General features: G+C 38.7%; 96 protein-coding genes and 3 tRNA genes (2 of these 99 cut by a window edge). 52 read left to right on the top strand and 47 right to left on the bottom strand.

What is annotated here, in order from left to right; genetic code table 11:
* Window positions 1-1,142, bottom strand: partial view of a TolC family protein gene (locus AS4_RS13680; RefSeq protein WP_096735532.1) — the 5' portion only. 352 nt of this gene lie to the left of the window's left edge; 1,142 of the gene's 1,494 nt are visible here — the first part of the coding sequence; it begins with the start codon at window positions 1,140-1,142; its stop codon lies beyond the left edge, outside the window.
* A 198-nt stretch (window positions 1,143-1,340) separates the two neighbouring features.
* On the opposite strand from AS4_RS13680, the gene AS4_RS13675 reads away from it, so the two are divergent.
* A complete protein-coding gene (locus tag AS4_RS13675) occupies window positions 1,341-1,751 on the top strand; it encodes an SRPBCC domain-containing protein (protein WP_096734480.1) in 411 nt (136 codons plus the stop codon).
* 85 nt (window positions 1,752-1,836) lie between these two features.
* Window positions 1,837-2,433 (top strand): LysE family translocator, encoded by a 597-nt coding sequence (locus AS4_RS13670; protein ID WP_096734479.1) that lies wholly within the window; start codon window positions 1,837-1,839, stop codon window positions 2,431-2,433.
* 40 nt (window positions 2,434-2,473) lie between these two features.
* On the opposite strand, the gene AS4_RS13665 is transcribed toward AS4_RS13670, so the two are convergent.
* The gene (locus tag AS4_RS13665) at window positions 2,474-3,286 is read right to left on the bottom strand and encodes an AraC family transcriptional regulator (protein ID WP_096734478.1); all 813 of its coding nucleotides are present in this window, start codon (window positions 3,284-3,286) and stop codon (window positions 2,474-2,476) included.
* Window positions 3,287-3,637: 351 nt separating this feature from the next.
* On the opposite strand from AS4_RS13665, the gene serC reads away from it, so the two are divergent.
* Entirely contained in the window at window positions 3,638-4,717 is a 1,080-nt protein-coding gene (gene serC / locus AS4_RS13660; RefSeq protein WP_096734477.1) for a 3-phosphoserine/phosphohydroxythreonine transaminase, read from the top strand.
* A gap of 1,150 nt (window positions 4,718-5,867) precedes the next feature.
* Here serC and AS4_RS13655 read toward each other — a convergent pair.
* Window positions 5,868-6,797: a hypothetical protein gene (locus AS4_RS13655; protein WP_004822598.1), complete on the bottom strand. Its 930-nt coding sequence runs from the start codon at window positions 6,795-6,797 to the stop codon at window positions 5,868-5,870.
* Between the two features lie 245 nt (window positions 6,798-7,042).
* On the opposite strand from AS4_RS13655, the gene AS4_RS13650 reads away from it, so the two are divergent.
* The 8 genes from AS4_RS13650 (at window position 7,043) to AS4_RS13615 (ending at window position 15,626) form a co-directional block, all read left to right on the top strand.
* Window positions 7,043-7,543, top strand: a complete 501-nt coding sequence (locus AS4_RS13650; RefSeq protein WP_171066881.1) for a YaiI/YqxD family protein — start codon at window positions 7,043-7,045, stop codon at window positions 7,541-7,543.
* A 190-nt stretch (window positions 7,544-7,733) separates the two neighbouring features.
* The gene (locus tag AS4_RS13645; protein WP_096734476.1) at window positions 7,734-8,642 is read left to right on the top strand and encodes a DMT family transporter; all 909 of its coding nucleotides are present in this window, start codon (window positions 7,734-7,736) and stop codon (window positions 8,640-8,642) included.
* A gap of 298 nt (window positions 8,643-8,940) precedes the next feature.
* Window positions 8,941-10,332, top strand: a complete 1,392-nt coding sequence (locus tag AS4_RS13640) for an LLM class flavin-dependent oxidoreductase (protein ID WP_096734475.1) — start codon at window positions 8,941-8,943, stop codon at window positions 10,330-10,332.
* A gap of 232 nt (window positions 10,333-10,564) precedes the next feature.
* A complete protein-coding gene (locus tag AS4_RS13635) occupies window positions 10,565-11,815 on the top strand; it encodes an SfnB family sulfur acquisition oxidoreductase (protein WP_096734474.1) in 1,251 nt (416 codons plus the stop codon).
* A 32-nt stretch (window positions 11,816-11,847) separates the two neighbouring features.
* Window positions 11,848-13,104, top strand: a complete 1,257-nt coding sequence (locus tag AS4_RS13630) for an acyl-CoA dehydrogenase family protein (RefSeq protein ID WP_096734473.1) — start codon at window positions 11,848-11,850, stop codon at window positions 13,102-13,104.
* Between the two features lie 182 nt (window positions 13,105-13,286).
* Window positions 13,287-14,114 (top strand): SDR family oxidoreductase, encoded by an 828-nt coding sequence (locus AS4_RS13625; RefSeq protein WP_096734472.1) that lies wholly within the window; start codon window positions 13,287-13,289, stop codon window positions 14,112-14,114.
* 146 nt (window positions 14,115-14,260) lie between these two features.
* A complete protein-coding gene (locus AS4_RS13620; RefSeq protein WP_004822592.1) occupies window positions 14,261-15,211 on the top strand; it encodes a LysR family transcriptional regulator in 951 nt (316 codons plus the stop codon).
* Between the two features lie 61 nt (window positions 15,212-15,272).
* Window positions 15,273-15,626, top strand: coding sequence for a hypothetical protein (locus AS4_RS13615; protein WP_126606924.1), 354 nt, complete (start codon window positions 15,273-15,275; stop codon window positions 15,624-15,626).
* A gap of 48 nt (window positions 15,627-15,674) precedes the next feature.
* Here AS4_RS13615 and AS4_RS13610 read toward each other — a convergent pair whose 3' ends face one another.
* Both AS4_RS13610 and cysS read right to left on the bottom strand, forming a co-directional pair.
* Entirely contained in the window at window positions 15,675-16,295 is a 621-nt protein-coding gene (locus AS4_RS13610; RefSeq protein ID WP_004822589.1) for a TetR/AcrR family transcriptional regulator, read from the bottom strand.
* A 279-nt stretch (window positions 16,296-16,574) separates the two neighbouring features.
* Window positions 16,575-17,996, bottom strand: coding sequence for a cysteine--tRNA ligase (gene cysS / locus AS4_RS13605; protein ID WP_004724345.1), 1,422 nt, complete (start codon window positions 17,994-17,996; stop codon window positions 16,575-16,577).
* Window positions 17,997-18,193: 197 nt separating this feature from the next.
* Here cysS and AS4_RS13600 point away from each other — a divergent pair, with 197 nt between their 5' ends.
* The 10 genes from AS4_RS13600 (at window position 18,194) to AS4_RS13495 (ending at window position 37,775) form a co-directional block, all read left to right on the top strand.
* Window positions 18,194-19,186: a KpsF/GutQ family sugar-phosphate isomerase gene (locus AS4_RS13600; protein ID WP_004822585.1), complete on the top strand. Its 993-nt coding sequence runs from the start codon at window positions 18,194-18,196 to the stop codon at window positions 19,184-19,186.
* Between the two features lie 3 nt (window positions 19,187-19,189).
* Complete coding sequence (locus AS4_RS13595; protein WP_004822583.1) at window positions 19,190-19,729, top strand: KdsC family phosphatase; 540 nt, start codon at window positions 19,190-19,192, stop codon at window positions 19,727-19,729.
* Between the two features lie 39 nt (window positions 19,730-19,768).
* Window positions 19,769-20,314: an LPS export ABC transporter periplasmic protein LptC gene (lptC, locus tag AS4_RS13590; RefSeq protein ID WP_004822582.1), complete on the top strand. Its 546-nt coding sequence runs from the start codon at window positions 19,769-19,771 to the stop codon at window positions 20,312-20,314.
* Window positions 20,315-20,324: 10 nt separating this feature from the next.
* Window positions 20,325-20,867: a lipopolysaccharide transport periplasmic protein LptA gene (lptA, locus tag AS4_RS13585; RefSeq protein ID WP_227548077.1), complete on the top strand. Its 543-nt coding sequence runs from the start codon at window positions 20,325-20,327 to the stop codon at window positions 20,865-20,867.
* Window positions 20,867-21,610 carry an LPS export ABC transporter ATP-binding protein gene (gene lptB, locus AS4_RS13580; protein ID WP_004724336.1) on the top strand — a complete coding sequence of 248 codons (744 nt, stop codon included), beginning with the start codon at window positions 20,867-20,869 and terminating at the stop codon, window positions 21,608-21,610. Before lptA ends, lptB begins: the two co-directional genes overlap by 1 nt.
* 611 nt (window positions 21,611-22,221) lie before the next feature.
* Complete coding sequence (locus AS4_RS22045; RefSeq protein ID WP_227548076.1) at window positions 22,222-33,468, top strand: SwmB domain-containing protein; 11,247 nt, start codon at window positions 22,222-22,224, stop codon at window positions 33,466-33,468.
* On the top strand, window positions 33,417-35,483 hold the full coding sequence (locus AS4_RS22040; RefSeq protein ID WP_227548075.1) for a type I secretion C-terminal target domain-containing protein: 2,067 nt from the start codon (window positions 33,417-33,419) through the stop codon (window positions 35,481-35,483). The genes AS4_RS22045 and AS4_RS22040 overlap by 52 nt, the downstream gene beginning before the upstream one ends.
* A gap of 114 nt (window positions 35,484-35,597) precedes the next feature.
* Complete coding sequence (locus tag AS4_RS13505) at window positions 35,598-36,194, top strand: IMPACT family protein (protein ID WP_096735531.1); 597 nt, start codon at window positions 35,598-35,600, stop codon at window positions 36,192-36,194.
* Entirely contained in the window at window positions 36,187-36,804 is a 618-nt protein-coding gene (locus tag AS4_RS13500; RefSeq protein WP_096734469.1) for an acyltransferase, read from the top strand. The genes AS4_RS13505 and AS4_RS13500 overlap by 8 nt, the downstream gene beginning before the upstream one ends.
* A gap of 128 nt (window positions 36,805-36,932) precedes the next feature.
* Entirely contained in the window at window positions 36,933-37,775 is an 843-nt protein-coding gene (locus AS4_RS13495) for a universal stress protein (protein ID WP_004719212.1), read from the top strand.
* A gap of 380 nt (window positions 37,776-38,155) precedes the next feature.
* Here the strand turns inward: AS4_RS13495 and AS4_RS13490 are convergent, their stop codons facing one another.
* Entirely contained in the window at window positions 38,156-38,821 is a 666-nt protein-coding gene (locus tag AS4_RS13490; RefSeq protein WP_096734467.1) for an O-methyltransferase, read from the bottom strand.
* Window positions 38,822-39,020: 199 nt separating this feature from the next.
* The gene (locus tag AS4_RS13485; protein ID WP_096734466.1) at window positions 39,021-40,073 is read right to left on the bottom strand and encodes a Rieske 2Fe-2S domain-containing protein; all 1,053 of its coding nucleotides are present in this window, start codon (window positions 40,071-40,073) and stop codon (window positions 39,021-39,023) included.
* Window positions 40,074-40,931: 858 nt separating this feature from the next.
* Between AS4_RS13485 and AS4_RS13475 the strand changes: the two genes are divergently transcribed.
* The 4 genes from AS4_RS13475 to pstB all read left to right on the top strand — a co-directional run bounded on the left by AS4_RS13475 (window position 40,932) and on the right by pstB (window position 45,742).
* Complete coding sequence (locus AS4_RS13475) at window positions 40,932-41,939, top strand: substrate-binding domain-containing protein (RefSeq protein WP_096734464.1); 1,008 nt, start codon at window positions 40,932-40,934, stop codon at window positions 41,937-41,939.
* A 103-nt stretch (window positions 41,940-42,042) separates the two neighbouring features.
* A complete protein-coding gene (gene pstC / locus AS4_RS13470) occupies window positions 42,043-43,422 on the top strand; it encodes a phosphate ABC transporter permease subunit PstC (RefSeq protein WP_096734463.1) in 1,380 nt (459 codons plus the stop codon).
* The gene (gene pstA, locus AS4_RS13465) at window positions 43,419-44,813 is read left to right on the top strand and encodes a phosphate ABC transporter permease PstA (protein ID WP_096734462.1); all 1,395 of its coding nucleotides are present in this window, start codon (window positions 43,419-43,421) and stop codon (window positions 44,811-44,813) included. Before pstC ends, pstA begins: the two co-directional genes overlap by 4 nt.
* A 17-nt stretch (window positions 44,814-44,830) precedes the next feature.
* Window positions 44,831-45,742 carry a phosphate ABC transporter ATP-binding protein PstB gene (gene pstB / locus AS4_RS13460; protein ID WP_004719228.1) on the top strand — a complete coding sequence of 304 codons (912 nt, stop codon included), beginning with the start codon at window positions 44,831-44,833 and terminating at the stop codon, window positions 45,740-45,742.
* Between the two features lie 483 nt (window positions 45,743-46,225).
* Here pstB and AS4_RS13455 read toward each other — a convergent pair whose 3' ends face one another.
* On the bottom strand, window positions 46,226-47,572 hold the full coding sequence (locus AS4_RS13455; protein WP_096734461.1) for a dicarboxylate/amino acid:cation symporter: 1,347 nt from the start codon (window positions 47,570-47,572) through the stop codon (window positions 46,226-46,228).
* Window positions 47,573-48,202: 630 nt separating this feature from the next.
* On the opposite strand from AS4_RS13455, the gene sohB reads away from it, so the two are divergent.
* The 3 genes from sohB (at window position 48,203) to AS4_RS13440 (ending at window position 51,107) form a co-directional block, all read left to right on the top strand.
* On the top strand, window positions 48,203-49,165 hold the full coding sequence (gene sohB, locus AS4_RS13450; protein ID WP_004822565.1) for a protease SohB: 963 nt from the start codon (window positions 48,203-48,205) through the stop codon (window positions 49,163-49,165).
* Between the two features lie 194 nt (window positions 49,166-49,359).
* Window positions 49,360-50,502: an acyl-CoA dehydrogenase family protein gene (locus AS4_RS13445; RefSeq protein WP_004719235.1), complete on the top strand. Its 1,143-nt coding sequence runs from the start codon at window positions 49,360-49,362 to the stop codon at window positions 50,500-50,502.
* 290 nt (window positions 50,503-50,792) lie between these two features.
* Complete coding sequence (locus AS4_RS13440; RefSeq protein WP_227548074.1) at window positions 50,793-51,107, top strand: DUF1905 domain-containing protein; 315 nt, start codon at window positions 50,793-50,795, stop codon at window positions 51,105-51,107.
* Window positions 51,108-51,466: 359 nt separating this feature from the next.
* On the opposite strand, the gene AS4_RS13435 is transcribed toward AS4_RS13440, so the two are convergent.
* Window positions 51,467-51,985 carry a DJ-1/PfpI/YhbO family deglycase/protease gene (locus AS4_RS13435; RefSeq protein WP_004719237.1) on the bottom strand — a complete coding sequence of 173 codons (519 nt, stop codon included), beginning with the start codon at window positions 51,983-51,985 and terminating at the stop codon, window positions 51,467-51,469.
* A 251-nt stretch (window positions 51,986-52,236) separates the two neighbouring features.
* Between AS4_RS13435 and pheA the strand changes: the two genes are divergently transcribed.
* From pheA to AS4_RS13415, 4 genes are all read left to right on the top strand, one after another.
* A complete protein-coding gene (gene pheA, locus AS4_RS13430) occupies window positions 52,237-53,343 on the top strand; it encodes a prephenate dehydratase (RefSeq protein ID WP_004719240.1) in 1,107 nt (368 codons plus the stop codon).
* Between the two features lie 32 nt (window positions 53,344-53,375).
* Window positions 53,376-55,622, top strand: a complete 2,247-nt coding sequence (locus AS4_RS13425) for a bifunctional prephenate dehydrogenase/3-phosphoshikimate 1-carboxyvinyltransferase (protein WP_096734459.1) — start codon at window positions 53,376-53,378, stop codon at window positions 55,620-55,622.
* Between the two features lie 118 nt (window positions 55,623-55,740).
* On the top strand, window positions 55,741-56,121 hold the full coding sequence (locus tag AS4_RS13420) for a hypothetical protein (RefSeq protein ID WP_096734458.1): 381 nt from the start codon (window positions 55,741-55,743) through the stop codon (window positions 56,119-56,121).
* 21 nt (window positions 56,122-56,142) lie between these two features.
* Window positions 56,143-56,727 carry a GAD-like domain-containing protein gene (locus AS4_RS13415; RefSeq protein ID WP_096734457.1) on the top strand — a complete coding sequence of 195 codons (585 nt, stop codon included), beginning with the start codon at window positions 56,143-56,145 and terminating at the stop codon, window positions 56,725-56,727.
* An 88-nt stretch (window positions 56,728-56,815) separates the two neighbouring features.
* Here AS4_RS13415 and AS4_RS13410 read toward each other — a convergent pair whose 3' ends face one another.
* The 8 genes from AS4_RS13410 to AS4_RS13375 form a co-directional block, all read right to left on the bottom strand.
* Window positions 56,816-57,259, bottom strand: a complete 444-nt coding sequence (locus AS4_RS13410) for a DUF2147 domain-containing protein (RefSeq protein ID WP_004822556.1) — start codon at window positions 57,257-57,259, stop codon at window positions 56,816-56,818.
* A gap of 185 nt (window positions 57,260-57,444) precedes the next feature.
* A complete protein-coding gene (gene rtcA / locus AS4_RS13405) occupies window positions 57,445-58,476 on the bottom strand; it encodes an RNA 3'-terminal phosphate cyclase (RefSeq protein WP_096735530.1) in 1,032 nt (343 codons plus the stop codon).
* 344 nt (window positions 58,477-58,820) lie between these two features.
* A complete protein-coding gene (locus tag AS4_RS13400; RefSeq protein ID WP_096734456.1) occupies window positions 58,821-59,000 on the bottom strand; it encodes a CPCC family cysteine-rich protein in 180 nt (59 codons plus the stop codon).
* Window positions 59,001-59,487: 487 nt separating this feature from the next.
* A complete protein-coding gene (locus AS4_RS13395; RefSeq protein ID WP_096734455.1) occupies window positions 59,488-59,949 on the bottom strand; it encodes a DIP1984 family protein in 462 nt (153 codons plus the stop codon).
* 26 nt (window positions 59,950-59,975) lie between these two features.
* Window positions 59,976-60,371 (bottom strand): hypothetical protein, encoded by a 396-nt coding sequence (locus tag AS4_RS13390; RefSeq protein ID WP_126606922.1) that lies wholly within the window; start codon window positions 60,369-60,371, stop codon window positions 59,976-59,978.
* Between the two features lie 70 nt (window positions 60,372-60,441).
* The gene (locus tag AS4_RS13385) at window positions 60,442-61,707 is read right to left on the bottom strand and encodes an RtcB family protein (protein WP_096735529.1); all 1,266 of its coding nucleotides are present in this window, start codon (window positions 61,705-61,707) and stop codon (window positions 60,442-60,444) included.
* A gap of 208 nt (window positions 61,708-61,915) precedes the next feature.
* Entirely contained in the window at window positions 61,916-62,401 is a 486-nt protein-coding gene (locus tag AS4_RS13380; protein ID WP_096734453.1) for a hypothetical protein, read from the bottom strand.
* Window positions 62,402-62,498: 97 nt separating this feature from the next.
* Window positions 62,499-62,762, bottom strand: coding sequence for a hypothetical protein (locus AS4_RS13375; RefSeq protein WP_096734452.1), 264 nt, complete (start codon window positions 62,760-62,762; stop codon window positions 62,499-62,501).
* Between the two features lie 279 nt (window positions 62,763-63,041).
* Between AS4_RS13375 and AS4_RS21755 the strand changes: the two genes are divergently transcribed.
* Window positions 63,042-63,206, top strand: a complete 165-nt coding sequence (locus tag AS4_RS21755) for a hypothetical protein (RefSeq protein ID WP_167468947.1) — start codon at window positions 63,042-63,044, stop codon at window positions 63,204-63,206.
* A gap of 722 nt (window positions 63,207-63,928) precedes the next feature.
* On the opposite strand, the gene AS4_RS13370 is transcribed toward AS4_RS21755, so the two are convergent.
* A complete protein-coding gene (locus AS4_RS13370; RefSeq protein WP_096734451.1) occupies window positions 63,929-65,560 on the bottom strand; it encodes a TROVE domain-containing protein in 1,632 nt (543 codons plus the stop codon).
* 600 nt (window positions 65,561-66,160) lie between these two features.
* The gene (locus AS4_RS13365) at window positions 66,161-67,138 is read right to left on the bottom strand and encodes a ribonuclease Z (RefSeq protein WP_096734450.1); all 978 of its coding nucleotides are present in this window, start codon (window positions 67,136-67,138) and stop codon (window positions 66,161-66,163) included.
* A gap of 272 nt (window positions 67,139-67,410) precedes the next feature.
* Here AS4_RS13365 and rtcR point away from each other — a divergent pair, with 272 nt between their 5' ends.
* Window positions 67,411-69,012: an RNA repair transcriptional activator RtcR gene (rtcR, locus tag AS4_RS13360; protein WP_096734449.1), complete on the top strand. Its 1,602-nt coding sequence runs from the start codon at window positions 67,411-67,413 to the stop codon at window positions 69,010-69,012.
* Window positions 69,013-69,064: 52 nt separating this feature from the next.
* Here the strand turns inward: rtcR and AS4_RS13355 are convergent, their stop codons facing one another.
* The gene (locus AS4_RS13355; RefSeq protein ID WP_096734448.1) at window positions 69,065-69,697 is read right to left on the bottom strand and encodes an alpha/beta hydrolase; all 633 of its coding nucleotides are present in this window, start codon (window positions 69,695-69,697) and stop codon (window positions 69,065-69,067) included.
* A 124-nt stretch (window positions 69,698-69,821) separates the two neighbouring features.
* On the opposite strand from AS4_RS13355, the gene yaaA reads away from it, so the two are divergent.
* On the top strand, window positions 69,822-70,601 hold the full coding sequence (gene yaaA / locus AS4_RS13350) for a peroxide stress protein YaaA (protein ID WP_096734447.1): 780 nt from the start codon (window positions 69,822-69,824) through the stop codon (window positions 70,599-70,601).
* 41 nt (window positions 70,602-70,642) lie between these two features.
* Here yaaA and AS4_RS13345 read toward each other — a convergent pair whose 3' ends face one another.
* Window positions 70,643-71,215, bottom strand: a complete 573-nt coding sequence (locus tag AS4_RS13345; RefSeq protein ID WP_096734446.1) for a hypothetical protein — start codon at window positions 71,213-71,215, stop codon at window positions 70,643-70,645.
* A 56-nt stretch (window positions 71,216-71,271) separates the two neighbouring features.
* Between AS4_RS13345 and AS4_RS13340 the strand changes: the two genes are divergently transcribed.
* Both AS4_RS13340 and AS4_RS13335 read left to right on the top strand, forming a co-directional pair.
* Complete coding sequence (locus AS4_RS13340; RefSeq protein ID WP_096734445.1) at window positions 71,272-71,904, top strand: HD domain-containing protein; 633 nt, start codon at window positions 71,272-71,274, stop codon at window positions 71,902-71,904.
* 137 nt (window positions 71,905-72,041) lie between these two features.
* Window positions 72,042-72,731, top strand: coding sequence for a hypothetical protein (locus AS4_RS13335; RefSeq protein ID WP_096734444.1), 690 nt, complete (start codon window positions 72,042-72,044; stop codon window positions 72,729-72,731).
* A 36-nt stretch (window positions 72,732-72,767) separates the two neighbouring features.
* Here the strand turns inward: AS4_RS13335 and AS4_RS13330 are convergent, their stop codons facing one another.
* A complete protein-coding gene (locus AS4_RS13330) occupies window positions 72,768-73,205 on the bottom strand; it encodes a PaaI family thioesterase (RefSeq protein ID WP_034618304.1) in 438 nt (145 codons plus the stop codon).
* Between the two features lie 108 nt (window positions 73,206-73,313).
* Window positions 73,314-73,559, bottom strand: a complete 246-nt coding sequence (locus AS4_RS13325) for a hypothetical protein (RefSeq protein WP_004719281.1) — start codon at window positions 73,557-73,559, stop codon at window positions 73,314-73,316.
* 166 nt (window positions 73,560-73,725) lie between these two features.
* On the opposite strand from AS4_RS13325, the gene AS4_RS13320 reads away from it, so the two are divergent.
* Window positions 73,726-74,145, top strand: coding sequence for a GFA family protein (locus AS4_RS13320; protein WP_034618305.1), 420 nt, complete (start codon window positions 73,726-73,728; stop codon window positions 74,143-74,145).
* Window positions 74,146-74,253: 108 nt separating this feature from the next.
* On the opposite strand, the gene AS4_RS13315 is transcribed toward AS4_RS13320, so the two are convergent.
* The 6 genes from AS4_RS13315 to AS4_RS13290 form a co-directional block, all read right to left on the bottom strand.
* On the bottom strand, window positions 74,254-76,266 hold the full coding sequence (locus AS4_RS13315) for a lipase family alpha/beta hydrolase (protein ID WP_096734443.1): 2,013 nt from the start codon (window positions 76,264-76,266) through the stop codon (window positions 74,254-74,256).
* Between the two features lie 103 nt (window positions 76,267-76,369).
* A complete protein-coding gene (locus tag AS4_RS13310; RefSeq protein ID WP_096734442.1) occupies window positions 76,370-77,296 on the bottom strand; it encodes an ABUW_2363 family tetratricopeptide repeat lipoprotein in 927 nt (308 codons plus the stop codon).
* A gap of 461 nt (window positions 77,297-77,757) precedes the next feature.
* Window positions 77,758-78,582, bottom strand: coding sequence for a serine O-acetyltransferase (cysE, locus tag AS4_RS13305; protein ID WP_004822508.1), 825 nt, complete (start codon window positions 78,580-78,582; stop codon window positions 77,758-77,760).
* Window positions 78,582-79,415, bottom strand: coding sequence for an RNA methyltransferase (locus AS4_RS13300; RefSeq protein ID WP_096734441.1), 834 nt, complete (start codon window positions 79,413-79,415; stop codon window positions 78,582-78,584). The genes cysE and AS4_RS13300 overlap by 1 nt, the downstream gene beginning before the upstream one ends.
* Before the next feature lie 41 nt (window positions 79,416-79,456).
* Window positions 79,457-83,029, bottom strand: a complete 3,573-nt coding sequence (dnaE, locus tag AS4_RS13295; RefSeq protein WP_004822504.1) for a DNA polymerase III subunit alpha — start codon at window positions 83,027-83,029, stop codon at window positions 79,457-79,459.
* Between the two features lie 467 nt (window positions 83,030-83,496).
* Complete coding sequence (locus AS4_RS13290; RefSeq protein ID WP_034618149.1) at window positions 83,497-84,369, bottom strand: ATP-binding protein; 873 nt, start codon at window positions 84,367-84,369, stop codon at window positions 83,497-83,499.
* Window positions 84,370-84,570: 201 nt separating this feature from the next.
* Here AS4_RS13290 and AS4_RS13285 point away from each other — a divergent pair, with 201 nt between their 5' ends.
* From AS4_RS13285 to AS4_RS13265, 5 genes are all read left to right on the top strand, one after another.
* Window positions 84,571-86,082 (top strand): DUF3336 domain-containing protein, encoded by a 1,512-nt coding sequence (locus AS4_RS13285; RefSeq protein WP_056511973.1) that lies wholly within the window; start codon window positions 84,571-84,573, stop codon window positions 86,080-86,082.
* Window positions 86,079-86,891: a protein kinase domain-containing protein gene (locus AS4_RS13280; protein ID WP_096734440.1), complete on the top strand. Its 813-nt coding sequence runs from the start codon at window positions 86,079-86,081 to the stop codon at window positions 86,889-86,891. Before AS4_RS13285 ends, AS4_RS13280 begins: the two co-directional genes overlap by 4 nt.
* A gap of 108 nt (window positions 86,892-86,999) precedes the next feature.
* A tRNA-Leu gene (locus tag AS4_RS13275) sits at window positions 87,000-87,084 on the top strand.
* Window positions 87,085-87,125: 41 nt separating this feature from the next.
* Window positions 87,126-87,199 (top strand) — tRNA-Trp (locus AS4_RS13270).
* A 35-nt stretch (window positions 87,200-87,234) separates the two neighbouring features.
* Window positions 87,235-87,319 (top strand) — tRNA-Leu (locus tag AS4_RS13265).
* 173 nt (window positions 87,320-87,492) lie between these two features.
* Here the strand turns inward: AS4_RS13265 and AS4_RS13260 are convergent.
* From AS4_RS13260 to AS4_RS13230, 7 genes are all read right to left on the bottom strand, one after another.
* Window positions 87,493-87,696 carry a hypothetical protein gene (locus AS4_RS13260; protein WP_004719296.1) on the bottom strand — a complete coding sequence of 68 codons (204 nt, stop codon included), beginning with the start codon at window positions 87,694-87,696 and terminating at the stop codon, window positions 87,493-87,495.
* A gap of 322 nt (window positions 87,697-88,018) precedes the next feature.
* Entirely contained in the window at window positions 88,019-88,759 is a 741-nt protein-coding gene (locus AS4_RS13255; RefSeq protein WP_096734439.1) for an alpha/beta hydrolase, read from the bottom strand.
* Between the two features lie 24 nt (window positions 88,760-88,783).
* Window positions 88,784-89,515, bottom strand: a complete 732-nt coding sequence (gene gloB, locus AS4_RS13250) for a hydroxyacylglutathione hydrolase (RefSeq protein ID WP_096734438.1) — start codon at window positions 89,513-89,515, stop codon at window positions 88,784-88,786.
* A gap of 202 nt (window positions 89,516-89,717) precedes the next feature.
* Window positions 89,718-90,338 carry a hypothetical protein gene (locus AS4_RS13245; RefSeq protein ID WP_096734437.1) on the bottom strand — a complete coding sequence of 207 codons (621 nt, stop codon included), beginning with the start codon at window positions 90,336-90,338 and terminating at the stop codon, window positions 89,718-89,720.
* Window positions 90,339-90,539: 201 nt separating this feature from the next.
* Window positions 90,540-91,235 (bottom strand): methionine ABC transporter permease, encoded by a 696-nt coding sequence (locus AS4_RS13240; RefSeq protein WP_034613374.1) that lies wholly within the window; start codon window positions 91,233-91,235, stop codon window positions 90,540-90,542.
* Window positions 91,232-92,257 carry a methionine ABC transporter ATP-binding protein gene (locus AS4_RS13235; protein WP_004719301.1) on the bottom strand — a complete coding sequence of 342 codons (1,026 nt, stop codon included), beginning with the start codon at window positions 92,255-92,257 and terminating at the stop codon, window positions 91,232-91,234. Before AS4_RS13235 ends, AS4_RS13240 begins: the two co-directional genes overlap by 4 nt.
* Before the next feature lie 113 nt (window positions 92,258-92,370).
* A complete protein-coding gene (locus AS4_RS13230; protein ID WP_056511959.1) occupies window positions 92,371-93,243 on the bottom strand; it encodes a MetQ/NlpA family ABC transporter substrate-binding protein in 873 nt (290 codons plus the stop codon).
* 553 nt (window positions 93,244-93,796) lie between these two features.
* Between AS4_RS13230 and AS4_RS13225 the strand changes: the two genes are divergently transcribed.
* Window positions 93,797-94,459 carry an RBBP9/YdeN family alpha/beta hydrolase gene (locus AS4_RS13225; protein ID WP_096734436.1) on the top strand — a complete coding sequence of 221 codons (663 nt, stop codon included), beginning with the start codon at window positions 93,797-93,799 and terminating at the stop codon, window positions 94,457-94,459.
* 92 nt (window positions 94,460-94,551) lie between these two features.
* On the opposite strand, the gene purD is transcribed toward AS4_RS13225, so the two are convergent.
* From purD to AS4_RS22160, 7 genes are all read right to left on the bottom strand, one after another.
* Window positions 94,552-95,835 (bottom strand): phosphoribosylamine--glycine ligase, encoded by a 1,284-nt coding sequence (gene purD / locus AS4_RS13220; RefSeq protein ID WP_096734435.1) that lies wholly within the window; start codon window positions 95,833-95,835, stop codon window positions 94,552-94,554.
* A 144-nt stretch (window positions 95,836-95,979) separates the two neighbouring features.
* Entirely contained in the window at window positions 95,980-97,554 is a 1,575-nt protein-coding gene (gene purH / locus AS4_RS13215; protein ID WP_034613392.1) for a bifunctional phosphoribosylaminoimidazolecarboxamide formyltransferase/IMP cyclohydrolase, read from the bottom strand.
* Window positions 97,555-97,648: 94 nt separating this feature from the next.
* Window positions 97,649-97,918 carry a DNA-binding transcriptional regulator Fis gene (fis, locus tag AS4_RS13210; RefSeq protein WP_001086304.1) on the bottom strand — a complete coding sequence of 90 codons (270 nt, stop codon included), beginning with the start codon at window positions 97,916-97,918 and terminating at the stop codon, window positions 97,649-97,651.
* Between the two features lie 375 nt (window positions 97,919-98,293).
* Complete coding sequence (locus AS4_RS13205; RefSeq protein WP_096734434.1) at window positions 98,294-99,154, bottom strand: zinc-ribbon and DUF3426 domain-containing protein; 861 nt, start codon at window positions 99,152-99,154, stop codon at window positions 98,294-98,296.
* Between the two features lie 21 nt (window positions 99,155-99,175).
* Entirely contained in the window at window positions 99,176-100,078 is a 903-nt protein-coding gene (gene prmA / locus AS4_RS13200; protein WP_096734433.1) for a 50S ribosomal protein L11 methyltransferase, read from the bottom strand.
* Between the two features lie 127 nt (window positions 100,079-100,205).
* Window positions 100,206-101,081: a bile acid:sodium symporter family protein gene (locus AS4_RS13195; RefSeq protein ID WP_096734432.1), complete on the bottom strand. Its 876-nt coding sequence runs from the start codon at window positions 101,079-101,081 to the stop codon at window positions 100,206-100,208.
* Between the two features lie 627 nt (window positions 101,082-101,708).
* Window positions 101,709-102,131: a hypothetical protein gene (locus AS4_RS22160; protein ID WP_096734431.1), complete on the bottom strand. Its 423-nt coding sequence runs from the start codon at window positions 102,129-102,131 to the stop codon at window positions 101,709-101,711.
* 259 nt (window positions 102,132-102,390) lie between these two features.
* On the opposite strand from AS4_RS22160, the gene mnmG reads away from it, so the two are divergent.
* Window positions 102,391-104,271, top strand: a complete 1,881-nt coding sequence (mnmG, locus tag AS4_RS13185) for a tRNA uridine-5-carboxymethylaminomethyl(34) synthesis enzyme MnmG (RefSeq protein ID WP_004719311.1) — start codon at window positions 102,391-102,393, stop codon at window positions 104,269-104,271.
* A 124-nt stretch (window positions 104,272-104,395) separates the two neighbouring features.
* A complete protein-coding gene (locus AS4_RS13180) occupies window positions 104,396-105,334 on the top strand; it encodes an ADP-ribosylglycohydrolase family protein (RefSeq protein WP_096734430.1) in 939 nt (312 codons plus the stop codon).
* A gap of 520 nt (window positions 105,335-105,854) precedes the next feature.
* Here the strand turns inward: AS4_RS13180 and AS4_RS22030 are convergent.
* Window positions 105,855-106,850 (bottom strand): helix-turn-helix transcriptional regulator, encoded by a 996-nt coding sequence (locus tag AS4_RS22030; protein ID WP_004719313.1) that lies wholly within the window; start codon window positions 106,848-106,850, stop codon window positions 105,855-105,857.
* A gap of 310 nt (window positions 106,851-107,160) precedes the next feature.
* Here AS4_RS22030 and AS4_RS13170 point away from each other — a divergent pair, with 310 nt between their 5' ends.
* The 5 genes from AS4_RS13170 (at window position 107,161) to AS4_RS13150 (ending at window position 111,757) form a co-directional block, all read left to right on the top strand.
* Window positions 107,161-108,762 (top strand): circularly permuted type 2 ATP-grasp protein, encoded by a 1,602-nt coding sequence (locus AS4_RS13170; protein WP_096734429.1) that lies wholly within the window; start codon window positions 107,161-107,163, stop codon window positions 108,760-108,762.
* A gap of 38 nt (window positions 108,763-108,800) precedes the next feature.
* The gene (locus tag AS4_RS13165; RefSeq protein ID WP_004822456.1) at window positions 108,801-109,409 is read left to right on the top strand and encodes an alpha-E domain-containing protein; all 609 of its coding nucleotides are present in this window, start codon (window positions 108,801-108,803) and stop codon (window positions 109,407-109,409) included.
* The gene (locus AS4_RS13160; protein ID WP_096734428.1) at window positions 109,406-110,185 is read left to right on the top strand and encodes a transglutaminase family protein; all 780 of its coding nucleotides are present in this window, start codon (window positions 109,406-109,408) and stop codon (window positions 110,183-110,185) included. The genes AS4_RS13165 and AS4_RS13160 overlap by 4 nt, the downstream gene beginning before the upstream one ends.
* A 73-nt stretch (window positions 110,186-110,258) precedes the next feature.
* Window positions 110,259-110,993: a proteasome-type protease gene (locus AS4_RS13155; RefSeq protein ID WP_004822453.1), complete on the top strand. Its 735-nt coding sequence runs from the start codon at window positions 110,259-110,261 to the stop codon at window positions 110,991-110,993.
* A 335-nt stretch (window positions 110,994-111,328) separates the two neighbouring features.
* Window positions 111,329-111,757, top strand: a complete 429-nt coding sequence (locus tag AS4_RS13150; RefSeq protein ID WP_096734427.1) for a BLUF domain-containing protein — start codon at window positions 111,329-111,331, stop codon at window positions 111,755-111,757.
* Window positions 111,758-111,823: 66 nt separating this feature from the next.
* Here the strand turns inward: AS4_RS13150 and alr are convergent, their stop codons facing one another.
* Complete coding sequence (alr, locus tag AS4_RS13145) at window positions 111,824-112,897, bottom strand: alanine racemase (protein WP_096734426.1); 1,074 nt, start codon at window positions 112,895-112,897, stop codon at window positions 111,824-111,826.
* A 281-nt stretch (window positions 112,898-113,178) separates the two neighbouring features.
* Here alr and AS4_RS13140 point away from each other — a divergent pair, with 281 nt between their 5' ends.
* Window positions 113,179-113,601 (top strand): DUF4259 domain-containing protein, encoded by a 423-nt coding sequence (locus tag AS4_RS13140; RefSeq protein ID WP_004719330.1) that lies wholly within the window; start codon window positions 113,179-113,181, stop codon window positions 113,599-113,601.
* A 57-nt stretch (window positions 113,602-113,658) separates the two neighbouring features.
* Here the strand turns inward: AS4_RS13140 and dnaB are convergent, their stop codons facing one another.
* Window positions 113,659-115,104: a replicative DNA helicase gene (dnaB, locus tag AS4_RS13135; RefSeq protein WP_004719332.1), complete on the bottom strand. Its 1,446-nt coding sequence runs from the start codon at window positions 115,102-115,104 to the stop codon at window positions 113,659-113,661.
* A 219-nt stretch (window positions 115,105-115,323) separates the two neighbouring features.
* Window positions 115,324-115,343: the final stretch of a 50S ribosomal protein L9 gene (gene rplI, locus AS4_RS13130; protein WP_004719333.1), read on the bottom strand. The gene runs 427 nt beyond the window's last position; 20 of the gene's 447 nt are visible here — the last part of the coding sequence; its start codon lies beyond the right edge, outside the window; it ends in the stop codon at window positions 115,324-115,326.

Here is a 115,343-nt window from a genome sequence, read left to right as displayed (position 1 = left end):
AATTCAGCGGCTTGGACATTTTTGTTCTTATCAATCCCTGAAAATAGGTTGTAGCGAGCAGCAACACCCACAATCCAGTTTTGGTTTTGATCTAAACTATATTCCCCAAACGCAAAAAGGGTTGGTTTTTTTGCGGCGCTCTGTATTTTGACATTCTGATTGGCAAGCTGCGTATCCATTTGCATTTTTCGAACTAGGCTTGAAGTTTCAGGATAAGAAGCAAGGAGTTGGTTGAGTGATTGGTTTTGCTGACGATTGACAAATAAGGGTGTCGTCAGTTGATCAATTTTGGATTTATGCAATAAATTTTGAAGTTGGAACTGACTGGCTTGTAAATTTGCTGAAGCATTTTGTTCTGAACGCTGGGCATTATTGCGCGCAACTTCAAATTGCATGCGCTGTCCTTTGCTAATAAATCCCTGTTTTTCAAGTTTGAGTGAATTGTCATAGTGTTGTTGCATTGCACTTAGATTGAATTGACTGGCATTGAACAGCTGTTGTTGTAATTGCACATTAAAATACGCCTGAATCACTTCAAAACGTTGTGTATCTTGCTGTTGTTTAGTATCGAGTTGACTACGTTCAACTTTTAAATTGGCAATCTGCTTTGTTGTCGAGGTAATCCCGCCAGTATAAATTGGCATCATCACAGAAACAGTAGGACGAACAACTTCATCTTCAAGGACAACATTGGCTGTATCTGGAATTAAGCCAATACCACTATGAATTCCTTGGTTTAGTCCTTGTTTTAAAGGATCTGTGATATTCGATGGAATGTTCTGTTCAGATTGCCATTGATCAACCCGATCATTCACCCCTTGTGAAAGCGTCTGTTCCAGATTATTTTTGACCCCATTTAGCGGAATATCTGTTTCAGTATGAAACTTATAGGCACGTACATTTAAATCGATGCGAGGTAGACCAATATTTTTGACAGCCTCTGCTTGAAGTTTAGATGCTTGATTGAGTGCTTGATTGGCTTGGGTGGTGTAAGAATTTTCAAGTAAATATTGTTCTGCTTGTACATAGCTTAGATTTTCAGCAAAGGTGACAGATACAAAGGCCGTATTTAAGGCTGCAAAACTGCTTACTTGTATCAATTTTGATAATGCTTGAAGTGAATAGCAAGTTTTAAATTTCATCTGAAAAATCATCAGCATTTGTTTAAATTTGAGACTATTCTAACCTTGAATGACTAGAATAAATAATCTAAATGTATACTTTAATATGTGTGGTTTTTGTAGTTTCGATCATCAGTATAAACCCGATTAAATTATAATCAAAACCATGATAATTCAATCAATAAATTGAATCTCAAAATATATCTAGGGAGAATAAAAATGGCAAGAATTACCGTTGAGTCTGTGGTCACAGCGCCAATTGAATTGGTTTGGGATATTTATAATAATCCTGAGGATATACAGCAATGGAATACCGCTTCAGCGGATTGGCATACAGTTAACTCTAAAAACGATTTACGTGTGGGTGGTCAATTTTCAAATCGTATGGAAGCCAAAGATGGCAGTATGGGCTTTGATTTTGCGGGCACATATACTGAAATTATTCCGCATAAAAAAATTGCCTATTCTTTTGGCGAGCGAAATGCTGAAGTTCACTTTGCACAGAAAAATAATGCTGTTGTGGTGAGCATTAGTTTTGATCCTGAAACGATCTATCCGATTGAGCAACAGCAAGCAGGTTGGCAAGCAATTTTAGATAATTTTGCTCGCTATGTAGAAAATAAAGTTTAGTTCTGCACAAACGTACAATACAAAACATTTGCACAGACTTACTTTGATCTTCTGAAATTCGTTTAGATCAAAGTTGAGTGTTGTTGTGGAAATCTTTCTTTATACCTTGAGTGTGATGTATAGCCCCGGTCCTGTAAATTTCATTGGATTGAATTCAGGACTGCTTGGGCAGCTTAAACAATCCATCGGTTTTTTCATTGGGGTGGGTTGTGCAATGTTATTTCTATTTCTGACCTTGGGCTATGTTGGTGAGGCTGTTATTCCTCATAACTGGCTACACTATATTTCTTTGGTCGGGGCGGTGTATACCTTTTATATGGCTGTTAAAATGTTGACAGCATATTTAGAAAGTACTGAAAAAGCCGAACATCAACTGAGCTTCTTAAATGGTTTCTTAATTCAATTATTTAACCCTAAAGGGATTCTGGTTATTTTACCCGTCACGACAATTATGTATCCTGCTGCTAAAATTACAGGTGTGATGATTTTCGTTGTATCTTTGATCATTTCAATGGGTGCTGCTGGAGCGCCATTTGTATATGCTTTGGCGGGCAAGTTTTTAGGGGATAAAATTTCTGATCCTAAATGGTTTAATTATTTAAATAAAATTATGGCAATCATGCTGATTGTTACAGGACTTGGAATGCTACGCGATTTTATTATAGGAATGAATTTGCTGTGATGAAGCACCAGTTTGAAATGAATCTGTATGTATTTTACGCCTAAGGCAAGTGATTGATCTTTTTCCAATGCGCAGGGCTGAGCCCAAACGCTTGTTTAAAATGTCGGGTCATATGGCTTTGATCATAAAATCCAGCATCTGTTGCCGCCGCAACCAAAGAAGCCCCTTTGATTAAATTGATTTTAACTTTTTCCAGCCTGCGCATGGTTAAATAACGATGTGGGCTGGTTCCAAATAATAAACGAAAGTCGCGTGACAAACTCCAACGGTCGCGTCCAATATTTTTTTCTAAATCATCCAAGCTGATATTTCGTTCAGATACAGCATGAATAAATTCTCGAGCTTGTTCTGCTGCACGATAATCAAAACTCAGTCGTTGTGATAATGGTTGAACAGAAATTTCATTTAAAGCCATGGCCAGATCATACAGCGCATCTTCTTCTTCCAAGACTTCCATATGATTTTCAATGCTTTGTAGAAAAGTATTGGTGGCTTTAAATAATCGAGGATCTGTGCTGATCCCGTGTTGGATAAAGGGGAGAGGTTTACCCTTTAAAATAGATTGAATTTTTGCAGGTTCTATATACACCATACGATAGCGGAAACCGTCTTGAGTACCTGATTCACCATCATGTTTTTCATCAGGATACAGCACCATGGTCATACCTTGCTGGCTATGTTGCATGACACCTTGATAATGAAAACTTTGAACGCCTGAAATTGTGCGACCAATGGCATAGGTATCATGCCGGTGCGGTTCATAGGCATGATCATTAAAAAATGCTTCGATACGTTCAAATCGATCTGTTTCCGATGCTGTGCGAATCCAATCCTGATGATTTGATGCTGGCATTGAACATCTACCAATGAATAAAGTTTAAGCTGGATAAATTATAACTGAGTTCAGCTGATAAATTGAGTTTTCTATTGGTATATGGTTATGCGCAACGAATGTTCTAGTCTTGAGCAGTCGGCTAGAAAAGCAGGTAGATAACAAGTCATTGTTTTAGCGTTGTGTTTAAAAATATCAATGAGCAGTCTAGCTAGAATATTTTGCTTCTCTCAATATCGATAGTTAATTGAATTATCAACTCTAAATCTCTAAACATATTGAAATATTGACTGACAAAGCTACTGCATGAAAGGTCGATTTGTGGTTAAATGCGCCTATTTCATTCGTTTCACTTTTAAAAAGGGAAAAATCATGCGCGCGTACAATTTCTGTGCTGGTCCTGCTGCATTACCTACTGCCGTTTTAGAAAAAGCTCAGGCTGAGTTATTGGATTGGCATGGTAAAGGCTTATCCATCATGGAAATGAGCCATCGTAGCAAAGACTATGTGGCTGTCGCTGAAAAAGCAGAAGCAGATTTACGTAAATTGATGAACATTCCAGAGAACTATAAAGTATTGTTCTTACAAGGTGGTGCATCACTTCAGTTTTCTGCAATTCCACTCAATTTATTGGGTAAAAATTCTAAAGCTGATTATATTCATACTGGGATTTGGTCAGAAAAAGCCACTCAAGAAGCGCAACGTTATGGCGATATCAATATCGTTGAAGCGGCAACAAGCATCAATGGAAAGCTTGCAATTTCTGAGCAAAGTACATGGAACTTGTCAGATGATGCAGCTTATGTCCATTATGCTGAAAATGAAACAATTGGCGGTATTCAATTTGCCAATATTCCCGAAACAGATAAACCTTTAGTTTCTGATTTTTCATCAAGTATTTTATCTGCACCATTAGACGTATCTAAGTTTGGTTTGATCTATGCTGGAGCACAAAAGAATATTGGTCCAGCAGGTTTAACCCTTGTGATCGTGCGTGATGATTTATTGGATCAAGCAAAACCTGAAATTCCGAGCTTGTTAAAATATGGTTCGCAAGCGAAGAATGATTCTATGGTGAATACACCAGCAACTTATGCTTGGTATTTGTCTGGTTTAGTTTTTGAATGGTTACTTGAGCAGGGCGGTGTAGACGCAATGTATAAAACCAACCTTGAAAAATCTAATTTGCTATATGGTTATATTGATTCTAGTGATTTTTATAATAACCCGATCGCACTTCCAAACCGTTCAATCATGAATGTACCGTTTACTTTGGCAGATGAAGCACTGGATAAATTATTCTTGAAAGAAGCTGAAGAAAATCATTTGCTCAATCTTGCAGGTCACCGTTCAGTAGGCGGTATGCGAGCAAGTATTTATAATGCTGTACCTTTGGAAGGCGTACAAGCACTTGTCAACTTTATGGATGACTTTGCTCAACGTAACGGCTAATCTCACTTCAAAACATTTAAATGATTTGTTGTGGTCGATCAGCACCTAATTTTCTCCCTTGATTGAATAAACAGGGGAGGGGAAATTATAGGGTCTGTAGACATTTCATAAATGGCTTGCGTTGTAGGTTAAAATTGAGCAGGCAAGGCATGAAACGAAGAGAATAGCGAGACTATTTTTGAGTTTCATAACGAAGGCTGAGATAATTTTAGCCACAACCCTTCGGGACTTGTGTGTTTTTTGCCGCTACGTCGTTACGAACTACTCATTTAGAATGACTAAATTTCGTATTTCGCGTCTAGTATCGCCTAAAAAACACACGTAGTCGCAAACGTAGACGAATTGTCAACAGACCCTAAAGTCCTAGACATAAAAAAATCCCTCCAGAGTGAGGGATTTTTTTATGTGAGATAAATGTCGTAAAACATTAAGTCGTCGGGAATATGCCTAATATATGGATCATCATTGCAGCTAAAAACATACCTAGAACAAAAAAGCAGCAGGCTCCTTTATCCAAGCGTAAGTGAAAACCACTAACTTGATTGATTAGACTAGTCGATTGTTCAGGTATAATTTTCATTACTGAGCCTAGATTTTTAAATTATTGTTTAAATCCTATTGGTTCGTCGTATTTTTAACATAATTGACTGGTTAAATAAAGTGCTAAATTACATTATTAATATGTTGCGGCTTTTATTATCTCCCGATCAATAAAAATATTATGAATTTATAATCATGATTTTGTGGGTAGATTGTGGATAACTTGACTGTTTTTTAGTCTTTATATGGATAATAATCCGATTTAGGTATAAAAACGAAGTCTATTTTTTAACAAGATCATGATATTTATTGGTTTAATTTTTATGCTTAAGCTGCTGTTTTTAAATTTATTTTTAAATTCGTTTTCTTGAGATTTTTCAAATCGGGGAATGTATTTATTATTTAAATAAACAGGCGATATTCTTCAACTTAAATAGTTTTAAAAAGGCCTGATTATTTAACTTTGAATTTAAACTGTGGATAACTGGTAAATTTGAATTCAAAAAGATAAAAAGTGAGAGCATCTATTTAGATATAATAGAAATGTTACAAAACATGTAATAAAAAAGCATGATGGGTTTTCCATCATGCTGATCATGTGTTTTTTGAATCAAGCAGCAGAATAAATGTTTGCTTGAATCCAGATATTACCGCGAATATATTGTCCAATTTCAAAATTTTTGAAAGCAGGATCCTTGGTTGCGATACGGACTAAAATTGCGGGTTGGTTCTCTTCAAGAATTAAAGTCACATCATAAAGGGTATAGTCTTGTTGCATAAACTGCATTTGAGTTTTACCGACCACTTTACCTTGAAACCAAGCTTCATCCTCTTGCCCTAGCGTTTCTCCATAGAGGTATGCCACCATTTTAGAAAAATCGACAGTAACAGGCGCTTTATCATCTTCTGACTTCGCTTCCCATGCATCAATTTGCTCTTGAAGGTTCTCAGGTGCAATACCATTATTTTGTGACAGAATATCGTTTAATGCACGATGGTGTTTGATTGAAGCAGGATCATCAACAATGATTTGTTCATGGTCAGAAACTTTTTCAAGTTCATAGGCCCATGCATTCAGTTGAACTTTATATTGCTGATCTTGCATATATTGATGGCCGTTTACACTGTACAAGCTGTCAAATGCATAAACTACGCTATTTGTTCCTACTTTTAAGCTAAGTACTGCTTGAGTATTGGTTTTACAGGTAATAATACGGTCAATAGAAGCATTTAATTGATAGGGACTTTCAAAACTTGGGAAAGCCGTTTTTACAGCTTTAGGTTTGTTATTCTCAACATCAATCACTTGACAGAGCTGTACAGAAGAACCGCTTGGACCTTGGATTAACCAAGTTGATACATCCATATCGCATTCTTTTGAACAAAGCCCCATGGGCATCACTGGTGCATCCAAAGCCAAACCTAACCATTTGGGCACTTCGGACGTTGGATTTTCAGTCAATAGACTCCAATGTTCGACATGGCTACCAAAATTCTGATCTTCTATGATAATTGTTTCAGGTCTGTTTTGATTGTTCATTTTCACGATTTTAAATGCCTCTCTTATGCTATTAAATCGAGGGTGATTGCTAGATTTCAAGTCCTGAAATGTAAAATCATAAGAAAAACCAGAATATTAAACTCAATTGTCATAAACCACGCCCGAAATTGTACTTTTAATCACCAAAAGCGAGATGCAAAGTTTGATTGAATCTGAAAGTCGTTAAAGATTTGCGCGATAAATAAAAGAATATGCATAGGACAGCGAAGCGGCATTTTGCTAAAATGTTGAAAAATCTTTATCAGAGATGTTGTGTGCTGCCATTTAAACTTTGGGTCGATGCAGATGCTTTACCTAAAATTCTTCGTGAAGTGATCTTACGTGCATCAGACCGTTATCAATTAGAAGTTACTTTTGTTGCAAACCAGCCTGTGGGCATTACGCCGTCTGTACGGATCAACTCAATTCAAGCAATGTCGGGAGCAGATCAAGCGGACCAAGAAATTGTTGATCGTATGGGTGAGCATGATATCGTGATTACTCAGGATATTCCTTTAGCGGCACAGGTCATTGAAAAGGGTGGTGTGGCAATTCACCCACGTGGAGAGGTGTACACTTCAGCCAATGTCAAAGCTCGCTTACATTTGCGTGATTTTATGGATACTTTGCGCGGTGCAGGTGTACAAACAGGTGGGCCACCACCGATTTCTGAGCGTGATAAACGTGAGTTTTCGAGTAGCTTAGACCAAACCATTCTCAAGCAGAAACGTAAGACTTCGATATAAGTTTAATTCATGCTTTGAATAATCATCTGCGACTGATTTTTTCCACCTTTTGAATGACTCGACCTTACTTTTCAATAGATCTTCACATTGCGTGATTAAGATTTAATTGAATTTGCAAAGATCAATGTAGAAATTCATTTTTAAACCTAGCACATTTTAATTCACATCCAGCAGTCATTTAGGAATCTATATGCCCTCCAAATCCAACCTGATGACGACTTATATTTTATTGGTCTTCATTTGGGCAAGTACGCCTTTGGCAATTGTATGGAGCGTGGCAGATTTACATATGATGTGGGCTTTGGTTTTGCGGTTTTTTATCGCTTTGCCGATTGCTTTAATTCTATTGCTGATTTTAAAAGTTAAATTACCGTACAATAAAATTGCTTTACATAGTTATTTAGCCGGCTCATTTAGTCTGATTGGGTCGCAAATTTTTACCTATGCTGCGACCAGTTATTTAAGTTCAGGTATTATTGCTTTGATGTTTGGATTAGCTCCAATTATGGCAGGGCTCATTGGTCGTTTTGTTTTTGGTCAAAGATTACTGGGGATTCAATGGCTTGGGATGCTGGTTGCTGTTGTTGGCCTCGCCATTATTTGTACCAGTAGTGGGGCAAGTCAACATGTGCATCCTGTTGGAATCTTGTTGATGTTGATGAGTGTATTTACCTATGCTTTTTCGATCTTTTGGGTAAAAAAAGTAAATGCAGATGTCGTTCCAATGGCGCAAGCAACTGGTTCAATCTTGGTTTCTACGCTGGCTGCAATGTGTATTATTCCTTTTATTTGGCAGTATGCGCCTACGCATATTCCCGAAACTAAATCATTATTGGCATTGATTTATACCGTATTGATGGCTTCATTACTGGCGATGTTTTGTTATTTTAAATTGGTGCAAAATATTAAAGCCACGACCTTGTCATTGACGACTGTGATGACCCCGATGATTGCCATGTTTTTAGGCGCGATGCTCAATAATGAAAAACCGACAATGAGTGTGTTTATTGGTGCGGCGGTTTTGATCTTTGGACTAATTTTATACTTCTATAAAGATTTTAAAGCACGTCAATTGCTGGCTAAAAAGATTGAAAATTAGCATCAAATTTTTCTTTTGTTTTTAGATTTTATCCTGAGTGATTAACCTTAAACTAAGTTTGGATTCATACTTTTTAAATAAGATGTGTTTTTAATTTTTATACTAAGTTAATCATGATACTTACAAAATGATGAAAGCCAATATGAGTCATTTTAAATAAAGCACTTTGTATAAAATAGTATATTTACTTCACCATTTTAGATAAAAGCAATCATGATAATAATTGAAGATATTGAGATAAAAGAATAAAGATAAATAGCATAGGATAAAAATAATAACCAAAATGAGTTGAAGAGAAATGACGAAGCAGATCCGCTTTAACGCCTTTGAAATGAATTGTATTGCCCATCAATCTCCTGGTTTATGGCGTCATCCTTCAGATCGTTCCACGGAATATAAAGATATTGAGTATTGGACTGACCTTGCTAAAATCTTGGAAAAGGGTGTGTTTGATGGCATTTTTATTGCGGATGTACTCGGAATATATGATGTTTACCACCACAGTGCAGAACATGCTTTGACTGGTGCAGTACAAGTTCCAGTCAATGATCCTTTGCAAATTGTCCCAGCGATGGCTGCGGTAACACGGCATTTAGGTTTTGGTGTAACTACATCTATCTCTTTTGAACATCCTTATCCTTTTGCACGAAGAATCAGCACATTAGATCATCTTACCAAAGGTCGGGTGGGATGGAATATTGTCACCTCTTATTTGGAAAGTGGTTCTAAGAACTTGGGGCTAACTACGCAATTAAATCATGATGATCGCTATGATGTTGCCGATGAGTATTTAGAGGTACTGTATAAGCTGTGGGAAGGGTCTTGGGAAAATGGTGCTGTTTTAAGAGATAAGCAGTCTGGAATCTTTGCTGATCATACAAAAGTTCATCCCATTTTACATGAGGGGAAATACTTTAAAGTTCCCGGTATTCATATTTGTGAACCTTCGCCACAACGCACGCCTGTGCTATACCAAGCAGGCGCGTCAGCTCGGGGACAAAAATTTGCAAGTCAAAATGCCGAATGTATTTTTATTGCGCCACCGTCAAAAATAGCAGCCAAGAAAATTGTTCAAAGTATTCGTGAAAAATTAAAACAGGAAGGGCGGGATCCTTATGCGGTTAAAATTTATAGCTTATTGTCAATTGTAACGGATGAAACGGATCAAAAGGCACAGGTGAAATTTAAAGAATATCAGTCTTATGGAAGCTATGATGGTGCATTGACATTGGTGTCTGGTTGGTCTGGTGTGGATTTTTCACAGTATCAACCACATGATAAAGTTGAGTATATTGAAACCAATGCGATTCAATCGATGTTAGATGCTTATGTCAATGCAGATCCTAAGCGTATTTGGACGATTGAAGAAATTGCCCATTGGAATAGTGTGGGGGGAAATGGTCCTGTATTGGTTGGTTCAGCACAGACGGTCGCTGATGAGTTACAACAATGGGTGGAAGATACCGATGTTGATGGTTTTAATTTTGCTTATATTCTTGCTCATCAAACTTTTATTGATATTGTAGATTTCATTGTACCTGAGCTACAACGCCGTGGTGTTTATCAAACAGAATATCGTCAGGGGACTTTACGAGAAAAACTATTTCAACAAAGTGCTTATTTGCCAGAGAATCATCGAGGTGCACAATATCGCAAAGACAATAAGAATAGCTTAGCGCAAGCAAGTTAGTCTAAGTCTAATTTTAAATAAGCATCTAAAATAATTGTTTATTGCATATTGATTGTGCTCATCCTTTAGAAATTAGTCCACATTATGTGGGCTTTTTTTATGATTTTAATAGTTATGAATTTTAATGATAAATTTATGATTTTGTTTTGAATAATAAATGCATTTATTCATATAAATAGTATAAAAAAATAGTGCTAGTTTAAATCTATGCTTATTTAAAAGAGTAACAACAATGACGGATTTAAACCAAAAAAACTTTTCTTCTCAGACAGCGGTTCCTTTGCAATTTTTTGAATTGAATCATGATGCACATGTTATTCAATCGGATGCGGAAGCCATTCAAGTAGCGAAAAATTTGGCCAAAGAATTTGCCAAAGAAGCATCACAACGTGATTATGAACGTCGTTTGCCGCTTGAGGAGATACAGCTCTATTCACAAAGTGGATTATGGGGAATTAATATTCCTCAGGCATTTGGTGGGGCTGAAGTGAAATATCGTACTTTAGCGGAAGTTGTGAAGACCATTTCTAGTGTAGATCCTTCACTTGGGCAAATTGCACAAAACCATTGGGCTTTTATTGAGCATCTCCGTTTAGATGCCAGTCCTGAGCAGCAACAATTTTTCTTTGCTGAAATTTTAAAAGGTCGACGTCTGGGCAATGCGTTTTCAGAAAAAGGCAGCAAGACCGTTGCTGACTTAGAAACCAAAATACATAAAACAGCCCAAGGCTATGAAATTAATGGTCAAAAATTCTTTGCTACAGGGGCTTTATTGGCACATTGGGTACCTGTCGTAGCAGTTAATGAAGATGGGCTGCCTGTGGTTGCCTTAACGCCACGAACCAGTGCAGGTCTGGAAATTGTCAATGATTGGTCTGGATTTGGACAAAGAACCACAGCGAGTGGAACTGTGTTACTAAAACAAGTTCAAGTTGATGAAAAATATATTGTGCCGATTCACAAAGCCTTTGAAAGACCTACAGCAGCAGGTGCGATTTCTCAATTTATTCAAGCCGCAGTAGATGCGGGTATTGCTCGTGGTGCAATTGATGAAACGATTCAATATGTACGCTTACATTCACGCCCTTGGATTGACTCAGGTTTAGAAAAAGCCAGCGATGATCCGTATACCATTGCAAGTATAGGGGAGTTAAAAATCAAATTACGTGCAGCCGAAGCTGTTTTAGACTTGGCTGGTGATGCAATTGATCAAGCAATTGCTGATCCATCTGAAGAGAATGCCAATCAGGCGGCATTACTGGTTGCAGAAGCCAAGGTATTAACAACTGAAATTGCCATTCTGGCTTCTAATAAATTATTTGAATTATCAGGTACTCGTTCAACATTGTCTGAATTAAATTTAGATCGCCATTGGCGCAATGCCCGTACCCATACTTTGCATGATCCTGTACGTTGGAAATTTAATTTAGTCGGTAATTATTATCTCAATAACATTCACTTACCACGCCATGCGTGGAGCTAAGAATAACAATAACCAACAGATGGAGAGAAAAAATGGGTAACTTAGATATTCAAAACCGTTTTATTGAAGATTTATCAATCTCAGCAGATTATGAAAAGGTTGCGTCAAAGTATCGTGCAATTTTTGAAAAAATTGCACAAGGTGTCGTTGAACGCGAGCAACAGCGTATATTGCCGTATGAGCAAATAGACTGGTTAAAACATGCAGGTTTTGGTGCATTACGTGTGCCAGTCAAGTTTGGTGGAGATGGGGTGTCTTTACCTCAGTTATTTCAATTGCTCACTGAACTTGCAAAGGCCGATTCAAATATTGTACAAGCATTGCGAGGGCATTTCGCTTTTGTTGAAGATCGATTAAATGCACATAAGTTTAAGAATCAAGAATTATGGTTTAAACGTTTTGTCCAAGGTGATTTGGTGGGGAATGCATGGACTGAAATCGGCCATGTAAAAATTGGTGATGTGATTACCCGAGTAACTCAAAATAATAATCAATTGCTGGTCAATGGGAAAAAGTACTATTCAACAGGCACAATCTTTGCGGATTGGGTTGATTTATTTGCCTATGATGAACGTACGGATCAGCATGTTATTGCTGCGATTTCTCGACATGCTTCTGGGGTTGAAGTACAGGATGATTGGGATGGTTTCGGTCAAAAAACCACGGGAAGTGGCACCTTAACGTTAAGCAATGTTGCAATCGAAGCAGACCATATTTTGCCTTTTGAGCAACGTTTTAAATATCAGACTGCGTTCTACCAAGTCATTCATTTGGCGACCTTATCTGGGATTGCACAGTCAGCAGTTGCAACATTTATTCATGAAGTACAAAAGCGTGATCGTATTTTTAGTCATGGCAATGCAGATTTAGTGCGTAATGATCCACAGATTTTACAGGTGATTGGTAAAGCTTCCGCACAAGCCTATGCAAGTGAAAGCATTACCACACAAACAGCAGAAGCTTTGCAGCGTGCATATATCAGTCACTTTAGTGAATCCGAAGTAAAAAATATTCAAGCAAATAATGATGCTGAATTAGAAGCGGCACAAGGGCAGGTGGTTATTTCTGATTTAGTCTTGGATTTAACCAGTAAGTTGTTTAATGCGCTTGGCGCATCTGCAAGTACCACCACAAAACAACTTGATCGCTTCTGGCGCAATGCGCGGGTCGTATCTTCACATAATCCAGTCGTATATAAGGAAAAAGTGATTGGTGATTGGGAGGTCAATTGTGAACCATTGCCATTTGTTTGGCAAATTGGAACAAGCCCAAAAGTTGGCGCTGCCTAGAATTTAAATTTTAATCACCTTTAGTTCAAGGCTTGCGTATGCAAGCTTTTGATTTTTATAAAGACCATAAAGAACAATAATTATTGTACTCATGAGTATACAAAATGGCAGATTTGGTACTATGAGGAGAAAACAAAGTTAAGTAGATTAGTACAGCAAAAAACAAATACAACGAGGAAATCATGTCGCTTAAAGGAAAAACACTTTTTATTACCGGTGCAAGCCGAGGAATAGGGCGAGAGATTGCACTAAAAGCTGCACAAGATGGTGCGAACATTGTGATTGCTGCAAAATCTACACAAGAGCATCCTAAATTAGGAGGCTCGATTTTTACTGTTGCTCAAGAAGTTGAGGCGGCAGGTGGTCAAGCTTTAGCACTTCAACTGGATGTACGTGATCAAGATGCGGTTGCGCTTGCCATGAAACAAGCAGCAGAGCATTTCGGTGGAATTGATATTTTAATTAACAATGCTGGTGCGATTAAACTGTCTGGCGTAGAGACGCTTGACCCAAACCGTTTTGATTTAATGTATCAGATTAATACACGTGCTGTGATGGTATGTAGTCAAGCTGTGTTACCGTACTTAAAAAACAGTGACAATCCACATATTTTAAATCTTTCACCGCCGTTAAACTTGGATGAAAAATGGTTTGCCAGCTATGCACCTTATACCATTACTAAATATGGCATGAGTATGCTGACTTTAGGAATGAATCAAGAGTTTGCCAGTTATGGAGTGAGTGTAAACTCACTATGGCCAAGAACGATTATTGCCACAGCTGCAATTGAGTTTTCTTTAGGTGGTAAGCAATTATTTAGCAGAGCTCGTAAACCGAACATTATGGCAGACGCCGCTTATCGTATTTTAAACAGTGAGAAACGTGCTTTAACAGGACGGTTGTTGATTGATGAAGAAATCCTACGAGAGTCGGGTATTACAGATTTTACTGAATATCGCTATGCTGATTCAGAGGATGAGTTGATGGTTGATTTGTTTGTTAAAGAATAATTGCTGAACGGATCGCGCCAATAATTCGTACCGATTTTAAAATCCTAGTTTGATTGTTTAAAATCGGTACATTAAAACATTGGAAATTTTTATAAAAAAGCAGAAGATATAATATTGAATCTAAAAAATGAGTGAGATGTAATTTCGTGTATGAGTTAGATTGTAAGTTGCTCAGTATTTTTTACTATATCTACAAGTTTAAAAGTGTTTCTGTTGCCGCAGATCATTTAGCGATGAGCCAACCTACAGTAAGCAATATTCTGAACAAAATTCGTGTTCATTATAACGATCCGTTATTTTTACGGATTGGTAATGAAATGGTGCCTACAGAATTATCTAAACAACTTTATCCTTTGATCAGTGAAGCACTGAGTAAAGTTGAAATTATTAATAATTTTAGTGTGGATTTTGATGAAACAGCATCTCAGCAACAATTTACAGTTGCGATGACGGATGTTTCTCACTTAGTTTTATTGCCTAAAATTTCTCAATATCTCAAAGCACATGCACCGCATGTCAAATTAAATGTTCGTGCTATCACCTCTGAAACCAGTTATCAGATGGCAAATGGTGAAATTGATTTGGCGATTGGTTTTTTACCGCAATTAGAAAATGGTTTCTATCAACAAAAATTATTCGAACAATTTTATGTGGTGATTGCATCTAAAGATCATCCACGATTAACTCAACAAAGCATGACCGTTGAGCAGTATTTGAGTGAATCACACATCGATATTGATGCAGGTGTGGGGCATTATCACATCGCCAATGAGCTGTTAAATTTGGATTTAAAACGTAATGTATTGATGCGTATTCCGAGTTATCTTGGTGTTGGCTTAGTGGTGCAAGATACTGACTCGATTGCAACCGTTCCTTATTATTTGAGCGAAGTCTTGTTGTCACGAGGAAACTTACAAATTTTTCCAGCACCAATTTCGTTTCCGACTTATTCGATTAAGCAGTATTGGCATATGTCATGTCACCATAAAACCAGCCATCAGTGGTTAAGACATATGTGTTATGAGATTTTTAGTCAGGTGAATTCCATGCCTTTACCCAGTCAGTTATTAAGCCATGGCGATCAGCCTGAAGTTTAAGGGTTTCTATAATCGATACATCCAGAATGATTGGTATCAACAGCTTGGTAAAATATTGTTGATGAAAAAGATTAATATTTTTGATTTAGAAAAAATTAAACGAGATCTATATGCAGGTCAGCAGTTGAATGGGCGTGTGTATAAACAATATGCACAGGATATTGAAGAATATCTTTTGCAATTAGATCATTTTCCCCATCAAGTCTTTCAAGTTTATCTTGATATATTGAACTCAAGTTATATGACGCAAGTGCATGGCGTCTATCATTTTTTTAAACAGCTATATTTTGACTTTGAAAAGCTATCGCCAGTTCAACGGTACCAACTTAAAAGTGTAATTAATCGTTGTTTAGAACAACCTCTAGATAATAATTTAGAACTATGGCTTTTAGAAATAAATCAAAATAAATTTTAAAAGGACTTTTTAAAGTTAAATAGCTTAAGAACAGTTATCCTTTTAAGATTAATTCGCTTGATGCTCTGAATCGGTTAGCTTATCAGGTGTCATCAATGCTTGATTGACATAGAGTTTGATTAAGCGTTCACGAGAGCCAATAGACTTTTGATAGTGCGTAGAATTTAACAATAATGATGCGCCATAAGTCACTGTCCAGATATAAGACAAGTAATCACGGATTGACATACTACTGTTTAAGGCTTTGAGATGTGCTCCGAAAAGATCTTTAATTTCTAAAATACGTTGCTCACGTATGCTATAAAGTTCTTCGAATAAGTCTTTGAGTTTACGTTCATTATTGGTTAAACGCTCTTCAATCACATGCAGTAAAATTGTTCGATTCGAATTTAACATGTTATATAACATGTATTCGGATACATAGATTTTAATATCATGATGATAGGCTTTAGAAATATCTAAAAGTCGTTTTTCATTCAAAATAATCAGTTCAAGATACAGCTGGTTTTTACTTTTAAAATGTTTATAGATCGTTCCTTTTGCGATATCAAGTTCAGCAGCAAGCTCACTTAACGTAATATCCTGATTATTATCAAGCAATAAGGTTTCTGCCATTGCTAAAATTTTCTCTTTGCGAAGAAGAAAATTCTGTTGGCGCACTGAACTCATTCTATTGATCCAAAACCGCTGATGAAGAACTGGACTCAGAGTATATCAGCTATTTTGTTGATTCAATAAAACTATAGTCCATCATATTCAATAAAATATTTATTTTTTCAATACATTTAATAATTTAGATTTTATAAAAGCTAAACTTAAGTTAGGTCATACGATGAATATAAAGAAACTGTAAGAGATACACCGTTTAAAAACATCTTTAGTCAGCAACGACTTTAAAAAATAACCTGATCGTCTGATCAGGTTATTTTTTAATAAAGGTCTTAGAAATTAATCCGCACGACGCCAAATGGTACCTTGACGTGTATCTTCCAGTACTACACCTTGGGCAAGTAAAGACTGACGGATTTCATCTGCACGGGCAAAGTCTTTATTTTTCTTGGCATCAACACGTTGTTGGATGAAATCTTCAATATCAGCTTCGGATAAGCCAAGTGCTTCTTGACCAATGTCTGATTTTAAAAAGTCATCTACATTGTATTGAACCAAGCCAAGAATATTGGTCAAGTGGCGTAAAGTAGAATAATAAAGCGTAGATTGCGCTGCATTTTCTTCTTTAACCGCACGATTCAATTCTTTAATAATTTCGAATAAAACTGCAATTGCTTCAGATGTATTGAAGTCATCACGCATTGCTGAATTAAAGCGCTCGACGAGCGTTTCATCTAACAGGTCTGTGGTTTTATCGCCATAGACTTGTTGATACGCTTTAAATGCATGATAAAAACGAGAAAGCGTAGTTTTTGCTTCTTTTAGTGCAAAGTCCGAGAAGTTTACAGGGCTACGATAGTGTGATGACACAATAAAATAACGAATCACTTCAGGATGAAATTTCTCCATCACATCACGAATGGTAAAAAAGTTGCCTAAAGATTTAGACATTTTTTCGCCATCGACATTGATAAAGCCAACATGCATCCAGTAGTTTACATATTGTTCATCTGTTGCAGCTTCTGATTGCGCGATTTCATTTTCATGATGTGGGAATAAAAGATCTGAACCGCCACCATGAATATCGAAATGATTGCCTAAGCAGCAAGTTGACATTGCTGAACATTCAATATGCCAACCTGGACGGCCATTGCCCCAAGGTGAAGCCCATGAAGGCTCATTTTCTTTAGCATGTTTCCATAGCACAAAGTCAAATGGATGCTTCTTCTCAACTTCAACATCAACACGTTCAGAAGCGCCAGCTTGCATATCGTCAAGTTTACGTCCTGAAAGTCGGCCATAGTTCTTAAATTTTTCAACTTCAAAATAGACATCGCCATTTGCAGAAGGGTAAGCCGTGCCTTTATTGACAAGGTTGCCAATCATATTCTGCATTTGATCGATATAATCTGTTGCGCGTGGTGCCTCATCAGGTGCTAAGCATCCTAGGTTTTCGGCATCATCATTCATCGCCTTGATAAAACGATCGGTCAAAGCTGTAATGCTTTCGCTATTTTCATTGGCACGCGCAATAATTTTGTCATCGATATCTGTGATGTTACGAACGTATTTAACATTCCAACCTTGACTACGTAAAAAACGAATAATGTAGTCAAAAGCAACCATCACCCGAGCATGGCCTATATGACAGTAATCATAAACTGTCATACCGCACACATACATGTCGATATGTCCTTCTTTACGGGGAACAAATTCAACTTTTTTTCGTTGCTCAGAGTTGTAAAGAACAAATGGTTGCATAGGTTTTCTAAAGGCTTCAACAAAATGATGATTAATCTTAACCTAAGCTCCATATTTCATAAAGTTTTATACGTTATTTTTCTAAGAAAATGAAATTTATACATTTAGGAAAGCAGCCTATTGTATTGCTATGCTAAAATAGCAAAAATATTCCATTCGATATTCAAAACTCTTTATAGAGTTAAGGTTAGCCCATTTTGAATCCTGAAAATAAATCAAATCAAGTTGATTTTCAAAAAGTTGCACTTGAAACTTTACGCATTGAAGAACATGCCATAGAGATTTTAGCGACTCAAATTGATGAACGCTTTACGCGCGCATGTGAAATTATTTTACAGTGCCAAGGTCGTTTAGTGATTACGGGTATGGGGAAATCTGGGCATATTGGGCGGAAAATGGCAGCAACTTTCGCATCAACAGGTACACCATCATTCTTTATGCATCCTGGTGAAGCAGGGCATGGCGATTTAGGTATGTTGGTCAAAGGTGACGTGTTGATTGCAATTTCAAACTCTGGAAAGAGTGATGAGATTATGATGTTGATGCCACTGATTAAGTATTTGGAAGTGCCTTTAATCACCATCAGTGGTGATGACAAAGGGCCCATGCCACAAAATGCGGATGTTGCGTTGACACTTGGAAATATCAAAGAAGCATGTCCATTAGGTTTGGCACCCACTTCAAGCACTACTGCGACATTGGTATTGGGCGATGCGTTGGCTGTGGCGTTATTAGATGCACGTGGTTTTACCGCAGATGATTTTGCAATGTCACATCCTGCTGGTGCATTAGGCAAACGTCTGTTGTTACATGTAAAACATTTGATGCGTACAGGCACTGATTTACCAAAAGTATTTCCTGATACACCGATGAATAAAGTTTTGTACGAAATATCCAATAAGCGTTTAGGTTTAACCACTGTTGTCGATGAAAATGACACCTTATTGGGCATATTTACCGATGGTGATTTACGTCGTTTAATTGATAGACAACAAGGTTTTGATGTGAACTTGCCTGTGTCCGCTGTCATGGTCCAAAATCCTTCAACCATTTCTAAAGAAGCACGTGCAGTTGAAGCTTTAGAAAAAATGAATGAAAAGAAAATTAGTCAATTTATTGTCGTTGATGATGCCAATAAAGTGATTGGTGTAATTAGTATGCATGACCTGATTCAAGCTGGAGTAAATTAATCAATGGCTTCTTATGTTTTACTGGAACAAGCGCGTCATATTGAAGCATTGGTTTTAGATGTAGATGGAATTTTGAGTGATGGCTTTGTGACGTTGACCAATACTGGGGATGAAATTAAATCCTTTGATATTCGTGACGGATTAGGCATGAAGCTGGTGCAAAAATCTGGAATTAAAGTCATCATTATCACAGGACGTAAAAGTAATATTGTTGAAAAACGTATGGCTGATCTTGGCGTGGATTTGGTCTTTCAAGGTCGTGAAGACAAAGGTGCTGCACTTAAAGAAGCTTGTGCTCAATTCAATTTAGATCCTGAAGACTGTTTATATATGGGCGATGATTGGCCAGATCTTTCAGCCTTTGCAATTGCAGGGATGAAAGTCACTGTACCTAACGGGCATGTTGAAGTGCGTCGTCGAGCGGATTTAGTCACTCAGGCGATGGGTGGGCGTGGAGCTGTGCGTGAAGTCTGTGATATGTTGCTGATGGCAAAAGGCACTTACCAAGAATTACTTGAAAAATATACAGCTATACCGCATTAATAGCGTAAATTCAGATTGATCAAATGTTGAATGTAATTTATGGATACTAAGGTTTTATATGTGACTGCAGTTGTCATCGCGGCAATCAGTGGTGGCTATTACTATTACAGTGGGAAAGGCAAAAAGTTGGATGCGAATTCAGCAAAAAGCATGACGTATACTGCTGAGGGTATCCAGTTGGTCCAAACAGATGAAAAGGGCAATCTTTATGTTCGTGCTCAAGTGGATCGTTTAGAACAAGATTTACAAAGAAAAACTTCAACACTGAGTAACCTCAATGCTTCGATGTTTCATCAAAATAAAGTTGATTCAACTTTTTTTGCAAAACAAGCACGAGGATTTAATGACAATGAAAAAGTCGTTTTATCTGGACAAGTTAAAGCGACCAAGATTGGTGAACGAGGGACCATGGAGTTTCAGACAGACGAGTTAACGGGGTATCCTAAAATACGTCAGTTTGAAACGACTCACCAAGTGACTGTTAATGCACCTGATGCAGAATTTATTAGTCAGGGTTTAAAAGCTGATTTAAACCAAGGTCAATATGAATTTGCACATATTCGAGGAAAGTATGTACCTAACTAAGCCTTTTTTAATGAAACAATCTTTCCTAATAAAAGCGATCTGCACTGCCGGTTTAATGGGCTTGTCTGCAGCAGCATTTGCATTACCGTCAGATCGTAATCAGCCAATCTCATTGGTTGCAGATAAAGCAACCTATAATGAAGCTGCGGGTGTAACGACATATAGCGGTAATGTCATCATTGAGCAAGGTACAATGAAGCTTCAAGCTGCTTCAATTGTGGCTCAATTGAATAAGAATAAGCAAATTAGTACCATTACTGCCACTGGCGGCCCAGCAAAGTTTCAACAACAAGTTGATACGGCAAAGGGTGTTGCTCGTGGAGAAGCACAAAAAATTATTTATAATGCCGAAACAGGTATTATTAATTTAATTGGTAATGCTTATCTATATCAAGATGGAGCAAGTATTCGCAGCAGTTCATTAAAATACAGTATGAACAAAGGTGATATTGAAGCTTCTGGTAGTTCAAATAGCACAGGTTCAGCGAAAGGACGTGTACAAATTATTATCCCGCCAAATAGTACCAAGTCTTTCCCTGGAGCGCGTGATTAATGACAGCATCGAATCAGCCTCAAGTGCTTTGTATCAAACATTTAGCAAAAGTTTATAGTAAACGTTGGGTGGTCAAAGACGTTTCATTCAGTATGCAAAGTGGACAAATTGTGGGTTTGCTTGGGCCGAATGGTGCGGGTAAAACCACCAGCTTCTATATGGTCGTTGGTTTGGTGCGAATGGATAAGGGCGAAATTCATCTTGATAATGAAGATATTTCTGATTTAGCTATGCATCAGCGTGCACGTAAAGGAATTGGTTATCTTCCACAGGAAGCTTCAATTTTCAGAAAGTTGACGATTGCTGAAAATATCATGGCTATCCTTGAAACACGTAAAGATTTAAATAAACAGCAGCGCCAACAACGCCTCAAAGAATTATTGGAAGATTTTAAAATCACCCATATTAAAGATTCTCTTGGAATGAGTGTGTCAGGTGGTGAGCGCCGTCGTGCAGAGATCGCACGAGCACTTGCAGCTGATCCAAAATTTATGCTTTTGGATGAACCTTTTGCAGGTGTCGATCCAATTTCGGTAGGTGATATTAAAGATATTATTCGCCAGTTAAAAGATCGTGGCATCGGTGTTTTGATTACCGACCATAATGTTCGTGAAACTTTAGCGATTTGTGAGCATGCTTATATTGTGAGTGAAGGTGCTGTGATTGCGGAAGGTACGCCAGAAGAAGTGTTGGCAGATGAAACCGTGCGTCAAGTGTATTTGGGTGATGATTTTACCGTATAACCACTCAGATTTTTTTAAAAGATGAAGGATCACCTTCATCTTTTTTTTGCTTTTTGTGAGGTATATTCCCCAAAAAAAGCAGTTTTGATTCAATATTTATTAATTATTATTTCATTAAAATTTAACAACATAGTTTTAATGTGATGCTTATCACAGATGAAGAAATGTGTTACATGTTTTGTTTAAAATTTAATCTAAGCTAAATTCTTAAGTTTCTATAATACCCATAAAAATTAAATGGGAATTTATTATTTTTAAGCGCTATGAATAGTATGGGGATAATATAATTTTTCGTTTTAAAAGGGTAAGACTATTAATAAAATTTAAATAAATTTATAAAAGTGATCATTGATAATGGTAGTAATGAATATAAAGCGATAATTAAATTTAATCGTAATAAATTAGTAAAATAAACAAGTAAGATTTTAATTAAATGATAATTACATCACAAAGTAATGGTTTTGAAAAAGATCAATCATTTAGCCATTATAGACAAGCACTGTTTTTTATATGTATATGTGATTTTAATATTAAAAATATACACTTGTGAAATTTATCTCACTTATTTATCTTTTTTGCATAACAGTAAATTATAAGACGGAAAAAATATTATGAAAAACATCACTATTTATGAAAAAGGAACAGCTAAGGTTCTCACTCAAGATTTAGTTAATAAACACTACTCAGTGTATAAAGTAAATCTTGATAGCGCAGAAATAGCCAAGATTGTAAAAGTTAATAATAATTTGGAGGTTTATTTAAAAAATGGAGAAAAAGTTGTTATTGATGATTTCTTTATTGGTGAAAAACCAAAAGAATTTACAATAGAAACTGCAGATGGAAAGCATTATTTACTTAATTTTCTTGAATTTGATGCAACTGGCACTGTAACTAAAATTGATTATTTAGGGATTACCGATTTTCAAGAGTATTTAGTTGGCCATCATAGTGCTGTACCTGCATGGGCATGGGTTGCAGCTGCAGCTGGGGCGATCGGAATTGCAGCAGCATCTGGGGGAAGTGGTGGTTCAAGCCATTCAGGAAGTGGTGATAAAACAGGACCAAAACTAAGCTATGATATTTTAGATAATCAGAAAATTAAAATCACTGCAGACGAAGCAAGTAAAATTACAATAGTCGATGCGAGTGGTAAAACAATTGGATCAGGACAACTAAATCAAGCAGGTGCGCTTGAAATTAATTTAACAAGACCTTTGGTTGATAATGAAAAAATTACTATTACAGCAACGGATAATGCAGGGAATAAAACAACTGAAACAATAAATGTAGGTGATGTTACAAAACCTGAAGTCGAAATAAATATTATTGATAATGATACTATTCAGGTCAATTCAAATGAACCTGGTAGTAAAGTTATAATTAAAAATGAAGCAGGACAAATAATTGCTGAGGGTGTAATTGGTCCTGATGGAAAATTAATAGTTGATTTAAATACGCCTTTAACTGACGGCAGTAAGATTATTGTTGATGTTATTGATGCAGCAGGTAATCAAACAGAAAAAGTAATTACAGTAGGTGATGTAACACCGCCAAATATTAGTACTACAATTCAAGATGCGACCCATATTCAAGTTACGTCAAATGAAACAGGTCAAGTTAAAATCACAGACGGAAATGGTAATGTAATTGGTACGGGTACAATTACAGGTAATAATACTGTTGATAATATTCAGTTAACTCGCCCACTTACAGATGGTGAAAAAGTTACGGTCACAGTGACAGATGGTGCTGGTAATCCAAAAGCGATAGAAGTTACAGCAGGTGATGTCACAAATCCACAATTCCAATCTTCGCATTTGGATAGCACGGGAACACAACTAACCCTTACCTACAGTGAAGCGCTTGATCCATTACATCCACCAGTTGCAGGCGACTTTGCAGTGACTGCAGATGGTCAGCTTGTCCCTGTAACAGGTGTTACAGTGAATGGCTCTAGTGTGGTGTTGACCTTGGGCGCACCAGTCACAGCGGGTCAAGCGGTGACGGTGGGTTATACCGACCCAACCACGGGCAATGATCCAAATGCGATTCAAGATACTGCAGGCAATGATGCAGCAACACTTCCAGCTACAGCGGTTGACAATGGTTCAACTGTGCCTGGTGGAGATACCACAGCGCCGACCTTTGTCAGTGCAACGTTAGATACAGCAGGTACATCGCTTACCTTGACCTATAGTGAAGCACTAGACTCAGCAAACTTACCACCATTAAACAGTTTCGTGGTAACCGCAGATGGTCAGGTGGTACCTGTAACAGGTGTTACCGTGAATGGCTCTAGTGTGGTGTTGACCTTGGGCGCACCAGTCACAGCAGGTCAAGCGGTGACGGTGGGTTATACCGATCCAACCACGGGCAATGATCCAAATGCGATTCAAGATACTGCAGGCAATGATGCAGCAACACTTCCAGCTACAGCGGTTGACAATGGTTCAACTGTGCCTGGTGGAGATACCACAGCGCCGACCTTTGTCAGTGCAACGTTAGATACAGCAGGTACATCGCTTACCTTGACCTATAGTGAAGCGCTAGACTCAGCAAACTTACCACCATTAAACAGTTTCGTGGTAACCGCAGATGGTCAGGTGGTACCTGTAACAGGTGTTACCGTGAATGGCTCTAGTGTGGTGTTGACCTTGGGCGCACCAGTCACAGCAGGTCAAGCGGTGACGGTGGGTTATACCGATCCAACCACGGGCAATGATCCAAATGCGATTCAAGATGCAGCTGGCAATGATGCAGCAACACTTCCAGCTACAGCGGTTGACAATGGTTCAACTGTGCCTGGTGGAGATACCACAGCGCCGACCTTTGTCAGTGCAACGTTAGATACAGCAGGTACATCGCTTACCTTGACCTATAGTGAAGCGCTAGACTCAGCAAACTTACCACCATTAAACAGTTTCGTGGTAACCGCAGATGGTCAGGTGGTACCTGTAACAGGTGTTACCGTGAATGGCTCTAGTGTGGTGTTGACCTTGGGCGCACCAGTCACAGCAGGTCAAGCGGTGACGGTGGGTTATACCGATCCAACCACGGCTAATGATCCAAATGCGATCCAAGATGCAGCTGGCAATGATGCAGCAAGCTTGCCAGCAACAGCGGTAGACAATGGTTCGATTATTCCAGGTGGAGATACTACAGCGCCTACATTTGTCAGCGCGACAGTGGATCTATCAGGGACTACATTGACCCTGACCTATAATGAAGCGCTTGATCCATTACATCCACCAGTTGCAGGCGACTTTGCAGTGACTGCAGATGGTCAGCTTGTCCCTGTAACAGGTGTTGCGGTGGTGGGCAATAACGTGGTGTTAACCTTGGGTGCACCAGTGACTTTAGGTCAAGCGGTGACGGTGGGTTATACCGATCCAACCACGGCTAATGATCCAAATGCGATTCAAGATGCAGCAGGCAATGATGCGGCAACGCTTCCAGCAACAGCGGTAGACAATGGTTCGATTATTCCAGGTGGAGATACTACAGCGCCTACATTTGTCAGCGCGACAGTGGATCTATCAGGGACTACATTGACCCTGACCTATAATGAAGCGCTTGATCCATTACATCCACCAGTTGCAGGCGACTTTGCAGTGACTGCAGATGGTCAGCTTGTCCCTGTAACAGGTGTTGCGGTGGTGGGCAATAACGTGGTGTTAACCTTGGGTGCACCAGTGACTTTAGGTCAAGCGGTGACGGTGGGTTATACCGATCCAACCACGGGTAATGATCCAAATGCGATCCAAGATGCAGCTGGCAATGATGCGGCAACCCTACCAGCAACAGCGGTAGACAATGGTTCGATTATTCCTGGTGGCGATACTACAGCGCCTACATTTGTCAGCGCGACAGTGGATCTATCGGGGACTACATTGACCCTGACCTATAATGAAGCGCTTGATCCATTACATCCACCGGTTGCAGGCGACTTTGCAGTGACTGCAGATGGTCAGCTTGTCCCTGTAACGGGTGTTGCGGTGGTGGGCAATAACGTGGTGTTAACCTTGGGTGCACCAGTGACTTTAGGTCAAGCGGTAACTGTGGGTTATACCGATCCAACCACGGCTAATGATCCAAATGCGATTCAAGATGCAGCAGGCAATGATGCGGCAACGCTTCCAGCAACAGCGGTAGACAATGGTTCGATTATTCCAGGTGGCGATACCACAGCACCGACCTTTGTCAGTGCCACAGTGGATCTATCAGGGACTACATTGACCCTGACCTATAATGAAGCGCTTGATCCATTACATCCACCAGTTGCAGGCGACTTTGCAGTGACTGCAGATGGTCAGCTTGTCCCTGTAACAGGTGTTGCGGTGGTGGGCAATAACGTGGTGTTAACCTTGGGTGCACCAGTGACTTTAGGTCAAGCGGTGACGGTGGGTTATACCGATCCAACCACGGCTAATGATCCAAATGCGATTCAAGATGCAGCAGGCAATGATGCGGCAACGCTTCCAGCAACAGCGGTAGACAATGGTTCGATTATTCCAGGTGGAGATACTACAGCGCCTACATTTGTCAGTGCCACAGTGGATCTATCGGGGACTACATTGACCCTGACCTATAATGAAGCGCTTGATCCATTACATCCACCAGTTGCAGGCGACTTTGCAGTGACTGCGGATGGTCAGCTTGTCCCTGTAACAGGTGTTGCGGTGGTGGGCAATAACGTGGTGTTAACCTTGGGTGCACCAGTGACTTTAGGTCAAGCGGTGACGGTGGGTTATACCGATCCAACCACGGCTAATGATCCAAATGCGATCCAAGATGCAGCTGGCAATGATGCGGCAACCCTACCAGCAACAGCGGTAGACAATGGTTCGATTATTCCTGGTGGCGATACTACAGCGCCTACATTTGTCAGCGCGACAGTGGATCTATCGGGGACTACATTGACCCTGACCTATAATGAAGCGCTTGATCCATTACATCCACCGGTTGCAGGCGACTTTGCAGTGACTGCAGATGGTCAGCTTGTCCCTGTAACGGGTGTTGCGGTGGTGGGCAATAACGTGGTGTTAACCTTGGGTGCACCAGTGACTTTAGGTCAAGCGGTAACTGTGGGTTATACCGATCCAACCACGGCTAATGATCCAAATGCGATTCAAGATGCAGCAGGCAATGATGCGGCAACGCTTCCAGCAACAGCGGTAGACAATGGTTCGATTATTCCAGGTGGAGATACTACAGCGCCTACATTTGTCAGCGCGACAGTGGATCTATCAGGGACTACATTGACCCTGACCTATAATGAAGCGCTTGATCCATTACATCCACCAGTTGCAGGCGACTTTGCAGTGACTGCAGATGGTCAGCTTGTCCCTGTAACGGGTGTTGCGGTGGTGGGCAATAACGTGGTGTTAACCTTGGGTGCACCAGTGACTTTAGGTCAAGCGGTGACGGTGGGTTATACCGATCCAACCACGGCTAATGATCCAAATGCGATCCAAGATGCAGCAGGCAATGATGCAGCAACACTTCCACCGACAGCGGTAGACAATGGTTCGATTATTCCAGGTGGAGATACTACAGCGCCTACATTTGTCAGTGCCACAGTGGATCTATCGGGGACTACATTGACCCTGACCTATAATGAAGCGCTTGATCCATTACATCCACCAGTTGCAGGCGACTTTGCAGTGACTGCAGATGGTCAGCTTGTCCCTGTAACGGGTGTTGTGGTGGTGGGCAATAACGTGGTGTTAACCTTGGGTGCACCAGTGACTTTAGGTCAAGCGGTGACGGTGGGTTATACCGATCCAACCACGGCTAATGATCCAAATGCGATCCAAGATGCAGCTGGCAATGATGCGGCAACGCTTCCAGCAACAGCGGTAGACAATGGTTCGATTATTCCAGGTGGCGATACTACAGCGCCTACATTTGTCAGTGCCACAGTGGATCTATCAGGGACTACATTGACCCTGACCTATAATGAAGCGCTTGATCCATTACATCCACCAGTTGCAGGCGACTTTGCAGTGACTGCAGATGGTCAGCTTGTCCCTGTAACAGGTGTTGCGGTGGTGGGCAATAACGTGGTGTTAACCTTGGGTGCACCAGTGACTTTAGGTCAAGCGGTGACGGTGGGTTATACCGATCCAACCACGGCTAATGATCCAAATGCGATTCAAGATGCAGCAGGCAATGATGCAGCAAGCTTGCCAGCAACAGCGGTAGACAATGGTTCGATTATTCCAGGTGGAGATACCACAGCACCTACATTTGTCAGTGCCACAGTGGATCTATCAGGGACTACATTGACCCTGACCTATAATGAAGCGCTTGATCCATTACATCCACCAGTTGCAGGCGACTTCGCAGTGACTGCAGATGGTCAGCTTGTCCCTGTAACGGGTGTTGCGGTGGTGGGCAATAACGTGGTGTTAACCTTGGGCGCACCAGTGACTTTAGGTCAAGCGGTGACGGTGGGTTATACCGATCCAACCACGGCTAATGATCCAAATGCGATTCAAGATGCAGCTGGCAATGATGCGGCAAGCTTGCCAGCAACAGCGGTAGACAATGGTTCGATTATTCCAGGTGGAGATACCACAGCACCTACATTTGTCAGTGCCACAGTGGATCTATCAGGGACTACATTGACCCTGACCTATAATGAAGCGCTTGATCCATTACATCCACCAGTTGCAGGCGACTTCGCAGTGACTGCAGATGGTCAGCTTGTCCCTGTAACAGGTGTTGCGGTGGTGGGCAATAACGTGGTGTTAACCTTGGGCGCACCAGTGACTTTAGGTCAAGCGGTGACGGTGGGTTATACCGATCCAACCACGGCTAATGATCCAAATGCGATTCAAGATGCAGCTGGCAATGATGCGGCAACGCTTCCAGCAACAGCGGTAGACAATGGTTCGATTATTCCTGGTGGTGATACCACAGCACCTACATTTGTCAGTGCCACAGTGGATCTATCAGGGACTACATTGACCCTGACCTATAATGAAGCGCTTGATCCATTACATCCACCAGTTGCAGGCGACTTTGCAGTGACTGCAGATGGTCAGCTTGTCCCTGTAACAGGTGTTGCGGTGGTGGGCAATAACGTGGTGTTAACCTTGGGTGCACCAGTGACTTTAGGTCAAGCGGTGACGGTGGGTTATACCGATCCAACCACGGCTAATGATCCAAATGCGATCCAAGATGCAGCAGGCAATGATGCGGCAACGCTTCCAGCAACAGCGGTAGACAATGGTTCGATTATTCCAGGTGGAGATACCACAGCACCTACATTTGTCAGCGCCACAGTGGATCTATCAGGGACTACATTGACCCTGACCTATAATGAAGCGCTTGATCCATTACATCCACCAGTTGCAGGCGACTTCGCAGTGACTGCAGATGGTCAGCTTGTCCCTGTAACGGGTGTTGCGGTGGTGGGCAATAACGTGGTGTTAACCTTGGGCGCACCAGTGACTTTAGGTCAAGCGGTGACGGTGGGTTATACCGATCCAACCACGGCTAATGATCCAAATGCGATCCAAGATGCAGCAGGCAATGATGCGGCAACGCTTCCAGCAACAGCGGTAGACAATGGTTCGATTATTCCAGGTGGCGATACTACAGCGCCTACATTTGTCAGTGCCACAGTGGATCTATCAGGGACTACATTGACCCTGACCTATAATGAAGCGCTTGATCCATTACATCCACCAGTTGCAGGCGACTTCGCAGTGACTGCAGATGGTCAGCTTGTCCCTGTAACGGGTGTTGCGGTGGTGGGCAATAACGTGGTGTTAACCTTGGGCGCACCAGTGACTTTAGGTCAAGCGGTGACGGTGGGTTATACCGATCCAACCACGGCTAATGATCCAAATGCGATTCAAGATGCAGCTGGCAATGATGCGGCAAGCTTGCCAGCAACAGCGGTAGACAATGGTTCGATTATTCCTGGTGGCGATACTACAGCGCCTACATTTGTCAGTGCGACAGTGGATCTATCAGGGACTACATTGACCCTGACCTATAATGAAGCGCTTGATCCATTACATCCACCAGTTGCAGGCGACTTCGCAGTGACTGCAGATGGTCAGCTTGTCCCTGTAACGGGTGTTGCGGTGGTGGGCAATAACGTGGTGTTAACCTTGGGCGCACCAGTGACTTTAGGTCAAGCGGTGACGGTGGGTTATACCGATCCAACCACGGCTAATGATCCAAATGCGATTCAAGATGCAGCTGGCAATGATGCGGCAAGCTTGCCAGCAACAGCGGTTGACAATGGTTCGATTATTCCTGGTGGCGATACTACAGCGCCTACATTTGTCAGTGCGACAGTGGATCTATCAGGGACTACATTGACCCTGACCTATAATGAAGCGCTTGATCCATTACATCCACCAGTTGCAGGCGACTTTGCAGTGACTGCAGATGGTCAGCTTGTCCCTGTAACGGGTGTTGCGGTGGTGGGCAATAACGTGGTGTTAACCTTGGGCGCACCAGTGACTTTAGGTCAAGCGGTGACGGTGGGTTATACCGATCCAACCACGGCTAATGATCCAAATGCGATTCAAGATGCAGCTGGCAATGATGCGGCAAGCTTGCCAGCAACAGCGGTAGACAATGGTTCGATTATTCCAGGTGGCGATACTACAGCGCCTACATTTGTCAGTGCCACAGTGGATCTATCAGGGACTACATTGACCCTGACCTATAATGAAGCGCTTGATCCATTACATCCACCAGTTGCAGGCGACTTTGCAGTGACTGCAGATGGTCAGCTTGTCCCTGTAACAGGTGTTGCGGTGGTGGGCAATAACGTGGTGTTAACCTTGGGTGCACCAGTGACTTTAGGTCAAGCGGTGACGGTGGGTTATACCGATCCAACCACGGCTAATGATCCAAATGCGATTCAAGATGCAGCAGGCAATGATGCAGCAAGCTTGCCAGCAACAGCGGTAGACAATGGTTCGATTATTCCAGGTGGAGATACCACAGCACCTACATTTGTCAGTGCGACAGTGGATCTATCAGGGACTACATTGACCCTGACCTATAATGAAGCGCTTGATCCATTACATCCACCAGTTGCAGGCGACTTCGCAGTGACTGCAGATGGTCAGCTTGTCCCTGTAACGGGTGTTGCGGTGGTGGGCAATAACGTGGTGTTAACCTTGGGCGCACCAGTGACTTTAGGTCAAGCGGTGACGGTGGGTTATACCGATCCAACCACGGCTAATGATCCAAATGCGATTCAAGATGCAGCTGGCAATGATGCGGCAAGCTTGCCAGCAACAGCGGTAGACAATGGTTCGATTATTCCTGGTGGCGATACTACAGCGCCTACATTTGTCAGTGCGACAGTGGATCTATCAGGGACTACATTGACCCTGACCTATAATGAAGCGCTTGATCCATTACATCCACCAGTTGCAGGCGACTTCGCAGTGACTGCAGATGGTCAGCTTGTCCCTGTAACGGGTGTTGCGGTGGTGGGCAATAACGTGGTGTTAACCTTGGGCGCACCAGTGACTTTAGGTCAAGCGGTGACGGTGGGTTATACCGATCCAACCACGGCTAATGATCCAAATGCGATTCAAGATGCAGCTGGCAATGATGCGGCAAGCTTGCCAGCAACAGCGGTAGACAATGGTTCGATTATTCCTGGTGGCGATACTACAGCGCCTACATTTGTCAGTGCGACAGTGGATCTATCAGGGACTACATTGACCCTGACCTATAATGAAGCGCTTGATCCATTACATCCACCAGTTGCAGGCGACTTCGCAGTGACTGCAGATGGTCAGCTTGTCCCTGTAACGGGTGTTGCGGTGGTGGGCAATAACGTGGTGTTAACCTTGGGCGCACCAGTGACTTTAGGTCAAGCGGTGACGGTGGGTTATACCGATCCAACCACGGCTAATGATCCAAATGCGATTCAAGATGCAGCTGGCAATGATGCGGCAACGCTTCCAGCAACAGCGGTAGACAATGGTTCGATTATTCCTGGTGGCGATACTACAGCGCCTACATTTGTCAGTGCGACAGTGGATCTATCAGGGACTACATTGACCCTGACCTATAATGAAGCGCTTGATCCATTACATCCACCAGTTGCAGGCGACTTCGCAGTGACTGCAGATGGTCAGCTTGTCCCTGTAACAGGTGTTGCGGTGGTGGGCAATAACGTGGTGTTAACCTTGGGTGCACCAGTGACTTTAGGTCAAGCGGTGACGGTGGGTTATACCGATCCAACCACGGCTAATGATCCAAATGCGATTCAAGATGCAGCTGGCAATGATGCGGCAACGCTTCCAGCAACAGCGGTAGACAATGGTTCGATTATTCCTGGTGGCGATACTACAGCGCCTACATTTGTCAGTGCCACAGTGGATCTATCAGGGACTACATTGACCCTGACCTATAATGAAGCGCTTGATCCATTACATCCACCAGTTGCAGGCGACTTTGCAGTGACTACAGATGGTCAGCTTGTCCCTGTAACGGGTGTTGCGGTGGTGGGCAATAACGTGGTGTTAACCTTGGGTGCACCAGTGACTTTAGGTCAAGCGGTGACGGTGGGTTATACCGATCCAACCACGGCTAATGATCCAAATGCGATCCAAGATGCAGCCGGCAATGATGCGGCAACGCTTCCAGCAACAGCGGTAGACAATGGTTCAGTTGTTCTTCCGCCACTTAATGCTGTAAATGATGAGTTTGCATTAAATCTAGGTCAAGAAGTTCGTGTAAACCGTACAGAAGTTGCGGGTTCAGATATCGCAGTTGTTGATCTCTTAGGGAATAATGCTACTGGTCTAGATTTCTCAATTCCACAAACGACAGGAAGTGCAGGTAAGGCAACGACTGGTAATATTTCGGTCACAGTTTCGCAACAAGACCTGATTTCGGTCGGTGAGGCTGTTCAGATTGTTATTTATCAGCAAACTGCCAATGGACCAGTGGAGGTTGCACGTGGTAGTAGCCAAGGTGGAATTGTCACAGTTGGTGGTATTGGAATCATTGGTGTCGTGAATAGTAACGACTCAATTAAACTTGATTTCACTAATTTACCTGAAGGTAATTATACAGTTGCAGTTAAAGCAGATGATAGTGCTCTAACGACTTTACTCAAAGATGTTGCTATTAGTGATCTTGGAGGCGAAGGAGAAATTCTGGGGGCTTCAAATGCAGCAGCTATCGGAGTAGCAATTAATGCAGTACTTGGCCCAGTATTGGGTGCTCCAATTCTCGCTTTAGTCAATACAATCTTAATCCCTGTTAATACAATCGGTTTACCACTTTCAAGTGTAGTGAACCAGTTACTAGATGTATTACCAATTGGAGTAATTGATTATATTGTTAATGCTGCGGTTGCTCCTCTATTATCAAACTTATTAACGATTTATGAAAAAACAAATATTAGCGTAACGGGAACTGAAGAAGTTTTTGCTAACTATGCATTAACAGGCAATGTTTTTGCTGATAATGGCAATGGACAAGATGTAGTCAGTGGTGGTTCGATCATTGAAATAGATGGTACGTCTGTTACATCAGGTACTGTTACGATTCAAGGAGAGTATGGAAGCCTTGAAATTAATACTCTAACAGGAGCCTTTACCTATACGGTGACAGCCGGAGAAGCAGCTCTTGGAAAAACTGAAATATTTGATTATAAGCTGTCGAATGGAACAACATCTGACACAGCTCAAATCATTATTAATATTGCAGGAACGCCAGCAGACCCAGGTGAATTAACACCACCAGATCATGTTGATCAGGTTGTTGCTCATGATGACCTTGCAACTGTTAAAATTATCATGAATCCGTGGGTGATGATGTTGGTGTACATGGCAGAGCTTCACAATTATTGGGCGTAAATTTACTTGGATTAAATATCTCTTTAGGAAATACCGTACCATTTAATTTTGAAGTTGAAGAAAACAGCACGTCAAGTATTCATGTCAATGTAAGCGGTAGTGTTGTAAGTGCTGCGATAGGCGGTCTTATTGGTGCTTTATTAGGCACGGCAGATAAGTTTTTCAATGCTGTACTTGAACGTCAATATGTGGATGAAAATGGTGTAATACAAAAAGAACACTTCATCGTGGAAGATGCTGTAAAGCTAACTCCACCTGGATTGTTAGGCATTATCTTTAATTATTCTGGTCAGATTAATTTAGATAATTTGCCACCAGGCGTTTATACCATCGCACTGCAAGAGAAACCAACAGATTCTGGTTTATTACAACAAATCTTGAATTTATTGGATTCGACAGCATCTGCCCAGTTATTTGGTGGTGTTGAACTAACCATGCAAGACCAAACCAATAAATATTTAGGTTCAAGTACCATAGAAGGAAATGTAATTACAAGTGTGGATGGTGCAGACGAAGTAAATACAACAACATTTGTCACTAAAGTGGCCAATGAAGTGGGGGATCCAGCAGTCACATTATCAGGTGCAAACACAGTTTTAGTTGGTGCTTACGGAACACTTTATATTTCTCCAAACGGACATTATAAATATGTAAGTAATGGTAATCCTGCTGATATTGGTAAGGTAGATACATTTACCTATACGATCAGGGACTTTAATGGTAGTGAAGCCTCTGCACATTTGAATATCCGTATCGATGGTGATAACTCTGGCGTGGTTTGGGATAATACAAATCCTCAAAATGATGTTTCTCTTCCAGCCCCAATCATTCTAGACAATGCAGAGCATGTCGCTATTGGTGCTGTAACGAATGTAGTGCAAACAGTAAGTGCAGCCAATCAAGGTACATTTAATGTTACAGCTGGTATATTTGGTTTAGGTGGTAGTGGTACTTATACTGCGACAACATTTGATATTGCGAATACTGATACTGCAAAAGTACAAATTAAAGTTAATGTGCCAGCACTTTCAATTTCAGTATTGCCAACCTTTGTTTTAACAATCAAGAATGCAAGTGGTGTAATTGTCGGTACAAAAACAGGTACGCCTTTACTCAATGCACTAGGAAGTTCATTGACTGTAGATATTGATAATTTACCGCCAGGTAAATATACAATCGAAGCATCTGCATCAGGTAATACAGGTCTTGGATTTACTGCTACAGTGAGCCTAGCGCAAGATATTACTCACTATAATGAAATTGGCCCAGTAACCGCAGCTCCAATTATTGGCAACATGTTGACAGATGATACTTATAATCCATCTTATGCAAAATTCAGTATTGATACGGGGAGTGGCCACTTTGTTGAAGTGGGATATAACGGCGTAACTGTACAAGGTGAATATGGCAGTCTGTTTGTTAAAAGTGATGGAAGCTATGTGTATACACCGAGTGCAGGCGTAATTGGTCGTCAAGAAGTATTCGATTACAAACTCTCTGTTTTTGGTCAAGATCATATAGCATCTCTTACAGTAACTGTTGATGCAATAACGACTGGTGATGCTCTACGTAATACACTGATTAGCGGTGAACTGAATGATACCTTTACAGGTCATGCTGGTTCAGATGTACTTGTATATCATGTATTAGAAAGTGCAAGTGCAAGTGGTGGAAATGGTGTTGATCATTGGACAGACTTCCATTCTGGAAATGTGAACACTGATACGAATGCAGACATCATTGATATTTCTGATTTACTGATTGGTTTTAACAGTGCAAATATCACAGCTGATTTAACAGCATCGGCAAACTATTTGAAAAACTATCTCGGTGTAAGAGTTGATGGTAATAATGTCACACTCACCCTAGATCGTGACGGTGCTGGAACTACATACACCGGAAAAACGGATCTACTCCAATTGGATAATTTGGCGCAATCAGGTGCTGCATTTAACGGTAAAACTGAAGATGATATCTTGAAACTCTTGCTTCAAAATCATCAGCTTGTCCTGTAATTTAGTGAGTGAATAGAAAAAACCCTAAGTTCGCTTAGGGTTTTTTATTGTCCAATGTATTTTAAAAGCACGTTATAATGGCAATATATTGAGTTTGAATGTTTTATTTTCATGATGGTTTATACACTTGTATCCGAAACGATTTTTGAGGAAGATATTAAAAAGAGTCGATTTCAAGCCATTGCAGCGCCTGTTGAAAATGAACAGCAAGTTAAAATGTTTCTGGAAAAACATTTAGATCTAACAACAACACATCAATGCTGGGCATGGAAAATAGGTCATAATGTTCGTTTTAATGACGATGGTGAACCTTCAGGTACAGCAGGTCGCCCGATCCTTGCGACCATTGAGGGAAATGATTTAACCAATGCAATTGTATTGGTCAATCGCTGGTATGGTGGCATCAAGTTGGGTACAGGTGGTTTAGTTCGTGCCTATGGTGGCTGTGCAGGGCAATGTTTGCTTTTGGCTGAAAAAATAGAACTGATTGAAAAGAAGAAAATTTATTTTCAATGCCAATTCAGCGAATGGTCAATTTTTCAGTATGAATTAAATACCCAAGGTATTGAATATACAGAACAATATACTGCTGATGGGGTTGAAGTTGAGGCATTATTACAAATAGATCAAATTGATCCACTTAAGTTAAAAATTCAAGATGTAACGCGTGGGCGTGAGCAACTTAAATTGTTGGAAGACGTTGATGATTGAACAAGACCCATTATTGAAATATCGTGAACAACATAAGCATCGCTTAAATTATATGCCGTGGCTGTATTATTCACTTAAACCGAAAAATCGAGTTTGGGCGGAGCAGTGGCAGCAGCAGTATCAAGCGTATTTGATGGCAATGGAAACTGTTGAAATAGGTCAAAATTGTTTTATTTCACCATTGGCGCATATTTTTGCTGAGCCTGGTCGGAAAATTGTCATTGGGGATAATACTTTTATTGCAGCGGATTGTACCTTGCATGGACCGTTAGAGATTGGTAATGAAGTCGCGATCAACCATCATTGTATTTTGGATGGGGGTAAAGTCGGTATTAAATTGCATGATCAAGTTCGTATAGCCGCCTATTGTCATCTTTATGCTTTTGATCATGGGATGGATTTGAATATTCCTGTTTATCAACAAGCTGTGACTTCCAAAGGTATTGAAATTGGTCAGGATGTTTGGTTGGGCGCGCATGTTGGTGTGAAAGATGGTGTAAAAATTGCTTCACATGCGGTGATTGGAATGAATAGTATGGTCACTAAAAATGTAGCTGAACGAGAAATTGTGGCAGGGAACCCAGCGCGTTTTATTCGTTATCGTGAATGAACGCACAGTTTGTACAAATACATAATTAAATTATGGAATTAATTACATAAAGTTGTCCAAACTTATAAAAACTTATGCTAATTTAAAATAATATAGACCCAAAGCTGTAAAGCTAAAGCGAGGTTAAAATGAACAGAGTAGTGGCTTGTATTGACTCTTCTCCGTGCATCAATGCATTGGCAGAAGCAGCCGCATGGATTGCTCAAAAAACTGGTCGTGAACTGGTTTTATTGCAAGTATTGGATTATTACCCTGCAAGTTATCATTTAGGGGAAATTAGTGGGGTAATTGGCTTTGAAAGTAATGCGATGTTACTTAAAGAGCTGGCTGAACTTGAACAAAAGCAAAGTGAGTTAGCACTGGATTACAGTAACAATTTACTCAAGCATATTTCTGAAATGATTCAAGAAAAATACAATATCACACCAATTCAAATTCAAGCCAAAGGTGATTTTCTCGAACAAAGCTTCAATGAATTGACAGAAGATGATATCGCTGTCATCGGTCGAGTAGGTGAGCGTTCAGCTGAGAAGAATAAAATACTGGGCAGTAATGTTGAAAACTTTATTCGTGGAACCAAAAGTACCGTATTAACTGTTGGACAAACATTTAAACCACCTACACGGTTTATTTTTGCTTATGAGCTTTCAGAAACATGTCAAAAAATGCTAAAACGTGTTGAAAAAAGTGATTTGCTTAAACTTTTACAATGCCATTTACTTTATGTCGGTGATCATCCTGAAATTCTCAATGAGCCTGCGCAACGTTTAAAAGATGCAGGTTTAGATGTGGTGGTAGAGTACCGTTATGGTGATGTTGCTGAAAATATTTTGGATTATCAAGATCAGCATCAAATTCAATTGATTGTTCTAGGTGCATTTAGTCATAGTAAAATTCATCAATTCTTTTTGGGTAGTGTAACGACCACTATTTTCAGAAACGCTGCAGTTCCATTGTTGGTTGCAAAATAAGTTTGATTTGAAGATAAAAGACAACGCGATTGAGCAATCGAGATTCAGTCAAATGACCGATCAAACAGAAGAGATGAAATGCCACAAATAATATGATTTGTGGCATTTTTTTTGATTAAAAAATTTGATAAAAATATTGCATTTTGAAATGCAAGCACTTTTTCATGAACCATGAATTTAACTGGTTGAAAATTAATCGACGATAAAAAGTATTTTATTTTCATAGGTTTATTAAAGCATTATTGAGTTATCCACAATTCTACAAACAAGTTCAGGGGATAACTCTAAGAGAATGATTGAAGCTACGATGGACTTGTTAAAATTTTAGCCATAAAAAACTGCTATCTAAATAGCAGCTTTAAAAATTAAATCAGCATGCTTTATTTTACTATCGCAATAGCAAAACCATCATGTCCTTTGCTACCTACAGTTTGCAAAGCTGTGCATGACAGAATTTTAGGATGGTTTTGCATGGCTTTATACATGTCACGGATCCCTTCAATACTTGGTTTCACATTGTCTGGGTCAAGAATGTCACCAGCACGAATCACGTTGTCCAAAACAATCACTGTACCTGAGTGCGACAGGTTTAAGCTTAATTCTAAATATTCAGGATAGCTTTGTTTATCAGCATCGACAAAAATAAAGTCAAAAGGTTCTGTAGCTTCAGGTAACGCTTTTAAAATATCAGCTGCACGACCACATTTTAATTCAACAGTTTGTTTGAGCTTGGCCTGATCTATATTTTCTTGACCTAAAGCAGCATGCGTTTCACGACCTTCAATTGTTAAAATATAGCCATCTTCAGGTAGCGCACGGGCTAACCACATGGTGCTATAAGCTGCAAAAGTACCTAATTCTAAAACACGTTTGCATTTGTTCATTTGAATCAACATTTGCAATAACATGCCCTGATTTGCGGCAACAGCAAGGTGGTCTGGAAATCCTTTATTCTCAGTGTTTTTTAATGTTTGTATGAGGATTGGATCTTCAGGAATTAAATGTGATTCGATATAGGCATCGATGTCTGACCACATTTGTTGCATGTTATACCACCTAATTGGAGTCACTTCATTTATGTAATGTGCATTTTAATCTTTTAATCGAAGAGTGCAATTTTAATAGAAACTTTTGAGTTAAATTTAATCAACTTGAAAAATCATAAACACATATAGCGAGAAATTCAGCTTTTATTGTTTTAAAGAAGCCTGATCGACTTCTATAAAATATGGATATGAAACTGATTTATGCGGCGAATAATGGGCTAAATCCAACTTTTCTTAATAAACGGCGATACATACTTGAACTGCGGTCAGCAGGGAAGTGCGCCTCAATGGATAAATCTAAAGGTAGATATTCTGGTTTTTGTGTCTCAACGATCAAACGGTCTTCTTCAAAGATTTTAAGGTTGTATTCATAAGCATCTTCTATTGGTAAATCTTGATCATAGTTACGACAAATGGGGGCAAATAATCGAGTACTACGTGCTGTTATGGGCGAGGCAGCATTCATAATGACCTGTTTCGCTTGATTGGGGAAATGAATGGTTAATGTTGCGGTAAAAGGCAAATGAATTTCAAAATGGCGTAACCATTGAAAATCCGCTTGTCCTAATTGATCTAGACCAATTGGGTAACGACCTACATCACTGATATAATCAGCACTAAAACCATACTCTGTTTCTTGCGTGGTGTAATCAGGCACTTCAGTATTTTCTGGGTCACCAAAAGTTTCTGGGTGTACCCATGCAAAATGGGCAACATCGATAAAGCCTTCCAATTGTCGACCAGCAAAGCATTTTAAATCGACTTGAGGACAAACCAGTTGTTGGTACGTGGTCTCATCCCAATGCGGCATGTTTGGAATATTGGCTATATCCTGTTTTTTTGCTAAAAGTGAACACCAGATTAATCCATAACGTTCAACAGCAGCATAGGTTTTTAGGTGGAAACGGTCCGAAATTTTATGATTCGGGTGTGCTGGTATACGATTACATTTTCCATTTTCACCAAAGCGTAAACCATGATAACGGCAAACGATACCTTGACCATCATTTGTTCCGATGCTTAAAGGAACACCGCGATGTGGGCAGGCATCTTTGGCAACAATGATTTCAGTATCTATTTTATAAATGACCAATGGCATATCCAGCAACATGGTTCCGAGTGGTTGCTCAGTAATATCTCTTGCTAATGCAATTGGATACCAATATTGGGCTAAGAGCTGCCAGTCATGTTCGGAGAAACTCATATGAACGGGGAGGTCTGGGTTAAAGCTGTTCAGTGTTTTGCTATTCATATTCAAATCTTTTAGGGAATGCTCATTTGAATATAAAACAATGCTGTGTTCTTTGAAATTTCAATTATTGTGTGGAATGATTAAGAAAAATAGAACACTTGATTGCATAGTAGGCATGCGCAGCGGCGATCATTTATATCTGCTTAGCTGTAATAATCTTTTAACATTTTTCCAAAATTTAATAAAAATGAGCTGACTACAATAAGTGCAATTGAGAAACTGCTGCAAAAGAAAATAATTTTTTGATAATTTAACCTGCAACTATTCATTAAAGGCAAATAGTAGACCTGATACATTGAACGTAAGGTTTGCATGGTTAATATAAATAAACTGATGAAGCTAAAACTAATGACAATATTTTGGATCAGATTGTATTGGCTAATTTGTGCCAATAAAAAGTAAATAATCCAACAACTCATATAGATAATAAACGTGATCATGCTGGCTGAGGCTACCATTTTTAGAAAAGTTTCATGCCATTCTTTACGATTTAATCTGATCATTTAAATTGCTCTTTTTTATTTATTTTAAGGGGTTTTAGATAAGAAAATAAGGCTATCACGACATAGAGTGTCGCTTGAAATGGGTAAACCTTAATACAGCTTTTGTGACATACACATGAAATATTACAATTTGAATTGTAATATCCTCAAATTTAAAAAATAGAACACAGTTGTTTACATATTGAATTTAAAAGATTTTTAATAAAATCAAATGTGAATTATCAAATATCATAAAAGCGTCATAAAGCTGTAACTTATTTGTCATATTTTAAAATCAAAATGCAGTTATCCGAAAAGTACGACACAACAAGAAGTGGTGTACTTCAAAATAGCAGTTTATTTAAGAGAGAAAAGAATGCGCATTAATCACATCGCACTTGCATTAGCAGTTTCAGGGGCAGCAGTAGCAGCAAACGCTCGTGATACCATCCAAATCGCTGGTTCTTCTACTGTACTTCCTTATGCGAGTATTGTTGCTGAAGAATTTGGTAATACTTTCCCTCAATTTAAAGCACCTGTAGTTGGCTCAGGCGGTAGTTCAGCTGGTCTTAAACAGTTCTGTTCAGGTGTAGGCGATAACACAATTGATATCGCAAATGCTTCACGTAAAATTAAAGATACTGAAATCGCAGCGTGTAAAAAAGCTGGCGTAAATAAAGTCCAAGAAATAAAAATCGGTTATGACGGCATCGTTTTTGCTTCGAATGCAAGCAAAGCAGCTTATAAATTACGTCCACAACACGTATTTGCAGCCCTAGCAGCTGAATTACCATCAAATGGTAAATTGGTACCAAACCCATATACACGTTGGAACCAAATTGATAAATCGCTTCCAAATGAGCCAATTACTTTAGTTGTTCCAGCTTCTAACCACGGTACACGTGAAGTGTTCCAAGAGAAAATGGTTGAAGCGGGTTGCGAAACTTACGATTACTTCAAAAAGTTAGACAAAGATGCACAGAAAAAAGCATGCTCTAACTTCCGTAAAGACGGTAAAGTAATTGAAATTGCTGGTGATTATACTGAAACTCTAGCACGTTTAAAAACATCTCCAAGTGCGGTAGGTGTATTTGGCTTAGGTTTCTATGACCAAAACAAAGATAAATTACGTGTTGCGACAGTGAACAACGTTGTTCCTTCTGAGCAAACTGTACTAAATGGTACTTACCCTGTATCTCGTCCTTTATACTTCTATGTGAAAGGTGAGCATTTACAGTCAATCAAAGGCTTAAAAGAATATACTGAATACTTCCTTAACAAGAAAGTATCTGGTAAAGGTTCTAAGCTAGACAAAGCTGGTTTGATTTCATTGTCTGACGCTGAACGTGCAAAAGTATTGGCTGGTTTTAAAGCTGGTAAATAATAAAACCGCAATAATGGAGCTGATGGTGGGTGACTACCATCGGCTTTCCTTGCTAAGTAGAGTTTTTTCAAATCATTAAAATTGAAAAAACGGTGGAGAATACATGAATCTGCTACTCATTGGCGTGTTATTGGCTTTAATCGCTATCGCATATCAAATCGGGCTACGAAAAAGCCGAAGCCTAGCAGGTAAGGGAAATAACACTGCAATTTTACATTCACGTCCTGGCTATTATGGCTCTTTGGTGGCGTTGTGGTGTGGAATTCCAGCTTTTTTAATTTTGATAGTTTGGAACTTGGTAGAACCAAGTGTTTTACAACATCTAATTTTAAAAAATGTTCCAGCAAATATTGCTTCAACGCTAGATACAGCTGGGGTAGATGTACTGGTGGATCGTATTAAAGCAATTGCCTCTGGCTTTGGTGTGACAGATACGCCAGCAGCTTATGAGGTTGCAGCTGCAGAACAACTCTCAAAATTTGAAAGAATTGGCTCGTTTGCAAAGTTTGCTGTAGTAACGTGTGCTGCGATCCTTGGATTGATTTGGGCAAGAAAAAGAATTAGTCAACAATTTCGTGCACGTAACGAAGTTGAAAAAACCATTAACGTTGTTTTGATCCTGTGTTCAGGTGTTGCGATCCTCACGACTGTGGGTATTGTGATGTCGATGTTCAGTGAAGCGATGCACTTTTTCCAGTTTGTCAGTCCAATCGACTTCTTCTTTGGTACAGAGTGGAATCCTGGCTTTAGTACTTCAGGTAATGCTGAAGGAAGTTATGGTTTATTACCATTACTGTGGGGAACACTCATGGTCAGTGGTATTGCACTACTGGTTGCTGTTCCACTGGGTTTAATGATTGCAATTTATCTTGCTGAATATGCATCACCTCGATTCCGTTCATGGGCAAAGCCAACAATTGAAGTTTTGGCGGGTATTCCAACCATTGTTTATGGTGTTTTTGCCATGATGGTGATTGGTCCAATCTTCAAATCTATTGGCGACTCTATTGGCATTGAAGTTAATGCGACCAGTGCTTTAACAGCAGGTTTTGCAATGGGTATTATGATTATCCCATTTGTATCTTCTTTGTCAGATGACATTATCACTCAAGTGCCACGTGCCTTACGTGATGGTTCTTTAGGTTTAGGTGCGACCAAATCTGAAACTATTCGTCAAGTGGTTCTTCCAGCGGCCTTACCAGGTATTACGGGTGCATTCTTACTTGCAGTATCTCGCGCAGTCGGTGAAACCATGATTGTGGTACTCGCTGCTGGTAATAGTCCACTGTTACATATCAATCCACTAGAAGCTGTCTCAACAGTCACTGTAACGATTGTAAAACAATTAACAGGCGATACAGACTTTGCAAGTCCGCAGGCATTGGTTGCGTTTGCACTGGGTTTAACTTTATTTACCATTACATTGTGTTTAAACATTGTCGCACTTTATATTGTGCGTAAATATCGTGAGCAATACGAATGAGTACATCAAATACATCTCCTGTGGATCAAAATGTATTTGATCCTCAAGCTGCCGCTGAGTTGCGAGAGAAACGTAAAGCTAGAATCGCCAGCTCATTGTCAAAACGTCATCGTAAAGAAAAGACCTTCCGTTTTGCTGGCTTTTCAGCAGTGATTATTGGTTTGGCATTTGTTGCAATTTTATTTGGAAGTATCTTATACAAAGGGTTGCCAGCATTTTGGCAAGCAAGTATGACTGTACCTGTGTATTTTGATCCAAGTATGATTGATGCTGGACCAAAACCAACACAAAAAGTGGGCGAATCTCCTGCTGTATTTCAAGAGCGTTATGTCGACTGGCAAACTAAAATGGGTATGGTCGATTGGGATGCATTGATTGTAAATGCAATCATTGTAAAAGACCCTGCACTCGAAAGTCGTCGTGATGATCTGTCAAGTATTTACACCAGTTCAGAAGCATATCGTATCCGTGATATGGTATTTAAAGACCCAGCATTGATTGGTAAAACGGTAGAACTTAATTTCCTTGCTGATGCCAATATTGATGTGTGGTTGGCTGGTCATATCGATCGTTCATTGCCTGATGAGCAGCAACAACTTAGTCCAGAAGTACGTAAACTTTCTGATGACTTGGCTGCGAAAGGGATTATTAACCGTACTTTTAACACGCAAATGTTCACCAACCCAGATTCACGCAGCTCACCAGCAACAGCAGGTTTGGCTGGTGCATTTATGGGTTCATTGTTCATGATGTTAATTGTGATTGCGATTTCTATTCCATTGGGTGTAGCAAGTGCGATTTATCTAGAAGAGTTTGCACCGAAAAACTTTATTACTGACATCATTGAAGTCAATATCAATAACCTTGCAGCAGTTCCATCAATTGTATTTGGTTTATTGGGTGCTGCCATCTTTATTGGTTGGATGCATTTACCTATATCCGCACCTTTGGTTGGTGGTTTGGTCTTAAGTTTAATGACTTTGCCTACAGTGATTATTACCACACGTGCTTCATTGAAAGCAGTACCACCATCAATTCGCCAAGCGGCGTTAGGTATTGGTGCTTCTCGTTTACAAACAGTATTCCACCATGTATTGCCTTTGGCTCTACCGGGGATTATGACAGGTGCGATTATTGGTATTGCTCATGCATTGGGTGAAACCGCACCATTACTATTAATTGGTATGAGCGCTTTCGTTGCAAATATTCCAGTATCTCCATTAGATCAATCTACGGCTTTACCTGTTCAAGTTTACTTATGGCAAGGTAATGAATTACGTAACTTCTTCGAAGGGCGTACGGCTGCAGCCATCATTGTGTTATTGGCACTTATGGTCGGTTTAAACAGCTTTGCAATTTGGTTACGTAAGAAATTTGAAGTTCGCTGGTAAAAGAGGGCAGAATAGAGATGAATACTGTAGAAACTAAAAATTCCTTAAGACAGGATACAACCGTGAATTCTGAACAATCTCAATTTACATCGACTGATAGTAAGCAAAAGCAAGCAAGCACTTCTTTTGTCTCCCAGTTTGAGTCTTCGACACCGAAGAAAGAAAAAAATACAACTGTGAAACTTAGTGCTGAAGACGTGCATGTTTACTATGGTGACGCAGAAGCGATTAAGGGTATTGATCTTCAAGTTTATGAAAATGAAGTAATTGCATTTATTGGACCATCAGGTTGTGGTAAATCAACATTTCTACGTACCTTGAACCGTATGAATGATACGATTGATACTTGCCGTGTAACAGGTAAAGTGCGCTTAGACAACCAAGACATTTATGATCCAAATCTAGATGTTGTGTTGCTTCGTGCTCAAGTTGGAATGGTATTTCAAAAACCAAACCCGTTCCCTAAATCAATTTTTGATAATGTTGCTTATGGGCCTAAACTGCATGGTTTAGCCAAAGATAAGTATGATTTAGAAGAGATTGTTGAAAATAGCTTGCGTAAAGCAGGTTTGTGGGATGAAGTTAAAGATCGTTTAAGTCAGCCAGGTACAGGTCTTTCAGGTGGTCAGCAACAACGTTTGTGTATTGCACGTACGATTGCGGTAAGCCCTGAAGTGATTTTAATGGATGAACCATGTTCTGCACTCGATCCAATTGCAACAGCAAAAGTTGAGGAGTTAATCTCTGAGCTTTCTACGCAATATACAATCGCAATTGTAACCCACTCCATGCAACAAGCAGCGCGTGTTTCTGATCGTACAGCATACTTCCATTTAGGTGACTTAATCGAAGTTAACTCTACAGAGAAAGTCTTTACTCAACCAGATCACCAATTGACTGAAGCTTATATTACCGGCCGTTTCGGTTAAATCGAGTACTGATTAAGTCAAGTTTAGATGTGAAATTAAAGGGCCGAAAGGCTCTTTTTTTATAGATACAGTATATAAACCTCTGATGCAGTGAATTAAATTGATGAGAATGGTGGATCAAAAACAATTAAAAATTTAAGCTCTAAAATAATGAATGGATCGTCTAAACCTATTCATTGATGAGTACTGAAATAGGGGGGAATACGGTTTTCGTTAAGTCTTTTGAATGAAGTATTTTTGTTTAAGTATGGTATTGTCTGAATAAAACCAATCTATTGAGAATGGGTAAATTAGACAAATGCTTTTAAGAAACACATCATTTTAAGCTTTGTGCATTAAATATATTTTTCAGTTAGTGCTTTATTTTATATGCGAATAGCAGTTGATTGTTGTTTGTAATTTTTTGATCTACTCATAGTTGCTTTATATAAAAAAGGAGCTCAAAAGCTCCTTCTTATTACAAATATTGCTTATAGGATATTTTTAATCGATTGGATCTTCACGATGTTGTTCAACTGCTTTAGCATCATAGTGTGCTTTACTTGGATGAGAGAATGCAGCAGCCAGTTTATCTTTATCTAAAGCATTGTCCCAACGTGCCACAACAATCGTCGCACATGCATTACCGACTAAATTGGTCAGTGCACGGCATTCAGACATAAAGCGGTCAATACCTAGAATTAGAGCCATACCTGCAACAGGAACTGCTGGAACAACAGACAATGTTGCTGCTAAGGTAATAAATCCGGCACCTGTAACACCCGCAGCACCTTTAGAGCTGAGCATTGCAACAAGCAACAATAAGATTTGGTCTTGAATACTCAAATCGATATTACATGCTTGTGCAATAAAGAGCGCCGCCATCGTCATATAGATGTTGGTACCGTCTAGGTTAAATGAATAACCAGTAGGAATAACCAAGCCAACCACAGATTTTTCGCAGCCTGCTTTTTCCATTTTACGCATCAAGGATGGAAGTGCGGCTTCAGATGAACTGGTCCCTAAAACTAACCATAATTCATCTTTGATATAGCGAATTAGATCTGTAATTCTAAATCCATTATAACGTGCCACTGCACCCAAAATAACCAGAATAAAGAGTAAGGCAGTGATATAGAATGTCATAATTAAAAGTAAAAGATTTCCAATACTTTCAATACCATACTTACCAATTGTAAATGCCATTGCACCAAAAGCACCAATCGGAGCAAATTTCATCAGCATTCCAACTAAATGGAATACGGGTGCTGTAAGATTGTTTAAGAAGTCTACAATCGGTTGACCTTTTTCGCCTACCGCAGCCAAGGACAAACCAAATAATACAGCAACAAATAGAACTTGCAGGATGTCGCCACTTGTTAATGGACTGACAATGGTTGTCGGAAGAATATTCAGTAAGAAATCGACAATCGAAGCATCATGTGCTTTTTCAGCGTACTCAACAACTTTCTCTGATTTTAATGATGTAGGGTCAATATTTAAACCTTGTCCTGGTTTAATAATATTGGCAACGATCATCCCGACGATTAATGCGAGTGTGGAGAATGTTAGGAAATAAAGCATCGCTTTACCCGTTACTCGTCCTACAGTTCCCATATGTTTCATGCCTGATATTCCAGTGACAACCGTCAAGAAAATAACAGGTGCAATAATCATTTTGACCAGTTTAATAAATGCATCACCTAACGGCTTTAAACTTGCACCAATATCTGGCCAAAAGTGTCCAAGAAGGATACCAAGTACAATGGCAAAAATAACTTGAACATAGAGGATTTGATAAAACTTTTGTTTTTTAGGGGGTAGGTGTTCATCGTGTGAGGAGATATCCATACTCAATCCTTATCCTTGATGTTGATAAAATTAAACATTTTTTAAAGAAATGACATAAAAATGTTCATAAATTTACAAAATGTAATTATTGTTTTTAACGTGTTGATTTTAAATAGTTTAATCAAAATAACAAATATGTTATTTAGATAAAAAGAGCTGGTAAATAACCTAATATAAAAAATCAAAATGTGTGATATATGTTTATTTGTATTATCTGTTTGATATAAACATGTCTATGTTTTTTTGTGTGAATTTGTCATAAGAAAAGCCAGCAAAAGTTCTACCAAGTGGCATTTACGTTTTTTTCGAGTTAAAGTCGCTGAATATGCTGAAATCAGCAATGCTTAACTTAGATATAAAAACTATTAATAAAATCTTAATCTATTCAAAACGCGTATCTTTACTCGAATTTTCATGCGTTTTTAAGTATAAAAAAAAGCTATATATTTCATAACTAAAATTTAGTTATTGTTGTCTGTTATAAAGTGTGTAGACAAAGCTTTTTATCATGCATCAAGTCGAAGTGGACTGGGCTTTGTCGAATTTTTCAAAAAGTGTATTGAAATTTAACTGATCCGTCCGCATCTTATTAGAAAAGCATTTCCTTAAATATTAGAGATTATAAATTCTATGTTATTTCATTTACCCAAAGTACCCGCAGAAATTCGTATCAGTCATTTAAATGCCCGAATTAATGAGCAAAGAAAAAGAATTGCTCAATCTACTGCATCGAAATTGGAACTGTTTCAACTGACTCAACAGTTTGTAAAAGAAGCACGTGTACGTAAAAAAAATAATCAAAAAATCTATGTCTTAGATTTTAAAGGAGATGTACAGGCTTCAGCTGTAGAAAATTTAAGAGAAGAAATTACATTAATTCTTGCGACAGCAAAAGCAGGGCGTGATCGTGTCATTGTTCGTTTAGAAAGCCCGGGTGGTATGGTGCATGGTTATGGTCTTGCAGCTGCACAATTGGTTCGTTTACGCGATGCAGGCTTTAATCTGACGATTTGTGTGGATAAAGTAGCTGCGAGTGGCGGTTATATGATGGCGTGTATCGCAAGTGAAATCGTCTCTGCACCATTTGCTGTGGTTGGTTCAATTGGTGTTGTTGCGCAAGTCCCTAATTTTAATCGACTGTTAAAAGAACATCATGTTGATTTTGAGCTATATACTGCAGGTCAGTTTAAACGTACTGTGACGATGTTTGGTGAAAACACCCCAGAAGGTAAAGCAAAATTTGAAGAAGAGTTACAACAAACGCATCAACTATTTAAGCATTTTGTTGAAAAATATCGCCCGCAACTCAATGTCGAAAAAGTTGCAACAGGTGAACACTGGTATGGTGAAGATGCGCGCAATTTAAATTTAGTGGATAAATTGCAAACTTCAGATGAATACTTGCTGAGCTTATTGCCACAACATGACGTATATGTGATTCAAACACGTCGTAAGCCAACACTTGGCGAAAAGTTAGGTTTACAAGCTGCACAAATGGCAGATGCCTTAATTCCATCCGTTGTGAATAAATTGATGAGTGAGATCACCAAGCTAAATTCTTCTTTACCGATGTTTAAAGACGATAAATTCTAAGTTTTGATTATTCATTGACAACCTAAGGAGTAATTGGCGAAAGCTGATTACTCTTTTTTTATGGAAAAGTCTTTTCTTTATTCGCAAAAATGCTCAGAAAAAATGACCTCATGTGGTCATGACAAGTCCGTAAAAAATGATTAGCATGCTAGGGATCATAAAATCAAAAACTCAGATTGAAAGGAATACAAGACATGTTGGCATATGATGCAGATTTAGAACTTTTTCGTGATAACTTTAAACGTTTTATGAGTGAACACGTTGCTCCATTTTATGAGCAATGGGAAAAAGAAGGTTTAATGCCACGTTCAGTATGGTCATTATTGGGTGAAAATGGCTATCTTTGTGTGGATGTGCCTGAAGCGTATGGTGGTTATGGCGTTCCAACTGAATATTCATTGATGTTGGTTGAAGAGTCTGCGCGTGCAGGCTATGGTGCATTGTCTACCGCGATTTCATGTCATTCAGAAATTGCAGCTCCTTATATTTTGCATATTGCCAACGAAGAACAAAAACAATACTGGTTACCGAAAATGGTGTCAGGTGAAGTGGTGGGCGCAATTGGGATGACAGAACCGGGTGCGGGTTCAGACCTACAAGGGATGCGCAGTAGTGCAATTTTAAATGGTGACCATTATGTTTTGAATGGTTCTAAAACATTTATTTCCAATGGTCAACATGCAGATTTAGTGGTATTGGCAGCAAAAACTGACCCTCAAGCACGTGCAAAAGGTGTGTCACTTTTATTGGTTGATACACATCTAGATGGTTTTAAAAAGGGCACCAACCTCGATAAAATTGGTTTGCATTCTCAAGATACCTCAGAACTGTTCTTTGATAATGTTAAAGTTCCAGCAAATCAATTGTTAGGTAGCGCAGGTCAAGGTTTTGCCTATTTGATGCAGGAGTTACCTCGTGAACGTACTGCAATTGCAGCAACGGCACTTGGTGCAATTCGTGGTGCAATCGATATTACTACTCAGTATGTACAGGAACGTCAAGCGTTTGGTCAGAAAATTGGCAGCTTCCAAAATACTCGTTTTGTTTTGGCTCAAGCAAAAATTGATGAGTTGGCAACAGCAGCATTCTATAACCAAAATTTAGCTTTATATAAACAAAGTAAATTGGATGTTGAAACAGCAGCGGCTTTAAAAAGTTTTAGTACGGATATGCAGATGAAAATCATCGACAGCTTGTTACAACTGTTTGGTGGTTATGGCTATATGACGGAATATCCAATTTCTCGTTTCTTTGTAGATGCACGTATTCAGCGTATTTATGGTGGAACAAATGAAATCATGAAAGAAATCGTGGCGCGTGGCATCATTGGTCGATAATGCATATGTAACGATAATATAAATATAAGCTGTTCATGTTTTTTATGAAACATGAACAGTTTTTTTATTTTGATGGGAATATATTGAGAAAAATCAAATAAATATATTGAAAAACAAACATTAAAAAGTAAAGATAGAGCAAACAATATTTAATCAAATACGTAGGTGTGGGTCTTGTTTGCTTGATTGGATTTGTACAATAATAAGTCAGTGGTAATGTGCTCATGCCTTATCTAAAAAATAGAATTGGCGAATGAAATAGATATAACAACGATAAGCTGTTTAAACTTTTGAGTGAAATTAAAATGATGGATCATGGAGTTTCTTTTCAAATTGAATCAACAGTCCAGCAGTATTTGGGTGTTGGTGGATGGCATTATGCTCTTATTTCCAAATTACAATCTGAAGAAATAAAAAAATACATTCATCAGAAACGAAGCTGGGGTGCTGTACCTATTACTGTCACACTGGGTAAAAGTATCTGGAAAACATCTATATTTCCTGACAAGCAATCAGAGGGCTATTTACTGCCACTTAAAGCAGAGATTCGCAAAAAAGAGAAGATATATTCAGGAGATCATATTTCTTTTTCGATTCTGTTATAGGTTTTAATGGTCAAGCTTTGAGTAGGTATATTTGACCACTAGTGAGGCTGTATTGAATAAGTCAACTCATATCGCTGTAAAGCCCTTACAACGTGATTTTAGCTTAAACGTTTAAATCCATTGGTACAAACAATGATGAATAAATTAATCATTTCGCTTTTTGGATAAGCTTTTAAATTTTTATATTAGGCTTCAGCCGTAAATCCTTTTTAAAGCATAGATCAACATAAAAGCTTCGTCACTCTAGTCTTTTCCCAAAAGGGGAATGGGCTTTCAATACCCATATCACTCATGCAATATGATCATTTTGACTTATAAAAGAGATACAAAATTTCATAAATAAGGTTAAAACTAATAAACTAAGCGCTTAATACATTTAAACATTCATTGATAAAGATAGGTAACTCAAAAGTCGAGCGTGAAGAAATATATAAATTGTTGTCGTTTACCACTTCGCGATCAAAAACCACAGCGCCAGCGTCCTTAAGTTCTTTGAGGATATCTTCAATTGAGGTTAAGCGCCGTCCAATGGCAATTTGTGCATCGATAAGCAAATGACTGCTGTAACAACATAAAAAAATAGGTTTTTGCGCATTGGCAAAATTACGTAAAAAATCAATAAAACGTTCATCTTCTTTAAGATGATAAGGGGAATATCCACCCGGAATCATTAGCGCATCAAAATCCCGAACAGAGATTTCATCAATGCCTAAATCTATACTGACCGAGGATTTTCTTTGTTTACTATAAACAATATTCCCCGCAGACTTTTCAATATTGCGCACAGAGTGGCTTGCAGCCCGAAAAGCTTCAACGGGATGATGATATTCCGCATCTTCGAAATCATGGGTAATGAGAACAGCGATTTTTTTATTCATATTCTATGACTCGAAATGCGCTTATGCTTTTTATCATAGAGCGCAATGCTTAAAATTCTATAGCTGCTTTGTAATTCATTTTGTAATCAAAAAAGTTATAAAGTGATGACATTTTATTCAATATATAAGTTGAAAGTGAAACATTGAAAAATGCACTATTGCCCAACAAATTAAACTGAACTATTGTTATACTGTCAGTGGTCTAAAACATAGACTTCTCGTAATTCTCGACTTTAAAGGGCGACATAACAATGATCAACGATGATCAAAAAACGACTTCTCTAGATCTTGCTCAAATCCGTGAAGATATTGACTCTGTAGATCAGCAAATCCAACAACTTATCAATCGCCGTGCAAAACTGGCGGAATCAGTTGCTAAAGCAAAATTTGCAGCAGAAGAGAATCCGTTATTTTATCGTCCTGAACGTGAAGCACAGGTTTTACGTCAAGTTATGGAGCGCAATGAAGGGCCGTTGTCAGATCAAACCATGGCACGTTTATTCCGTGAAATTATGTCTGCATGTTTGGCACTGGAAGCACCACAAAGTATTGCATTTTTAGGTCCAGTCGGCACTTATACCCATTCTGCTGTATTAAAACATTTTGGTCAGGATGCTGTGGTTCGTCCACTACCAACGATCGATGAAGTGTTCCGTGAGGTTGAAGCGGGCAGTGCACATTATGGTTTAGTTCCAGTTGAAAACTCGTCTGAAGGTGTGGTCAACCATACTTTAGACTGTTTTAAAGCATCGCATTTAAATGTGATTGGTGAAGTTGAATTGCGTATTCATCACCAATTCCTGATTTCTTCAAATACCCGTAAAGACAGTATTAAACAAATTTATGCACATCAACAAACACTTGCGCAATGTCGTAAGTGGTTGGATGCACATTATCCGGGTGTAGAACGTGTGGCTTTAAGCTCAAATGCAGAGGCTGCTCGCCGTATTCGTAATGAATGGCATTCAGCAGCAATTGCGTCTGATGTGGCTGCAAGTATCTACGACTTAGAAGTTCTCCATGGCAATATTGAAGATAATCCTGAAAATACGACACGATTCTTGGTCATTGGCCGTGAAAAAGTACCGCAAAGTGGCAATGATAAAACCTCATTACTGATTTCAGCACATGACCGTGCAGGGGCTTTATTGGAAATTCTTGCACCATTTGCAAAACACAACATTAGTTTGACCAGTATTGAAACCCGTCCTGCATTACCTGAAAAATGGGCTTATGTATTCTTCATTGATCTTGAAGGTCATGTGGAACAGGACAATGTTAAAGCGGCGATTGAAGATATTCGCCCACTGGTTAAAGAAGTACGTGTACTGGGTTCATATCCGATTGCTGTGCTTTGATGTCGTTGTGAAATAGGTAGTTCAAAATCGTTATGTCACAACCTTTATTTAAAAAAGTTGCTTTTATTGGACTTGGACTGATTGGTTCAAGTCTAGCTCGTGTGATTGCAGCCGAACATCTTGCTGAAAATGTTGTTGCATCAACACGCTCAAAAAAAACATTGGAAGATGCAAAAGCTTTAGGAATTATTTCTGCGGGTTTTAGTGATCCTGTCGAAGCGGTAAAAGATGCAGATTTAATCGTTCTGGCTTTACCCGTTCGCGCGACACAGAAAGTGCTTGAAGCGATTCAAGCTTATGTTTCTGAAAACGCCATTATTACCGATGTCGGAAGTACCAAAGGCAATGTGGTGGCTGCAGCACACGCTGTCTATGGGGAAAATCTTCCTGTAGGTTTTGTACCCGGTCATCCAATTGCTGGTGCAGAACATACCGGTGTCCATGCAGGTAAAGTTGACTTATTTGTGAATCATAAAGTGATTCTAACGCCGTTGCCGAGCAGTGCTGATTGGGCAGTTGAAAAACTGATTCAGCTTTGGCAGGCTGCAAAAGCTGAAGTCATTTGTATGGATGTGGACAAACATGATGAAGTGTTGGCACATACCAGTCATTTACCGCATCTGATGGCATTTAATCTGGTCGAACAGCTTGCAAATCGTGAAGATAACTTAGATATTTTCCGTTATGCCGCTGGAGGTTTTCGTGACTTCTCACGTATTTCTGCCAGTGATCCGCAGATGTGGCATGATATATTTTTTGCCAATAAAACAGCCATATTGAAAGCAGTTGATGGTTTTGAAACGCAACTTGCGACATTACGTCAACTGATTGAAGATGAGAATTCACAAGCCCTGATGGGATTGCTAGGACATGCACAAGCGGCACGACAGCATTTCAATCATATGCTCGCCAATAAACCTTTGATGGAGAAAAATAAGGTGACACAACAATTTACCATTTTGCCGGGTGAGAAGACATTTAAAGGTAAATTTACCGTGCCGGGTGACAAGTCAGTGTCACATCGTTCCATCATGTTTGGTGCAATCGCTGAAGGTACAACCCACGTTACAGGTTTCCTTGAAGGTGAAGATGCTTTAGCAACACTTCAAGCATTTCGCGATATGGGTGTCAGTATTGAAGGCCCTAAAAATGGTGAAGTGACCATCCATGGTGTGGGTATTCATGGTTTAAAAGCACCCAAAACGGCACTGTATATGGGTAATTCTGGTACATCAATGCGTTTGCTTTCAGGCATGCTTTCAGCACAACAGTTTGACTCTGTGATGACAGGTGATGCGTCTTTGTCTAAGCGTCCAATGGAGCGTATAGCAAAACCTTTACGTGAAATGGGTGCGCAAATTCAAACCACGGGTGAGCGTGGTACTCCGCCTGTTTCAATCACTGGCGCTCAAGCATTGAAAGGAATTCACTACGATTTGCCAATGGCATCTGCGCAAGTCAAATCTGGGATTTTATTGGCAGGTTTATGGGCAGAGGGTGAAACCTCTGTGACTGAACCTGAACCAACCCGTGACCATACTGAGCGTATGTTACGTGCTTTTGGTTATGCTGTGAAAACGGAAGGTAATCGTATTTCATTACACGGTGGTGGTAAGTTGGTTGGGACAGAGATTCAAGTGCCTTCTGATATTTCTTCTGCTGCATTCTTTATGGTGGGCGCTGCCATTACTGAAGGTTCAGATATTACCCTTGAAGCTGTTGGGATTAATCCAACTCGTACAGGTGTAATCGAAATCCTGAAGCAAATGGGTGCAGACTTAACTGTTGAAAATGAAAGAATTGCAGGCGGTGAGCCGATTGCTGATATACGTATCCGTGGTACCCGTACATTGAAAGGCATTCATATGCCTGAAGATCAAGTGCCATTGGCAATTGATGAGTTTCCATCTTTGTTTATTGCTGCGGCATGTGCTGAAGGGCAAACGGTGTTGACAGGTGCAGCTGAACTACGGGTTAAAGAGTCTGATCGTATCCAAGTGATGGCAGACGGTTTAAAAACCATGGGGATTGATTGTACACCAACTGATGATGGCATCATCATTGAAGGAAAAGGTAAATCGGGTGACTGGTCTGCTATTTTCTCTGGCGGTGAAATTGAATCACACCATGACCATCGTATTGCAATGAGTTTTTCGATGGCGGGTTTGCGTAACTCAGGCGAGATTAAGATTATCGGTACCGAAACTGTAGCAACAAGTTTCCCTACATTTACTGAACTCACCAATCAGGCAGGGCTTCAGATTCAAGTGACCGAATAAATCAGTCCTTGTCTAATATTTGTATAATTAATTAAAAACAGCCAAGCAAATGCTTGGCTGTTTTGTTTATATTGCTTATTCTAAAACCATACAACTATAAAGCCTTTTGGATGAAGCAATGAGAACATTACAATTTACAGCAAACTGTGAGAATCATATTAACAGTCACAATCATGGTGAAAATGTATGTTGTGTCACTCAGGAATATGTGACGACTTTGTTGTTAAAACAACTGTCTCAATATGGCTTTAAAGCGGAAACAACACACTCGGATGAAGACCTTGCTGTCAGCGTAGAAAATCATCCAATTGGTTTGGGTGTTAATTGTCATTTAAATGATCAAGGCGTGTTAACTTGTGAAATTTCAGCCCATGCTGATGAAGAGCAAGCGTGGTTTAAGAAGATTGCAACCCAGAGCATGATTAAGCAATTGGCAAATGCTGTAGAAAATACATTAAAAGAAGATGATGCGTTTAGTGGATTTGAATGGAAAGTATAAGCAGGGCTAGAGAAGATACTTATGCAATTACAAACATTTATCGATAAATTTTCAGTAGATCAGGCGGGAAACACAGTAAGCCCTGAAACTGTAAAAAAATATCAAGCGTATTTACCTGAAGCGCTCTTAGAGCTTTGGCAAAATCATGGTTTTGGCTTCTATGGTAACGGTTTGCTACAGATCATTAACCCTGAGCTTTATCAAGATGAACTTTGGTCATGGTTAATGAAAGATGAACCTGATATGACCCGATTACCCATTGCTATTTCGGCATTTGGTTTGGTGTTTTATTATCGTTTATTAAGCGAAGATGGCGATGAAGATATATCTTTTATTGATCCGCATAACTCGGATATTGGGGTAACAGCTTGGTCATTAACAGATTTTTTTAATGACTGGATTTGTGATGATGAGATCATTGAGCAATTTTTAGAAAAATCATCCTTAGCAAAGGCACAAACTCAATATGGCAAATTAGCTGAGAATCAAATGTATTGTTATCTTCCTGCCCTTAGGTTAGGTGGGCGTGCCAGTGATCTCAATTTAGATAAGGGTGATGCAGCCACACATTTAGATTTTTTATATCAACTTGCTGTGAATAACTGATTTAAAAATCATTCAAAAAATAGATGTTTAGAAATGACAGTTTGATTGAGATAAAACTGTCATTTCTATTATGAATTAAATTATGCTATTACTCGACACGTAACCATGTTTGGCTACGACCTACTGCTGAAATACCGAAATATCCACGAAGAAATAGTTTCTTGCCATTTGGGCTGACTTTACCTTTTAAGCGATAGATTTTACCTGAAACTGGGTCAATAATTTTCCCATCAGTATAACTCACATGATCATCTGTCTTTAGCCCAGAGATTACCTGTAAGCCAATTATTGGCTTGTTGGTATAAGGTGCAGGGCAATTGGTGCAAAATTCTTTTGGAGTGTAGCCTGGGCGTGGTGTTGCTTTTAATGCTGTACCCGCATAGGTACCGTTACTTTGTTTTTCAATTTTAACCAGTCCCTTTGCTTCACCAGTTTTGTCATCGATATAACGCCAAGTTCCCACAATATCTTCTGCAAAAGCTGTCGAAGTTAAAAATGCGATACATGCTGTCCCCAATAAAACTCTCATCATTTCCCTTATTCCTTAAGTGGGTATTTTCTACTTTAAAATCATACTTATTTAAGGCGTTGATTATATAATGAATAGTTGGGTCATTTATTTACATAATGTGCCAATAAGTATGAAATTTAAAATGAATTGGCACATAAAGATAAGCAATTGATGAGCTTGTAAACTGGATTTAGCATAGCTGAAGCTTATGTGATGACACTCACCTTAAAAATATCATTGATTGCTTCAAAGTGAATTTCACAATCTAAGAATTTTTGAATCATTTCAGCTTGTGTCGTAGTGTGTTCACTGACAACTTGAGCAGTAAATGCACCGCCTTTACCTAAAGCTAAAGGCAATAAAAGTTGGTCTGCCAGATATTCGTCAGCCACAGCATCGCAAGCTAAAAAGGATTTAACTTCTTTGGCTAAATCATGCGCTACTTTTTCTGCACTTTTCTTCATTTCACCTAACGCAGAAAATACTTGTTGGTGGTGTTCGTAATTTAACACCACAAAAGCTGTATTTCCTTGACTAATCCCTTGAAAATTTAGTCTGTTACGTTGGCTTAAGCTCAATTTGTTATGCAATACTTCCAGTTCACGATCCGCAATATTCTGTTGAATATTTAAGGCAGCAGCATAGCCACGTATTTCCAGTAATTTGCCTTTATTTAATACTGAATATTCAAGCTTATCTATCCAAGGATAAGTTGTAATATTGATTTGACCCGCACCAATTGGAAAGAAACCAGCACGTTCACATTCAAAATCAACCTTTATTCCAAGTTTATGAAGAGCAGGTAGAAAACAAGACTCTATGAAATCTGCAGTCGGTGCCATTGGATTATGTGTTCCGCCGTGGATACTGATGTGACTGATTTCATTTTGCATCATCAGTGCAGGCAGTAGTGTTTGTAAAACCAATACTGTGCTACCCGCTGAACCAATATGAAAATCATATTTACCCGCCTGAACTTGTTGGGGTTGAAAATATAATTTTTGTGAATGTAGTTCAGCACCTTCCACAATGGCATTACTGATGCGTTGTGATGCTTGTACACAGACTAAATGCTGTCGCATTAAGCCCGGCTTTTTACGCCCTGCACGAATATTCACAAGTTCAAATGGAATACCCGTTAACATAGACAATGAAAGGGCAGTTCTTAAAATTTGCCCTCCACCTTCGCCTTGTGAGCCATCAATTTGGATAGTTTTATTTTTTACTAATGTGTTCATTTTGTTTTTCATCATTTCTTTCTAAATCATTCGGTTTTCGAACATGTTTTAAAAATCGTAATTCACTTACAGTATATTAGGGTCTGTAGACATTTCATAAATGGCTTGCGTTGTAGGTTAAAATTGAGCAGGCAAGGCATGAAACGAAGAGAATAGCGAGACTATTTTCGAGTTTCATAACGAAGGCTGAGATAATTTTAGCCACAACCCTTCGGGACTAGTGTGTTTTTTGCCGCTACGTCGTTACGAACTACTCATTTAGAATGACTAAATTTCGTATTTCGCGCCTAGTATCGTCTAAAAAACACACGTAGTCGCAAACATAGACGAATTGTCAACAGACCCTATTGATAATTATCTTGTGCCTCTGCTAATGAGATTGCATTTGCACCACTTTTTGAATTTGGATGAATATTTTGTACAGGATCATCTTCCCAAAAACAAACTGGACAAATCTCAAAGTCAAAATTACCCGAAGGTTGATCTCTCGTGTAATGATGACAACAAGAACAAGGGTAATTCATTAAAAATTCCTAAAAGGGGTGAACATACTGTCAGTGCATGGTGATGCTTAGTGCATTGTAACTTTGCTTTCACAAAGGTTTGCCTTGTACGTAGTGATGGGTTGATTTGTGCTTAAAGTTTTAAGCTAACCCGCTCGCTCATCAAGCCACTACACCTTATTTTCAATCCTGTGTTGTGGAGGTAGGGGATCTTGCACTCGCCCAGTATGTTCGGGTTTTCTCAAATGACGAATCACTTGAGATAAGGTGAAATATATTGTCAGTACGTGGTAATGCTGTGTAAATAGTCACTCTGATTCACAAAGGTTTAAGTGATGAAAGGTGATGGATTTGATTGGTGCGTTTCCGCTCTAAATCCGCTTCGCTGTCATTACCCAAAAATGATGCTGACTTTTATTTCAATCTATACAGCCTTAGATCTAGTACTCGCCCAATATATTTCGAGATCTGATAGGGTAAGCCCTATCAAAGCTTTTAAATGATGGCTTTAAACGTCAAGTAAATCAACTTGCCAATTGGTGGCTTGTATCAATACATTCAAGTCGCGTAATTTGGCACTGATATCATCGGATTGTTTTTGTAATGATGATACTGGAATGACCTTATGCCATTTGATTTCACGTGTACTATAGCGGTCAGGCTCACGTTGTGTGTTGCTGATGGCAGACGTTAAAATTTTATGGCGCTCGACAAGCTCATCACGTTGAGTAAGTAGAGCCAATAATGAACGACCATCTGTTAATTTTGCCAAAGCATTGGTTTGATGAATGGCATAAACAAGTTTTTGGGATTCTTGAGTTAATGCAAATACTTGCTTTAATAACTCGTTTGGATCCTCGGATGGCTCATCACCGTCTTGTATTAATACGTTCGCATTGATACGTTGTTTCAATGAAGCGAGTTTCTTTTGTTGATCGCTTCGTAATAAAAGTGCTTCTGCAAGTTTCATTTTATTTTCCTTATCGCTTTTAATAGTCAATCAATATTTAACACAACGATTTCATATAAAGTTTGCTGGGGGAGTGTATCAACTGGGATTTGGGAAAGACAAAAAGCTTTATGATATATAAGTCCTTTTTCAATCCATACATCATATGAAAAAGAGTGTATATTTCGTTGTAAGGCTATAATCTCATTTCTCCAGATACGAATATCTCCATGCTTTATCTGTTTAGACTCACTTAAATACCGTTGTAAAACCAAAGTTTTTTCAAAGGGATCACTTAATCTTTTAAATTGATAAGCAACCATATAGTAAAGCAGATACTTAAAATAATTCTGCTTATTGCATTTGTGGTCTACTGCGAGTTCCAGAAAAAGTAATAATTCATCTTTCCAGACCAAGTATAAATCCCATTCAGTCGTAGGCAAATATGTATCCGAAAATGCCCATGCTCGAATTTCAGTTATGCTCGGATTGGAGATGTTGGTTATCACTATATTATCCCTTTACACAAACAACCTGACTTAAGGTATAAACCACTTCCACCAAATCGCTTTGTGCTTTCATCACATCTTCAATAGGCTTATAGGCAGAAGGGATTTCATCAATTACATCGGCATCCTTACGGCATTCAACACCTTTGGTTTGTTCAATCTGATCTTCCACAGTAAACAACTTTTTTGCAGCAGTACGGCTATGTACACGACCAGCCCCATGCGAACATGAACAGAAAGACTCCTGATTTCCCTTACCTTTGACAATAAATGACTTGGCACCCATTGAACCCGGAATAATTCCATACTCACCCAAACGGGCCCGTACAGCACCTTTACGTGTTACCAGTACTTCCTGACCAAAGTGTTCTTCTTTATCCACATAATTATGGTGGCAATTTACGGCTTCCACTTTGGCATTAAATGGTTTGTTGATGATGATTCGTAAAGCTTGAACCGCAGCTTCCATCATTAACTCACGGTTTTTCATAGCAAATCGTTGTGCCCAACCCACCGCAAACCAATAATCATCAAAGTGTTCAGTCCCTTCCACTAAATAAGCTAAATCTTTATCAGGCAGGTTAATAAAGTGCTTTTGCATATCTTTACGTGCAAGCTCAATAAAGTGGTTACCAATCGCATTTCCTACACCACGAGAACCTGAGTGCAACATAATCCATACTTGTTGATGCTCATCTAAACAGACTTCTACAAAATGGTTGCCTGTTCCCAAAGTACCCAACTGTTTATGGTTGTTGGTGTTTTTTAAACGGGGATGCTTAGCGCAAATATATTCAAAATCAGTCACCAACTCAGCCCAAGCCTGATCAACACGTGCAGTAGGTGTATCCCATGAACCTCGGTCACGACGACCACGACCTTTAGTCATACCATGTGGAATTAAACGTTCAAGTTCGGTACGCAGTGCGTGTAAGTTATCTGGTAAATCTGATGCGCTTAGCGAAGTACGTGCGGCCATCATTCCACAGCCAATATCTACACCGACCGCAGCAGGGATGATTGCGCCTTTGGTTGGAATTACACTTCCAATCGTTGCTCCGATTCCGACATGTACATCTGGCATTACTGCCATCCATTTATAAATAAAAGGCATTTGTGCTGTTTTTAATAATTGGTCTTTCGATTTCTCATCGACAGGGACACCTTTGGTCCACATTTTTATAGGAACACCTTTAGCATCCTGAATTACGTTATAAGTACGTTCCTGTGCTAAGGAAGATTTTTTTTCGATTTGTTCTGCGACTAACATCGTCATTGCTTTGATCCTTTTCAAAACCTGCCTGCCAAGCGGTTGCAGGCAGGTGATATTTATATACATCTCATGATGTATGCTCTATATATTGCAGAGAGTGTGCCAAGTTTTATGGGTTTGAGATTTTTATTTGTAAGTTATTGAATAATAGTATTTTATGGTGGTGGTAAAGTATTGGGTGTATATTTAACAAAAGGTTTTATATTTAATTTATATCTGTAAATATATTTAAATATATATTTTTATATCCTCTTAGAAGTATGCTTATTGCATTTTTTTCGCCACTAATGATTATATAATAATTTATTTCACTATCTGGAAGATGAAGTTTTAGAAAGTACATAGCGTTGCTGGGAAACTGATATCCATAACATTGTGCTATATAGTCGAGTATACGGAATGTGAGGAAGCTCTTTTTATCGTCTAATTTTTGTGTCGGTAAAATGGTATTACACAATAAAAAATTAGGAAATATATGACTTTCTAATTGCCTAAGTGAAATTTGTTCTGTGATTAACTTATATTTTTTAAAATGTGGATAGTTTTTAAAAAAATTGTTTTTTACATCTAAATCATCATCATATCGAATATAGTCAGCAGTGATTAAAAATTCTCTGATTTGCCCATCTGCTTCAGAAATACCTTCTAAATAGCCTGCGAGATGACGAACTTCACTTTTGTTTAATTTCATTTTTTCACTTTATATTTCAATATCCACGTTAGTCGTACATGGATATTGAAAGTTAGATAATGGGCTAAAACTATTGAGTTGAATACTAGTGACAGATTTATGTAGGATCTATTGCTAAAGCTTGATAATGTTCTTCAATATGGATTTTTAACCTCAGTGCGAGAGGATCATCTTCTAGGATTTGACTATGTCCATGTAAAAGTTTCAGTTCGCTTTTTTTACGACGTTTACTTGGCGGTTTTTCATGATAGTTCTGGCATTTCTTATACCAGTGGTTAGTTTCTAGATAGTACTTTTTGACTCTTAGTTTTTCTAAAGCAAGATCAAGATTGTTATCGTCAACAATAACTTGTATAGACATGATTTGCGTTTTACAGACTGACACCTGTCTTTGGTTTTAAGTTGAGTCTCCAAGCTAGCAAATTTTTTATTGATTCACAAGCATCGCTTTTAAACATGATGAGTTTAAAAAGAAAAGCAGCCACAAACGTTAAGATCAGATTTTGTGAATGAACACGATAGGAGGGCTTAAACCCTGCACTAAGGTATTACCATGTAATCCAATCTATATTTGTGACTGCTTATTGCGTAAATCTATTTATTATAATAAGAGTACATCAACAAAAGGCTGAAGACAGTCGTGGCTCTACCAACTGAGCTACTGTATGTTGTCATACAGGGTGGTATCGAAGCACCGACAACGCGTAATGTAGTCCTCAAAGCATTTGATGTACTTTCATTATTGGTGATACAAGATCAAAAAAGTAGTGTTGGATATGTGCAGTACCCAAAATACTGTGCGTAAGATCGCGATGTAATCCAACAGGCATTTGATCGTTTAAACATAGGTCAAAGTCCATCAACAAATTTGATTATAAGACAAACAATTCACTGCTTTTGCTTTAAGCGACTGTATGTATATACAGCAGAGGAATCTAACCTCTGATCTGTGAATTCTAATGTAGTCCTATGAGTATTTGATGGACTGATGACCCCAGCATATTTTCATATACTGCCCTACAAGTGAATCAACAAGTTTTTCAAAGACGTTCGTGCCTTACCACTTGGCGACCATCATCGAAATGATGGGATGGATTCGAACCACCGATGACGTCAATTTTAAGATGTAGTCCTTGAAGCATTTGATTCTTTTTACTGCTTTACATAAACAAAATGTTAAAGACGTTTCGTTGCTCTATCCAACTGAGCTACTTTTCAAACTTGGAAAAGCGTGAAAAGGGTGGATTTGAACCACCGACCTACGCATTAAAGATGTAGTCCTTAACGCATTTTATGCGATGTATTTTGCCAACAAAGGTGTCGATAAAACATCAATTATTCAAAGTAATGTAGTTCTATCTGCATTTGGCAATTTCTTACTTAGCACAACAATTAAATATAGAAACAGCATAATCTTGAAATGTAGTTCCTATGGCATTTGTGCTTTTTATCTAACCCAGTCTTATCAAGTGTGGACATTGTTAAATGTAAACACTTGAAGAGACTCGATCAAATTTGTTTATACATTCAGCTTGCATAAAGCTGAGTTTGTGTAATATCTATTTTTTCAATTTCGTTTACCCAATGATCTGCATGCATTTCATTTTTAGCAAAACTTTCAATCAGTTGAAATACCGTATCGGAAAACCCACCGATATTCATCACATCGCTATGTTCAGGCATTTGTGTGGTGGTATAGGGTTGCAAATCAACACACACCAGTTTTGCATCAGGGTTATGCTGTTTTAACTGTTTCCAATAATGCATCATCCCTGTTTTTCGATGTGATCTTGGAACTTGATCTGCCCATGATTCATTATCAGAGAAGTAAATTACCATATCAACTTTGGCATTTTCTTTCACTAACAGTTCCAAAGGCTTAGAGCAATCAGTTCCTCCACCACACATGCTGGCAAACTTTTTAGCCAAAGCAAAAATATCTATTTCTGAATTTTGCTGTTTTCCAAAATTTTTTCGTTTTAAATATTCCTGTACTTTGCTGAAATTGGATAATTGACGAACTTCAGTATCAAACGGCATCAAACGAATATTTGGATTTACATATTTAAATGCACTAGCAAATAATGCAGCAGCATCTACGCAACGTAACTGAGAGGTTGCACCCTGACGATAACCCGTCACAGAACTCGACATCGAACCAGAAACATCAATCGCAATCACCACATTTCCTTCAAGTTTCGGTACATTGGCGATGGCGCGCTGCATAGCAAACTTTAGCGCATTGGCAATTTCATGTGGCATATCCTCTGCAAGTGCTGACCAAGCCATCATCAATTGATATGGAAATACTCGACTTTTGGCTATGGCTTGCTCATCCATCAATTTATCGGCAATGATTTTTGTCATTCCTTTGATTTTAAAAACATCATGGCGTAAGAAGGTATTTAAGTTCATACGTAGCATTTGCCAAGAACCATTTTTTGCAATTTCAGCCCATTGTTTTGCATTTAAATTTAAATTGGTTAAAAGCTGCATCGGTACTTTAGGTACTTGTGTTGCTGTTCCCAATCGAAACTCTTCCAATGCTTGCACTTGAGTCGGTAGTTGGACAAGTTGGTATTCTTTTCCTAGGACATAGGCAAAAAAAGCATCGTGTTGTACTGTCTTTGGTTTTGGATGAGTCATTTTTAACACATCGGCAAGTGAAGGGCTGTTTCCAATGTTGGCCGCAATCAATTGTTGATCCGATGCTGAAAGAATCCATTCATTGACCATACGTTTCGGTAATGAACCCAATGACTTACGACCAATCATTCCAGAGCGCATGATTTGAACAAAATTTCTCAACTGTTTTCCATTATCAATAATCAATGGAAAAACTTGCTTAAATAATTCTGCATCAAGTTCAGAAAGTAAAGCCAATAACACCACAGGTGTATCTTTCATATGTGCCTTTTGGCGTGCATAAATTGCAGTTTTAGCCACAAATTCAGGCTCTACTTCAAGCGCTAGGTTTAGAATATTATCAAGTTGTACTTGGGCATTTTGATAAAAGGTCTGATTCAGTGTACCTGTTGCTGCAAGCTGTGCTAATGCGGCACGAGATTTTAATTTATATGCACGACCACCAGCTTCGTTATATTCAATGGTTTTTGGTTTTGCCTGTTGTTTAGAGGCAAAAATTGTCTTGTTCGCCATGACAGCATCCTCAAGTGATTTTTTAATTTCTTGAGATAAATACTGCAGAGAGTGTGCCAAGTTTTGTTTTTGAATAAAATTCTGCTATTAAGTATTTGATTTTAATTAATTTAAATAATTTTTGGGTTCAATAATTATTTGCTTTTAAAGTTTAAGGTTGTAAAATAAAATATCTGTATTTATATAATTTTATATTTATTTCTATTTTTAAAATAAAAAACCAATGAGCCTAATGTTGTACAAATAAAAATAGGACACTAAATCCAGCTGGAAAAAGCAAAGTTAGTTGAGGAATAGTCAACCTATTAAAAAACGCAGACACAAAAAGATGTTTTTTTTAATTCATATTTTTAATTAAATCAATTGTATAGAGGGATAAATTGTTTGAATATAAAAGCTTGCAATGCCACACCTTTTGAAGAGGATGCCAAACCTTGCGCTGCAAACAAAGCTGAGCTTTGTTTTGCTCATGTTGGACGAGGGGTAGATCCTTTACTCCCGCATTCCTACACACAATGGGCGATATCCATATCGCCACACGATAGAACAATCATCTATGATTCGACAATATTGCATAGCGTTAAATTGAAGTTGGGAAAATTACTTTTCCCAAGGTTTCCCAGAGCGAAGCTGTGTTAATTCGCCGTGCATATTTAGTTCATACTGATCAAAATCATCAGCAATATAAAAATTGCCATGATAGTACTGGGCAATTTCATCACCAATGCTTTGCACACCTTGTGCATCGTGGTAACGGGCACTGAGATGCGTTGCAATTAAATTGGATAGCTGAATCGATTCAGCAAACTCAGCGACCATTTTTGCAGAACTGTGCATTGGGCCTGCACCAACTTTGTCTAATATCGATTGAGTATAGGTGGTTTCATGAATTAGTAGCGCTACATCCTGACAAGCGTTGGATAGTAATTCTGGCTGGTCGTTATCTCCACCAACAATGGCATAAACACTTTGAGTGTTTTGAATGAGAACATCTTGACTTAAGATGGACTGCCCATTCCACTCAATATTTTGACCTTGTTGTAGATCGCCCCAGAGTTTACCTTTCGGAATTTTGAGTTGATTTAAAACTTCAATATTGAGTTTGCGCTGAGTTTGTGTCGCTTTAAAGCCATAAGCATAACTTGTCACACGGTGGTGTAAGTGATGAGCGTCAATGGAAATATGCGCATCCAATTGCAACGGACTCGTCAATGTATTTACATCGATAAAATGTATTGGATAAGGCAGGAAAAGTTCAGTGAATTGACAGGTTACTTCTAACCATTGCTGAATTTCTTTGGGTGCAATCAGCGTGATCGGATCTTTACGTGCATTCATACCAGCACTTGCCAGTAAACCCATCAAGCCATAACAATGATCGCCGTGTACATGCGTAATGCAAATGGCTTTTAAATGTTGTAAAGAGAGTTTTGCTTGTTGAATACGATGCTGTGTACCTTCGCCTGCATCAACCAATATCCAGTCTTTGCTTTTGCAATAATTAATCGCTAAACCTGACACATTGCGTGTTAATGTGGGCACACCAGAGGATGTCCCTAAGAATGTAAACTGTAACATGAGGAATTAAAACCTATTGAATATTTAAAATGTTTTCTATGATTGTTTTGGCAACAAAGCAGGCTGGATTCCATCAAAAAGTGTCGAATCAGACGGTGATGGGAGAAGTGAGTAAAAGCTTTGTACATCAATAGTATAGTCACATTATATTCAAAAGAGAAACTGGGATTTTTAAAATATTTAAAAATGACGGTATAAACAGTCTTTGATTTTGAGCAAAATAAAACTATGCTTTAAGCAAGATATATAAAATTTTATAGATTTATAGAAATATGCAAAAATTTAAAAAAACAGTCGTGATTGGTTTTGTGGGCTCTACTTTAGATCAAGGGAAAAAACTTGATCGCTGGCAACGCTGGCGTCCTACCATGAGTTTATTAATGCATGAAGATTTAGTGGTTGATGAACTGGTTTTGTTACATGATCGCCGTAATGTCAGTTTAATTGATCATTTGCGACAAGATGCTTTAGAAATCTCACCGCAAACTCAGATTACTGGCCATAAGATGAATATCCGTGATCCCTGGGATTTTTCAGATATGTATGGTGCATTATATGACTTTGTAAAATCATATTCTTTTGATACTGAGAACAATCATTATCTATTACATATCACCACAGGTACGCATGTTGCGCAAATATGTTGGTATTTATTAATTGATGCGCATTATTTACCAGCCAAACTCATTCAAAGTGCACCTACAGGTAAACAACAACCTGAGGGTGAATATCGGATTATAGATTTAGATTTATCTCGATATGCAGCATTAACCCAGCGGTTTGAACATGAGCAGTCTGAAAATTGGCAGCAGTTAAAAGCCAATATTGCCACGAAGAACCAAAACTTTAATCAAATGATTCAAGAAGTAGAATTGGTTGCGACACGCTCAAGTGCGCCAATTTTGATTATGGGCGCAACAGGGGTGGGTAAGTCGCATTTAGCCAAGCAAATTTATCAATTGAAAAAGGAAAAATTTCATCTTTCAGGGCGCTTTATTGATGTGAACTGCGCGACGCTGGTTGGTGATAGTGCGATGTCGACATTATTTGGTCATAGTAAAGGTGCATTTACTGGGGCTATTGCAGCACGTACTGGTTATTTAAAAAGTGCGGATAATGGCATTTTATTTCTTGATGAAATCGGCGAGCTAGGGTTGGATGAACAAGCCATGTTGCTCAAGGCCTTGGAGGATAAATCATTCTTTCCTGTAGGAAGTGATAAAGAGATTCAGGCTGACTTTCAGTTGATTGCAGGAACCAATCGAGATTTACGTGAGGAAGTCCGTGCAGGACGTTTCCGTGAAGATTTATGGGCTCGCTTAAATACATGGACCTTCTTTTTACCCAGCTTAAAAGATCGTGTGGAAGATATTGAACCGAACATCACCTTTGAGTTACAGCGTTTTGCTGTTGCGCATCAACGGCAGTTACGTTTTCATACCGATGCCTTAGAAAAATATTTAAAATTTGCGCAATCCTTAGATGCCAGTTGGCAAGGGAATTTTCGTGATCTAACTGCAAGCGTGACACGTATGGCGACTTTAGCCAATGGCGAGCGTATTGGTTTACATGAAGTAAATGCTGAGATTGGCCGACTACAACAAATTTGGAATATTGTTGAAAATAAAGATGCTTTAACCCAATCGTCACTGATGAAAATTTTAAGTGCTGAACAAGTGGCGCAGATTGATGAATTTGATCGTATTCAATTGCAGGGGGTGATTGAGGTTTGCCAAAAATCGAAATCCATGGCCGATGCTGGACGGCGTTTATTTTCTGTATCTCGTGAGCAAAGACAAACCACCAACGACAGTGATCGAGTGAAAAAGTATTTGGCGAAATTTGGTTTAAGCTGGGATGATGTGAACGGATAAATAAAGTGAATCACTCACCTTATTTATCCTAAAATTCTTTGTAAATTCAGCTTTATGGCACAAGAAGAAAACGCGAAATTGCGATTCTTAACTGCTTTAAATAACCTGTAAAGAAATGGTTTGCACCTGGCAATACGGTAATCAAATGGCGCTGTGGTTTCGCCCATTCAAGCAAATCAGAGAGTTTAGTCGTCGGATCTGCTTCACCATGTACAAACAGGATATCGCCTTTAATTGCTGGGGTAACATAATGACGTAGACCATCTACAGTAGATGTTGGTAAACCACATAAGATCACTTGTTGCGGTTTAATTTCATCAGGTAGCGCATGATAGGCTTTTGCCATTACATGTGCACCAAAACTAAAACCGCCAACATAGAAAGGTAGACTTTTGTGTAATTGTCTAACGTGTCTAATGACCTCTAGAATATCTTCAGTTTCAGCAAAGCCTTCATCATGGACTCCATCGCTTTGTCCAGAACCACGAAAACTTGGGCGATAGACCACACAACCCTGTTCAGAGAGGATTTGTGCAAGTAAAGCAGGAACTTTATGTTGAGGTGTACCACCTTGCAGTGGGTGAGGATGACAAACGACAGCAAAACCTTTTACTTCGCCCACAGGATAGTCAACAAAAACTTCAATTTTGCCAACCGAACCTTGAATGAACAGTTGTTCGGACATAATTTAAACGATCATAAGCAGGGAAGTGCGATAGTTTACCGATTCTGTTCACAGAAAACATGAATTGGAATTAAAATATCCCGACTGTTATAGTTTGATTAGTTATTTTTTGATCAGGAAGACCATGCTCGCCTTAATTTCCCCTGCTAAGACGCTCGATTACCAGTCAGCACTCCCGACCGATACGCACACTCTACCAAGACTGCTGGATCAATCTCAACAGCTTATAGACCTAAGTCGTAAACTCTCCGCTTCAGATATTGCCAGTTTGATGAGTGTCAGTGAAAAAATTGCCAATCTCAATGCGGAGCGTTTCCGTGACTGGAATGCTGACTTTAGTTTTGCCAACGCGCGACAAGCAATTTTTGCATTTAAAGGCGATGTTTATACAGGTCTGGATGCATATAGTTTGTCGCAAGACGATCTCAATTTTGCGCAAGATCATTTACGTAGCTTATCTGGTCTATATGGCTTATTACGTCCACTCGATTTAATGATGCCGTATCGTTTGGAAATGGGAATAAAACTTGCCAATACCCGTGGTCATAATCTTTATGAATTTTGGGAGGATCGAATTACCGATTTGATCAATCAGGATTTGCAACAAAGCGGCTCAACGTTATTGGTCAATATTGCTTCTGATGAATACTATAAATCAGTCAAGGAAGCAAAAATTCAGGCTGATATTATTAAACCAGTATTCTTAGACCAGAAGAATGGTAAATATAAAGTGATTAGCTTTTATGCTAAAAAAGCGCGTGGCTTAATGGCTCGATACATCATTCAAAATCAATTGAAAAAAATGGATGATCTTAAATCCTTTAATATCGATGGTTATTATTTCGATGCCGAGAGTTCATTGAAAGGTGAACTGGTATTTAAGCGTGATGAGCAAGTTGCTTAAGTATTTCAAGCGTTTAATGGATTGAAAGAGAGTTGGCTTGCTTAAGCCAGCTCTTTTTCAAAAATAATGTATTCATGACCAAGCGAATTTACCGCTTTGATTTGAACAAAATCAAAGCCATCTAATTTTAATCTCTCAGCAGAAATTATTTCCCCCGAAATAAGCTCAATTTCACCGTCTTGATTGAGAAAATCATTTAGTTCTTCATCATAATCTATATTGTGATAGACACTAAAAATGATCTCGAATTCTTCCTGATTGTCCTGATCTTTATAAAAATGGATTAACGGTCTTTCGGTGATTTGTTCATGTGTAAACTCATCACAGAACATCGGATCATAGCCATGTTGCGTACCATCAAAAAGTAAAATTTCTTCATTGCTTTCTACATCTACCGCGTAGATGAGTTCTGGTGCAAAGTCTGTCCCACAAATGAGCTGATATTCTTCAAAAATCTCTCCATAATATTTGATTTTAAATCGTTTATTTTGTGTGGAGGATTGTATTTGACCTCGCCATTCAATATCAATGAGATCTTGAAAATAGCCAGCGTGTTTATAACAAGCAAATTTGTCTAAATGAGAAGGGGCTAAAAATTTTGATTTATTGATCATGGGATAACAGCCAAAAATGTTGTATTAATATATAAAGTCTTAGATGTTCTATAAATATGATCATAGCTAAAACAGAAAATTACCTCAAACCATTCAATCAGTATTGGGCTGAATTTGCGAATCACATAGCAATCGAAACAGAGCAGTGTATTTTTTTACAGCAGTTGCTTGTTGCTGCTTATACCGAGCCACAACGTCATTATCATACGATTCAACATATTGTCGAATGCCTTGCGTTATTTCACCAAGTAAAAGCGCAATTGAATGATCCTGTTGCTGTTGAGTTGGCAATTTGGTTTCATGATGCCGTTTATAATCCTCAAGCAAAAGATAATGAACAACAAAGTGCTCAATTAATGCGCGAGCATTGTGCGGATATTTTAACGCAATCGGTCTTAGACAAAGTTTCTCAATGGATCATTGCAACACAAGAGCATCAACCGTCTAAACAGCATGATTTAAATTATTTACTTGATATCGATTTAGCAATTTTAGCTAGCTCTGCTGAACGTTTTGCAGAATATGAACAACAAATTCAACAAGAATACGCGTGGGTTGATACAGAAATCTATAAAGTCAAAAGAGTAGAAGTTTTACAGCATTTTTATCAAATGCAACCTTTGTATCAGACTGAATATTTTAGAAAACATTTTGAGCAAAATGCGAAAGTAAATTTGTCAAAATTTTAAAAGTGAATTTATATCAGAGCAGAAATCGTTATTATTCGGTCTTTTATAAATTTGCTGATTTCATTTTTATAGTTAAATTTCATAACTTTAAGTATTTATTTTATTAAGAAACCTTCGTTTATATTTAGGAAAATATTTTGAACATTGTCAATATTTTGAGTTTATCAGGGCTTGTTTTCTTAAGCGCTTGTTCTCAACAAAATTCTCAGAATGCAGCTCCAGCGGAGTCTACGAAAAAAGCAGCGATTGCAGCAGATAATAATGACAAAGTTGATCGTGCAAAAGCTGATACAGGAAAGGCAAGCAGTGAAGTTGAAGTCGAAATTCCTACGACTGTTACTGAAGCAAAAATAGAGCATAAATCTAAAGCGTTCAATTATCCTGATGAGCTTATACAGCAGGTAAAAGATGCACAGAAACATTGTAAGCAAGCAGTAGCGCTTGATATGAAAGATGTTGTTACGGTTGTGGATTTAATTGGGGATGATCAGCCAGAATATATTTATGAACCTGACTCGATTAGGTGTGTTGAAGATAGTGTATTTAGAGGGCATGGGGGAGATCAGCTGGTGATCTACCAATCTAAAGATCATAAAACCATACAAGAAATTTTTAACAGTGCAGTATTTTCATATCAGATTATCAATAATCAAGCCAAAGCTATCGTTCAAGTCGAAGTTGGTGGGGGATATTGTGGGCAAAACATGGCAGAAATTAGCCGTGCAGAAGCAATCAATTGCAAGCGTAATCTGGAATGGGATGAGAGCCTAAAACAGCTGAAGATGGGTAAGATGTATGTTGATGAACCGAAGGCTAATGCTGAATAAGTGCTATTCAATATAAATAGCACTCTAAGCAGCCAGTTATGCACGAATAATCATACAGGTCGCTGTTGCATGTGCATATAATTTGCCATCTTCATCGACCAATTTCCCTTCAGAAATGGCAAGACTTTTACTTAAATTAATCAACTGTCCAATAGCAAATAATTGCTTATTTTGAGGTACAGGGCGGCACATTTTTACATTTAAATCGATGGTCCCATAACCTACGCCTGCCTCTAGGGTGGTATGTACTGCACAACCTGTTGCTGAGTCTAAAACTGTTGCTGCAAAACCACCATGTACGCCACCTAAAGGATTTAAATGACGCTGATCTGCTTTGACTTTAAAACTTGCATGACCATGCGAAATTTCATGTAAATCCATCGGGATGGTTTCACTAATCGATGCTCTAGGAATTTGTCCATCAACCATTGCTTGTAGAAATTCAAGCCCTGTCATTTCTTTTGGGTGTTTCATATATTTATCCTTTATATGGGGTTCTAAAAGAGAACTTAAAATAAAATATGATGTTGAGGGATTTACTGTCAAACTTTTTATTGAATTTGAACGATTGAGTTGATCTTTTTAATGTTCAAAATCGTAGAATTTTTCAATATGGTTGGATTGATGAATGATTTTTAAATCAATTCTTTCACCCGTTGCCCACGTGGCAATCGATGCTTGTAAGTCGACATCAATAATATCGAGCTCTTTACATAAGGTTTGATCACTTTCAATCACAATGAATTGAGGTGATTGTGTCTTTAGACACTTTGCAATATACCGTTGAATATTTTGGAGCTGATAAACATCTATAATTTTATAACGCATACTTTTCCAAATATTATATTTAAATTGTTGTATTGACTAATTTAGAGCGAATCATTTGGCTTTTCAATTAAAAAACATCCGTATGATAAAAAATATCTGTTTCACTATAATTTCACTACATCATTGTAGTATCTTTATGGAAAATTTATAAAACAAGGAAATCATTATGAAAGGGCAATGTGTTTGCGGGGCAACAACGTTTACGGTTGAATTAAAAAATCATGATGTTCATGCGTGTCATTGTTCAATTTGCCGGAGACAAACGAGCGGTGTAATTATGACGATTGATGTCGAACAGGGCAGTTTACAGTTTACTCAAGATCAGCACTTAAGTATTTATAATTCTTCTGATTGGGGCGAGCGAGGCTTTTGTAATTGCTGTGGTACGAATTTATTTTGGCGGACTAAAGACCAGAGTTATTGCAATATCAATGCATTTGCATTGGATCAACAGCCTCAAGATATAAAATTCGATATGGAAATTTTTATAGACAATAAGCCTGAGTTTTATGCTTTTAACAATGAGACAAAAAAACTAACCGAAGCAGATGTGATAGCACTATTTGCCGGAACCACTGATTCTTAAGTGAGTTATTCACTGATTCGGATAAGACCTTAGATTTTTATAAAACTGATAATTCCATGCCAGCCAATTTAAGATTGACTGGCATTTTTATATGTTTGGACGCTAAGTTTAAGGTCTATAAAGCCCAAGTTCGGTCAAATGTAATCTTAAAATCCGTCTAAGTTCCAACACCGCTTCAGGTGTCTCTTGGATCGAATGACCACCTTTGATAATTTTCTCAGATACTGCGCCGTCCAAATGTGAGCTGGTATATGGAACGATTCCATCCGTCATCACGTTAGGATCGGTGCTATTGGTGATATTGCCCATAATTGAATGATAGATCATGTCTTTCTTAGGCATCACGTTTTCAGTCAATTTGGTGAAGTTTGAGCTATGGCTTAAGTCACTTGGACCATTTTGAATCAGTCCATGCCCAACATCTTTTAAAAAGTTTTTTGCATTTAAATCACGCTCATCAATAGAGTCAGCTAAAGCCCCCAAGAATGCACCTGGCAGCTTAATAATTCGACGAGCAGCCAAAGTGAACCAGCGATCAGCAAATGCAGTACCACGATGTGGTGCTGAAATAAAAATAGCACGATCAAAATTAGGTACAGATTGAATGGTCAAACGAGATTTGAACATTGGATCATCTTTAAATTTATCAAACTTACGATTGTTCAGCATCTTTAAGGCGGGTTGAGTCAGATTGGCATCACTGACTAATAGGCGCGCAATAATCCCGCCCATACTATGCCCAATCAGTACGGCATCTTTAGCAGAAGCCGAATTTTGATTAATTGAAGCAAAACCTTGATTAATGATGGCATTGATCTGAAAACGGCTTTCTAAGATTGGCATATTGGTTGAATAAAAAACCTGCCAGACTTGATAGTGCTCACGTAATACATTGTCACCCATAATATCATTGGTTAAACGAATCCACGCTTCAGGGCTGCTGGCTAAACCGTGTACCAAAACAATCACTTTCTTATTGGGATTATACGGTTCAAGCATATATAAATGAGGCATGGTCAGGCTTTGATCGCGATCAATTAAGCTCAAATAAGCCGCAATACCTAAGTTGTTTTGAGCCAGCCATAGACCATAGGGAGCTGAAAAGTTTGCAGCAAGCGGGTATTGCTTACCGCCAATTTTTAAATTTTCAATGCTATAAGGGTCGTACACATTCAGTTGAAAATTTGAATTATGTAAGATGTTCTGTAATGATTCATTTGCATTTTCAGGTTGTGCTGCAATACTGACCGATAAATAACGCGGTTGATGAATATTGGGATTCATGCCATTTTTGTATTTATAATCAAACGGATTCACAATATATTTGTTTTCTTCAGGTGCTGTCGTGTTGGGTAAAATTGCGACAAATTCTGCACCGAAACCGTCTCTACGGTTGATCGAGCGTAATCCTGAGAAGTTTAAATTATAGCTTGAAACGAGATCTTCAAGTTCAATCTGAGCCAGTGCAGGGTAACCATTAAAATTAATACGATAAGTACTTTTGCCCACTTTAATTTGTTTTGCCACTTTTTGGTTTTTATTTCTTATGGCATATGTCGAAATCAGTTTGGCTAAGGCTTGATTATAAAAGTCACGTATCTGAACTTGTCGGTTATTAAAAATACGGTCTTGAGGTTGGCGTTCAGTTTTAAATAAATAGGCATAACTATAACGGATACTGTTATCTAGCATTACCATTTGCTGATCTAAACATTGCTCATAGTTTTTCTGAGAGGCTTGCTGCTTTTCAGTGGATTGATGTTTTGAAAAAAGACTGACTTTACAATTAGATGAGTCACCAAGATTGATTGCTTTGGTTAAGTAAATTTCACTTGCGGTGGAAAGCAGTTGTTCATCTTGAATCTGTGGAATTTCGGCTAAATCGGCCACACATTTTTCGGGTTCATCTGTACATGATTTGGCTTCACGTCCAGTCATTGATAAAACATTTAAGCTGGCTTCACTCATTTTTGAACGTGTCAAAATGCTGTCACGTTCATTGGCAATGGTTACGTTCACCTTTTGATTTTTTACACTGACAACTTGGCATCCAGATAAAATCAATGGGCTCATTGCTAAAGCACAAAGCAAAATATTGTTTTTTGAGTATTGCATAATCATTAACTAGATCAATCTTTGTCTGAATCATACGTTAGTTTTATTCAATTTATAAACAAAAAAATAGACTGAATGTTCAGCCTATTTTTTTCAAAAATTTATAAATTTATTTTGCCAGAGCTGGGTTTTTCAAAACCTGCCAAACGTTGTAACGACCTTGTTTTTCAATTTCTTGAATTAAACGATCAGCAACTTCAGCTTCTTCTGGGTATTTCACTTTATAGTTTTTCAAGGTTTGGATCGCATTTTTCTTTTGCTCCATACCAATAAAGTTGTTTGCAGAAGATAAATAGGCTTCTTGAACACCTTGTTTGATGGCTTTATCTAAATATGGAATCGCTTCTTTTTGACCGCCACCCTCAGATAAAGAGAAACCAAACCACAAGTTTGCTTCAGCATCATCTTTGTTGATTTTGAGAATACGTTGAGCATACTCTAATGACTTGGTGGTATAAGAAGAACCTAAGTCAAGGTTACGGCCTAAAACACTGGCTTTAAATGCACGAATCAAAATATCGAAAGAAGCATTTGGTGCCGCAGCCAATTGGTCAAGTTGAGTAGAGACTTCTTTCAACTTAGTTTCAAAGCCTTTACGTTCTTTACGGTCACTAAATTGTGGTGGGTAATGACGTGCTTTGCCTTCAACCATTTGCAAGAAATCATCAATGGCAGTGATGTCAATTTCATTGTTTCCAGCAAGTACTGCATATTTCATAGCACGTTGTGCGCTATTTACTGTAGGTACAATCAGTTTATTGGTATCTAAAATGATTTTTTGGTTTGGATTTGCCGGATCTGTCACTTCGAGTTTGTTTACAGGTTGAGCCGCTGCTTTTTTTAACTCTAATTCAAAAACTGGCGGTTGCGAGTAATCGAAAGGGTTTAATGCATAGAACGGAGGAGACAATTCAGGCTCAGTGTAAATAAACGGCTCGTTTGCATCTATTTTATTCTGTTGCTTGGTCGGTGTTGTTGAACACGCAGTAAGTAATGATGTTGCGAGCAATGCATATGCCAAAGGCTTAATCGTCATGTGTTTCTTCCATTAATTTATATTAAAAAACGTGCATGCGCATCAGTCTATGAAAAGACGTCTGAACATGCAACTTGATTTGGTTCGTATTATTAAAAATTATACATTACAGTCTATTGACACTTCATTTTGTGAAGTAGTTGGGGCTGTTGACATTTCATAAATGGCTTGCGTTGTAGGTTAAAATTGAGCAGGCAAGGCAGGAAACGAAGAGAATAGCGAGACTATTTTCGAGTTTCATAACGAAGGCTGAGATAATTTTAGCCACAACCCTGAGCAAGAACAAAGCACTGCTTTGTTTGCAGCGCAAGGCGCAGCGGGGGACTAGTGTATTTTTTGCCGCTACGTCGTTACAAACTACTCATTTAGAATGACTAAATTTCGTATTTCGCGTCTAGTATCGCCTAAAAAACACACGTAGTCGCAAACATAGACGAATTGTCAACAGGCCCTAAGAAACCTTATGCTTTCGATGAGTGGTTTTGTGCTTCACATTCACGTCTAACTTCTTCAATAATTTTGATTTCATCTTCACTTAAAGGCTGTTCAATATTGTGTTGTAAATTAAAGGTTGGGTCTAAAAGAGATAAACGCTGGCACAAACTATTGATGCGTTTTTCATTTTGTTCCAAACGATCTAACAAAACACGCATACCATCCAGCATAGGGTCGGATTGTTCTGGTACGGCTGCATAGGCTTGAAATTCTGTGTTTTCAATACCACTGGTCATTTCTTCTGGACAACTTGGTTCTGGTGTAGTGACGATTTCTTTATCTTTGCTAATAAAGCGAGCAGGATTACCTACCGCCGTGACGCCATCAGGTACAGCTTTAGTCACCACAGCATTTGAGCCGACTTTGGCATTTTTACCGACCACAAAAGGGCCTAGGATTTTTGCACCAGCGCCTACTACAACACCGTCTGCTAAAGTCGGATGACGTTTACCTTTATTCCATGTCGTGCCACCTAAAGTCACCCCATGATACAAGGTGACATCATCACCAATTTCTGCTGTCTCACCAATCACCACACCCATACCATGATCGATAAAAAAGCGTTTACCTATTTTAGCGCCAGGGTGAATCTCAATACCTGTAGTAAAACGACTAAAAGAAGACAAAATGCGTGCTGAAGTTTTACAATCTTTTTCCCATAATTCATGGGCAACACGATGCATGATTAATGCATGTATCCCAGGATATGTGGTTAAAACTTCAAATGTATTACGCGCAGCAGGATCTCGCGCAAATACAGCTTGGATATCTTCTTTAAGCTGTTTTAGCATTAGTTTTGATCCTCATCTTTTGACTTTTTCCATGTACCATTATTTAAGGCTTGAACTCGGCTAAAAATGCCTCTTAATAAATGATATTCCATCTTATCTAATTGTATACGCCCAAATAATCGACGCAAGCGTAAAGGCAGTAAACGCGGGTTTTTAGGGTCTAAAAATTCGATATCAGCCAACATTTTTTCAATATGCGGATAAAATTGTTCCATTTGTTCGTGTGTGACCAAAGGTTCATCCCAATGCATATCTTCTGAATCTGTTACCCGCATTACCGCTTCAGTATCCAGTTTCTTATCAGCCAGTTCTAATGTTGCCATACGCATTTCATAGCACAGCACTTGAATTGCTTGAGCGACATTTAACACACCATAATCACTATTTACCGGGACTGTGACATGAAAGTTTGCCAGTGCAAGCTCTTCATTGGTTAAACCACGATCTTCACGACCGAAGACTATAGCGATTTCTTGCTGATGTTGAATAACCGCTTGCATTGATTTTTGCGCTGCAGGACGTGCATCAAGCAAAGGCCACGGAATGGTGCGACTACGCGCACTTGTTCCAAATACGATATGACAATCTTTAATGGCATTTTCTAAGCTGTCGACAATTTCTATGTGCTCAATCAGATCTGCCGCACCCGCTGCCAAGGCATCTATATCTGGGTGAGGGTAGATTTTAGGTGCAACGAGCACAAGTTTAGTTAAGCCCATTGTTTTCATCGCACGTAGAGCACTTCCGATATTGGCAGGAAGTGTCGTATTGACCATGACAATACGTACATGACTTAAATGCTGTGAAATCACAGCATTGTCGAAAATATCCATGAATATTCCAAAATATTAAGCTTTAAATTCAAATAGGGAGGTTAGGAGAATTGGCCTGCATCTGCCATATAGTCATCCATTGCATCATCCATACTCATATTTTCTGGCGGTGGTGCAACTTGAGTCGGTTGGGCAAGTCCACGATGATCCACGGCTTTTGCCGCTTTAGATTTGACTTGGTATTCAATATGAATAGATTCTTTACCAAAGTAATCACGTAATTTTGAAAGTAACTCATCCAATGGGGCAACTTTCCATTGTTGACCTAAATGTAACTCAGCCGTGGCATAGTCATAATCTAACTGGATCTGCATTGGAATGTGTTGACACATATCGACATTACAGAAAGGCAGTAAGATCTTTTGAATATCCGAGGCTAAAGTTTTCGTCATCACTTCAGTATTCAGTGTGATGGCAATGCTATTGGCACGCTTTTGTCGAATTTCATTGAGGGTGAATGCTTTGGTCAAACGACCCATAGGGCGGTCAAAACCTTCACGTTCATAAATTTCACCTTCAATCACCACCACTTTTTCATTTTGAATAATGTCTTTAAAGCGTTGGAAGCGTTCATGATTCGCAGAGACTTCGATACGTGCTGTGCCGTCATCAAGGGTAATCATCATTCGATTTGGGAAATTGGCAATATCGACCACTAAACCAGCGAAAACAGTGGTTACACCACGGCGAGTAGGGGTTAATTCATTAATTTTATTTGGAATAAAGGATTTTAATTCTGCACGATAGACATCAATTGGATGACCTGTTAGATATAAACCCAATGTATCTTTTTCGCCTTTTAGACGCACTTCATCAGACCACGGTTTTACAGGTTTAGCTGGCTTACGTTGAACCTCTTCAACTTCACCAAATAAGTCCATAATACCCGTTTCACGATTTGAACGTGCTTGTTCAGCGGCTTGGACGGCTTCTGGAAGTTGAGCCATTAAACTTGAACGTTCAATTCCCAAACAGTCCAGTGCACCAGCGCGAATCAATGCTTCCAATGTTCTTTTATTGATTTTCTTCAAATCTACACGGTGGCAGAAATCGAATAAATCTTTAAAAGGACCATCTTGCTCACGTGAATCAATCACGGATTGCATGGCTTGTTCGCCGACACCTTTAATTGCACCTAAGCCATAAATAATGGTGTTTACATCACTGGCATAGAATTGGTAGAACGACATATTTACCGATGGCGGCAATACCACTAAGTTGTTGATTCGGCAGTCATCAATTAAAAATACAATGTTATCTGTATTTTGCATTTCCGAAGACATGACCGCAGCCATAAATTCAGAAGGGTAATGTGCTTTTAACCAAGCCGTTTGATAGGCAACTAAAGCATACGCAGCGGCGTGTGATTTGTTAAATCCATAGCCTGCGAATTTTTCCATATAGTCAAAGATATGGTTGGCTGTACCTTCATCAATATCTTTTTTCGCAGCACCTTCAATAAAGGTGGCACGTTGCTTGACCATTTCCTCGACTTTCTTTTTACCCATCGCACGACGAAGTAAGTCTGCACCACCCAGTGTATAGCCAGCACAGAACTGTGCGGCTTGCATCACCTGTTCCTGATATACCATGATTCCATAAGTGGGTTCGAGTACACTTTCTAACAGCGGATGTAAGTATTCAAATTCACCACCATGCATACGATGGATAAAGTCAGGAATAAGGTCCATTGGACCCGGTCGATATAAGGATACGAAGGCAATAATTTCTTCAAATTTACTTGGGCGTGCTTCTTTAAGCATTTTTTTCATGCCCACGGATTCAAACTGGAATACCGCGGTGGTATTTGCGTCCGCAAATACTGCATAGGATTTAGGATCGTCCAAAGGAATGTTTGAAATATTTAACGGCTTATCAGATTGAATACGCTTATTAATATTTTGAATTGCATCTTCAATTACAGTAAGGTTACGTAAGCCCAAGAAGTCGAATTTTACTAAGCCCGCAGCTTCTACATCATCTTTATCGAATTGGGCAACCCGTCCTGTGCCATCAGCTTCACACAAAATTGCCGAATAATCGGTGATTTTGGTTGGTGCGATGACTACACCACCTGCGTGTTTACCTGTATTACGGGTAATGCCTTCAAGCTTGAGTGCCATTTCCCAGATTTCAGCAGCATCGTCATAATCTGGGTTGGATGGATTGGTCACAATATCTTTAAGTTGTGGTTCAGCCTCAATAGATTCTTCTAAGGTGAGTCCTAAAGGTTTAGTCGGAATCATTTTAGAAATACGATCTGCCAAACCGTAAGATTTACCTAAAACCCGTGCTACATCTCGAATCGCACCTTTAGCAGCCATGGTACCGAAGGTTGCAATCTGAGAAACCGCATCACGACCATAATGGCGTGCTACATAATCGATGACCTTATCACGTCCAGCGATACAGAAATCGATATCAAAGTCGGGCATGGATACACGTTCTGGGTTTAAGAAACGTTCAAAGAGTAGGTCATAACGCAGCGGGTCTAAGTCAGTAATTTTTAAACTATAAGCGACGAGTGAGCCTGCACCTGAACCACGACCGGGACCTACAGGAACCCCATTGTTTTTAGACCATTGAATAAAGTCCATAACGATAAGGAAGTAACCAGGGAAATCCATTTTATTGATAATGCCAAGCTCATAGGCCAGACGTTCATCATAAGGCTTACGAATTTCAGCCCAATCTTCATCACGTGTTTCAACAGGGTAAAGGAAGTCTAAACGTTCTTCTAAACCAATTTCAGAAAGATGCTCAAAGTAAGAATGGATAGTATGACCTTCCGGAATTGGATAGTCTGGTAGATCATGGAATCCTAAACGGAGTGAAACGGTACAACGCTTTGCAATTTGTAAGGTGTTTTCTATGGCACTTGGAATATCTGCAAATAGCTTAATCATTTCAGCAGAGGTTTTAAAATATTGCTCAGGGCTGTAATGCTTAGGACGTTTACTATCGCCTAGAACATAACCATCTGCGATACAAACGCGTGCTTCATGTGCTTCATAATCTTCTGGTCTAACAAAATGCACATCATTATGTGCCACAACACCAATATTATATTTTGCAGCGAGTTTAACCGCTTCTTCGTTGAAGCTTTCTTCTAATGGGCGACCTGTACGTGTCAGTGCTAAATAAACACGATTGCCAAATTTTTCGATCCATTGTTCTAACAGCGGTTCAGCTTTTTCAGGATAAGCTGCACAGAGCATTTCTCCGACATCACTATGTAGGCCCAAAAGTACAATGATGTCTTGAGACTGTTCAAGTACCCAATCTTTTTGTACACATGGAATCGACAGCTGTTGTCCTTCAATAAAGCCGCGAGAGACAATTTCAGTCAGACCACGCCAGCCTTTATTGGTCATTGCCAGTAAGGTTGCTTTATGGTTTGCATCATTTAATCGAATTACACTGCCGAAAATAGGTTTAATCCCTTTCCCCAGCGATTTGTTATAAAACTTAACTGCTGCATGCAGGTTGGATAGGTCTGTAATGGCTAAAGCAGGCATTTCATCAGATGCGGCAGCTTTAATCAGATCAGGTATACGTACGATCGATTCTGTAATCGAGAATTCGGTATGAATACCAAGATGAACAAACTGCATAGACCTATCCTATATGAAACTGTCGGCTATTTTATCACGCTTAAACTGTGATGTGCTGAAATAAAATGTTCTGGATAAATTATTGCTTTGTATTTAAGTGTCTGAAATATATTTAAATATACTGAATTTTTTAATTTTGGCTTTTAGTTGCATGATTAACCAGCAGTCAGCTTGAGTTGTGTGTTGATGGTCTTTTTTACATAGAAACGAATAATTGAAGCTTTATTTGAATGATATGGATTGAATGAAACAGGGTAATCCATTCAAGCTATTGTTATCGAATGGGACAAAGAAGCAGTGAAATTTTATCGGGTAATAAATGGGTTTAGCATGAATGAGCTTATTGGACGTTTTGATATCGCTATTCGCTTAGCTTACTTATTCTTATCGCACATGATCTAACTGATAAATAATAAAAGCCCTGACTGTTGTTCAGTTAGGGCTGTGTATATCTAAAAAAGTCGGACTTATAAAGCCTTTAAACGTTCTGAACCAATCCAATGTTTAGAAAATTGATATGCTGCACGCCCTGAGCGTTGACCACGAGCTTGACACCATCTTAACGCTTCAGCACGAACATCATCAGCAAAGGGCATGTCTGCTTTTGCTAAATAATGCTCCACAATTTCTAAATAAAGATTTTGATCCATTGGATAAAACGACAACCACATACCGAAACGATCTGATAATGAAATCTTTTCTTCGATGGCTTCTTGCGGATGCAACTCTTTATATTGCGGCACATCGACTTTGGTTACAGGCGTGTTTTCATGCATAAATTCAGGCAATAAATGACGACGGTTACTGGTCGCGTAAATCACAAAATTACTTGAGCCAGATTGTAGCGAGCCATCTAACACACTTTTTAAACTACGGTAATTTTCATCTTCAGCATTAAATGCCAAGTCATCACAATAAACGATGAACTTTTCTGGGCGATCTTTAATAATTTTTTGAATTTCTGGCAAGTCAGACAAATCATCTCGTTCAATTTCAATTAAACGTAAGCCTTGTTCTGCATACTGGGTAAGTAAAGAGCGGACAATGGATGATTTTCCTGTACCGCGTGAGCCAGTCAGTAAAATATCGTTGGCAGGTAAACCGTGTAGAAATTGTTCAGTATTTTGTAAAATTTTAGCTTTCTGACGTTCAATCCCTTTAAGATCATCCAAATGCATTGCTTTCGGGTTATAAATCGCTTTGAGTTGTTTATCGTGCCACCTAAAAGCCACTGCTGCAAAGTCAGTATCTTGTTTCTTTTCAGGAAGGACTTGATGTAACTGATCAAGAACAGTGGATAATTTTTGGATGATATTGTCAGGTAAGTCGAAAGTTGCCATATCCGTTCGCTATTTTCAGAAATTACAATGTGTGGTTGATATTAGCACAGTAATTTTATTGAGCTAATCTCAATAGGCGATAATTGGAATCTAAAGGAAGAATTAAATGACTTATGGTAATTGATTATCTGGTTATTTTTCAGCATAGTTTATCGACAGGTATTTAAAAGTGTCGGATTAAAAATCAAAGGAATATTAGAAATGTTATTAGAACTCACTCAAGATTTAAATCCGCATCAGGCTTATCGTATTAAAAAACTAAAAAGAAAACTGAAACATGCGGAAAACTATGAAGAGTGGAAATCTATAGCGTTAAAACTGGATGAAGAAACGGGGGCACAGGAGTGGAAGCTAGATAATACCTCTCCATATTTTGATGCTGAAATTATTTCCCATCGGTTAAATTTATTGCGCCGTTACCGTCTGCAAAATCGCACCCAAGATTTGATGTATATCCTAAGAGAAGGATTTAGTCACGATGTTGCCAACATCGGGCATCCGATGCTATTTGCACATACCTATGTTGGAACTAAAAAAATAATTGAAGATTATATTGATGAAGTGAGCAATAGTTTGGCATTCATCGCTTCAGAAAGTTGCCAAGCTTTGTGTCATGAAAGCAAAAGGAAGTTTTTTGAAAACTGTGAAAAGGCCTATGGTCAGCCCGCACTGATGTTTTCAGGTGGTGCAACATTAGGTTTATTCCATAGCGGTGTCTGTAAAGCATTAATGGAACAAGACTTAATGCCAAAAGTACTTTCTGGTTCAAGTGCTGGGGCAATCATGACGGCGATGCTGGGGGTAAATGAACCGGGTGAGATTCCAAACTTGCTCAGTGGTGACCAGTTTTATAGTGAAGCCTTTCACTTCCGTAGCTTAAAAGAATTAATCAAAGGCAATGGTGGTTTTGCTGATGTCCGATATCTTAAAAAGTTCTTGGTCGAAAATTTAGGTGATGTAACCTTTCAGGAGGCATTTGAAAAATCAGGCTTAGATATCAATGTCACTGTTGCGCCTTATGATGTTTCCCAAGAAGATGTACGAATCATGAATAAATATACCTCACCAGATTTATTGGTCTGGAGTGCAGTATTGGCATCATGTGCAGTACCGGTTTTATTTCCACCTGTGCGTTTGATCAGTAAGCGTTACGATGGTGTACATACCCCTTATTTGGCAAATACGCGTTGGGTAGACGGCAGTGTCCGCAATGATTTCCCCCAAGAGCGCATGTCACGTCTTTATAATTTGAATTACACCATTGCCAGTCAGGTTAATCCACATATTGTACCGTTTATGCAGAATGATGAAGAACGTTACCGTAGAGATTTACTGAGTTGGCCTGAACGTATAGTGCGTAGTCAAGGACGCATGGCTGCAATGGGGATCATGGACTTTGCCAGAGGCCGTATGGGACGAGTTCCTTCTATGCGTCGTTTACTCGATCACGGTTACGGTATTATTGACCAGCGCTACTATGGTGATGTCAATATTATTGGGGAGTATAGTCTGCGCCATTATAGCTATATGTTACAGAACCCACGCCCATATCTATTTAAGCTATTGCAACGAGAAGGTGAGCGTGCAACTTGGCCAAAAATTTCAAGTATAGAAACACATGCGCGGATTGGTAAAACAATCCAACATTGTCTAGAAGTTTTGAATCATCCGATGACGAAAGATATACCCGCAGAACAATTGACCGAAGTATGAGCCAAAGCAGAATTCTTCCAATTGCATATAATTCAATCCAAAGTCAAAAATTTGGTCGTCGTGTTTATCAAATTCAGCAGGGTCAGCAATTGTTTTGGTTGAAATTACAGCTCAAAAATTCAAATCGCTGTTATCAACAACACTTTTTCAATGAGCTGAACTGTTATAGCGAGTTGAATGCATTAGAAACTGAAACTCAACCTGTATTGTTAAACTTTTCAATATTTGATCCATTTCAGCAATTTAAAATTGATGAAGAGGTCATTGATCAAGCTTTATGGGTGGAAGATGCCCCAAAACTTTTTAAGGATCTACCTGATCAACTTAGCTTGGCTGAAATTGGTAAGCGATTAGTACTTAGCTTAGATGTGCTTGAACATTTGCATGACTATGGTTATCTGCATGGTGATATCAAAGTTGAGCACTTTCGCGTTAAGGATGAGAAAAGTTATTTGATTGACTTTGAACAGGCTGTAAACACAGCTCAAGACGCAAATTTAACAAATATCGCAACACATACAGCAACACCACGGTATATGGCACCAGAATTGTTTCATGCGCAACCAAAATCATTTCAATCCGATATTTATGCGTTAGGAATTGTTTGGTTGGAGTGGTTGACACAACAGCGCTTATCGGCAAAAAGCTATCTAGATTGGGCATTTTTGCATTGTCAGCAGTTAAATGTGGTGTTACCAGAGCGATTTAAAATTTTTGAAATGGTTTTAACAGCGATGTTAATGAAAAAAGCGGGGCAACGTTGCTCAAATATTTATCAAATAAAACAAGTATTAAGCCAAATTGTTTAAACAAAAAGCAGTATTTGCAACATTTGTTTTTTATTTAAACAAACGAGTGTCTTTTTCGAAAAAAGGGCTTGTCATAATAAAACGATCTCTATAATATACACAGCCATTGGGGACGTGGCGAAATTGGTAGACGCACTGGATTTAGGTTCCAGCGCCGCAAGGTGTGAGAGTTCGAGTCTCTCCGTCCCCACCAAGCAATTCATTTTGTGGTACTAAAACAAAATGAAGGGTTATAGAGGATTGGTGTAATGGTAGCATGACGGTCTCCAAAACCGTTCGTCAAGGTTCGAATCCTTGATCCTCTGCCAAGTTATTTAAAAGACTACAGCGTTAGTTTTTATTCGGGGACGTGGCGAAATTGGTAGACGCACTGGATTTAGGTTCCAGCGCCGCAAGGTGTGAGAGTTCGAGTCTCTCCGTCCCCACCAAATTTAAAAAAGCATGATGAAAATCATGCTTTTTTTTATGCCTAAATTTTTATTCTAACTATGCTGTATTGTGATTAAAGGTTTCTTAGAATTAGAATTTTAGCCAGATCAATAAAAAGACCTAAACGAAATCGTTTAGGTCTTTTCAAAGAGAAACTTCATTTAGACACTTACTAAGCCTTTAAGTGATCTTCAAATTCTTCACCGAGCTGCATTGCTAAGTTATTACCAGATAAATCACAAGTGACTAAACCATATTCTTTTTTAAAGCTGAAAGTAAATCCTTTTCCATCAGCTAAATTTTTTACTGAATAGCCTAATTTTTCTAACCAAATACGAAAAGCGATTAAATTCTTTGCCTTTACAACCTTTTTCACAGAAGATCTCCTTAATTCCTGCCTATAAATTTAATAGGGGTGATCATTAAATTTTTAAAGGGGAAATTTGATGAAACTTATTTTTTATATCAATATTTGAGCAATTTGAGAAATGAGGCTTTTGTATCAATGCGTATTTTTTTGCTATCAATATGGATGAAATGTGAATTTAATAAAAAATATTAAAATAAAACAACCAATTAATTAAATATGAAAACTGTGCTTGTAATATTTTGATGCAAAGATATCGTTTTAAAAAAGCAGAATTTTTCTCATTTTTACTTTGGCTAAATGTAAGTAAATTTAACAGAAGTACAGGTTATTATGGCTGTATGGGATGATGTTGATCTAAGAAATCTAAAATATCGCTAAACAGTTGTGTCTGATCTTTGCCTAAAGTCATGAGATGCCCTGTATTGGGATAACTTTTAATCTTTTTTTCTGTAGACTTCACATAATTATAAATGGTTTGTGCACTGGATTGATAATGTGCATCATCTAACTCGCCATACAATAAAAAAATAGGTGCGCGAATTAAAGAAACATTGCTTATGGTTGCGGCAACAAACTCATGAAATGCCTGTAGTTGTATTGCTGCTTTATTTTCTAAGCTTTTTAAGTCTAGCTCTACATTGCTATTCTGAAATTGATGAAGATATTCGGCATAGTGTTCTAATCGCTTAAAAAGATCATTTACACTTCGATCCTGTGGCGCAGACATGCTAATACATGCATCAATTGGAAAGTGCTCAGTGAGTTTTAACGATAAAATTGCACCTAAAGAAACCCCAATGACAGCAATATGCTTATAACCCTGATTTTCTAAGAGTTGATAAGCATTATATGTATCTTGCCACCAATCCGCTGTCGTGTAATCGAGAAACTCATCAATCGTTAAACCATGCCCAGCGTAGCTAGGCGCATAGCAAGTGTAGCCATGTTGATGCAGAAATTTTGCTAAGGCCTTCATATCTTGAATGGTACTGGTATAGGCATGTAATAACAGTACCGCCTGCTGCGAGGCTTTTAAAAACAGAGGCTTAGGCTGGCGCAGTTTTAACATTGTGGGGACAATAATCGTGATTGCTTAAAAATGATCTTTCAATGCACGAATACGCGCAAATTCTTCAGCACTTTCGACACGTAAAAAAGGATTGGTTTCAAGCTCAAGTTCAATGGTGCTGGGCAAGGTGATTTTCCCATGTTCACGGAGCTGTTTGATTTCTTCGGCACGTTGTTGTATTGCTCGGTTCGCTGGCTCGATATGCAAAGCAAATTGTGCATTAGAAAGCGTATATTCATGGGTGCAGTAAACTTTGGTTCTTGGTGGTAAAGCAGCAAGGCGATTGAGAGAATGATAAAACTGTTCAGCAGTTCCTTCAAACATACGTCCACACCCCATAGCAAAAAGGGTATCACCACAGAAAACGCTGTCTAATGCATCAATAAAATAAACGACATGTCCTAGGGTGTGACCTGGTACAGAGATAATGTCGATGTTTAATCCATGAAATTCAAATTGATCATCGTGTTGCAGCGGGTAGGTAATAAAAGGAATGTGACTCAGTTCAGCGCGTGGTCCATAAACAGGAATATTATGATCTGCGATTAATTCTGGAACACCACCAATATGGTCTTTATGCCAGTGTGTGAGCCAAATTTGTTTTAAATTCAGTTGATGCTCAAGGCAATAATCTTCAACGAGTGATGCTTCAGTGGGGTCAATTGCAACGACATCATGGCTTTGACTGTCTTCGATCAGCCAAATATAGTTTTGTAATTGATTTTTTACATCTATGACGTGAATTTTAAATTGCATCGTTGAATTCCATGGATATGCTGACACAAATTTAATAGCAAAATCAGGCTATAGACAAGTTAGAAAACTGATTACAGTCTTTTTTATGTGAAAAGATATGTAGTTTGACAGCATTGTATGTTGTTTGAATGAATAAATAAGTCGTGCAGTAGAGTTCTATTTAGACAATAGCATATAGACCAATACGCTATTTTCACAAAACTTAACAGGCCATCCCTTGGTTGATTTCTAATTTACTCAGTTTGCCATTTTTAAAACTAAAGTCGACATAGCTGCGATAGCCAGTTTCAAATTCAGCAGGATTTTTTAAAAACTCTTTGGCTTCCGACGCAGTTAACATTAAAACATGGGTGCCAGTTTTGGCGCTGTTTGGGAAGTCTTTTTTAAATTGATTCATGCTATACAGATTAGTGATGGGTTTATTGTTAATCAGGATTGTATCCGTGATCGCTGGCGCATTTGACCAAGAAAGCCAAACTCGCCCTTTGGTTGTGCCAAGTTGTTGAAAAGTATTTTTGCTTTTATAAAAAGCGTCAGACTTAATCTGTGGATTGTCTTCACTATAAATTTCAAACATCAGTTTTTTCCCTAATGCAGTAGAGCTTGAGTATTCATAGTTCCCACTACATTCTGAAAATGTTTTTATAGGTTTTTGAGAGGTTTTTCCAAGCAATTTTTCAATTTGTGTTGCACTTACTGCTTGGTTGAGCTCGACACCATTAACTTTCACTGTGGTGGTGTAATCTTCTGAATGTTGCGCAGCAAAACTGCAAATAGGTAGCATAAGGAGCAACGGGGCGATGGTTTGGGTAAAATTATTCATTTCAAATATTTCTTAAGTTTTCTATAACTTAATCAGTTCTGAAGGATTGATCAAGAGCAGATGATCAAATGAGTAGAATTAAAAAGGATCTATAAATTTTATAAGTATTTATATCTGTAGCTAACTCAAGAAATAAAAAATACCCTCAACAAGGAGGGTATGATTTTAGAACGAAGAACAACTGGAAATGGCAAGCAAGGATTATCGAAGCTTAGATAACCAATTTCCAAGACTCTGTACAATTTGTACAAGGATCAATAAGACAATCACAGTGAGATAAACCACACTTTGATCGAAACGTTGATAACCATAAGAAATAGCTAAATCACCAATACCGCCAGCGCCTACAGCACCCGCCATCGCTGTTGCACCAATCAAGCTAATGGTTGCTGTAGTAAGGCTCAGAATGAGTGAGCTACGAGATTCAGGGATAATAAATTTAAAAATAATCTGCCAAGGCGATGCACCCATTGCCTGTGCAGACTCAATAATCCCTTCGTTCACTTCAAGCAATGATGTTTCTACAAGACGACCAATATAAGGACCAACATAAATGGTCAACGGTACAATCGCAGCCCAAGTACCAATAGTTGTACCCACGATCGCTTTGGTGAGTGGGAAAACCGCAATCAATAGGATAATGAAGGGTAGGGAACGTAGCGCATTGACGATAGGATTTAAAATCTGATAAACAGCGCGATTGGGTAAAATGCCATTAGGGCGAGTGACCAACAAGGTAATTGCTTGAATAAAGCCCCAAATGGTACCAAACAGCATTGCAAAAATGACCATTTGAATGGTTTCTTGCATCGCTGTAACAAATTGGTCAATGCTTAAAGAGCTTTTCCAAAATGGTGCTGTGAGTGTAGTGAGCCATTGTACAATGAGTTCTCTCATAGTCTAACTCCTGACTGTTCCACCTTGACCCCATTTTTTTCAAAGAAATCTATGGTTTGGCGAATGCTTTCAGCATCTCCCAAAAGTTGTATAAACATTTGACCGATCACTGAACCATTAATTTCAGTCATATTGGCAAATAAAATATTTAAGCTGACATCAAATTGCTTAATTGCTGCTTGTACCACGGTCTCTTGCGCTGAAGTACCCAAAAATTGCAGACTATAAATACTTTTATGATTTTGATTTTCGAGATTGTTTAAGATATTAACAGGGAGCTGTTGCTGTAAAACGGTTTGAATAAAGTTTTTCGTCGTCGGGTGTTGCGGTTGACTAAAAATTTCTAAGGTAGAACCAGTTTCAATCACTTTGCCTTGTTCCATGACGGCAACAAAATCACAAACAGATTCAATTACATCCATTTCATGCGTAACCATGACAATAGTAATCCCTTGCTCTTGATTAATCTTTTTAAGCAAAGCGAGAACAGATTTCGTGGTTTGTGGATCAAGTGCAGAGGTTGCTTCATCACAAAGTAAAATTTTGGGATGGTTGGCCAAGGCACGTGCAATACCGACACGTTGCTTTTGACCTCCCGAGAGTTCATCTGGAAAAGCATCTTTTTTGTGCTTTAGATCAATAAACTCAAGTAACTCATTTAAACGCTTTTCACGTTGGTCTTTACTGACACCCAGCAACTTTAACGGCATTTCAATATTGTCAGCTACAGTTTTGGTTTGTAGCAAATTGAAATGCTGAAAAATCATGCCTATGTTTGCACGTTCTTGACGTAATGCACGTGCATCAAGTGCCGTAAAGTCTTTTTGATTAATGATGACTTGTCCTTGGTTAGGACGCTCAAGCAAGTTAATCAAACGGATTAAGGTACTTTTACCTGCACCACTATAGCCGATAATGCCAAAAATACTGCCCGCTGGAATCTCAAGATTAATCTGATCCAGTGCACGTATGGTTTGACCTTTCAACTCATAGTGTTTTGAAATGTTTTTAAATTCAATCATATCGTCAAAAACTATAGCAAAAAGAAAAAACAGGCAAATTTACTTTGCCTGTTTTATGAGGGCCTACAGACCTTTCATAAAAGAATGGTCAATAGACCTGATCCATTATAAAACTATTTTGATTCTGTAAGATAGCTTACAGGTTTATTCACATCAACTTTAGTTCCACCGAAGTGTTCTTGAACATATTTACCTACAGCAGGAACATGATATAACTCCCCCACTTTTTTCAAAAGGGCATCGTCTTTACGTGCATCTGCAACAGCAAGTACGTTGACATTCATTTTGGTTGTTTGGTCAACTGGCTCATAATAAACCGAATCTTTAAGCACGTTTAAACCGCCTTCCATTGCCAAAGTATTACCTAAAACAATTGCATCAACTTCATCTTTAGCACGTACCGCAGTCGCCATTTGAATAGGTTTGATGACAATTTTCTTTGCATTTTCAGTAATATCAGCAGGCGTGCCTTTAACTAAATCAAAGCCATCTTTCAATTTGATGAGACCAGCAGATTGTAAAAGTAACAATGCACGTGATTCATTTGCGCCATCATTTGGAATAGCAATGGTTGCACCATTGGCAAATTCTTCAACTTTTTTAACTTTACTAGAATAAATACCCATTGGCTCTAAATATGTTGTAGAGATTGGTGCAATTTTTTCTTTGTTTGATTGATTGAAAGCAACAAGATATGCATAAGATTGAAATGCATTGATATCGACTTCTTTGTTTGCCACAGCAGTATTCATTGCAACATAGTCAGTGAAGTTTTTAACTTCTAATTTAATTCCAGCTTGTTTTGTTTCTGGCAACGTTGCGATATAGCGCCAAATATCTGCATCTGAACCTGTAGAAGCCATGGTAACGACTTGTTCTTTACCTGCATCTGCTTGGGCAGCATCATTTTTTGGAGCTTCTTGTTTTCCACAAGCAGAAAGAGTGAGCACAGACGCGCTAAGTAAAACGCCAAACAGCTTTTTCATGAATAAGTCCTAAGTAGCAAATGCAGTAGAATTTGTCCTTTGCATTCTCGATCATTTAAATCGAATTTTAACATTTTGAAAATAAATAATGCGGTGACGTACTTGTCTGATTGCGCTATCTATATTCTTTACATTTGAGGATTAGCAGCATGTTTTAAAAGAATTTTAATTGTTTAAAACAGACTCTAAAGATTTGTTTATCATATCAATAAATGAAAATTATACATAGTGGCTGCGTGTTGACATTGGGTACTGATGTCGTTGCCTGAATATCAATGTTTTTATTAATTTAATAAAGAAAACAAATGCTTTTGTTGAATGTTAAACGATAAATGTTTAAATTTTATACTTATTCATAATATATAAATTTTTTAGGATTTATTATCTTTTTTTCGAATAAGTAAAATAAGTCTAAGACCTAGAGCACTGCATTGATAAAGCATTATTTGAATTACTAGGCGAAAAGGAATGATCTTATTCAAACAGTGATTGACATTGACACCACTGTCATACTTTAGCATGGAGATCTTATATACCTTAAAGAGATCGATAAATGAAATTAATCATCTTTCTTTTAAGCAGTTTTTTATTGCTAAATACTACATATGCTCAAAATAATGTCTATATCATTCATGGCTATGGCGCAAAAGTGGATGATCATTGGTTTAATTATCTTGAGGAAAATTTACAAGATAAAAATACTAGAGTTGTAAAGATCGCATTGCCGAACTCCAGCAATCCAAATCTTTTACAGTGGAAGCAAACCTTAAAAAATAATGTTGCTCAAATTGATCAGCATACATTTTTTGTTGCACACAGTTTAGGATGTATTACGCTGCTTGATTTCCTGTCTGAATTGGATTTTCAACAGATAGGTGGTGTTGTCTGTGTATCTGGATTTTCGAATAAATTGGCAGTATTACCTCAACTGGATTCATATATCGCTGAGACGAATAAGGATTTTTCTTTTAAAAATAAAATATTGCATCGGAAGATGTTTATATCGAGTAATGATCAATATGTTCCAGCTGATTTAAGTATCTCGTTAGCAGAAAAATTGGAGTTTCCATATGAAATTATTCCCAATGCTGGACATTTTCTAGCCAGTGATGGATATCGGGAATTTCCTCAATTATTAGATTGGCTTCAAATGGTCATTGGTGGTGTTGAGGAAGTAGGTGATTCTAATGATTCAGCGCAAAATCAATCAAGGTAATTAATCTTATATGCATTATTCTGGAAGAGCGTTACTCACTAAAATTTACCCAAAAAAAACCCGCCTAGGCGGGTTTTACAACTCAATCAGATTTAAGCATTTTCACGAGCAATCGCACGGTAACCAATATCTTTACGATATTGAACACCATCAAAAGTCACTTTTTGGCAAAGTTCCAAGGCTTTCGCTTGCGCTTCACCAATTGTGTTGCCTAACGCTGTTACGCAAAGTACACGACCGCCAGCAGTCACTACATCGCCATTGACATTGTTTGCTGTACCTGCATGGAAAACTTTAGCATCTGTCATTTGGGTATCTAAACCCGAAATCACATCATCTTTGCTCGAAGTTTCAGGGTAGCCTTTAGACGCAAGCACAATACCAACAGTTTTACGGTCATCCCATTCAGCTTCAGCAGGTAAGTTACCAGCAATACCAGCTTCAACTAAATCAACCAAAGAAGATTTTAAACGCATCATGATCGGTTGAGTTTCAGGATCACCAAAGCGGCAGTTAAACTCAATGACACGAGGTTGTCCTTGCTCATCAATCATCAAGCCAGCATACAAGAAACCTGTGTAAGTATGACCATCAGCCTTCATACCATCTACAGTTGGACGCATGACTTCTTTCATGACTCTGTCAAAAACATCTGCAGTCACAACTGGGGCAGGGGAATATGCACCCATACCACCCGTATTTGGACCTTGGTCAGCTTCAAAGATACGTTTATGGTCTTGTGACGTTGCCATAGGAAGGATATTGTCACCATCAATCATACAAATGAACGATGCTTCCTCACCCTCAAGGAATTCTTCAATAACAACACGCGAACCTGCATCACCAAATTTATTGCCTGCAAGCATGTCATCAATTGCATCAAACGCTTCTTGATTGGTCATCGCAACAATGACGCCTTTACCCGCAGCAAGGCCATCTGCCTTAATTACGATTGGTGCGCCATTTTTTTCTACAAATGCTTTGGCTGCATCCACTTCAGTGAATACATCATAGAATGCTGTCGGAATGTTATGACGTTTTAAAAAGTGTTTGGCGAAAGCTTTAGAGCCTTCAAGTTGTGCTGCAAATTGGGTTGGTCCCCAAATTTTAAGGCCAGCTGCTCGTCCTGCATCGACCACACCATTTACAAGCGGTGCTTCAGGACCAACAATAATGAGGTCAACGGCATTATTTTTTGCAAAGTCGATAATGGCAGGGTTGTTGAGAATATCTAAAGCAACATTTTCACATTTATGTTCAGTTGCTGTACCCGCGTTTCCTGGTGCAACAAAAACTTTAGTGACTTGATCGTCTTGCGCAATTTTCCATGCCAATGCATGTTCACGACCACCACTACCCAAAACTAATATGTTCATCTTATGTATCCTTTTTTAATCCCTCCCAACCTCCCTTTATACAGGAAGGGGTATCACGAATTTAAAGAGTCCTGTAGTTCGTGACAAGTCCCTCTTATGAAAAGAGGGACTTAGGGGGATTTTTAAATAATGATTTATTGTGAATTAGTGACGGAAATGACGCATACCCGTGAAGACCATTGCAATACCAGCTTCATCTGCTGCTGCAATTGTTTCTTCATCACGCATTGAACCACCCGGTTGGATAATACATTTGATACCAGCTTTTGCAGCGTTATCAATACCATCACGGAATGGGAAGAATGCATCAGATGCCATAACAGCACCTTCAACCACTAAACCTGCATGTTCAGCTTTGATCGCTGCGATACGTGCAGAGTTTACACGGCTCATTTGACCAGCACCAACACCAATGGTTTGACGGCCTTTAGCATAAACAATAGCATTGGATTTAACGTATTTGGCAACTTTCCAAGCAAAGATTAAATCATCAATTTCTGCTTCAGTAGGGGCACGCTTAGTCACTACTTTAAGATCATCTTTAGTGATCATGCCGAGGTCTTGGTCTTGAACCAATAAACCGCCATTGACACGTTTATAATCGTATTGTGAAGCACGTTCATCAATTTTAGGAAGTTCGCCACATACCAGAACACGGACGTTTTTCTTTGCGCCAGTCACTTCAAGTACACCATCGGCAATACTTGGTGCAATAATCACTTCAACAAATTGACGGTCAACAATTGCTTGAGCTGTAACAACATCTAACTCACGGTTAAATGCAATGATGCCACCAAATGCTGATTCTGGGTCAGTTGCATAAGCAAGATCGTATGCAGCTTTAAGACCGTCTAACGATACTGCAACACCACATGGATTTGCATGCTTAACAATGACACACGCTGGTTTTGCAAATGATTTGACACATTCAAGTGCTGCATCTGTATCCGCGATATTGTTATAAGAAAGCTCTTTACCTTGTAACTGCTTAGCAGTTGAAACCGATGCTTCAGTTGCAGTCGATTCTACATAGAAAGCAGCGGATTGATGTGGATTTTCACCATAACGAAGATCTTGTACTTTATTTAACTGGGTATTGAAAGTACGAGCAAATTTATCAGCTTGACCTTCTTCTTTACCAACACGTGCACCGAGGTAAGAAGCAATCATGCCGTCATACTGGGCAGTATGTTCAAATGCTTTAACCGCTAAATCGAAACGAGTCGCATAAGATAAAGCACCATCCGCTTTAAGTTCTGCAATTACAGTTTCATAATCAGTTGCATTTACGATGATCCCCACAGAAGCATGGTTTTTCGCAGCTGCACGAACCATTGTTGGGCCACCAATGTCAATATTTTCAATTGCATCTGCAAGCGAGCAGTCTGGTTTAGCAACAGTAGCAGCAAAAGGATAAAGGTTTACGACAACAAGATCGATTGCATCGATGTTGTGTTCAGCCATGACAGCTTCGTCTAGACCACGACGAGCCAAAATGCCTCCATGAATTTTAGGATGCAGTGTTTTTACACGACCATCCATCATTTCTGGGAAGCCTGTGTGCTCTGAAACTTCAACTACAGCCACATTGTTGTCTTTAAGCAACTTATATGTACCGCCAGTAGATAAAATTTCCACCCCAAGAGCAACAAGGTTCTGGGCAAATTCAACGATCCCGGTTTTATCAGAAACAGAGATTAAAGCGCGTTTAATAGTCATGATCTTCGTCAACAGTTTTTAAGTCTAGAGATTGAACAGGTAGGCAAAATATAGGTAAAAAAAATGCCCACGCAAGCCGTGAGCATTTTATCATTTATTCACTCATTAAACCGTGAGCTTTTAACTTTTTGCGTAAAGTGCCACGGTTCAGTCCGAGAATCTCAGCAGCGCGAGTCTGATTCCCGCGTGTGTATTCTAAGACAACAGATAAAAGAGGTTTCTCCATTTCTGCTAGCACCATGTCGTACACTTGTGATGGTTGCTCACCTTGCAATTGTGCAAAATAGTGACGAACTGCGCGATCTACGTGAATACGAAGAGCGACGTCAGATTGTGCAGTAAAAATAGGAGATTTGCTATTCATGCGAGTTAATCCGAAAATCAAAATATTACTTGGGTAAAGTAATATATAAATGTGGTCTAAAAAAATCTGAGCTCCGTTTTAGATCCTAAAACGGTTGGCTCTAAAACAAGAACAATTAGCTTGCCACAAATCGTCGAGTTGAGTGAAAAATAAGCGTAACAATAGATTAATATTTGTTACAACACTCTTTTAAACAAAAAAATGTTCTACATGCGCGATATTGGATATAAAGCACATAACAAAACAGTATTTTTTTTGAAAAAATGCGAGGAGTTTGCAGGACAAAGCTTTCGTGGCGCGTATGATACCATTGTCTAAGAAAAAATGAGCAAGAAAACTACATTTTTTTTCATTTTTTTATAATTTTTTTTAATTTTAAGGGTGAATAATGTCTAATTGGTACTGATCAAAACTTTTTCTTGGCTCTGTAACAACAAATTTAAAAGGATATGGGCTATTTTTAGGAATACGCTTAATTCCAACTAAACTTTCAATCAGATATTGCTCAGGTGTAATCACATGTGTAGCAATGACCTTATTTTGAGCTTTTAAAGTGACTCTTATTAGGGGTAATTCTAAGCTTTTAGAATATTGGTTATTGAGTTGACCTGAAAATTGCGTCTCGTCTCTACCAAGTGCTTTAACTTTAAGATGACTAATCACAATTTGTTTATAGCGTTGATCAACAGTATCACACTGTAAGACGGCACAGGTTTGGGTAAAAACAGTATTTAAAAATGGATAACGATCAGTTAGGTTTGGATTAAACCAAAGGATTTGAAATAATAAAATGCTGAGTAGGGCCAGGTTGATCAAGCTCCACGCCAGATAATAAAACGTACTTTTGGGTTTTATTAAATGTTGCCCGTGGTTATTTAAACCTTGTGATAGGTTTAAGCTTGGAATGTTATTGACCGGTTCATTGTTGAAATAATTCAAATTGTTTAAGTATGTTCTTAAATCAATATTGGAGTTTTCAATTTTACGATTAAAAATATCTAAGACATTGGTTTCGATTTGTCGTTTCGTCGTAATGAGGTTTTGTGCCTGATTTTGCACGACAGTATCAGGATCGATCTTGGGTTGAGCAGGTTGACTGTTTTGTAGATGAATTAATGCATTAAAATTATGTGAACATTTCGGACAACAAACCATACCCTGCGCAACAGTGAGTTGCGTAACTGATACTTTATAAACTGAAGCACAATTTGGGCATCGGGTTTGTTTTTCGGTCATAAATATTTATATTTTCATAGATTAAATAGCCTTACGCGACCCAGAAATTCTGCACCAGGTTTCTTCACGTTTCTCGACTTCTACTATATCAAAAAATTCAGAATAAATACTAGAAACATCAGTAACTTGCTCTTCAATTACGCCAGCAAGTGCGAACTCTCCCTCAGATTTAATCAAAGTTGAGAATTCTTTAGCAAGAGACATAAGTGGGCCTGCAAGAATATTTGCAACTAAAATATCCGCCTGTTGGTTTTTAAATTCTGCATTGAACTCTTCAGGTAATCCAACATAAAGATTTTCAAGAACGCCATTCAGCTCAGCATTTTGTTTGGTCGCCAAGACGGCTTGTGGATCGATATCTGTTGCATAGACTTTCTTTGCACCTAAAAGCAGTGCTGCAACACCGAGGATGCCTGAACCACAACCATAATCAATCACAACTTTATCTTTAACATCGGTTTTGCCTAACCATTGTAGACAAAGGAAAGTAGATGCATGGTTACCCGTACCAAATGCTAAGCCTGGATCAAGTTTAATATTGACGGCATCCGCTTCTGGTGGTTCTATCCATTCAGGTACGATCCAATACTTTTCACCAATTTGAATTGGTTCATAGTAATCCATCCAAGAACGTTCCCATACTTGGTCTTCAAGAAATTCACTACGCATTGGTTCAGTTGGGAGTTGAGTACGAATAAATGTTTCTAGTGCTGTTACATCAATGTCTTCGCCTTCTTCTTGCGCGTAGATTCCTGTAACAATCACTTTATTCCATAGCGGAGTTTCGCCAGGGAGTGGTTCAAGCAAGTCTTGGTTTTCAGCATCATCTAATGTCACGCTGACTGCGCCTAAAGAACTTAACAAGGTTTCAGTAAAATCAACTTGAGCTTGTTCTACAGTAATATGAATTTGTAACCACTTCACGGCAAAGACCTAAATCGTTTTCTTAAAGGCAGTATTGTAGCCGAAACTGGGAAGTTACGCTTATATTCAGTAGCAAAATAAAAAATGGATGCTTAAACATCCATTTTAGTTGAGGCACATGATGGCTTTATATCGCAGGTTCAGTTTCAGTTGCTGCATGTCTTGAAATTAAGGCACCAAAAATAGCAGCGAGAATATACATAAAGATTGAGTAAACCGCGGCAGGCATTGCGACAGTAGAATTTGCGATCACAGTCAAAGCAATCGTCATGGCTAAGGTACTGTTATGAATGCCGATCTCAAATGCACATGCGCGTGCTTGAGCACTATTAATACCGAGTAATCTTGGAACAAAATAGCCAATAACCAGACTGCAAATACAGAAAATCACCGTGGCTAGGCCGACTTGAGTCAGGTACTCCATGATATGTGCACGTTCTTTGGTGATTGCCCCAATAATAATGAGAATCAAAAATACCACTGAGAAAATTCGTAAAGGTTTACTTAATTTTTCAGTAAAGTGCGGCGCATAATGCCGAATGAGCATGCCTATACACACTGGAATTAAAATAATTGCAAAGACTTGCAGTATTTTACTGAACTGCATGGTGATTTGTTGCCCATCATTCATAAAGTATTGAATAGAAAAGTTCACGATCAAAGGCAGCGTAAAGGCAGCAATGACCGAGTTAATTGCAGTTAAGGTAATATTGAGCGCAATATCACCTTTAAACAAATAACTAAATAGATTGGCGGTACTCCCCCCAGGTGAGGCTGCGAGCAACATTAAACCAACAGCAAGCAAAGGCGGGAGTGCAAGCACCTTACAAATGATAAAAGCGATACCAACCAAAAGGACCAATTGACAGAATAACGCAATCAATACAGCTTTAGGGTGTTTAGAAACTCGCGCAAAATCTTTTGGAGTAAGTTCTAAACCTAGTCCAATCATAATAATGGCGAGGGCGAGGGGAAGCATTATGGTAATTATCCCTGAATCCATAGTTTCATCCTTTTTGTTGTTTTACATTAGGGTCTGTAGACATTTCATAAATGGCTTGCGTTGTAGGTTAAAATTGAGCAGGCAAGGCAGGAAACGATGAGAATAGCGAGACTATTTTCGAGTTTCATAACACAGGCTGAGATAATTTTAGCCACAACCCTGAGCAAGAACAAAGCACTGCTTTGTTTGCAGCGCAAGGCGCAGCGGAGGACTAGTGTGTTTTTTTGCCGCTACGTCGTTACGAACTACTCATTTAGAATGACTAAATTTCATAATTCGCGCCTAGTATTGCCTAAAAAACACACGTAGTCGCAAACATAGACGATTTGTCAACAGACCCTGATTCAATATGTGAATATTCCATACTCTATTTGAGTGTAATCGAAAGGTATCGAATTGAAAAATGAAATCTATGACTCAGAAATCTTCTTGAAAATATGTGTTTTAAATATATAGCATTAGGCCGAATAACAATTGATTCATCGTAGACGTAAAACTATATGGATACTAATATTAATCAAGTCTACGCACAGACTTGAAATAAAAAAGGTGCTCCATTTTTTAATGGAACACCTTTTTTGCTCATACATGCTATTTATAAAAGCAGGTATTTATGCCTAAAGCAGATTATTGCGCTTGGATCGGATCTTCGCTTGGAGCGGCTTGACTCGGTTGCTCCATTGCAGGTTGTTCTGCTTGTGATGCATCATTTGTTGCTGGTGCATCGGCACTCGCTGGAGCAGATTGTTCTACAGCTGGGCGGTTTTCAATCGCTGGTTCAGGCGCTACAGCAGCGGCAGTTGGGTTGCCACCGGCAGGTGCTGGGAAGCTAAATTGTAATTTACCATTTTCATTTGGTTCACATGTACCGTTAAAAGTTACACCTTTATTGGCGTAGGTGACCCAGTCACCTTGTTTTTTCTTGGCACATACCTGAATTTGCTTTTTCACTTCGGCTTTGCTGGTGTTTTCATCAGCAGCATGGGCAAAACTAAATGCAACACAACTGAGTAAAGATGCTGTAATTACTTTAGACATGGTATTTTTCATCATGATATTCCTTATATATAAAGTCTCGAAAAAAATAATTTGTCCGTGTATTGTCTATCGTATCGTGAGTTTTTGATAAGTTAAATTCTATTTGTAGGGCAGTCATGAAACGAAGTGTCAATTTATGTTGCCTATGTATAAGAGATGTTTAATCGTTCATACGCATGATTGAGGGAAATAATATTTGTAAAACTGCCTAAAACTAGAAGTAAAATTTTGCTATAATTTCCTGTCATTCTTTTATCTCTCATTTATCACTATGCATTATCCTAAAGTTTACGATGTCATTGTTATCGGTGGCGGTCACGCAGGTACGGAAGCGGCACTGGCTGCGGCGCGTATGGGTCGACAGACTCTGCTTTTGACTCATAACATTGAGACTTTAGGGCAGATGAGCTGTAACCCAGCCATTGGTGGTATTGGTAAATCTCACCTTGTTCGCGAAATTGACGCCTTAGGTGGTGCAATGGCATTGGCTGCGGATAAGGGTGGTATTCAATTTCGTATTTTGAACTCGCGTAAAGGCGCAGCTGTACGTGCAACTCGTGCACAAGCTGACCGTATCCGTTATAAAGCCGCGATTCGTCATACACTTGAAAATCAAGCCAATTTAGATATTTTTCAACAATCTGCAGATGACTTAATTGTTGAAGGCGATACAGTTAAAGGTGTAGTGACCCAAATGGGTATTCGCTTTGATGCGAAAACTGTGGTGTTAACCACAGGTACATTCTTAGGTGGCGTGATTCACGTTGGTCTAAATAATTCTTCAGGTGGACGAGCAGGCGATCCACCATCAATTTCGTTAGCAGCTCGTTTACGTGAATTAAACCTGCCAGTAGGTCGTTTAAAAACTGGTACACCTCCACGTATTGATGCGCGTTCTGTCGATTTTTCTGTGATGATTCCACAACCGGGTGATTTCCCATCACCAACCATGTCATTTATGGGGGATGCTTCGATGCATCCTGAGCAAGTTAATTGCTATATCACGCATACCAATGCGCGTACTCATGAGATTATTCGTGGTGGTTTAGACCGTTCGCCGATGTATACCGGAGTGATTGAAGGTGTAGGCCCACGTTATTGCCCATCGATTGAAGATAAAATTCATAAATTTGCAGATAAAGATTCGCATCAGGTGTTCCTTGAGCCAGAAGGCTTGGATACACACGAGCTTTATCCAAATGGTATTTCAACGTCTTTACCATTTGATGTGCAGTTTGAGTTGGTACGCTCAATCCGTGGTATGGAGAATGCACACATTCTTCGTCCAGGCTATGCAATTGAATATGATTATTTCAACCCGCAGTCTTTGAAATTCTCACTTGAAACCAAATCGATTAATAACTTGTATTTTGCAGGTCAAATTAACGGTACAACAGGTTATGAAGAAGCTGGTGCACAAGGTTTATTGGCGGGCTTAAATGCTGCACGCCGTGCATGGGATCAAGAGCAATGGACGCCTAAACGTGATGAAGCGTATATGGGCGTTTTGGTCGACGATTTGATTACCTTAGGTACCAAAGAACCGTATCGTATGTTTACTTCTCGTGCGGAATATCGTTTGATGCTTCGTGAAGATAATGCTGATCAACGTTTAACAGCAATTGGCCGTGAAATGGGCTTGGTTGATGATGAGCGTTGGGCTTCTTATTGTGAAAAAATGGAAGCAGTTGAAAAAGAAACAGGTCGTTTACAACACCTTTGGGCTGCACCAAACAATCCAATGGGTAAAAAATTCGTTGAATTGACCGGTGCTGATCTTTCTAAAGAATGTTCTGCAATCGATTTGCTTAAACGCCCAAACATTAACTTTGCACAAATTGCTGAATTAACTGGTTCTGAAGTATCTGCATTTGTCGGTGAGCAGATTGAAATTGCTGTGAAATACGAAGGTTATATTAACCGTCAGCAAGAAGATGTTGCGCAAATGAAGCGTTTGGAAGATACCAAAATTCCAGCTGATTTTGATTATGATATCGTTTCAGGGCTTTCTCGTGAAATCACCATGAAACTGAAAAATGTATTACCTGAAACATTGGCACAAGCCAGCCGTATTCCGGGGGTAACACCTGCTGCTGTTCAATTGGTGATGATTACAATTCGTAAAAATAACCAAGCGAGAAAATCAGCTTAAGATGTTGAATTGTAAGAAACCCGCTATATGCGGGTTTTTTATTGTCTACAGCAAAGGGGGATTTTTATTGAAAATATATTGTCATTATGACAATATAAAAAGTAAGTAGATTCTAGAGTAAAACATGACAAAACAAGATCAATTAAAAGGTGCAATCTATGGTTTGTTGGTAGGTGATGCTGTAGGGGTATCATATGAATTTCTCTTAGCTGAGCAGTTACCAGCCTATGACCAAATTGAAATGTTCCCACCGAATAATTTTGCAAAGACCTATCCTCATATTCCAGTAGGGACATGGTCAGATGATGGCGCACAAGCTTTATGCCTTTTGGATTCATTACTTTATAAAAATAAAATGGATACAGAAGATTTTATGAAACGTATATGCAACTGGTATCAATGTGGTTATATGGCTGTGGATTTTCAAGTATTTGATGTTGGAGTACAAACTGCTGAAGCCATAAGAAACTATCTGTCTGGTGTGCCATTATTACAGGTTGCAAATAATGATGTACTCGCAAATGGCAATGGTTCATTGATGCGGGTATTGCCTTTAGCAATTTGGCATCAAGGTTCAGATATACAATTGATTGAAGATGCTTATGCACAATCACATGTCACACATGCGCATTTACGTTCTAAAGTTTGCTGTGCTTTATATTGTTTATGGGCAAGGTCTATTTTAAATGGTTTGGATATTGCAGCTGCTTGGTCTGATGCAGTGACAAAATTACGTGCTTATTTAAAAGATAAGCCAGATGATCTAGAACAACTAGAATATTATATTCGACCTGATGAATTGGAAAAGGGAACAGGCAGTGGTTATGTGGTTGATTGTTTAAAATCGGCTAGATATGCATTAAAACAAACAACATATCAAGATGTCATTAAAACAGCCATTGCATTTGGTCGAGATACCGATACAACGGCTTGTGTCGCAGGAGGAATCGCTGGATTATATTTTGGTTTTGATTCAATTCCAGAGTCATGGTTAGCGCAGCTCAGAGCTAAAGATTTAGTTGAACCCTTATTGGCCAAACTACTCTCCAATGTGCCAGTTTAAAGGCAAATATTTATGTAAATCAAAGGGCAATTGTGGCGCTTTGATTTTATGAGCTCTACAGTCCAATTTGATCTTATTAGGAGGTATCTTTTAAAAAATCATCTTACTTGTCTGTGTTAAGGCTCAATTTACGATTTATTTTTAAAGGCATATTTTAAATACACAGATCCAATCTAACTTTATAAAAATAACTCCTAAACAGAATTGATGAAAAACAAAGCAGTTTTAATTATTTTTCAGTTTGCAAAATCATGGTTATAGTCAATTTACATTCAAACGAGAGGTGAACATCATGACAATGAAATCGATCCGCTACAATAGTGCTGAACTCGCATGCTGTAACATGTGATGTTTAGCATACTCCAATAAATCCCATGTCTTGTGGACATATAAAAATGTGACATGGGTTTTATATCAGCGCAAAAACAATAAAATTTAAAAATAACAATCAAAACAATAAATCAAAGAGCCGAAAGGCTCTTTTTATTTTGATTATCTTGGCTTGGGGGAAGTTGCTAGATTATTCAATTTCATGTACCGCATTAAACACTTCAACAGGCTCAATTCGGACAATCTTTTTACCAAAACTTCTTAACCACCATACCAATTGTGAGGTAAATGGAACCACAGCACTGACTTGATACAACTCTTCATTCAGTTGTTCAACTTTTTGTTCTTTACTCAGTTGGCTTTCCGTGAAGTATTGTGCATCATCTTCGTGCATGACTAATTTTAATTCAACATTTTCGGTCGGTCGAGAAAAGTCGACTCTAAAGCCCAGCGCACCAGAATCGATATATTCATCAATATCGAATTTGACAGGGTGTAAAGCACGTAAATCTAAAACAGTTGCAGATTTAAAACGATGTAATGCAAAGGTCTGAACTTCTGTCTTGTCATGACGCGTACAAATCAAATAAATAATTGCACCTTTTTGAACCAAACCTAAAGGATTTAGAGTATAGGTTTTTTCTTCACCCTGATAACCACGTGCACGATAGACACATTCAATTTGTTTATCTTGTAGTAGTCCTTCATAAATGGCTTGCTGTGCATGTCTTTCCACCAGAGGTGGGATTACTGGTTGGCTAGCAGGCACAATTCGAACACGGTTAATCCATTGTCGAACATTGTTCTGCGTAGAAAGGCTACGCCGTGCCAAATCGAACCAAGGGTTCATTTCATCAATTAAACTCGGTGGAAGCAGGTGTTTTAAATGTTCTTCAACCATCATAAACGTGACTGCTTGCGAGCTGGTCATATGCGGCAGACTTTGAATCGGGGCATCTGAACGCCAACGCCAGCCTTGTGGTACGGTTTTGTTACTCTCGATCGGAAAGCGTTGAGCAATCTGATTTAGATCACGCTGAATCGTACGTAGACTGATTTCGATCCCTTCACGTTCTAAAACTTCTTGTAATTCACGTGTGCCCATCCACTTCCCCGTAGAGAGTCGGGACAGGATTTGCCATTGGCGATAGAGGCTATTGGAAGTTTCTTTTTCTTGTGCAGACATGGTTTGGTATCAATGGAATCGTGAATGTTTAAGGGAAATAAATCAGCTACACAATAGAAAATTAAAACTGATTCTGCAAGTTATATCCTGTGACTAGTCGCTTAGGTGTTGAAAATATTAGCTAAAAAATTTTGAAACAAGTTCGATCAAAACTCACATTGAGTGCAATAGCAAACAATGAATTAATAAAACTGAGCCAGAAAGATTTAATTGTACAGGTGAAGAATACAGGATATGGCGATTTAATAATATTTTGGCATTGATATTGCATTATTAAAGAAGCCATTAGAGAAGATAAAAAGAGGTTTGTATGCTAAAAGAAACCATAGATACAAATTCAAGCAATGAGAATTATGCAGATCGCTTTGCTTTGCCAGTTGCTGAGGCAGAAGAAAAAACTGAAACGACGAATCAACAACAGATAGGAAATATTCAACAGGCCATCAATTTAAATATCGATGCACAACAAGCCTCACATCATTTACTTAAACAAATGAATTCGGTTTTTTTTAATGAAATGACGGATGATCAGGTTCTTTCGCCCGAAACTGCTGAAAAAATCGAAGATTGGTTATCTCAACACAGCATTTACCAACTTGAAAAACTCAATGAAACAGCCAAAGCGCATTTTTTATATCAAGGAATTACTTTTGCGGTTTATGGTGAAAAATCGGGAATTGACCGCACCATACCATTTGATTTAATCCCACGTGTGATTGCCAAGCAACAGTGGAACAAGGTTGCAGCAGGCTGTACACAACGTATTCAAGCCTTAAACCTATTTTTATCGGATATCTATAATCAACAAAATATTTTAAAAGAAGGTTTAATCCCAGCAGTACAAGTGCTTTCTCATGAAGCTTATCAACCAGTGATGATGAATCATCGCTTGAATGGAAATATTTACAGTCAAATCAGTGGAATTGATATTGTTCGGGACTGCAAAGGTGAGTTTTTTGTCTTAGAAGATAATCTACGTACGCCTTCAGGTGTGTCCTATATGCTTGAAAGTCGTAAGATGAGTCAAAAACTTATGCCTGAATTATGCAATCAACACGTTGCCAATATTGAGTTGTATCCACAATTGTTGCGTGATGTTTTGGCTGAAAATTCAAAAGTAGATTGCCCAACAATCGTGGTTTTAACACCAGGGCGTTATAACAGTGCCTATTATGAACATTCATTTTTAGCAAGGGAAATGGGTGTGCCATTGGTGACATCACGTGATCTTTTTGTTGAAAACGACAAGGTTTATGTGAAAACTATCCGTGGACGTCAACAGGTTGATGTAGTTTATAGGCGTTTGGATGATGGTTTTTTAGACCCATTAAGCTTTAGACCTGATAGCACTTTAGGTGTTGCAGGGCTGATGTCTGCTTATTTAAGTGGAAATGTGGTGATTGCCAATGCCCCTGGTACAGGCGTTGCAGATGATAAGTCGATTTATCCCTATGTGGATCAAATGATTGCTTATTATTTAAATGAAAAACCAATCTTGTCCAATGTACCGACGTACCAATGCCGTGAAGCTGAAGCTTTGGATTATGTTTTGGCAAATCTGGATCAATTGGTGGTAAAAGAGGCTCAAGGTTCAGGTGGTTATGGGATGCTTATCGGTCCTAAAGCAACTGAACAAGAAATTGATCTATTTAAAATGAAGTTAATGGCTTCACCCTCTGCGTATATCGCTCAACCCACCTTAAATTTATCTGTTGCACCAACACTAACTTCCCAAGGAATTGCTGAACGTCATATTGATTTACGACCATTTATTCTCAGCTCACCAGAACGCATAGAAATTGTTCCAGGTGGCTTGACTCGTGTTGCGATGCAACAAGGTTCACTGGTGGTCAACTCATCACAAGGTGGTGGAATTAAGGATACATGGGTAATTGATGAATATTCAATTTAGCCCCACCTTCAAATAATCCCAGCCAAAGGAGAGCAAACATGATTTTACTCAGTACCAATGCACAGAATATATTTTGGTTAGGGCGCTATTTAACCCGTATTCAATATTTATGTAGTCAATTTCCATTTAAAACCAATGAATTGGCTTTAGACTATGCACATGCTTTTTGTTTACCAGCATTTGATGCAAGTTCTTTAAATGAATTGATTTTAGACAATGAGCAACCTGCATCATTTCATCAGCATTTTTTATGTGCCAAAAATAATATTCATGATTTACGTGGGGTGATTTCAGCACAGTCCTTTGCCGAATTAAATCAGTTATTACAACAGGCAGAGCAAAATGCTGGTTTTATTTGTGATGTTTGTGAAGAATGTAATGATGTTTTAGAGGCAGAAGATGATGAATTGTTGTTTCTATTTTTTAGTTTAGGGCAAAAAATGGAACAATTTGATCGTCAATTGCGTCTGAATCAAGATAAATCAGTGACTTTGACACAATTGAATCATTTGATTGATCGTTTAGATCAACATGGTATGTGTAGTTTGCCTGAAGTTTGGGAAGAACTAAAAAACCAGCCAGACCGTATGAATTATTATCATTTTAGTGACCATATTGACTCATTATTTGAATTGGATCGCTTATGAAACTGATGATTAATCACCAAACGCATTACCAATATTCTGAATGGGCAAAAAATAGTATTCAGTATATCAAGATGACACCACAGTCTAATTTGCATCAACAAGTGACGGGTTGGCATGTCAGTGTTCCCGGTGAAAAACACATTAAAAAAGATGCCTTTGATAATGTCTGGTTGACCAGTTCACAAATTGAGCCTTATCAACAAATGTCCATTATGGCGCAGGGGATTGTCGATATTAATGTAGACAATCAATTTGGTATAGAAGATCAGGTATCACCTGTGGTTTTTTTACAGCCAACCACTGCAACCTTGTGTAATACAGAAATGATTGCTTTTGCTGAACAGTATATAACGCATAAGCGTTGGGCAAATTTCCAAAAATTAGCAGAAGCTTTGTTGCAACATATGCCTTATATCAGCGCAAGTACCACAGTAACGCATACCGCAATGGAGTCTTTTTCAGCACGGCAAGGGGTATGTCAAGATCATAGTCATGTTTTGATTGCGATGGCGAAAGCATTGGGGGTACCAGCTCGCTATGTTTCTGGTTACTTATATGTAAATAATCAATCGCATTTGGCGAGTCATGCTTGGACAGAGATATTTTTAGACGGTAAATGGCATGTTATTGATGTCAGTAATCAATTATTCCGCCCAGAATCACATGTCTATGTGGCGATTGGACGCGACTATTGGGATGTTGCACCCGTTCGTGGAGTAAGAGAGCAAGGTGGCACTGAAACCATGTACTCTATTGTTCAAGTGCTTGCATGTTAGTGGTGGCAATGGTAAATAGTGTGAATAATTGCAGAATGTGATTAATCTCAAATTTAGTTGTATAGGTAGTTTCATGACGTATTGCTGTGCTTTAAGACTCAAACAAGGTTTAGTATTTATTAGTGATACCCGAACCAATGCTGGAGTCGATCACATTTCTGTATATCGAAAACTTTATACGTTTGGGGTAAAAGGCGAACGCTTTATTTGTATTCAAACTTCTGGCAACCTTGCAACGACACAAGCGGTGATTGGGCATTTAGAAAATCATTTGGCACTTAAGCAAGAACCCAATTTGTATAGTGTGAATACGATGTTCGAGGTTGCAGGATTGGTTGGGCAAACCCTACGCAAAGTCATTGCAGATGTCACTGAAGATACTCAAGAGCAAAGTAATTATTATTGTAGTTTGTTGGTTGGTGGTCAGATCAGTGGAGAGGAAATGCAGCTTTATAATATTTATCCGCAAGGTAATTTTATTTCTGCAACCAGTGATACGCCTTATTTCCAAATTGGTGAAAGTAAATATGGTAAACCAATTTTAGATCGTGCCTTAAGTTATGATATGCCTTTAGATGAAGCGTTACGTTGTAGTTTAATTTCATTTGATTCGACTTTACGTTCAAATGTATCTGTTGGTATGCCATTAGATGCGATGATTTATCTTAAAGACAGCCTAGAGGTACCAAAAGGCAAGCGAATTAACGACAGTGATCCTTATTTTCAACACATCAGCAAACAATGGTCTGAAACTTTAAAGAAAGGTTTACAAGATTTACCTAAACCGACTAATGATTATTTTGAATAATACTGTATGTGCTTTAAAGCGAGTTTAATCTCGCTTTTTTTTATATTAAAAATTATAAAGAGGTCGCATAAATTCAATTCTATGTTTCTTTTATTCTAAAATTTATATCGAGACAATTGACTAGGTGGATCATGATTTACTTTGTGTTTTTAATGATAAATGTATATTAAACCACTGTTTTAAATTAAAAAAATTAAAGAGCACGGTTGCTATGTATGTACTGTAAAGCAATCCGAATAAAAAAATGATAAACAATTAAATTATAAAAAGTTAAGGCTTGTATGTTCGCAAATAATTGTTTATAAATAATGAAAGTTAAAAAATAGAAGAATTACATGACTTTTCAATTATGCTATGCAAGTAAAACAACTTCACCCCATCATCAAATACTCAATGATTTAAGAGATATTTTAGGTGAAGCGAGAGATTTTAATATACTTCATCAAGTTCAAGGCGTTCTGTATTTTGCAGATGAGCACTTTTTCCAATGCCTAGAAGGTGAGGAAGTGGTTATCTTACATGTGCTGGAAAAATTGTATAAAGATCCAAGACATCATCAAATCAAGTTGTTTAGAGCAGGTCATGTTGATCAAGGGCATTTTTCTCAATGGTCTATGAAATACGTGCGACGCAATAGCAAAATTCAACAATACTTCGAGAGTAAGGGCTATAACCATTTTCGCCCATTAAGTTTAGATGAACAGGATATCCCGACATTACTTAAACTACTCTATGAGATTGAACAGCCAGAAGAATTTGTCTGAAATTTGAAAACTCTTAAAAAATCCAAGCGATGGCTTGGATTTTCATCTTGAATCGAGAACGAGTGTTTAAAGTTTTTTACGGATAGGGCGAGCACTCATACGACAGAGTAACTCATAACCGATCGTACCATTGGCAGCAGCCACATCATCAACCAAACGATCTTTGCCCCACAGTTCAACGACTGTACCTAGCGGTGCATCTAAGCCAGTGACATCAATTGCGATCATATCCATTGCGACACGACCAATGATCGCTGTCATTTGACCATGGATGCTGACATAGTTTTGTTGAGGAAAAGCACGCGGATAACCATCCCCATAGCCGATTGAAACAATGGCGATATCCATTTCATTTTTTGAGACAAATGTAGAGCCATAACCTACAGATTCACCTGCTTGAATATGATTGAGTGCAATGATTTCAGCGGTAAAGCTCATGACAGGTTTGATGTCTAGTTCAGCAACGCTTCGATCTGCAAAGGGAGACGCACCGTAAAGCATGATACCTGGACGTACAAAATCAAAATTCAGTTCAGGCCATTTAAAAATAGCAGCAGAATTGCAGCATGAGGCCAAGATCGGTTCACAAGCAGCTTTTACTTGTAAGAATTGATCTTTTTGTTGTTGATTTAATGGGTGATGATCTGCATCCGCATTGGCAAAATGCATGGCCAGCACACAAGTAAAGCCTTCTGCTTTGAGTGATTGAATCACTTCAATAATTTCAGCAACCTTAAAACCCAATCGGTTCATACCGCTATTGAGTTTTACCCAGACTTTTAAACCTTTGTCGATATAGTGTTTTTTATGTGCACGTAACCAAGTCAATTGTGGTTGATGATGCACAACGACTTCAAGATTATTTTCAAGAACACTAATCATTTCATCAGCGCTGAAAATACCTTCGATAAGGGTAATCGGTTGTTGATAGCCTAATGCTCGAATCTCTAAGGCTTCAGCAAGGCAGGCGACACCAAAGGCATCAGTCGCATTTAAGGCGCCTAAACAGTCCTTGACGCCATGTCCATATGCATTGGCTTTAACCATACTGACAATTTTAGCGGTTGGTGCAAGTTGTTTGACTCGGTTTAAATTATATTGCAGTGCTTCACTGTCAATATAAACTGTTGCTTGACGCACCCTAGTTACTCCTGAGGAATGGCAAAGATTGAATAATGCTGAATCGCATAAATAGAGATAAAAACCTAACTTTAAAAAGTGCAGCTTTAAAACGCTAAATATTGTAGTCCTATCAGCTCTAAATAAACATAAACATTTGTGTTTTGAATGGTTTATTGATTTTGTATCGATAAAATTTTTGCTAAGCGTCTTGCACATAATTTGTAAAGATATTGCACTTTATTTTTTAAATAAAATCGTACATTTTATATTTAAATTTAAGGATTTATTTCGGAGGGTGTATGGGAACATGGTCACATGAACCATTTGGAAATGATACTGCAAGTGATTGGGCCTATGAGTTTGAAGAGCAAGATGGGCATGTTGTCATTGAACAAGCTTTTGATGAAATGATTGATATGGCAACCGAAGAGTTTATCGACGCAGATATTGGCTGTATTGCGCATGCTGCGGCTGATGTTTTAGCTAAATCATTTGGTGAAGGGATTGAAGAAAATGAATATTATCCTGAACCTGTAGAAAAATGGCTTGAACAGAATAAAAACAATGTCAATTATGCGCTTATTCCCAAAGCATTGACTGCATTATTATTATTGACCAGTGAAAACTCTGAATTGGATGAGCTTTGGCAAGATTCAGATGATTATGATGAATGGACTAAGAATATTGAAACGTTGAGAGAGACTTTAAGTTCCAAGATTTGAAGATTAAAATCTCATCTCAACAGCAGTGTTAAATGATGCTAACTCTATTGATTAACATTATTCTTCATCTTGATATTGCGCATAATACTCAGGCGATAGATTACTAAAGCGCGTGTATTGACCTTCAAAGGCTAAACGCACAGTCCCGATCGGGCCATTACGTTGTTTACCAATGATAATTTCAGCTGTGCCTGCTTCTTTCGACTCTTTGTTATAAACCTCATCACGGTAAATAAACATAATTAAATCGGCATCCTGCTCGATTGCACCTGATTCACGTAAGTCGGACATTACCGGACGTTTATTTGGACGGTTTTCCAGAGAACGGTTAAGCTGTGACAGTGCAATAACAGGGCACATCATTTCCTTGGCAAGGGCTTTTAAGCTTCGTGAAATTTCACCAATCTCACCAACACGGTTATCACCCATGCCTGGTACTTTCATCAATTGTAGATAATCGATCATGATACAACCCAGCTTGCCGCCATGTTGTTTGGCAATACGTCGTGCACGTGCCCGAAGTTCCGTTGGTGGCAGTGCAGATGAATCATCAATATAAAGATGTTTTTCTTGTAGCTGTAAAATGGTTCCTGTGACTTTAGACCATTCATCGCCATCAAGTTTACCTGAACGTAAATGCCCTTGATGGACTTTACCGTATGCTGAAATGAGACGCATGGCGATAGAGTCTGCTGGCATCTCCATAGAGAAAACCAGTGCTGGAAGATCACAGTTAAATAACACACTTTCCACAAGGTTCATGGCAAAAGTTGTTTTACCCATCGACGGACGTGCAGCAACAATGATCATATCACCAGCTTGCATACCAGAGGTTTTATTGTCTAACTCCATAAAACCTGTGGTTAAACCAGTGATATTGCCTTCCATTTGAGAAAGTTCATTTAACTTATCAAAAACGTCTGCTACAACTGAGGTAATGGCTTTTGGCCCTTGTGCTTTGGCATTATTATTATGTTGTTCTGCAATAGAGAAAATATTGGTTTCAGCAAGATCTAGAATTTCACTGACTTCACGACCTTTGGTGTCATAAGCATTTTGCAGGATTTCATTGCCCACTTTAATCATGCTTCTTAACGTTGAAAATTCTTTGATTTTGCCCGCATAGGTTTCTAGGTTATAGAAACTTGAAGGTGAATCTGACATCAATTGCATTAAATATTCTTCACCGCCAATTGCATCAAGCAAGTTTTGCTTAATCAGCCAATCGTTGACTAAAACTGCATCATATGGAGAGTTTTCTTGTGCCAGTTTTTCGATTGCACGGAAGATATATTTGTGACGTGTTGCATAAAAATCAGTTTCATTCAAAGTATCACTGACTTGTTCAAAAGACTCAGCAACCGTCATCAATGCAGCCAGTACAGCTTGTTCAATTGCCAAGTTATGAGGAGGCGTACGAAACTCTTTTAACTGAGCATTGTCTTTGTTTTTTGCATCAGTGCTGAAGGGATTCTGTTGAGCTGTGGCAGTTGCCTGAGACATATAAAACCTTGATTTTTAAATCGTGCAAAAACATTATTTACGTAATGTATGTGTGTACTGAAGTACTCACTTATCTTAATGCAAAATACTAAAAGTATCTAACAGTAATACCGATAAGTAGGGGAATGAATCAACTAGAAACAATTTCAGCTGATCCGAGGTAAAATTTAAAGATAAAAAAAGAGCATACAAAAGTATGCTCTTTTTTTCTGCAAGAAATTACTCAGATACGATAGTAA

The sequence above is a fragment of the Acinetobacter guillouiae genome (assembly GCF_002370525.2).
In the GTDB taxonomy this organism is placed as follows: domain Bacteria; phylum Pseudomonadota; class Gammaproteobacteria; order Pseudomonadales; family Moraxellaceae; genus Acinetobacter; species Acinetobacter guillouiae.
The sequence above is the reverse complement of the archived record's forward strand: the minus strand, read 5'-3'. Positions and strand labels throughout refer to the sequence as shown.

Bases quoted from the DNA above. Each gene is read 5' to 3' on its own strand.
- AS4_RS13205 (WP_096734434.1), bottom strand. From the start codon at position 99,154: ATGACCGAAAAACAAACCCGATGCCCAAATTGTGCTTCAGTTTATAAA.
- AS4_RS13365 (WP_096734450.1), bottom strand. From the start codon at position 67,138: ATGTTACAGTTTACATTCTTAGGGACATCCTCTGGTGTGCCCACATTA.
- AS4_RS13165 (WP_004822456.1), top strand. From the start codon at position 108,801: ATGATTTTACTCAGTACCAATGCACAGAATATATTTTGGTTAGGGCGC.
- AS4_RS13425 (WP_096734459.1), top strand. From the start codon at position 53,376: ATGTCACAACCTTTATTTAAAAAAGTTGCTTTTATTGGACTTGGACTG.
- pstB (WP_004719228.1), top strand. From the start codon at position 44,831: ATGAATACTGTAGAAACTAAAAATTCCTTAAGACAGGATACAACCGTG.
- fis (WP_001086304.1), bottom strand. From the start codon at position 97,918: ATGAATAGCAAATCTCCTATTTTTACTGCACAATCTGACGTCGCTCTT.
- cysE (WP_004822508.1), bottom strand. From the start codon at position 78,582: ATGCTAAAACAGCTTAAAGAAGATATCCAAGCTGTATTTGCGCGAGAT.
- purH (WP_034613392.1), bottom strand. From the start codon at position 97,554: ATGACTATTAAACGCGCTTTAATCTCTGTTTCTGATAAAACCGGGATC.
- AS4_RS13455 (WP_096734461.1), bottom strand. From the start codon at position 47,572: ATGGATATCTCCTCACACGATGAACACCTACCCCCTAAAAAACAAAAG.
- AS4_RS13285 (WP_056511973.1), top strand. From the start codon at position 84,571: ATGTTATTAGAACTCACTCAAGATTTAAATCCGCATCAGGCTTATCGT.
- sohB (WP_004822565.1), top strand. From the start codon at position 48,203: ATGTTATTTCATTTACCCAAAGTACCCGCAGAAATTCGTATCAGTCAT.
- AS4_RS13385 (WP_096735529.1), bottom strand. From the start codon at position 61,707: ATGTTAGTCGCAGAACAAATCGAAAAAAAATCTTCCTTAGCACAGGAA.
- AS4_RS13320 (WP_034618305.1), top strand. From the start codon at position 73,726: ATGAAAGGGCAATGTGTTTGCGGGGCAACAACGTTTACGGTTGAATTA.
- AS4_RS13290 (WP_034618149.1), bottom strand. From the start codon at position 84,369: ATGGCAACTTTCGACTTACCTGACAATATCATCCAAAAATTATCCACT.
- AS4_RS13255 (WP_096734439.1), bottom strand. From the start codon at position 88,759: ATGTTAAAACTGCGCCAGCCTAAGCCTCTGTTTTTAAAAGCCTCGCAG.
- AS4_RS13310 (WP_096734442.1), bottom strand. From the start codon at position 77,296: ATGACGATTAAGCCTTTGGCATATGCATTGCTCGCAACATCATTACTT.
- AS4_RS13380 (WP_096734453.1), bottom strand. From the start codon at position 62,401: ATGAAATTAAACAAAAGTGAAGTTCGTCATCTCGCAGGCTATTTAGAA.
- purD (WP_096734435.1), bottom strand. From the start codon at position 95,835: ATGAACATATTAGTTTTGGGTAGTGGTGGTCGTGAACATGCATTGGCA.
- AS4_RS13500 (WP_096734469.1), top strand. From the start codon at position 36,187: ATGATTGAACAAGACCCATTATTGAAATATCGTGAACAACATAAGCAT.
- AS4_RS13240 (WP_034613374.1), bottom strand. From the start codon at position 91,235: ATGAGAGAACTCATTGTACAATGGCTCACTACACTCACAGCACCATTT.
- AS4_RS13235 (WP_004719301.1), bottom strand. From the start codon at position 92,257: ATGATTGAATTTAAAAACATTTCAAAACACTATGAGTTGAAAGGTCAA.
- AS4_RS13505 (WP_096735531.1), top strand. From the start codon at position 35,598: ATGGTTTATACACTTGTATCCGAAACGATTTTTGAGGAAGATATTAAA.
- AS4_RS13595 (WP_004822583.1), top strand. From the start codon at position 19,190: ATGGCTTCTTATGTTTTACTGGAACAAGCGCGTCATATTGAAGCATTG.
- AS4_RS13400 (WP_096734456.1), bottom strand. From the start codon at position 59,000: ATGAATTACCCTTGTTCTTGTTGTCATCATTACACGAGAGATCAACCT.
- AS4_RS13675 (WP_096734480.1), top strand. From the start codon at position 1,341: ATGGCAAGAATTACCGTTGAGTCTGTGGTCACAGCGCCAATTGAATTG.
- AS4_RS13645 (WP_096734476.1), top strand. From the start codon at position 7,734: ATGCCCTCCAAATCCAACCTGATGACGACTTATATTTTATTGGTCTTC.
- dnaE (WP_004822504.1), bottom strand. From the start codon at position 83,029: ATGCAGTTTGTTCATCTTGGTATTCATACCGAATTCTCGATTACAGAA.
- AS4_RS13395 (WP_096734455.1), bottom strand. From the start codon at position 59,949: ATGAAACTTGCAGAAGCACTTTTATTACGAAGCGATCAACAAAAGAAA.
- AS4_RS13415 (WP_096734457.1), top strand. From the start codon at position 56,143: ATGCAATTACAAACATTTATCGATAAATTTTCAGTAGATCAGGCGGGA.
- AS4_RS13225 (WP_096734436.1), top strand. From the start codon at position 93,797: ATGAAATTAATCATCTTTCTTTTAAGCAGTTTTTTATTGCTAAATACT.
- AS4_RS13650 (WP_171066881.1), top strand. From the start codon at position 7,043: ATGTTGAAAAATCTTTATCAGAGATGTTGTGTGCTGCCATTTAAACTT.
- mnmG (WP_004719311.1), top strand. From the start codon at position 102,391: ATGCATTATCCTAAAGTTTACGATGTCATTGTTATCGGTGGCGGTCAC.
- AS4_RS13655 (WP_004822598.1), bottom strand. From the start codon at position 6,797: ATGAACAATCAAAACAGACCTGAAACAATTATCATAGAAGATCAGAAT.
- AS4_RS13665 (WP_096734478.1), bottom strand. From the start codon at position 3,286: ATGCCAGCATCAAATCATCAGGATTGGATTCGCACAGCATCGGAAACA.
- AS4_RS13615 (WP_126606924.1), top strand. From the start codon at position 15,273: ATGAAAAAGATTAATATTTTTGATTTAGAAAAAATTAAACGAGATCTA.
- AS4_RS22045 (WP_227548076.1), top strand. From the start codon at position 22,222: ATGAAAAACATCACTATTTATGAAAAAGGAACAGCTAAGGTTCTCACT.
- AS4_RS13140 (WP_004719330.1), top strand. From the start codon at position 113,179: ATGGGAACATGGTCACATGAACCATTTGGAAATGATACTGCAAGTGAT.
- AS4_RS13180 (WP_096734430.1), top strand. From the start codon at position 104,396: ATGACAAAACAAGATCAATTAAAAGGTGCAATCTATGGTTTGTTGGTA.
- AS4_RS13445 (WP_004719235.1), top strand. From the start codon at position 49,360: ATGTTGGCATATGATGCAGATTTAGAACTTTTTCGTGATAACTTTAAA.
- AS4_RS13300 (WP_096734441.1), bottom strand. From the start codon at position 79,415: ATGGATATTTTCGACAATGCTGTGATTTCACAGCATTTAAGTCATGTA.
- AS4_RS13345 (WP_096734446.1), bottom strand. From the start codon at position 71,215: ATGATCAATAAATCAAAATTTTTAGCCCCTTCTCATTTAGACAAATTT.
- AS4_RS13370 (WP_096734451.1), bottom strand. From the start codon at position 65,560: ATGGCGAACAAGACAATTTTTGCCTCTAAACAACAGGCAAAACCAAAA.
- yaaA (WP_096734447.1), top strand. From the start codon at position 69,822: ATGCTCGCCTTAATTTCCCCTGCTAAGACGCTCGATTACCAGTCAGCA.
- AS4_RS13355 (WP_096734448.1), bottom strand. From the start codon at position 69,697: ATGTCCGAACAACTGTTCATTCAAGGTTCGGTTGGCAAAATTGAAGTT.
- gloB (WP_096734438.1), bottom strand. From the start codon at position 89,515: ATGCAATTTAAAATTCACGTCATAGATGTAAAAAATCAATTACAAAAC.
- AS4_RS13340 (WP_096734445.1), top strand. From the start codon at position 71,272: ATGATCATAGCTAAAACAGAAAATTACCTCAAACCATTCAATCAGTAT.
- dnaB (WP_004719332.1), bottom strand. From the start codon at position 115,104: ATGTCTCAGGCAACTGCCACAGCTCAACAGAATCCCTTCAGCACTGAT.
- lptB (WP_004724336.1), top strand. From the start codon at position 20,867: ATGACAGCATCGAATCAGCCTCAAGTGCTTTGTATCAAACATTTAGCA.
- AS4_RS13610 (WP_004822589.1), bottom strand. From the start codon at position 16,295: ATGAGTTCAGTGCGCCAACAGAATTTTCTTCTTCGCAAAGAGAAAATT.
- AS4_RS13410 (WP_004822556.1), bottom strand. From the start codon at position 57,259: ATGATGAGAGTTTTATTGGGGACAGCATGTATCGCATTTTTAACTTCG.
- rtcR (WP_096734449.1), top strand. From the start codon at position 67,411: ATGCAAAAATTTAAAAAAACAGTCGTGATTGGTTTTGTGGGCTCTACT.
- AS4_RS13485 (WP_096734466.1), bottom strand. From the start codon at position 40,073: ATGAATAGCAAAACACTGAACAGCTTTAACCCAGACCTCCCCGTTCAT.
- AS4_RS13280 (WP_096734440.1), top strand. From the start codon at position 86,079: ATGAGCCAAAGCAGAATTCTTCCAATTGCATATAATTCAATCCAAAGT.
- pstC (WP_096734463.1), top strand. From the start codon at position 42,043: ATGAATCTGCTACTCATTGGCGTGTTATTGGCTTTAATCGCTATCGCA.
- AS4_RS13490 (WP_096734467.1), bottom strand. From the start codon at position 38,821: ATGCAACAAATGTGGTCAGACATCGATGCCTATATCGAATCACATTTA.
- AS4_RS22160 (WP_096734431.1), bottom strand. From the start codon at position 102,131: ATGAAAAATACCATGTCTAAAGTAATTACAGCATCTTTACTCAGTTGT.
- AS4_RS13170 (WP_096734429.1), top strand. From the start codon at position 107,161: ATGCTAAAAGAAACCATAGATACAAATTCAAGCAATGAGAATTATGCA.
- AS4_RS13625 (WP_096734472.1), top strand. From the start codon at position 13,287: ATGTCGCTTAAAGGAAAAACACTTTTTATTACCGGTGCAAGCCGAGGA.
- AS4_RS13195 (WP_096734432.1), bottom strand. From the start codon at position 101,081: ATGGATTCAGGGATAATTACCATAATGCTTCCCCTCGCCCTCGCCATT.
- AS4_RS13315 (WP_096734443.1), bottom strand. From the start codon at position 76,266: ATGATTATGCAATACTCAAAAAACAATATTTTGCTTTGTGCTTTAGCA.
- serC (WP_096734477.1), top strand. From the start codon at position 3,638: ATGCGCGCGTACAATTTCTGTGCTGGTCCTGCTGCATTACCTACTGCC.
- pstA (WP_096734462.1), top strand. From the start codon at position 43,419: ATGAGTACATCAAATACATCTCCTGTGGATCAAAATGTATTTGATCCT.
- AS4_RS13635 (WP_096734474.1), top strand. From the start codon at position 10,565: ATGACGGATTTAAACCAAAAAAACTTTTCTTCTCAGACAGCGGTTCCT.
- AS4_RS13640 (WP_096734475.1), top strand. From the start codon at position 8,941: ATGACGAAGCAGATCCGCTTTAACGCCTTTGAAATGAATTGTATTGCC.
- AS4_RS13475 (WP_096734464.1), top strand. From the start codon at position 40,932: ATGCGCATTAATCACATCGCACTTGCATTAGCAGTTTCAGGGGCAGCA.
- AS4_RS13245 (WP_096734437.1), bottom strand. From the start codon at position 90,338: ATGAATAATTTTACCCAAACCATCGCCCCGTTGCTCCTTATGCTACCT.
- AS4_RS13325 (WP_004719281.1), bottom strand. From the start codon at position 73,559: ATGCGTTATAAAATTATAGATGTTTATCAGCTCCAAAATATTCAACGG.
- AS4_RS13330 (WP_034618304.1), bottom strand. From the start codon at position 73,205: ATGAAACACCCAAAAGAAATGACAGGGCTTGAATTTCTACAAGCAATG.
- lptC (WP_004822582.1), top strand. From the start codon at position 19,769: ATGGATACTAAGGTTTTATATGTGACTGCAGTTGTCATCGCGGCAATC.
- AS4_RS13495 (WP_004719212.1), top strand. From the start codon at position 36,933: ATGAACAGAGTAGTGGCTTGTATTGACTCTTCTCCGTGCATCAATGCA.
- lptA (WP_227548077.1), top strand. From the start codon at position 20,325: ATGAAACAATCTTTCCTAATAAAAGCGATCTGCACTGCCGGTTTAATG.
- AS4_RS13435 (WP_004719237.1), bottom strand. From the start codon at position 51,985: ATGAATAAAAAAATCGCTGTTCTCATTACCCATGATTTCGAAGATGCG.
- AS4_RS13150 (WP_096734427.1), top strand. From the start codon at position 111,329: ATGACTTTTCAATTATGCTATGCAAGTAAAACAACTTCACCCCATCAT.
- rtcA (WP_096735530.1), bottom strand. From the start codon at position 58,476: ATGAACACATTAGTAAAAAATAAAACTATCCAAATTGATGGCTCACAA.
- AS4_RS13420 (WP_096734458.1), top strand. From the start codon at position 55,741: ATGAGAACATTACAATTTACAGCAAACTGTGAGAATCATATTAACAGT.
- AS4_RS13230 (WP_056511959.1), bottom strand. From the start codon at position 93,243: ATGAAAAAGCTGTTTGGCGTTTTACTTAGCGCGTCTGTGCTCACTCTT.
- cysS (WP_004724345.1), bottom strand. From the start codon at position 17,996: ATGCAACCATTTGTTCTTTACAACTCTGAGCAACGAAAAAAAGTTGAA.
- AS4_RS13630 (WP_096734473.1), top strand. From the start codon at position 11,848: ATGGGTAACTTAGATATTCAAAACCGTTTTATTGAAGATTTATCAATC.
- AS4_RS13375 (WP_096734452.1), bottom strand. From the start codon at position 62,762: ATGTCTATACAAGTTATTGTTGACGATAACAATCTTGATCTTGCTTTA.
- pheA (WP_004719240.1), top strand. From the start codon at position 52,237: ATGATCAACGATGATCAAAAAACGACTTCTCTAGATCTTGCTCAAATC.
- AS4_RS13155 (WP_004822453.1), top strand. From the start codon at position 110,259: ATGACGTATTGCTGTGCTTTAAGACTCAAACAAGGTTTAGTATTTATT.
- AS4_RS22030 (WP_004719313.1), bottom strand. From the start codon at position 106,850: ATGTCTGCACAAGAAAAAGAAACTTCCAATAGCCTCTATCGCCAATGG.
- AS4_RS13160 (WP_096734428.1), top strand. From the start codon at position 109,406: ATGAAACTGATGATTAATCACCAAACGCATTACCAATATTCTGAATGG.